This is a genomic window from Aquabacter sp. (genome assembly GCF_965279295.1).
Lineage (GTDB): Bacteria > Pseudomonadota > Alphaproteobacteria > Rhizobiales > Xanthobacteraceae > Aquabacter.
Map to the genome: position 1 here is coordinate 219113 of NZ_CBDIHQ010000015.1, position 112905 is coordinate 332017.

Annotated in this window: 106 protein-coding genes, 3 tRNA genes and 1 pseudogene; 54 read left to right on the plus strand and 56 right to left on the minus strand. The window is 64.0% G+C overall.

Annotated features, from left to right (window positions below; genetic code table 11):
- Nucleotides 1-93 precede the first annotated feature (93 nt).
- The gene (locus ADADO0_RS11675; protein ID WP_511305317.1) at nt 94-1296 is read right to left on the minus strand and encodes a pyridoxal phosphate-dependent aminotransferase; all 1203 of its coding nucleotides are present in this window, start codon (nt 1294-1296) and stop codon (nt 94-96) included.
- Nucleotides 1297-1541: 245 nt separating this feature from the next.
- Here ADADO0_RS11675 and ADADO0_RS11680 point away from each other — a divergent pair, with 245 nt between their 5' ends.
- The 3 genes from ADADO0_RS11680 to ADADO0_RS11690 all read left to right on the plus strand — a co-directional run bounded on the left by ADADO0_RS11680 (nt 1542) and on the right by ADADO0_RS11690 (nt 2713).
- Nucleotides 1542-2168, plus strand: coding sequence for a glutathione S-transferase family protein (locus ADADO0_RS11680; protein ID WP_511305318.1), 627 nt, complete (start codon nt 1542-1544; stop codon nt 2166-2168).
- A gap of 192 nt (nt 2169-2360) precedes the next feature.
- Nucleotides 2361-2561: a hypothetical protein gene (locus tag ADADO0_RS11685; RefSeq protein ID WP_511305319.1), complete on the plus strand. Its 201-nt coding sequence runs from the start codon at nt 2361-2363 to the stop codon at nt 2559-2561.
- An 11-nt stretch (nt 2562-2572) separates the two neighbouring features.
- Nucleotides 2573-2713, plus strand: coding sequence for a hypothetical protein (locus tag ADADO0_RS11690; protein WP_511305320.1), 141 nt, complete (start codon nt 2573-2575; stop codon nt 2711-2713).
- A gap of 95 nt (nt 2714-2808) precedes the next feature.
- Here the strand turns inward: ADADO0_RS11690 and ADADO0_RS11695 are convergent, their stop codons facing one another.
- The 3 genes from ADADO0_RS11695 to ADADO0_RS11705 all read right to left on the minus strand — a co-directional run bounded on the left by ADADO0_RS11695 (nt 2809) and on the right by ADADO0_RS11705 (nt 5585).
- Nucleotides 2809-3162: a DMT family protein gene (locus ADADO0_RS11695; RefSeq protein ID WP_511305321.1), complete on the minus strand. Its 354-nt coding sequence runs from the start codon at nt 3160-3162 to the stop codon at nt 2809-2811.
- A gap of 61 nt (nt 3163-3223) precedes the next feature.
- Nucleotides 3224-4369: a DUF2865 domain-containing protein gene (locus tag ADADO0_RS11700; protein ID WP_511305322.1), complete on the minus strand. Its 1146-nt coding sequence runs from the start codon at nt 4367-4369 to the stop codon at nt 3224-3226.
- A 121-nt stretch (nt 4370-4490) separates the two neighbouring features.
- Nucleotides 4491-5585: a TRAP transporter substrate-binding protein gene (locus ADADO0_RS11705; protein WP_511305323.1), complete on the minus strand. Its 1095-nt coding sequence runs from the start codon at nt 5583-5585 to the stop codon at nt 4491-4493.
- A 128-nt stretch (nt 5586-5713) separates the two neighbouring features.
- On the opposite strand from ADADO0_RS11705, the gene ADADO0_RS11710 reads away from it, so the two are divergent.
- Complete coding sequence (locus ADADO0_RS11710; RefSeq protein ID WP_511305324.1) at nt 5714-6226, plus strand: CreA family protein; 513 nt, start codon at nt 5714-5716, stop codon at nt 6224-6226.
- 18 nt (nt 6227-6244) lie between these two features.
- Here ADADO0_RS11710 and ADADO0_RS11715 read toward each other — a convergent pair whose 3' ends face one another.
- Nucleotides 6245-6622, minus strand: a complete 378-nt coding sequence (locus ADADO0_RS11715) for a hypothetical protein (protein WP_511305325.1) — start codon at nt 6620-6622, stop codon at nt 6245-6247.
- Between the two features lie 384 nt (nt 6623-7006).
- On the opposite strand from ADADO0_RS11715, the gene cysS reads away from it, so the two are divergent.
- Nucleotides 7007-8395, plus strand: a complete 1389-nt coding sequence (gene cysS / locus ADADO0_RS11720) for a cysteine--tRNA ligase (RefSeq protein ID WP_511305326.1) — start codon at nt 7007-7009, stop codon at nt 8393-8395.
- On the plus strand, nt 8392-8910 hold the full coding sequence (locus ADADO0_RS11725) for a GNAT family N-acetyltransferase (RefSeq protein WP_511305327.1): 519 nt from the start codon (nt 8392-8394) through the stop codon (nt 8908-8910). Before cysS ends, ADADO0_RS11725 begins: the two co-directional genes overlap by 4 nt.
- A gap of 66 nt (nt 8911-8976) precedes the next feature.
- Here the strand turns inward: ADADO0_RS11725 and ADADO0_RS11730 are convergent, their stop codons facing one another.
- From ADADO0_RS11730 to rplU, 5 genes are all read right to left on the minus strand, one after another.
- Nucleotides 8977-10371 carry a class I SAM-dependent methyltransferase gene (locus ADADO0_RS11730; RefSeq protein ID WP_511305328.1) on the minus strand — a complete coding sequence of 465 codons (1395 nt, stop codon included), beginning with the start codon at nt 10369-10371 and terminating at the stop codon, nt 8977-8979.
- 53 nt (nt 10372-10424) lie between these two features.
- A complete protein-coding gene (locus ADADO0_RS11735) occupies nt 10425-10934 on the minus strand; it encodes an RNA pyrophosphohydrolase (protein WP_511305474.1) in 510 nt (169 codons plus the stop codon).
- Between the two features lie 231 nt (nt 10935-11165).
- Nucleotides 11166-11798, minus strand: a complete 633-nt coding sequence (locus ADADO0_RS11740) for a GNAT family N-acetyltransferase (RefSeq protein WP_511305329.1) — start codon at nt 11796-11798, stop codon at nt 11166-11168.
- Nucleotides 11799-11941: 143 nt separating this feature from the next.
- Nucleotides 11942-12214 carry a 50S ribosomal protein L27 gene (gene rpmA, locus ADADO0_RS11745; RefSeq protein WP_511305330.1) on the minus strand — a complete coding sequence of 91 codons (273 nt, stop codon included), beginning with the start codon at nt 12212-12214 and terminating at the stop codon, nt 11942-11944.
- Nucleotides 12215-12232: 18 nt separating this feature from the next.
- On the minus strand, nt 12233-12547 hold the full coding sequence (rplU, locus tag ADADO0_RS11750) for a 50S ribosomal protein L21 (RefSeq protein WP_511305331.1): 315 nt from the start codon (nt 12545-12547) through the stop codon (nt 12233-12235).
- A gap of 208 nt (nt 12548-12755) precedes the next feature.
- On the opposite strand from rplU, the gene ADADO0_RS11755 reads away from it, so the two are divergent.
- Together ADADO0_RS11755 and ADADO0_RS11760 are read left to right on the plus strand one after the other, a co-directional pair.
- Nucleotides 12756-13154 carry an acyl-CoA thioesterase gene (locus ADADO0_RS11755; RefSeq protein WP_511305332.1) on the plus strand — a complete coding sequence of 133 codons (399 nt, stop codon included), beginning with the start codon at nt 12756-12758 and terminating at the stop codon, nt 13152-13154.
- A gap of 179 nt (nt 13155-13333) precedes the next feature.
- A tRNA-Ser gene (locus ADADO0_RS11760) sits at nt 13334-13423 on the plus strand.
- 381 nt (nt 13424-13804) lie between these two features.
- On the opposite strand, the gene ADADO0_RS11765 is transcribed toward ADADO0_RS11760, so the two are convergent.
- Genes ADADO0_RS11765 through ADADO0_RS11775 form a run of 3 tightly spaced genes read right to left on the minus strand, consistent with a single transcriptional unit; the run spans nt 13805 to nt 16537 of the window.
- A complete protein-coding gene (locus tag ADADO0_RS11765) occupies nt 13805-14770 on the minus strand; it encodes an ABC transporter substrate-binding protein (protein ID WP_511305333.1) in 966 nt (321 codons plus the stop codon).
- Between the two features lie 20 nt (nt 14771-14790).
- Nucleotides 14791-15762: a substrate-binding domain-containing protein gene (locus ADADO0_RS11770; protein ID WP_511305334.1), complete on the minus strand. Its 972-nt coding sequence runs from the start codon at nt 15760-15762 to the stop codon at nt 14791-14793.
- A gap of 16 nt (nt 15763-15778) precedes the next feature.
- The gene (locus ADADO0_RS11775; protein WP_511305335.1) at nt 15779-16537 is read right to left on the minus strand and encodes an isochorismatase family protein; all 759 of its coding nucleotides are present in this window, start codon (nt 16535-16537) and stop codon (nt 15779-15781) included.
- Between the two features lie 105 nt (nt 16538-16642).
- On the opposite strand from ADADO0_RS11775, the gene ADADO0_RS11780 reads away from it, so the two are divergent.
- On the plus strand, nt 16643-17581 hold the full coding sequence (locus tag ADADO0_RS11780) for a LysR family transcriptional regulator (protein WP_511305336.1): 939 nt from the start codon (nt 16643-16645) through the stop codon (nt 17579-17581).
- Nucleotides 17582-17947: 366 nt separating this feature from the next.
- Here ADADO0_RS11780 and ADADO0_RS11785 read toward each other — a convergent pair whose 3' ends face one another.
- The 3 genes from ADADO0_RS11785 to ADADO0_RS11795 form a co-directional block, all read right to left on the minus strand.
- Nucleotides 17948-18625 carry a hypothetical protein gene (locus ADADO0_RS11785; RefSeq protein ID WP_511305337.1) on the minus strand — a complete coding sequence of 226 codons (678 nt, stop codon included), beginning with the start codon at nt 18623-18625 and terminating at the stop codon, nt 17948-17950.
- Nucleotides 18626-18657: 32 nt separating this feature from the next.
- Entirely contained in the window at nt 18658-19626 is a 969-nt protein-coding gene (locus ADADO0_RS11790; protein ID WP_511305338.1) for a Bug family tripartite tricarboxylate transporter substrate binding protein, read from the minus strand.
- A 902-nt stretch (nt 19627-20528) separates the two neighbouring features.
- Nucleotides 20529-20984: a hypothetical protein gene (locus tag ADADO0_RS11795; protein ID WP_511305339.1), complete on the minus strand. Its 456-nt coding sequence runs from the start codon at nt 20982-20984 to the stop codon at nt 20529-20531.
- A gap of 54 nt (nt 20985-21038) precedes the next feature.
- Here ADADO0_RS11795 and ADADO0_RS11800 point away from each other — a divergent pair.
- The 4 genes and pseudogenes from ADADO0_RS11800 to ADADO0_RS11815 form a co-directional block, all read left to right on the plus strand.
- Nucleotides 21039-21263, plus strand: a pseudogene (locus ADADO0_RS11800) (hypothetical protein); the annotation flags it as partial.
- A gap of 353 nt (nt 21264-21616) precedes the next feature.
- Nucleotides 21617-24535, plus strand: a complete 2919-nt coding sequence (locus ADADO0_RS11805; RefSeq protein ID WP_511305340.1) for a DUF4114 domain-containing protein — start codon at nt 21617-21619, stop codon at nt 24533-24535.
- A gap of 360 nt (nt 24536-24895) precedes the next feature.
- Nucleotides 24896-25534 (plus strand): YoaK family protein, encoded by a 639-nt coding sequence (locus tag ADADO0_RS11810; RefSeq protein ID WP_511305341.1) that lies wholly within the window; start codon nt 24896-24898, stop codon nt 25532-25534.
- Nucleotides 25535-25715: 181 nt separating this feature from the next.
- Nucleotides 25716-25925, plus strand: a complete 210-nt coding sequence (locus tag ADADO0_RS11815; protein WP_511305342.1) for a hypothetical protein — start codon at nt 25716-25718, stop codon at nt 25923-25925.
- Nucleotides 25926-26263: 338 nt separating this feature from the next.
- Here ADADO0_RS11815 and ADADO0_RS11820 read toward each other — a convergent pair whose 3' ends face one another.
- Nucleotides 26264-26479 carry a hypothetical protein gene (locus ADADO0_RS11820; RefSeq protein ID WP_511305343.1) on the minus strand — a complete coding sequence of 72 codons (216 nt, stop codon included), beginning with the start codon at nt 26477-26479 and terminating at the stop codon, nt 26264-26266.
- 196 nt (nt 26480-26675) lie between these two features.
- Here ADADO0_RS11820 and ADADO0_RS11825 point away from each other — a divergent pair, with 196 nt between their 5' ends.
- The 10 genes from ADADO0_RS11825 (at nt 26676) to ADADO0_RS11870 (ending at nt 37517) form a co-directional block, all read left to right on the plus strand.
- Entirely contained in the window at nt 26676-26906 is a 231-nt protein-coding gene (locus ADADO0_RS11825; protein ID WP_511305344.1) for a hypothetical protein, read from the plus strand.
- Nucleotides 26907-27134: 228 nt separating this feature from the next.
- Nucleotides 27135-28139, plus strand: a complete 1005-nt coding sequence (locus ADADO0_RS11830) for a LacI family DNA-binding transcriptional regulator (protein WP_511305345.1) — start codon at nt 27135-27137, stop codon at nt 28137-28139.
- A gap of 133 nt (nt 28140-28272) precedes the next feature.
- Nucleotides 28273-29772 (plus strand): FAD-binding oxidoreductase, encoded by a 1500-nt coding sequence (locus tag ADADO0_RS11835; protein WP_511305346.1) that lies wholly within the window; start codon nt 28273-28275, stop codon nt 29770-29772.
- Entirely contained in the window at nt 29762-31318 is a 1557-nt protein-coding gene (locus ADADO0_RS11840; protein ID WP_511305347.1) for a xylulokinase, read from the plus strand. Before ADADO0_RS11835 ends, ADADO0_RS11840 begins: the two co-directional genes overlap by 11 nt.
- Nucleotides 31311-32405 (plus strand): ABC transporter ATP-binding protein, encoded by a 1095-nt coding sequence (locus ADADO0_RS11845; protein WP_511305348.1) that lies wholly within the window; start codon nt 31311-31313, stop codon nt 32403-32405. The genes ADADO0_RS11840 and ADADO0_RS11845 overlap by 8 nt, the downstream gene beginning before the upstream one ends.
- Nucleotides 32406-32454: 49 nt before the next feature.
- Nucleotides 32455-33783: an ABC transporter substrate-binding protein gene (locus ADADO0_RS11850; RefSeq protein WP_511305349.1), complete on the plus strand. Its 1329-nt coding sequence runs from the start codon at nt 32455-32457 to the stop codon at nt 33781-33783.
- A gap of 145 nt (nt 33784-33928) precedes the next feature.
- Nucleotides 33929-34789 (plus strand): carbohydrate ABC transporter permease, encoded by an 861-nt coding sequence (locus ADADO0_RS11855; RefSeq protein ID WP_511305350.1) that lies wholly within the window; start codon nt 33929-33931, stop codon nt 34787-34789.
- Nucleotides 34790-34794: 5 nt separating this feature from the next.
- Nucleotides 34795-35634 (plus strand): carbohydrate ABC transporter permease, encoded by an 840-nt coding sequence (locus ADADO0_RS11860; protein WP_511305351.1) that lies wholly within the window; start codon nt 34795-34797, stop codon nt 35632-35634.
- A 33-nt stretch (nt 35635-35667) separates the two neighbouring features.
- On the plus strand, nt 35668-36444 hold the full coding sequence (locus ADADO0_RS11865) for an SDR family NAD(P)-dependent oxidoreductase (protein WP_511305352.1): 777 nt from the start codon (nt 35668-35670) through the stop codon (nt 36442-36444).
- Complete coding sequence (locus tag ADADO0_RS11870) at nt 36441-37517, plus strand: glycerol dehydrogenase (RefSeq protein WP_511305353.1); 1077 nt, start codon at nt 36441-36443, stop codon at nt 37515-37517. The genes ADADO0_RS11865 and ADADO0_RS11870 overlap by 4 nt, the downstream gene beginning before the upstream one ends.
- Nucleotides 37518-37581: 64 nt before the next feature.
- On the opposite strand, the gene ADADO0_RS11875 is transcribed toward ADADO0_RS11870, so the two are convergent.
- Both ADADO0_RS11875 and ADADO0_RS11880 read right to left on the minus strand, forming a co-directional pair.
- Nucleotides 37582-38787 carry a M14 family metallopeptidase gene (locus ADADO0_RS11875; protein ID WP_511305354.1) on the minus strand — a complete coding sequence of 402 codons (1206 nt, stop codon included), beginning with the start codon at nt 38785-38787 and terminating at the stop codon, nt 37582-37584.
- Between the two features lie 117 nt (nt 38788-38904).
- Nucleotides 38905-39498 (minus strand): TetR/AcrR family transcriptional regulator, encoded by a 594-nt coding sequence (locus tag ADADO0_RS11880; RefSeq protein WP_511305355.1) that lies wholly within the window; start codon nt 39496-39498, stop codon nt 38905-38907.
- A gap of 136 nt (nt 39499-39634) precedes the next feature.
- On the opposite strand from ADADO0_RS11880, the gene ADADO0_RS11885 reads away from it, so the two are divergent.
- Nucleotides 39635-40603: an SDR family NAD(P)-dependent oxidoreductase gene (locus tag ADADO0_RS11885; protein ID WP_511305356.1), complete on the plus strand. Its 969-nt coding sequence runs from the start codon at nt 39635-39637 to the stop codon at nt 40601-40603.
- Nucleotides 40604-40757: 154 nt separating this feature from the next.
- Here ADADO0_RS11885 and ADADO0_RS11890 read toward each other — a convergent pair whose 3' ends face one another.
- Nucleotides 40758-41597, minus strand: a complete 840-nt coding sequence (locus ADADO0_RS11890; protein ID WP_511305357.1) for a Bug family tripartite tricarboxylate transporter substrate binding protein — start codon at nt 41595-41597, stop codon at nt 40758-40760.
- Between the two features lie 222 nt (nt 41598-41819).
- Nucleotides 41820-43595, minus strand: a complete 1776-nt coding sequence (locus ADADO0_RS11895; RefSeq protein ID WP_511305358.1) for a CocE/NonD family hydrolase — start codon at nt 43593-43595, stop codon at nt 41820-41822.
- Between the two features lie 113 nt (nt 43596-43708).
- Between ADADO0_RS11895 and ADADO0_RS11900 the strand changes: the two genes are divergently transcribed.
- From ADADO0_RS11900 to ADADO0_RS11910, 3 genes are all read left to right on the plus strand, one after another.
- On the plus strand, nt 43709-44638 hold the full coding sequence (locus tag ADADO0_RS11900) for a LysR family transcriptional regulator (RefSeq protein WP_511305359.1): 930 nt from the start codon (nt 43709-43711) through the stop codon (nt 44636-44638).
- Nucleotides 44639-44995: 357 nt separating this feature from the next.
- Nucleotides 44996-47782, plus strand: a complete 2787-nt coding sequence (locus tag ADADO0_RS11905) for a bifunctional aconitate hydratase 2/2-methylisocitrate dehydratase (protein WP_511305360.1) — start codon at nt 44996-44998, stop codon at nt 47780-47782.
- A gap of 548 nt (nt 47783-48330) precedes the next feature.
- A complete protein-coding gene (locus ADADO0_RS11910) occupies nt 48331-48804 on the plus strand; it encodes a hypothetical protein (protein ID WP_511305361.1) in 474 nt (157 codons plus the stop codon).
- A 136-nt stretch (nt 48805-48940) separates the two neighbouring features.
- Here the strand turns inward: ADADO0_RS11910 and yghX are convergent, their stop codons facing one another.
- Nucleotides 48941-49828, minus strand: coding sequence for a YghX family hydrolase (gene yghX / locus ADADO0_RS11915; protein WP_511305362.1), 888 nt, complete (start codon nt 49826-49828; stop codon nt 48941-48943).
- 280 nt (nt 49829-50108) lie between these two features.
- Between yghX and ADADO0_RS11920 the strand changes: the two genes are divergently transcribed.
- From ADADO0_RS11920 to ADADO0_RS11930, 3 genes are read left to right on the plus strand one after another with little or no spacing between them, the layout of a single operon-like run.
- Nucleotides 50109-51005 (plus strand): hypothetical protein, encoded by an 897-nt coding sequence (locus ADADO0_RS11920; protein ID WP_511305363.1) that lies wholly within the window; start codon nt 50109-50111, stop codon nt 51003-51005.
- Nucleotides 50998-51612 (plus strand): chromate transporter, encoded by a 615-nt coding sequence (locus ADADO0_RS11925; protein ID WP_511305364.1) that lies wholly within the window; start codon nt 50998-51000, stop codon nt 51610-51612. The genes ADADO0_RS11920 and ADADO0_RS11925 overlap by 8 nt, the downstream gene beginning before the upstream one ends.
- Nucleotides 51609-52127: a chromate transporter gene (locus ADADO0_RS11930; RefSeq protein WP_511305365.1), complete on the plus strand. Its 519-nt coding sequence runs from the start codon at nt 51609-51611 to the stop codon at nt 52125-52127. Before ADADO0_RS11925 ends, ADADO0_RS11930 begins: the two co-directional genes overlap by 4 nt.
- 2 nt (nt 52128-52129) lie before the next feature.
- Here the strand turns inward: ADADO0_RS11930 and ADADO0_RS11935 are convergent, their stop codons facing one another.
- Complete coding sequence (locus ADADO0_RS11935; protein WP_511305366.1) at nt 52130-52798, minus strand: glutathione S-transferase family protein; 669 nt, start codon at nt 52796-52798, stop codon at nt 52130-52132.
- A gap of 51 nt (nt 52799-52849) precedes the next feature.
- Here ADADO0_RS11935 and ADADO0_RS11940 point away from each other — a divergent pair, with 51 nt between their 5' ends.
- A complete protein-coding gene (locus tag ADADO0_RS11940) occupies nt 52850-54145 on the plus strand; it encodes an MFS transporter (RefSeq protein ID WP_511305367.1) in 1296 nt (431 codons plus the stop codon).
- A gap of 117 nt (nt 54146-54262) precedes the next feature.
- Entirely contained in the window at nt 54263-55288 is a 1026-nt protein-coding gene (locus ADADO0_RS11945; RefSeq protein ID WP_511305368.1) for an IS110 family RNA-guided transposase, read from the plus strand.
- A 191-nt stretch (nt 55289-55479) separates the two neighbouring features.
- Here ADADO0_RS11945 and ADADO0_RS11950 read toward each other — a convergent pair whose 3' ends face one another.
- The 14 genes from ADADO0_RS11950 to ADADO0_RS12015 form a co-directional block, all read right to left on the minus strand.
- Nucleotides 55480-55806 carry a YnfA family protein gene (locus tag ADADO0_RS11950; RefSeq protein WP_511305370.1) on the minus strand — a complete coding sequence of 109 codons (327 nt, stop codon included), beginning with the start codon at nt 55804-55806 and terminating at the stop codon, nt 55480-55482.
- A gap of 116 nt (nt 55807-55922) precedes the next feature.
- A complete protein-coding gene (locus ADADO0_RS11955; RefSeq protein ID WP_511305371.1) occupies nt 55923-56603 on the minus strand; it encodes a 3-oxoacid CoA-transferase subunit B in 681 nt (226 codons plus the stop codon).
- Nucleotides 56600-57307 carry a 3-oxoacid CoA-transferase subunit A gene (locus ADADO0_RS11960; RefSeq protein ID WP_511305372.1) on the minus strand — a complete coding sequence of 236 codons (708 nt, stop codon included), beginning with the start codon at nt 57305-57307 and terminating at the stop codon, nt 56600-56602. Before ADADO0_RS11960 ends, ADADO0_RS11955 begins: the two co-directional genes overlap by 4 nt.
- A gap of 210 nt (nt 57308-57517) precedes the next feature.
- Nucleotides 57518-58696, minus strand: coding sequence for an MFS transporter (locus ADADO0_RS11965; protein WP_511305373.1), 1179 nt, complete (start codon nt 58694-58696; stop codon nt 57518-57520).
- A 263-nt stretch (nt 58697-58959) separates the two neighbouring features.
- Nucleotides 58960-60084, minus strand: a complete 1125-nt coding sequence (locus ADADO0_RS11970) for a hypothetical protein (protein WP_511305374.1) — start codon at nt 60082-60084, stop codon at nt 58960-58962.
- Nucleotides 60081-60230 (minus strand): cbb3-type cytochrome oxidase assembly protein CcoS, encoded by a 150-nt coding sequence (ccoS, locus tag ADADO0_RS11975; RefSeq protein WP_511305375.1) that lies wholly within the window; start codon nt 60228-60230, stop codon nt 60081-60083. The genes ADADO0_RS11970 and ccoS overlap by 4 nt, the downstream gene beginning before the upstream one ends.
- A complete protein-coding gene (locus ADADO0_RS11980; protein WP_511305376.1) occupies nt 60227-62404 on the minus strand; it encodes a heavy metal translocating P-type ATPase in 2178 nt (725 codons plus the stop codon). The genes ccoS and ADADO0_RS11980 overlap by 4 nt, the downstream gene beginning before the upstream one ends.
- 13 nt (nt 62405-62417) lie before the next feature.
- Nucleotides 62418-62921 (minus strand): FixH family protein, encoded by a 504-nt coding sequence (locus ADADO0_RS11985; RefSeq protein WP_511305377.1) that lies wholly within the window; start codon nt 62919-62921, stop codon nt 62418-62420.
- A gap of 172 nt (nt 62922-63093) precedes the next feature.
- Nucleotides 63094-64539 (minus strand): cytochrome c oxidase accessory protein CcoG, encoded by a 1446-nt coding sequence (ccoG, locus tag ADADO0_RS11990; RefSeq protein WP_511305378.1) that lies wholly within the window; start codon nt 64537-64539, stop codon nt 63094-63096.
- 538 nt (nt 64540-65077) lie between these two features.
- Entirely contained in the window at nt 65078-65983 is a 906-nt protein-coding gene (gene ccoP / locus ADADO0_RS11995; RefSeq protein ID WP_511305379.1) for a cytochrome-c oxidase, cbb3-type subunit III, read from the minus strand.
- A 4-nt stretch (nt 65984-65987) separates the two neighbouring features.
- Nucleotides 65988-66149, minus strand: coding sequence for a cbb3-type cytochrome c oxidase subunit 3 (locus ADADO0_RS12000; protein ID WP_511305380.1), 162 nt, complete (start codon nt 66147-66149; stop codon nt 65988-65990).
- 3 nt (nt 66150-66152) lie between these two features.
- Entirely contained in the window at nt 66153-66902 is a 750-nt protein-coding gene (gene ccoO / locus ADADO0_RS12005; RefSeq protein ID WP_511305381.1) for a cytochrome-c oxidase, cbb3-type subunit II, read from the minus strand.
- 11 nt (nt 66903-66913) lie between these two features.
- Nucleotides 66914-68587: a cytochrome-c oxidase, cbb3-type subunit I gene (gene ccoN, locus ADADO0_RS12010; RefSeq protein WP_511305382.1), complete on the minus strand. Its 1674-nt coding sequence runs from the start codon at nt 68585-68587 to the stop codon at nt 66914-66916.
- 157 nt (nt 68588-68744) lie between these two features.
- Nucleotides 68745-69638, minus strand: a complete 894-nt coding sequence (locus ADADO0_RS12015; RefSeq protein ID WP_511305383.1) for a LysR family transcriptional regulator — start codon at nt 69636-69638, stop codon at nt 68745-68747.
- A 115-nt stretch (nt 69639-69753) separates the two neighbouring features.
- Here ADADO0_RS12015 and ADADO0_RS12020 point away from each other — a divergent pair, with 115 nt between their 5' ends.
- A complete protein-coding gene (locus ADADO0_RS12020; RefSeq protein WP_511305384.1) occupies nt 69754-70596 on the plus strand; it encodes an SDR family NAD(P)-dependent oxidoreductase in 843 nt (280 codons plus the stop codon).
- Nucleotides 70597-70676: 80 nt separating this feature from the next.
- On the opposite strand, the gene ADADO0_RS12025 is transcribed toward ADADO0_RS12020, so the two are convergent.
- Nucleotides 70677-71591: a LysR family transcriptional regulator gene (locus ADADO0_RS12025; protein ID WP_511305385.1), complete on the minus strand. Its 915-nt coding sequence runs from the start codon at nt 71589-71591 to the stop codon at nt 70677-70679.
- A gap of 127 nt (nt 71592-71718) precedes the next feature.
- On the opposite strand from ADADO0_RS12025, the gene ADADO0_RS12030 reads away from it, so the two are divergent.
- From ADADO0_RS12030 to ADADO0_RS12110, 17 genes are all read left to right on the plus strand, one after another.
- The gene (locus ADADO0_RS12030; protein ID WP_511305386.1) at nt 71719-72882 is read left to right on the plus strand and encodes a mandelate racemase/muconate lactonizing enzyme family protein; all 1164 of its coding nucleotides are present in this window, start codon (nt 71719-71721) and stop codon (nt 72880-72882) included.
- Nucleotides 72883-73083: 201 nt separating this feature from the next.
- Nucleotides 73084-74925 (plus strand): phosphogluconate dehydratase, encoded by a 1842-nt coding sequence (gene edd / locus ADADO0_RS12035; protein WP_511305387.1) that lies wholly within the window; start codon nt 73084-73086, stop codon nt 74923-74925.
- A 64-nt stretch (nt 74926-74989) separates the two neighbouring features.
- Nucleotides 74990-76003: an MBL fold metallo-hydrolase gene (locus tag ADADO0_RS12040; RefSeq protein ID WP_511305388.1), complete on the plus strand. Its 1014-nt coding sequence runs from the start codon at nt 74990-74992 to the stop codon at nt 76001-76003.
- Between the two features lie 100 nt (nt 76004-76103).
- On the plus strand, nt 76104-76292 hold the full coding sequence (locus ADADO0_RS12045; protein ID WP_511305389.1) for a hypothetical protein: 189 nt from the start codon (nt 76104-76106) through the stop codon (nt 76290-76292).
- Nucleotides 76293-76455: 163 nt separating this feature from the next.
- A complete protein-coding gene (locus ADADO0_RS12050; RefSeq protein WP_511305390.1) occupies nt 76456-77382 on the plus strand; it encodes a sulfite exporter TauE/SafE family protein in 927 nt (308 codons plus the stop codon).
- Nucleotides 77379-78152 carry a TIGR02186 family protein gene (locus ADADO0_RS12055; protein ID WP_511305391.1) on the plus strand — a complete coding sequence of 258 codons (774 nt, stop codon included), beginning with the start codon at nt 77379-77381 and terminating at the stop codon, nt 78150-78152. The genes ADADO0_RS12050 and ADADO0_RS12055 overlap by 4 nt, the downstream gene beginning before the upstream one ends.
- Nucleotides 78153-78467: 315 nt before the next feature.
- Nucleotides 78468-79253 carry an enoyl-CoA hydratase-related protein gene (locus ADADO0_RS12060; RefSeq protein WP_511305392.1) on the plus strand — a complete coding sequence of 262 codons (786 nt, stop codon included), beginning with the start codon at nt 78468-78470 and terminating at the stop codon, nt 79251-79253.
- Nucleotides 79254-79323: 70 nt separating this feature from the next.
- A tRNA-Gln gene (locus ADADO0_RS12065) sits at nt 79324-79398 on the plus strand.
- A gap of 27 nt (nt 79399-79425) precedes the next feature.
- The gene (locus ADADO0_RS12070; RefSeq protein WP_511305393.1) at nt 79426-80358 is read left to right on the plus strand and encodes a 2-hydroxyacid dehydrogenase; all 933 of its coding nucleotides are present in this window, start codon (nt 79426-79428) and stop codon (nt 80356-80358) included.
- A 65-nt stretch (nt 80359-80423) separates the two neighbouring features.
- Nucleotides 80424-80672 carry a hypothetical protein gene (locus tag ADADO0_RS12075; protein ID WP_511305394.1) on the plus strand — a complete coding sequence of 83 codons (249 nt, stop codon included), beginning with the start codon at nt 80424-80426 and terminating at the stop codon, nt 80670-80672.
- Nucleotides 80673-80757: 85 nt separating this feature from the next.
- Complete coding sequence (locus tag ADADO0_RS12080; RefSeq protein ID WP_511305395.1) at nt 80758-81594, plus strand: VOC family protein; 837 nt, start codon at nt 80758-80760, stop codon at nt 81592-81594.
- A 299-nt stretch (nt 81595-81893) separates the two neighbouring features.
- Complete coding sequence (locus tag ADADO0_RS12085; RefSeq protein WP_511305396.1) at nt 81894-82916, plus strand: ABC transporter substrate-binding protein; 1023 nt, start codon at nt 81894-81896, stop codon at nt 82914-82916.
- Between the two features lie 363 nt (nt 82917-83279).
- Nucleotides 83280-84302, plus strand: coding sequence for an ABC transporter substrate-binding protein (locus ADADO0_RS12090; RefSeq protein ID WP_511305397.1), 1023 nt, complete (start codon nt 83280-83282; stop codon nt 84300-84302).
- A gap of 107 nt (nt 84303-84409) precedes the next feature.
- On the plus strand, nt 84410-85429 hold the full coding sequence (locus ADADO0_RS12095; RefSeq protein ID WP_511305398.1) for an ABC transporter substrate-binding protein: 1020 nt from the start codon (nt 84410-84412) through the stop codon (nt 85427-85429).
- A 115-nt stretch (nt 85430-85544) separates the two neighbouring features.
- A complete protein-coding gene (locus tag ADADO0_RS12100) occupies nt 85545-87296 on the plus strand; it encodes a CocE/NonD family hydrolase (RefSeq protein ID WP_511305399.1) in 1752 nt (583 codons plus the stop codon).
- 177 nt (nt 87297-87473) lie between these two features.
- On the plus strand, nt 87474-88634 hold the full coding sequence (locus ADADO0_RS12105) for a serine hydrolase domain-containing protein (RefSeq protein WP_511305400.1): 1161 nt from the start codon (nt 87474-87476) through the stop codon (nt 88632-88634).
- A 202-nt stretch (nt 88635-88836) separates the two neighbouring features.
- Nucleotides 88837-89985 carry an alpha/beta hydrolase family protein gene (locus tag ADADO0_RS12110; RefSeq protein ID WP_511305401.1) on the plus strand — a complete coding sequence of 383 codons (1149 nt, stop codon included), beginning with the start codon at nt 88837-88839 and terminating at the stop codon, nt 89983-89985.
- Nucleotides 89986-90198: 213 nt separating this feature from the next.
- On the opposite strand, the gene ADADO0_RS12115 is transcribed toward ADADO0_RS12110, so the two are convergent.
- The 7 genes from ADADO0_RS12115 to ADADO0_RS12145 form a co-directional block, all read right to left on the minus strand.
- The gene (locus ADADO0_RS12115) at nt 90199-91746 is read right to left on the minus strand and encodes an acetolactate synthase large subunit (RefSeq protein ID WP_511305402.1); all 1548 of its coding nucleotides are present in this window, start codon (nt 91744-91746) and stop codon (nt 90199-90201) included.
- Nucleotides 91747-91850: 104 nt separating this feature from the next.
- Nucleotides 91851-93155, minus strand: coding sequence for a 4-aminobutyrate--2-oxoglutarate transaminase (gene gabT / locus ADADO0_RS12120; RefSeq protein ID WP_511305403.1), 1305 nt, complete (start codon nt 93153-93155; stop codon nt 91851-91853).
- Nucleotides 93152-94144, minus strand: a complete 993-nt coding sequence (locus ADADO0_RS12125) for an amidohydrolase family protein (protein WP_511305404.1) — start codon at nt 94142-94144, stop codon at nt 93152-93154. Before ADADO0_RS12125 ends, gabT begins: the two co-directional genes overlap by 4 nt.
- A 21-nt stretch (nt 94145-94165) precedes the next feature.
- On the minus strand, nt 94166-94861 hold the full coding sequence (locus ADADO0_RS12130) for a GntR family transcriptional regulator (protein WP_511305405.1): 696 nt from the start codon (nt 94859-94861) through the stop codon (nt 94166-94168).
- 68 nt (nt 94862-94929) lie between these two features.
- The gene (locus ADADO0_RS12135) at nt 94930-95688 is read right to left on the minus strand and encodes an SDR family NAD(P)-dependent oxidoreductase (RefSeq protein WP_511305406.1); all 759 of its coding nucleotides are present in this window, start codon (nt 95686-95688) and stop codon (nt 94930-94932) included.
- 117 nt (nt 95689-95805) lie between these two features.
- Entirely contained in the window at nt 95806-96750 is a 945-nt protein-coding gene (locus ADADO0_RS12140) for an ABC transporter substrate-binding protein (protein WP_511305475.1), read from the minus strand.
- 189 nt (nt 96751-96939) lie between these two features.
- A complete protein-coding gene (locus ADADO0_RS12145) occupies nt 96940-98532 on the minus strand; it encodes a phytoene desaturase family protein (protein WP_511305407.1) in 1593 nt (530 codons plus the stop codon).
- Between the two features lie 108 nt (nt 98533-98640).
- On the opposite strand from ADADO0_RS12145, the gene ADADO0_RS12150 reads away from it, so the two are divergent.
- Nucleotides 98641-99693 carry a ketopantoate reductase family protein gene (locus ADADO0_RS12150; protein ID WP_511305408.1) on the plus strand — a complete coding sequence of 351 codons (1053 nt, stop codon included), beginning with the start codon at nt 98641-98643 and terminating at the stop codon, nt 99691-99693.
- Between the two features lie 21 nt (nt 99694-99714).
- Here ADADO0_RS12150 and ADADO0_RS12155 read toward each other — a convergent pair whose 3' ends face one another.
- The 5 genes from ADADO0_RS12155 to ADADO0_RS12175 all read right to left on the minus strand — a co-directional run bounded on the left by ADADO0_RS12155 (nt 99715) and on the right by ADADO0_RS12175 (nt 104707).
- Nucleotides 99715-100866, minus strand: a complete 1152-nt coding sequence (locus tag ADADO0_RS12155; protein WP_511305409.1) for a Gfo/Idh/MocA family protein — start codon at nt 100864-100866, stop codon at nt 99715-99717.
- A gap of 94 nt (nt 100867-100960) precedes the next feature.
- Entirely contained in the window at nt 100961-101845 is an 885-nt protein-coding gene (locus tag ADADO0_RS12160; RefSeq protein ID WP_511305410.1) for a polysaccharide deacetylase family protein, read from the minus strand.
- Between the two features lie 4 nt (nt 101846-101849).
- Nucleotides 101850-102980 (minus strand): C45 family autoproteolytic acyltransferase/hydrolase, encoded by a 1131-nt coding sequence (locus ADADO0_RS12165; RefSeq protein WP_511305411.1) that lies wholly within the window; start codon nt 102978-102980, stop codon nt 101850-101852.
- 30 nt (nt 102981-103010) lie between these two features.
- Nucleotides 103011-103838 carry an ABC transporter ATP-binding protein gene (locus tag ADADO0_RS12170; protein WP_511305412.1) on the minus strand — a complete coding sequence of 276 codons (828 nt, stop codon included), beginning with the start codon at nt 103836-103838 and terminating at the stop codon, nt 103011-103013.
- A 32-nt stretch (nt 103839-103870) separates the two neighbouring features.
- Nucleotides 103871-104707 carry an ABC transporter permease gene (locus ADADO0_RS12175; protein ID WP_511305413.1) on the minus strand — a complete coding sequence of 279 codons (837 nt, stop codon included), beginning with the start codon at nt 104705-104707 and terminating at the stop codon, nt 103871-103873.
- Nucleotides 104708-104914: 207 nt separating this feature from the next.
- Here ADADO0_RS12175 and ADADO0_RS12180 point away from each other — a divergent pair, with 207 nt between their 5' ends.
- A complete protein-coding gene (locus ADADO0_RS12180) occupies nt 104915-105745 on the plus strand; it encodes an IclR family transcriptional regulator (RefSeq protein WP_511305414.1) in 831 nt (276 codons plus the stop codon).
- Nucleotides 105746-105969: 224 nt separating this feature from the next.
- Nucleotides 105970-107136, plus strand: coding sequence for an aromatic ring-hydroxylating oxygenase subunit alpha (locus ADADO0_RS12185; protein ID WP_511305415.1), 1167 nt, complete (start codon nt 105970-105972; stop codon nt 107134-107136).
- Nucleotides 107137-107312: 176 nt separating this feature from the next.
- Here the strand turns inward: ADADO0_RS12185 and ADADO0_RS12190 are convergent.
- From ADADO0_RS12190 to ADADO0_RS12215, 6 genes are all read right to left on the minus strand, one after another.
- Nucleotides 107313-107399 (minus strand) — tRNA-Leu (locus tag ADADO0_RS12190).
- Between the two features lie 96 nt (nt 107400-107495).
- Nucleotides 107496-108071: a pyroglutamyl-peptidase I gene (locus ADADO0_RS12195; RefSeq protein WP_511305416.1), complete on the minus strand. Its 576-nt coding sequence runs from the start codon at nt 108069-108071 to the stop codon at nt 107496-107498.
- 14 nt (nt 108072-108085) lie between these two features.
- Nucleotides 108086-109078: a methylmalonyl Co-A mutase-associated GTPase MeaB gene (gene meaB, locus ADADO0_RS12200; RefSeq protein ID WP_511305417.1), complete on the minus strand. Its 993-nt coding sequence runs from the start codon at nt 109076-109078 to the stop codon at nt 108086-108088.
- Between the two features lie 312 nt (nt 109079-109390).
- Complete coding sequence (gene folK / locus ADADO0_RS12205) at nt 109391-109882, minus strand: 2-amino-4-hydroxy-6-hydroxymethyldihydropteridine diphosphokinase (protein WP_511305418.1); 492 nt, start codon at nt 109880-109882, stop codon at nt 109391-109393.
- A gap of 10 nt (nt 109883-109892) precedes the next feature.
- Nucleotides 109893-110735 carry a dihydropteroate synthase gene (folP, locus tag ADADO0_RS12210; RefSeq protein ID WP_511305419.1) on the minus strand — a complete coding sequence of 281 codons (843 nt, stop codon included), beginning with the start codon at nt 110733-110735 and terminating at the stop codon, nt 109893-109895.
- 7 nt (nt 110736-110742) lie between these two features.
- A complete protein-coding gene (locus tag ADADO0_RS12215; RefSeq protein WP_511305421.1) occupies nt 110743-111123 on the minus strand; it encodes a hypothetical protein in 381 nt (126 codons plus the stop codon).
- 145 nt (nt 111124-111268) lie between these two features.
- Here ADADO0_RS12215 and ADADO0_RS12220 point away from each other — a divergent pair, with 145 nt between their 5' ends.
- Nucleotides 111269-112882, plus strand: coding sequence for a helicase HerA-like domain-containing protein (locus tag ADADO0_RS12220; protein WP_511305422.1), 1614 nt, complete (start codon nt 111269-111271; stop codon nt 112880-112882).
- Nucleotides 112883-112905: the final 23 nt, after the last annotated feature.

The following is a 112905-nucleotide window of genomic DNA, read 5'->3' on the forward strand; positions in this document are numbered from 1 at the left end:
AGCTCGACACGGCCGATCCGCCAACTTCCACGAGGGCCTTAGGTTCCCACCGCCGCAGGAATTCTACGCGGCGCTGGGTAAGGGTTTATTGCTTCAGCGTAGGGAGCCGCAGAAACGCTGGATCCGTTGGCATGATTCCTCCAGCTCGGCGGTGCTCGTCGCGTATGAGATTCGGAACGCCGGAGCGATGCCGAAGGCCGAACCATGTACCACGGCGACGTTCTCCGCCTCCAGCAGCTCGGTGGCGAAATCCTCGTCGGTGCTGATGGTCTTGCCCGAGGGCGCCGTCTTGCCGATGGTGCCGGTGCAGGTCGGGAACACGTAAAACGCGCCTTCGGGCTTCGGGCAGTTGAGGCCGCTGGCCTGGTTCAACATCGCCACCACCAGGTCGCGGCGCTCCTTGAACACGGCATTGTTGCGCGGGATGAAGTCCTGCGGGCCGTTCAGCGCCTCCACCGACGCCCACTGCGAAACCGAGGAGGGGTTCGAGGTGGACTGCGACTGCAGGGTCCCCATGGCCTTGATGAGGGCCGCCGGGCCGCCGGCATAGCCGATGCGCCAGCCGGTCATGCAATAGGCCTTGGAGACGCCGTTGAGGGTCAGCGTCCGCTCATAGAGCGCGGGCTCCACCTGTGCGGGGGTGGCGAACTTGAAGTCGTCATAGACGAGATGCTCGTACATATCGTCGGTGAGGACCCACACCTGCGGATGGCGCAGCAGCACGTCGGTCAGCTGCTTCAGTTCGTCGTGGGTGTACGCCGCGCCGGAGGGGTTGGAGGGCGAGTTGAAGATCAGCCACTTGGTCTTGGGCGTGATCGCCTTCTCGAGGTCTTCCGGCCGAAGCTTGAAATTATCCTCGATGCGCGTCGTGATCGACACCGGCTTGCCGCCGCAGAATTCGATGATGTCGGGATAGCTGACCCAATAGGGCGCGGGAATGATGACCTCGTCGCCGGGGCCGACCGTCGCCACCAGGGCGTTGAACAGAACCTGCTTACCGCCGGTGCCGACGCTGATCTGGTTGGGCTTGTAGTCCAGATCGTTGTCGCGCTTGAACTTCTTTATGATCGCGGCCTTCAGCTCAGGAATGCCATCGACGGCGGTATAGCGCGTCTCACCACGGCGGATCGCGGCGATGGCGGCTTCCTTGATGTTCTCGGGCGTTTCGAAATCCGGCTCGCCGGCGCTGAGGGCGATCACGTCGCGACCGGCCGCCTTCAATTCGCGGGCCTTGTTCGAGATGGCAAGGGTGGGCGAGGGATTGATCCGCATCAGGGCGGGCGACAGGAGGCTCATGGCCTTAACAGCTCCGGACGTTGCACCGGCAGCCTCACCCCACTCGGGGCGGGTCCGCGCTTGTGAGATAGGTACCATGCGCCGGACACGGAGGGGAGTACGCGACGCGGCGCGCTCATTTAATCGACCAGATTTGCCCGAACAAGCAAGCATCTCTGATGTCTCAAGCGCGTCATGGTGATGGATGCGCCTTGCGGGCGTGGCGTGGGGACGCCATCTGCGCAGCGTCCGGGAGGGGACCCTTCGTGCTTACACTCCATTCCACCCAGTCTTCGGGGAATTCATACAAGGTGCGCCTTCTGCTCGCGACGCTGGGCATCCCCTTCGTCCTGAACGAGGTGGACATCTTCGCCGGAGAGCACCGCACGCCGGAATTTCTCGCCCTCAATCCGGAAGGGCGGGTGCCGCTGCTGCAGCTCGAGGACGGCACGATCCTGGCCGAATCGAACGCGATTCTCTTCTACCTCGCCGAAGGAACCGCCCTGCTGCCGGACCGCAGGCTGGTGCGCGCGGAGGTGCTGCGGTGGATGTTCTTCGAGCAGAACAATCATGAACCTGGGATCGCGCAGGCGCGATTCTGGCTGCGGCAGGTGCGCGGCGGGCGCGAATTGCGCACCCACGATGTGGACCGGTGGATGGAAGAGGGCCACGGCGCGCTCAAGATCATGGATAGGCACCTGGACGGCCGGCGATTCTTCGCCGACGACGCTTTCACCATCGCCGATCTCGCGCTTTACCCGCACACGCTGGTGGCTCCCGAGGGCGATTTCGACCTCTCGCCCTACCCGCATGTGCGAGCTTGGCTTGGCCGAGTGGCGGCGGAGCCGGGGCATGTGACTCTGGATTGGACCCCGATGCGGCAGGCGGCCTGATTTAATACATACCGGCTGAGGTCACGCTTGCGTGATCGAAGTCATTAAAACGCCACGCTTTTTCCTGGCCCTGTCGCCCCTCTGCCACAATCGCATCGTGCTCGCGGAGCAACTTCTGACGGGTCGACTGGAACCAAACCGTAGTGATTCGGCGTTGTGGTTCAAAGTCATACGTGGAACGGGTCGTTTACCATGTCTGAGTTTCGCGAATTCAGTCCGCTCCGGCTTGGAGCGTCAACCGCCGATCCCGACGTGCTCGCCCGCGCGGTGCGCAAGCACAAGACCGGCGACGCAATGGCGCAGGTGTTTTTGACGTTGGCCTTGATGTTGGCCATCTGTGCCGTCACCTTTGTACTCTCGGTTGACCGGGCCGGCGCTCTGGCGCTCGGCTAGAGGAGGTTTCGATGGTGTCGAATGCGCTTTTTGGAGCGTCCCTCACTGCGGCTCTCGCCGCTGCCATCGGGGCCACCCTCTTGATTGCCTATCGCAAGGCTCAGGCGCGTCTGGTGCGCGTTCCCGTCCGCGCCCGGCGCACCCGCCGCTGAGATTTTCTGCGGGTCTTTCGTGACAGCGTTCATTCGTGACAGCGTTCACTTGGGCGCTGATCTCTGAGGCGCTGATCTTATCTGAGGTGCTGATTTCAGAATTTGTGAAAGATGAAATACGCCCCTAGGGAAATGAAGCCGAACCCAACTGCGTGGTTCCAGCCCAGCGGCTCTTTCAGATAAAGCACCGAGAAGCCGGCGAAGACCAGGAGGGTGATGACCTCCTGCATCGTCTTAAGCTGTGCCGTTGAATAGACCTCCGAGCCGATCCGGTTCGCGGGTACGGCGAGACAATATTCAAACAGCGCAATGCCCCAACTCGCGAGGATGGCGAGAAGGATGGGCGACGACTTGTATTTGAGGTGCCCATACCAGGCGAACGTCATGAAGACGTTGGACGCGAGCAACATCAGGATGGGCCAAAGCGCGGCGGGCGACAAAGCAGGCATATGAGACCTCGGCGGTGAGACACCACTGAGGCGACCATTGTCAGCCCATCAAGTCAAACCGTCACTGCACCGCCGCCGGAGGACGCTGCGTGCTGATGACACGCACCGGCCGCTGCCCCGGCTGTTCAGACGCCGGTGCAAGCGGCGCTGTCGAACTGGACGGGGCGGGATCAAACGGCGTGGACGCGTTGGCCGGCTTGGGCGCATTGGCAGCCGCCGCGCGATTGCGGGCTTGCTGCGGCACCTCCACCGGGCGCGGCTGCGACATTTCCTTCGACTGCTCCTCGGTGACGAGGATGTCGCCCTTCTGAAGTGTGGATTGGTCCTCGAGCCCGGACAATGCCTGCGACCACGACTGTCCAGCACCACGGCAGGAGCAGGCCGGCACCACCTGTTTGCGATAGAGCAGGGCGGTCGGCAGCGACATATAGGGTTTGCCGGCGACGTTGGTGGCCTGCTGAATGTCTTCGCCGGGATTGCGGTAGGTGAAGAGTTGGGCCTCGCTGGCGGGGCACAGGCGCCGGCACTGCGCATCGTCGGTCGCGAAACGCGCGGGAACGGTGGCGTAGGAGATCGGAAAATAATAGCCGTCGCAGGTGCGCACGCACACGGTGCGGAATGTGGATGACTTGGGCAGATCCATGGGCGCCACATCGAGCCCCGGCGCTGCTTCGTCCGGCGGCACATCGGCGGGCCCACCGAACAGGGCCTCGAAAATGTTACGCGAGCGCGGCCGTGCCGCAGGGGGGGCAGTCATCGCCTGGGCGGCGGCGCGGTATTGCTGGCCGCAATTGTTCTGCGCCAGGGCGATAATCAACTGCCGCCGCTGCGCGTTCGGGTCCACAGGTGTGCGATCAACGCTGGCCAGGGCGGAGCGAATGCGCGAAATCTGCCCGTCGATCTCGTCGCACTGCGGCGCGCGAGGCGGACCCTGGAAGATGAAGAAGCCGCGCGGCGCATCGCAGTTCAAGCCGCGCGCCTGACTGCCGAGCCGGTCGAGGTCGGCCCGCATCTTCGCCGCCTGCTGCACGCGCGGATCGTTGGGGTCTGGCCCGCGATCCAGCGTGGCAAGCGCACCCTCAAGCTGCATGCAGGTGGGCCCGGAGGCTGAGCCCGGCACGCCTTGAGCCTGCGCCAGCGCGGGGCACGCGAGAAGTGCGAGGCATAGGCCGAGAGACCGAAGGCCAAGAAAACGAACCGACTTCATGCTGAACCTTGCGCGCGGAGCCCCACGTCAGTGAGCGCCCTTATAGCTCCATGGGTGGGGCCAATGGTGACTAAAGTGTGGTTCGCGCGCAAAAGGCGCACCCGCGTGGGAAGACGCCTGCTCAGGTCTTTCCGCGCATGCGGATGTTGAAGCTGTCGTAGGAATATTCGCCGATCTGCCACCAGATGAGCTGTTCGGAGCGGATCGCGTTCATGCTGTCCAGCGCCGCCTTGAACGGGGCGTTGGTGGCGGCGATCTCGTGATAAAGCTCGAACGAGGCCTTGTAGCCTGCATCCATGATGGATGTCGGGAAGGCCCGCAGTTCGCAGCCCTGCTGCACCAGGCGGCGCAGGGCAGGCGGGTTCACCGAATCGTATTTCGCCAGCATCCAGTTGTTTGCGGCTTCGCAGGCATTGGCGAAAATCGCCTGGTAATATTTCGGAAGCTTGTTCCACTGGTCCTGGTTGATGACGGTGTGGAGCATCGCGCCGCCCTCCCACCAGCCTGGGTAGTAATAATATTTCGCAACCTTCACGAGGCCGAATTTTTCATCGTCGTACGGGCCGACGAATTCCGCTGCATCGATGGTGCCGCGCTCAAGCGCCGAATAGACGTCGCTGGGCGCGATCTGCTGCGGAACAACACCGAGCTTCGCCAGCACCTGCCCGCCGATGCCGCCGATGCGGAACTTCAACCCCTTCAGGTCATCGACGCTGTTCAGCTCCTTGCGGAAGAAGCCGCCCATCTGGCAACCGGAATTGCCCGAGGGAATGGCGAGGGTGTTGTACTTCGCGAGAACGCCGTTGATGATCTGCTCGCCGCCGCCGAAGAACCACCAGGAATGCTGCTGGCGCGAATTGAAGCCGAACGGCACGCCGGTGCCGAACGCCAGCGTCGGGTCCTTGCCGATATAGAAGTAGGTGGCGGTCTGGGCGCACTCCACCGTGCCCGATGACACGGCATCGAGGGCCTGGAGACCGGGCACCAATTCGCCGGCCGGGAAGGTCTGGATCTGGAACTTGCCGTCGGTCGCCTCAGACACATATTTCGCCAGCATCTGAGCGGTGCCGTAGATCGTGTCGAGCTGTCGCGGGAACGAAGACGTCAGGCGCCACTTAATCTCCGGGCTGCTCTGGGCAATGGCCGGCATGGCGACGGCAGTTGAAGCCAGGGCGGTGGCCGAGGCGCCGAGAAAGCGGCGGCGGGTCTTGTCCATGGGGGTCTCCAAGGGCGTCTTTATTTCTTTGCGCGAGAGGTGTCATGACCTGCCGTGCGCGTCAATGCTGCCCTCCCGTAACAGCCGCCAGCACCCATATAAGTGAACGTCTCAAGGGGAATGACCTGATGCGCCGACTTGCTTGCCTGTCCCTCGCGCTCCTGCTGAGCCTCGCAACCGCTGGAGCTGTTTCTGCGGAGGAGCCCGATCTCATTTTCCGCAAGTCCACGGTGTGGAAGTTCCTCACTCCGAACGACAAGCTGGCGGTCTATGGCATCGACGATCCCGTCGTCTCGGGCGTCGCCTGCCACTACACGATCCCCGAGAAGGGCGGCGTCTCCGGCATGTTCGGTGTGGCGGACGAAGTTTCCGACATTTCGCTCGCTTGCCGGCAGGTGGGCCCGATCTCCTTTAAGGAGAAGTTCGAGCAGGGCGACGTGGTGTTCCGCCAGAGCCGCTCCTTCTTCTTCAAGAAGATGCAGATCGTGCGCGGCTGCGACGCGAAGCGCAACGTGCTGGTCTATCTGGTCTATTCGGACAAGCTGATCGACGGCAGCCCGAAGAACTCGACCTCCACGGTCCCGATCATGCCGTGGGGCGGGATGGGAGAGGTGCTCAAATGCGCGGACTTCATGAAATAGCGCGCCGCGCCGGCGGGCTCACCGGGAGCAGGTGATCGCCACCATCGAAGGGCAAAGCTTGCCGACGCAGGCGGCGCGCGCCGCCTTGGCGGGCAAGGGCGTTGCCTGGGGCGCGGCGGTCTCGGTGATGCCGCCCGCCGGACGAACGGCGCCGGTGGCGTCGGTGGTGGAACCCGTCACCTGCCCGAAATCTAGCGCCGCCTTATAGTCATGGGCGCGGCACCATGCGGACGCGAGCTGCTCGCCGCAGGGCTCCCCGTTGGCGAGGCAGGTGTCGACGCCGTAGCCGTCCGAATTCTCCAGCAGGAAGATGCGCGTTTCGGCCGAGGCCGCACCGGCAAGCGACACCAGGGCGGCGGCCAAGGCGGCGGCCAGGAGAAGGCTGATCTTTGTCATGGGCAGGCGTTTGGACCTTATCTCGGCCTTCACGCAACGCGGTGCGCGTCGCGGTGCCTGAATCGCGGCATCGGGCGGCGATGGGAATAGCCGCCCCGCCCGAAATTGGTCAAGCCCCACGCTGCATCGCAGCAGTGGCCGAGCGATCTGTAAATGCGGTGGAATTGGCTTGACGACATGATCTTCCCCTCCCATTGTCCGCCGCCATGAATGGGACGGTCATAAACTCGATCCACAGGCGTTTCGGCGGCAACCTGTCGATTCTTTGCGGTTAGCCGACATCGCTGGCCGCGGCCGTCCTTTGCTGCACCCTTCTAAGGAGACTGGACGCCCGGCCGGTGTAACGGCAGCGCGCCTCCACACGTCTCAAGGGGAGCGAACATCATGGAGCTGCGGCTCTACAACACGCTGACGCGATCGAAGGACGCCTTCCGTCCGCTCGATGCCTCGAACGTGCGCCTCTATGTGTGCGGCCCGACGGTCTATGACCTCGCCCATATCGGCAACGCCCGGCCGGTCATCGTGTTCGACGTGCTGTTCCGACTGCTGCGCCGGCTGTATGGGCCGGATGCGGTCACGTATGTCCGAAACATCACCGACGTGGACGATAAGATCAACGCCCGCGCCGCCGAGCGTGGCATCGAGATCCGCGAACTCACCGAAGAGACCTATCGCTGGTTCCGGGCCGACACCGAGGCGCTGGGATGCCTGCAGCCCAATGTCGAGCCGCGCGCCACAGAACACATCGCGGAAATGCGCCAGTTGATCGAGCGCCTGGTTGCCTCCGGTCATGCCTATGTGGCCGAGGGTCATGTCCTGTTCGACGTGCCCTCGATGCCGGACTATGGCCGCCTCTCCCGCCGTCCGCTGGATGAGATGGTGGCGGGCGCGCGCGTGGACGTGGCGCCCTATAAGCGCGACCCCATGGACTTCGTGCTCTGGAAGCCGAGCCCGGCCGGCGTACCCGGCTGGGCCTCGCCCTGCGGCATCGCCGAGCCCGGCCGTCCGGGCTGGCATATCGAGTGCTCCGCCATGTCGTGGCGGCACCTGGGGGAGACGTTCGATATTCATGGCGGTGGCATCGACCTGGTGTTCCCGCACCATGAGAACGAGATCGCCCAGTCGCGCTGCGCGTTCGGCACCAACGTGATGGCGCAGGTGTGGATGCACAACGGCTTCCTCACCTTGGAAGGCGAGAAGATGTCGAAGTCGCTCGGCAACTTCGTCACCATCCGCGACTTGATCGCCGACTGGCCGGGCGAGGTGCTTCGCCTTGCCATGCTGTCCACCCATTATCGCCAGCCCATCAACTGGACCCGCCAGGGCATCGGCTTCGCCGCCAAGACCCTGGACCGCTGGTATCGCATCGTCGGCGACGAGCCCGCCGAGCCGGGCGAGGGCAACCCGTTCGAGGCGGAAATCGCCGAACGGCTGGGGGATGACATCAATTCGCCCTCCGCCATCAGCCACTTGCACCACCTCGCCCAGGTGGCCGAAGATATGGATTCGTCGTCCGTCATGCGGCGGCGCTTCAAAGGCGCCGCGAACCTGCTCGGCCTGCTCTATGAGACCGAAAGCGAATGGCGTGCGCGCCAGCGTGAGGCTGTCTCGGTGGACCCTGTGGCGGTTGAGAGCCTGATCGCCGCCCGCAATGCCGCCCGTAAGTCGCGAGACTTCGCGTCGGCCGACCATATTCGCGAGCAGCTTGCAGCGCAGGGCGTGGTGCTGATGGACAATAAGGACGGCACCACAAGCTGGGAGGTCGCGCGATGACGCCGGCAAATTCGAATGCGCCACGCAGCCCGGCGGCGCTGCGGCCCTTTCTTGACACCGACACGGCGTTGCTTGCGGCGATCTTCCGCGCGGCGATCGCCGAATTGACCGATGAGGATTACGAACCCGACCAGCAGGATGCTTGGGCTTCTGCGGCCGACGACGAAGCGGCGTTCGGCGCCCGCCTTGCGTCCAGCCTGACGCTGGTGGCGACCCTAGGTGGCGAGGCGGTGGGCTTTGTCTCCTTGAAGGACAACAGCCTCATCGACCTGCTCTATGTGCACCCGCGCATCGCCGGCACCGGTGTCGGCACGGTGCTGAGCAATGCCGCCGAAACACTGGCGAAGGCGCGCGGCGCGAAGGCGGTGAGCGTGGATGCCAGCGACACCGCGCTCGGTTTCTTCCAGAGCCGTGGCTTCGAGCCTCAGAGCCGCAACACGGTGCGTCGCGGCGAGGTCTGGCTTGCGAACACGACCATGCGCAAGTCGTTCGAGGCCGAGAAAGTCCCGACCTGAGCGCTTGGGGATACCCGAACGTGCTCAACACCGGATGGCCGCGTGCGGGAAGGGCGCATCTTGCGCCTACTTCACCTTGATGAAGAGTTGGTTTTCCCCACTGGAGGGAAGGCCCGCATTCATCCGCTTCAGCCGGCCTTCGCTGACCAATGCGTCCGTAATGGCGCCGATGTATTCGACATAAGCATCGTCCAAGAGCAGCCGGCACCCGACCGGTGCGTTCTCGCAGAACCAGTTTACGTCGAACGCGACGACCTCGGGTCCATGCCCGCCATCGATATGCACGAAATCCAGCGGCGCGGCGTTGATGCGGGCGAGAGCCTGCCGGCTATCCCCGACATGAAATGAAAAGCGGTGCGGGAAAAGCGCCTCAACCGCTTTCGCGCAAGGGAACGTGTAGGGGTGAAGCCCGATATCGATGGAGGCGAGCCGCATCTCGGGCTCGGCGTTCAGGATCAGGACCGCGCTATGGCCGGCATTGAAGCCGATCTCCAACCCCGAACGACATCCCCTCACAGCGCGCCTGAGATATTCCCGCTTCCAGGACCTTCGGACATCGGGCGGCGTATGGGGGGTAATGGCGGATTCATGAAAGTGGCAATAGTTGCCCTCGACCCGGCCTCCGGGCGCGGTTCTTGCCACGATCTGGTTCACGGCGTGCAGGGATGAAAGCTCATCCCGCATCCAGTTTTCGGAAATGAAGCACACGTCGCTGGGATACCGCGGGGGCATCGCCGGCATGTTCAATTGCGGGAATTGATACAAATAATCACGGCTGGCATCCATGATGCGGGTCGCGTCGTTCTTGTGTTTTCGCATTGAAAACAACGTGTTGGGTTCCAGCCAATTGACGTCGAAACGCTCCGGTGAAATGTCGAATTCCCAGCAGGCGTAGTCAAAGGAGAGCTGGTCGCGCCGCACGCCGGACGAGATGCAATCCCACCAGAGGGTATTTGCTTTTCTCACCTGCGGATTGCGGTGGTCGCGCATCAACATGAGCGTTGCGGAAAGGCGCCGGGCGTCGGCATATCCCGCCTCGTGCAGGCGCTTGAGCTGGCGGACGGCGGAGGATTTCGTTTCCAAGCCGAACATGACGACGATGTCTGCCTCCGCCTCGACTGTATCTCTCAGCAGATGCGGCGCTGTGGCGATCGGGCTTTTCTGGAGATAGCCCTGGATCACGCCGGGGTCGAGCTTGATGTCAAACAGGCTGCTGTCGACCCACGTCGTGATGCAGTCCGTCCCGAAAAGCAGATGGGAATTGGCTTTGATAAATCCGTTAGTCAATTTCCCATCGCGGAAATAGCTCTCGATGGGACAGATGTTCCACTGGCCATGGGGGCCGATATCATCCGGTGAATCGGTAAAGCAGACATAGGTTATGTCAGGATGAAATGACTCTATGCCGGGGAGTTCGTCGTACCCGCCAATGATCGCGGTGTAGACTATGAAAGAGGGCATCCCTCAAATCCTTGCGTCGTCAACGGCCTAAGCGGTTGCGTGGGTGCGCTCCACTAGGGTTGCGCAAACCGGCGGAAGTCGCGGACGACACGCTCATAAACCTGCCGCTTAAACGGCACGACGAGTTCTGGGGCACGGTCCAGCTGTTCCCAGCGCCACTCCACGAACTCCGCCTTGTGCTTGCCGCCGCCGGGCTTGAGGATGTTGATCTCGCCCTCCTGGCCGGTGAAGGCGAAGGCAAACCAGCGCTGCGTCTGGCCGCGATATTTGCCCTTCCAGGCTTCGCCGGCGATGCGCCCCGGCAGCTCGTAGGTGAGCCAATCGTCGATTTCGCCCAGCAGCGTCGCCGAGCGTATCGAGGTTTCCTCGTACATCTCCCGCAGCGCCGCCGTCAACGGCTCCTCGCCCTTGTCGATGCCGCCCTGCGGCAACTGCCAGGAATGGGTCATGTCCACATGCTCTGGCCCGCCCGCGCGCTTGCCCATGAACACATGGCCGGCGGGATTGAACACAGCGATGCCCACGCAGGGACGATAGGGGGGGAGGTCCTGGTGGCGCGCCATCGTCTGCCTCATGCCGAGAGTCCGGCCTCCTCATAGCAGAAGGCGGGGGCTTCCGCGCTATCGACGGGAACCGTACGGAACCCGAAGATCGCGCATCTTTGGACACCCACGCCATTTCCGCTCGAACCGTTGCTTTAATGAGGGATCGCATCCCCCAGCACCCCATCTGCGAACCTGAAGCAGTTTCCGACCAACTTGCCGCGCAGGTTGGCCGGAATGCCTGTTTTCAGATCAATGCGGCAGGGCGCGGCGCGAGGGCAGGGCGGTGGTACCCCAGGCGCGCAGCGAAGCCCAGGTGCTCTTGTCGAGCTGGAAGCGGTCCACCGGGACGGAGGCGGCGAGCGCCTTCACGCGGCACAGCCCGGCGCCGCACCACTGGAAGCCGCACTTCTCCAGCACCCGGCGCGAGGTCGGATTGACGACCCGCGCGGCGCCGAGAAGGCGTGTGGTGTTGGTTTCCGAGAAGGCGTAGTCGATCACCGCGCGGGCGGCCTCAGTGGCGATGCCGCGCCCCCAGAAGGCTTCGCCGATCCAATAGCCAAGCTCGGGTGCGGTTTCGCCCGGCCGGCGCGCGAAACCGCACATGCCTGCGAACGCAGCGCCGCCCTCATGCTTCAGGAACACGGCGAAATTGGTGGTGTCCGGGGTCGCCGAAAGGCCGTCGATGAAGGCCTGGCCGTCTGCCGGTCGGTAGGGGTGGGGCAGGTTCGCGGTCATCTCCGCGATCTTGCGATTGTTGGCGTGCTCCGCGATGGCACCGGCGTCCTCGAGTTCAGGCACGCGGAGCACCAGCCGCGCGGTTTCGAGGACGGGGATACAGCTTTCCCGAAGCAGGCTTCCGGGCGGCGTCTCAACGATGGTCATGGGAGGCTCCTATGCCAGGCGGACAAAGAAAAACCGGGGAGACGGCTCGTCTCCCCGGTTTGTCCGGAAGCCAGGATCAATCCCGATCAGGCTCCCACCGGCTCAACGAGAGCGGCGGGAACCTGCATTTCAGGTCTCGCCGTTTATTCGGCCGCCTCAAGGGCAGCGGGAACCACGGATACGAAGGTCCGGGAATTGGCTTTGGTGCGGAACTCGACTTTGCCTTCGATCAGGGCGAACAGGGTATGATCCTTGCCCATGCCGACGTTGAGGCCGGGATGCCACTTGGTGCCGCGTTGACGCACGATAATGTTGCCCGAAATCACGTCCTGGCCGCCGAAGCGCTTGACGCCAAGGCGGCGGCCGGCGGAGTCGCGGCCGTTACGGGACGAGCCGCCTGCTTTTTTATGAGCCATTTTTGCTCTCCGTTCCTATCAGGCGCCAGGTGCGGCGATGTCGGTGATGCGGACCACGGTCAGCTCAGCGCGGAAGCCGCGCTTGCGCCGTGAATTCTGCCGGCGGCGCTTCTTGAACGCGATGACCTTGTCACCGCGCGCCTGCTCCACCACCTCGGCGGTGACGGTCGCGCCATCCACCAGGGGGGCGCCGACCAGAATGGTTTCGCCACCCAGCATGAGCACCGGGAAGGACACGGTCGTGCCGGGTTCGGCATCGATCTTGTCCAGTGTAAGCACGTCTTCGGCAGCGACGCGGTACTGCTTGCCGCCTGACTTGATGACCGCGAACATTCTTGTCTCGCTTTCGTGTTCAGCCAAGCCTCGAAGGGCCCGCTTCTTTCGGTCGATGAGGGAGTGCGGGCCATTCGACCCACGCGAAGCGGACCCTCTACCTGCAAGCAGCGCCCCGTGTCAATGGAAAAGCCTTGCATTCGCTCGCCCCGCGCCGCTTTCTGCGGTTTCTGGAGACTTGCCAAGGTAGCGGGGAAAGGGAGCAAATATGCACGACAAGCAGGCCGTGATGCCAGACGAGGCGCCCGCCATCCGCACCATCGCCATGCCGGCCGACACCAATCCCAACGGGGATATTTTCGGCGGCTGGCTGATGTCGCAGATGGATATGGCCGCCGGCAACGTTGCCGCGCGCCGCGCCCGTGGCCGCGCCGCCACCGTCGCGGTCGAGGCCATCACCTTCCTCAGTCCGGTGGCTGTGGGGGATGAGGTGAGCCTGTTCGCGCGTGTCCTGAGCGTCGGGCGCACGTCGATGCGAATCGAAGTCGAGGCCTGGCGTCGCGCACGGGCGAGCGAGGAGACCCGCAAGGTAACGGAGGCGACCTTCACCTTCGTCGCCATCGACGAAAGCGGCCACTCCCGCTCGGTGCCGCCTGAGATCGCGTAACCTGAGATCGTGCAAACGCGGTTCGCGTAGACCCTACAGTGCGAGACGGAGTTCAAGGCCGTGGAGGTGGCGAGGGCAGTTTACAAGCACCGTCTTGTAACCGCCCTTTCTCTCCGCTAGAAGCGCCTCACCACGCGACGGTGCGTTGGCTTCATCGCCATCGCTTCCGTGCCCCTGATGGAGAGGTGGCAGAGTGGTCGAATGCACCGCACTCGAAATGCGGCATACGGGCAACCGTATCGGGGGTTCAAATCCCTCCCTCTCCGCCAAGTCTTCCCCGTGAAAGCGTTGCAGCTCCTAGGTTTTGCGCATTCTGCCAAGTGCCTGCCCTAGCGGGTGCATTGGCTTATGGCGTGACAGCGCAGGTGTCAGCCATGGCGGCGCCGGTCGAGACAGTGAGCAGTAAGGCGGCGAGGATCGTTTTCATAGTGGCCTCCTTTGGGCCGCTCCTCATCCCCTCAATGACAGGGAATGTGTAGAACGGTGGCGCAGCGTCTGGAGAGAACACACTTCAAGATTGAAAATCGCCGCCGAGCTAGGGCGTCGCAGGGCATCGGCGATGGAATGCCCGGTTGGGGCGCTCCTTAATCGCCCCGCCTGGGCGTGGCCCAGGTATCTAACGGCCAACCTCAGCGCACACCGCTACTCCCTCACTTTGCGAGGAAGCTCGGATCGTAATAGCGCTTGAGGTCGAACACCCGGGTGCTGCTTGGGGCTGCGCCCACCGCCTTGTCGATGGCGACGATGTTCTCCAGGCTGGCCGGGTTCAACTCCAGGTTCTTGGCCACCGCCTTCTGCTTCACGATCAGGAAGTCATAGGCGTCCACGCAAATGGCAGGGTCAGCCTTGGTATAGGCGGCGAGGATGCGGACGGCCTCTTCCCGGTTCTCTGGTGAATTGAGCCAGTTGGCCGCCTCCTGAAGTCCTTGCGTCAGCGCTTCGGCCTGTTTGCGGTTGGCGTTCGCCCAGGTGGTGTTCACGATCAGCGGCGTTGTCAGATAGGGCTCGGCATAGACGTCGATGATTTTCATGCCGTGCAGCACCGCCATGGCGTCGAACGGCGCGGTGAGCAGACCGCCCTTCACTTGGCCGTTTTCCATGGCGAGGAGGCGGTCGCTGGAGGCGGAAATGGACATCATCTTGACGCCGCGTGGGTCGACACCCGCCCGCTGGAGCATGAAGCGCAACAGATTGGCGGTGCCACCCTCCACCGCGCCCGCGGAGACCACCTGGCCTTCCAGGCTCTTCACATCGTCGAACCCCTTTGAGCCCACCAGCCGCTGGGTCGCCTTGTCCATCACCGCGCCGGCGATGATGATAGGCGCGCCCTGGTCCACAGCGCGTAAGGCGAGGTCGCCGAGCGACATGCCGGCCTCGACGTTTCCAGTGGAGACGGCCTGGAGCAGCGATGGGCTACCGGCGGTGCGGGCTTCCTCTACCTTGATGCCGCGCTTGTCGTAAAAACCCTTCGCCGCCGCCACTGCGTGGGGCCACAACAGTGCGTTGGGCGCCAGCATGGCGAGGCGTACCGTCACGGGCTGTTGCGCCTGCGCCGCAGCCGGCACGAGCGCCAGGGAACCGAGTATCAAGCTGAAGATCCGGATGCTGAGTTTCATCGTATAATCCCGTCTGGTTGTTATGTTGTTTTGAACAGCTCTTCGGCCGTCACCGGCCGCGCCAGCAGGCCATCTTCGTTGAGATGGCGTAGGGTCGTCTCGATCACGGCGCGGTTGGGCGCGACGCCGTAAGCCCAGAAATCTTCCCCCATGAGCGCGCGGGTGGCCTCGAATTCGGCGACCGTCCACGGCAGCGAGGATTTCGGTGCCTGCATCATGGCGAGGTCGGCCATCGCGCGGGCCTTAGCCGCTTCGAAGGCGGCACTGATGCTGCCGGCAAGCCAGGGATTGGCGTCCAGCAATGTCTGCCGGACACCCAGGACATGCATGATGGGAAATAGGCGGGTCTGGGCAAAATACGCTTGCTCTGCCGTGCGCCAGTCGGGAAACAGGCGGCGCACCTTGCCGTCTCCGCGCAGAAAGCAGGGCGGGGGCACGAGGCCGATCATGCCGTCGATCTCGCCGGCGGCAAGGCTGCCGTCCAGGATGGCGCCATAAGGCAGGATCTCGATAGGAACGTCGGCTGGCACGGGTGGGCGCGGGATGATCTCGCGTTCCGGCCTGCTGAAATCCCCCGTCACCCAGGTGATGTCGCCGCGCCCGAGCCCGTACTGGTCCCGCAGCAGGCCGCGCACCACCACGGCGGCGGTGTCGTCGAAATTGCGAAGCCCGATCTTGCGCCCGACGAGGTCACGGGGATGCGCGATGCCCCGGTCGGACCGAATGAAGATGGACCCGTGCCGGAAGCTGCGAGAGGGGAAGATCGGCAGCGCCGCATACTGTGCCGTTCCGTTGGCGATGGCCTGGGCCTGCCGGCTCAGCGAAAGCTCACTGACATCGAACTCCGCCGTAGCGAAGGCCCGCACGAAGGTCTCTTGCGGCGGCAGGATGAGGCAGTCCACCGCGCACCCCTCGATGCCCACGCGGCCGCTCGCAATGGGGGTGGTGCGGTCATAATCCCAGACCGCGAGCGTGATCGGGAGCAGGGCCATGTCTACCTTTCGCTGCTCATGTACTGACCAGCGTTCCAGCGGGCAGGTCGAACAAGGTATCCGGCACGGTGGCGAGATAGCGCAGCACCTCCGCGCTGCCGATCACATCGGCATATTTCGCGTCCATGTCCTTCAGGCTTACGGCATGGGACGCCTCAGACCTGTCGAAGCAGGCATCCTCCACCAGGGACGTGCGGAAATTATTGCTGAAGGCGTCCGTCACCGTGGCCCGGACGCAGCCACTGGTGGAAACGCCGCAGACAATGAGCGTGTCCACCTTGAGGTAGATGAGATAGCTCAGGAGCGGGGTGCCGAAGAAGCCGGACGGCTTCGGCTTCACGATGACGATATCGCGTGGCGAAGGGGCAATCTCCGCGACGATCTCGTTACCTTTCATCTCGCGCTCGTAATTCTCCAGCGCACGATGGTTCTTCCAGGTGCGGCTGGTGGCGTCCCAGCCATCGGGACGGCGCGTGTTGGTGGTGTAGAAGATCGGTATGTTTCTGGCACGGCTGGCGTCGATCAGCGTCTTGGTGACGTCCACCGCCTCCCAGCCCTCGACGCCACAGGAGTTGCGCCATTCTGAAAGCTGGCTGGTGATCTCGCCCGGCCGGTCCCCGAGGAAATTATAGTTCACGTCCACGATCAGCAGCGCGGGGCGCGAGCCGAAGCCTCCCTGCCGGCCGTAGCCCGAGTTCGCGAAGACGAATTTGTCCCGCTCGGTCAGGAAACGATCCCAGATCCGTTCCGGGGGCTTGGGCGCACCGTCTATCATCTGTTCACCTTGGAAGCATAAGCTGGATCGAAGCCCATCACGAACAGATGGCGCTGTCTAAGTTGTTTTCTTGCGGTGCACATAGGCGGGGCCTATGGGGAACCAATGAATCTGCGCCATTGGGAAATTGCCTGGGCGGTGCTGTCCACCGGCTCAGTGACACGGGCGGCGGAGGTGCTCCGCATTTCGCAGCCTTCGGTGAGCCAAGCCCTTCGCCATACTGAGGACCAGTTGGGGTTCGCCCTTTTTAACCGTGTGCACGGGCGCCTCACACCCACCTTCGAGGCCACGCTGCTGCTGCCAGAAATGGAGCAGATGTTCGGCCATGCCGAGCGCATGGACCAACTGGCGCGCGACCTGCGCCACAGCCGGGAGGGTCTGGTGCATGTGGCGACTATCGCGACCCTGGCCGCGGCGGTTCTGCCCTCCGCTATAGCCAGCCTGCGGGAGAGGCATCCGGACGTGCGCGTGAAGCTGAGCGTGCTCGCCACCTCAGAAGTAGTGCGGCTAACGGCCGGCCACCTCGTAGACTTCGGCCTAATCCACACGGAGGCAAGCGACAGCGGGCTTGAGGTCGAGGACGTGATGCGGAGCCAGATGATCTGCATTATGCGAAGCGACCATCCGCTGGCGAAGCGAACGGTAGTGAGCCCCCGGGATCTCCAGGGTCAGACGCTTATCGCCGCTCGCGATTCGGTTGAGCCGCTGATTTCCAGCGCGTTCCGCCAGGCGGGTGACGTACTCGACATGGCGATCGAGGTGAACCATTCGCTCACCGCCTCGCGGCTGGTTGAATTGGGTCTCGGTGTGGCTCTGGTCGACCCGTTTGTGCTGCGCCCAGCCGGCAGCGTTCTGGTAAGCCGCCGCTTTGCTCCTGCCATCCCGCTAGAGACCCGCATCCTCTATTCTAAGGAACGCCCGCTCTCGCGCTATGCCCTGGACTTCGTGGACATCGTGCGCACTGCCGCGCGAAAATTCCAGGATCTCGCCGGCTTGTCGGGAATCCCGCTTAGCGCTGAAGGTACTCCTGGCATGATTCCTTAGGTTAACGTTGCCACTTAGGGGATCAAGGTCGTTGAGCTCACCTCTAATCCCACGGTGCCGAACCGCATAGCCCAGATATCCGTGCCGGCCTTCCACGCCGCCGCCTCGCTCACCTCATAGGCTCGGCTGTAGGTGACATACGCCAATGCCCACCCGGCACCGACCATCTGCGCCCCAGGGAGGCCGCAATGCGCAACATCGATTTCAGCTCATGCAGAGCGTCCTCGCGACGCTGACCGGCTTAGCCCTCATACCCCGATCGGAGTTGGTATTCGCCCGCTCTTTGCGGGCCGGCGCTTGTGGCAGAGGATCGATACGCTGAGTGCGATCCGGGGAGAGTCCCAAAGGGTGGACAAACGCATGCATCTAGTTGGGGGAGACCCGGTAGAGCGTGCGCAAATAGGTCGCGCCGGGCAGAGGCGAGATGGTGATGCCGTCGAGCAGCGCGCCGGCCACGGCGACCGCCGCCTGCAGGTCCTCGGTCTCGTTGCCCTCCACCATAAGCGCCCAATCCAGCTTTCGATCGCCCTGCCGCACATGCTGGTTGCGAGAACTGGCCGCGACGCTCTCGTCCCGCTCCATCAATTGGCAGGCGACGACCCCCGGCTGCGCCATCAGGAACGGCGCCACCTGTTCCAGGAGATGGCGGCGCAGGTCGTTCTCCTGCTCGGGCGCGGGCGAAAACGGAAGCACGGCGAGCGCGCCACCTTCCGCCTCGCCGAACGACCCGGAAATCCGCGCCACGGTGCGGATCGCATTCTGGAACTTCAGAATGAAGTGGCGGCTCGCCGGGTCGGGGGTGGATATGAGCTTGAGATATTCCGGCGACTTGAGGAGGTTCGCATCCTCCGCCTCATACATCGCGAGATACTTCGGGCCGCCGCTCACATTCAGGAAGCGCCGGCCGCGCAGGAAACCGGGAAGCACCAGGATCCTGTCGCGCATGTGCTCGCGATTGTACCAGTCCTTGAAGCCGGCCTCCTCCTCGGGAGGGATGTCCATGAACGTATAAAGGGCCGTCTTCGCCCGCCCTGTCGCTGCCATGTGCTCTATCCCTCCGGAGGTTGCGCGATCACTCAGGGCCCAACGGCCCAAAGCTCTTCCACCGTCTTCTTTTCTTCCTGGATGTAGGCCCGCAGCGTCTCGGAATCCTTGGGGAATGGAACCATGCCGATATTGCTCAGCGCCTCAATGAATTTGGGATCCTTGGACAGATGCTGGAGGCTGTCGTTCCAGGTTTTCACGACGGCCGGCGGCAGGCCGGGAGGTCCTGACACGGCAACCCAGAACAGGATCTGAACCGAGGGATAGCCAAGTTCCGCCATGGACGGCACGTCGGGCAGATGGGGGAAGCGTTCCAGCGAGGCTACCGCCAGCGCCCGAACCTTGCCGGCCTGGAGCATCGGCGCCATGGAGATCCACGAGCCTGCGCCCATCACCACATGGCCACCGGCGGCCAGGGTTCCAGGCTCGCTGCCACCCTTGGATGCGACCGGTCGGGTCCGCCTGATGTCGACGCCCACCGCCTTGAACAGCGAGCGGAAAGCGAAGTCCTGCCCGCCCGCGCCGCCGAGCGAGGTCCAGGTGAAGGTCGAAGGATCCTTCTTCAACTGGGCAATGGCGTCCTGCATCGTCTTGAACGGCGAATCCGCCGCCACCACGAACACCTGCGGCGTCTGCGCCACCGACGCCACGAAGGTCCGGTCCATGACTGCACTGGGCGGGTTCTTCACCACCACTTCCAGCATGGATGCGGACGCCTGGGAATCGATCAGTAGCGTGTAGCCGTCCCGCGGCGCGCGCATGACCTCGTCAACCGCCGGGATGGTGTTTCCGCCGGGCTTAGAAATCACCCGGACCGGGACCTTCCAATACTCCTCGAGCGCCTGGGCCGTCACCCGCCCGGTGAGGTTCGTGGAGCCGCCAGGGGCGAACGGCACGATGAGATCGATGGCTTTGTTGGGGTAGGGCGCTTGTGCAAACGCCAGTCCGGGCAGAAGCGATATGGCGAGCGCAAGGCTCCCGGCTAAACGGGTCAGGCCCATGTGTTCCTCCCTCTTGCCGTTCCTTCCGCTTTGGGGGACGGCTTTTTTGTTGATAGGGCGGGCGTGGCTCTATCATTTCAATTGAGGCAAGGGATGTGCCACGGAAGCCAATGATGAGGCAGGTCGCCCTCTCCCACTAGTTGAGCGGAGGGTGCGATGATTGGGCCGCTGACTTTGGCACCGTACACGTATGGGATAATGAGGCTCTCTTGTAATTACTCGCAATGCCCGGAAGTTGTCGCTTCCGCACACACCTGTACGTGCCGTGGACATCGATTGCTCCAGGAAACGCCGTGGACGGTTCATATCCCAGGATGGCGAAGCTATGCGGTCTTGGAGGCGCTCTGCCGGCCGGGGCGTATCTGGCCGGCTCCAAGCGCGAGACATGGAAAGGGAAGAGAAAAAGCGTCATGTTTGAGCGCCGGAGAGGTTGGCACCGCAAGTTCGCCGGCCGGATGAGCCGTGCTAGCTTTTGCAAATACCCTCCGATCTCTCATAATGCCAAAGAACGTCCGATTTACTTGCAGGATATGCAAAGCGGTACACCGAGCTGTGCCCGCCCCCACGGCGCTGCGGGCACGCAAGGCCCAAGACTGCCTTCGATGCGGCCATCTTCTCGTCGCGTGGAAAGACACCCACGGATTTTCCAAATTCAGACTTGAGGACGCGGACGCAGAGTGAAGGCACCCTAGCTGGGCATTAGGTGGGAACTCGGAATGAACTGCGTGTCAGCCGCCAAGACCCGCCAGAATGGTGCGCCCCACTTGGCCAGACAGTATGCCCGCCGGGTGCGCTCTATCCTGTCGTTAACGGCATCCCACGCCGCTACCGCCTCGAGGAAGGATGCGCCACCCTCTCGCCGCATAATGAGCCCCTCAACCCGAGCCCTGCAAGCGCGTCGATCAGGTCGGCAATGATTGCCTCCACATGGTCGCGCTGGTGCAACGTGACAGGGAAGGTGGGCCGGCCGAAGCCGTTTGCGGCAGCGGGGTGCGCTGGCATTGAAAACTCCTGCGGACTGTTGGGGTGGATAAGAATTGTGCGGTGGGAACTGAGTTCACGCACCGATGGGGGCGCTGCCCGGTGGGCGTCCCCGTGGTACGCAAACCAAGAAGGCCTCGAAGCGCCGCCGCAGCCTGTTTCATGCCCTCAAGCGTGGCGGGGGAGATGCGATGCCCATCCAGCCGAGTAGCGGTGTGACTGTCGATCTCCTCTTCAAGGGAGTTCAGTGCCTGCTCCAGGCCGCGCCGCCCCTTCTTGGTGTTGCGCAGGCCCAGGATGATGGCCCCGAGCAGCGCGTGCGTTGCCGGCGAGGGAATGGAGGGGATGCTAACGCGGGCCCCGTCGATCACTTCCATGATTAGGTCTCCCGTTTGGTGGGTTGGAACGCTGAGTGGTCAGGCTGACGCGCCGTCGCAGCGCGCGCGAACATCTCAATTCCGACGCTGAAGCGTATGGAGGCCAGCGACGGCGCGGCGGTTGGCCTCCCCAACAATGTGGCGGCGGTTATGCGCGCCCTCGAAGCCGCCGGCGTCATCTTCGTTGCCGAGAACGGCGAGGGGCCGGGGGTGCGGCTCAAGAAGGTGCGGGATGAAGGCACGCCACCTATCAAACTGAACTCATCGAACGACGACTGAGGAAGAGAGCGTGGGGGCAGTCGCGTCCCTAAAAGCCGCTCCACCTTGCCGAACGACACCTTGCCTCACCTACGTTCACCTCGAGTTGCAGTGAACTCGCAGTGCGAGACGCTTCTCTAGTCTTCGGCGATTTGTCATCAGCGAAATGAGCATGGTCACCTAAGCTTAGCCGCTGCGGTTGGCCGACAAGTTCGAGGCATGACGCCGCCATTGCGCGACATCTACATTTGATTTCTTCATAAGCTATTCAACCGCATGATCAGCAGTGTTTCGGCCTAGAGCAATACCTTGCCCTAGATCACTCCGGCATGCTTCATTGCTGAGTAAGGTTGAGGCAGGGCTGGGGGGACCTGATGGCTGAAATTCAGAATTCGACGTATCTCGAATTCGTGGGGCACGGGACCACCACGGCGGGCACCGTCAAGGAAGCGTGGGGGCTCACCGACGCCGATATCTCCGATGCAGGTTCGGGTTGGCTGATCAACGTCGCCATCGTCCTTGACCGTGCGAACGACCCCACCCATCTCTTGGCGGGCGATTGGGCCTCCCGGCAGCAGACTCTAGGCACTATGACGCAGGCGCAGCTGTGGGAAACCTACGGCGCCGACGAGACAAACTACAACGAGGTCATGGCCTACCTGAACGGGGCCAATCCGCAGAATCTCCAGTACACAGTCCTCGGCGACAGCGGCACTGGCGGCGACTATGTCACCTCAGCAGAATCGCGAACCATCTGGGTGCAACTCGACGCTGGCGCCTTCTCCGATCTGTTCAACAAGACCCTGAAACTTGTGGATTCTGCCAGCTACGAATTCGTGTTCTGGGACGGCAACCTGCACCTGCCCGACAGTTGGAACGTCCGGGGGCTGTGGGTCGACGGTGCCGATGTCCCACCACCCATCGACCAGGCGCCGACCAATTCGTACACCCCGCCGCAGGGATACCAGAGCATCGGCAACTCTCTATACGACATCGGCGAAGACAAGGATGTGCGGCCGCAGAACGCGGCTACGGATTATTACAACTTCCCGCTCAACGGAGAGGATGTTCAAACCGGCGCCATTGCCTTTGTGGAGCCCGGCATTGGCTCCGCACTACCAGCGGATGCGACAGAAACCTTTCAGGACCGGCTGGAAGCCTACCGCACCCACGTCGGCGTCACCGGCACCGGCACCGCCTATGCCCAGGGCACGAGCGGCCAATCCTATGCCACGAGCGGAGGAGGGGGTGAGCGCTCGCTCGATGTTGGTATCGCCACCGCGATCAACCCCAACAGCGATATTGGTCTGTATGTCGGCTCCGGCTACAATGGCAACGCCTACGCCTCGACGTTCACCGCTTATCAGAGCGCAGTTTGGCAGACGCCGGACGACGCACCCGTGGGCTGGACCACACCTGAGGTGGTTTCTTCCTCTTGGGGCGACTTTCAGAACCCATCCCCGGACTCTCCCTTCTACCGCGCCTACAGGGAGCTGTTCGTTGATGCCGCTCTGATGAACCAGAGCGTATTCACTGCGCTCGGCGATGGCGGCTCCGGCAACGCGTTGGCCAACGGCCTCACTAACGTCACTTATAATTACGCCAGCCCCTTCACCACGCTCGTAGGGGGCACCTCCCTCTCCACCGCAGTTTCGGCGGAGCGGGACACGACCCTGACCTCGCTACTCCAACTGGCAACACAAGGGGACCAAGCCGTGCTCTGGCGGCTAATCCAGGGCGGCTTGGACATGCTGCCGCAGGACGGCACCGCCGCGACCACGTTCATCGAGGCGGTCTGGAACGAATATCAGATCGAGGGGACCGACGTTACGCAGGGGTTCCAGGATCACAACGCCACTTCGGGCGGGGTCGACACCACCCAGGCAACGCCTACCTACCAGCTCGATTACGGCCTCACGCCCACCACCGACAACAGCCCCTACACGGGCCAGGGGCGCGGCCTGCCTGATGTCGCGGCCAATGCCGGCGGCAACATGTTCTACCTTACGCCGAACGGCGACATGAAGGGCCTGACCGGCGAGGGCGGCACCAGCGCCGCCACACCCGTGTGGGCGTCCCTCGCGGTTCAGTTCAATGCTATCTTTGCGGACCAGGGGCTTCCACAGCTCGGCTATATGAACGATCTGCTGTACATCGCTTCGGCCATCGCGCCCGGTTCATTCAACGACGTCACTTACGGCAACAACATTGCATCCTATTCGCTGGGCGGCGATTACACCTCCAGTGGACAGGCGGTGACTCCCACGGGATACGGCTTCGAGGCGGAATCTGGCTACGATTTAGTGACCGGCCTCGGCTCGCCGAACGGCACACTGCTGGCGCGGGCGCTCACCTCCATCGCTCATGCGCAAATGTATTTCCCGCTGGAGCCGGACGTTATCGTCCAGCTTGCGGTGGACCCGAGCGATCCGGACTCCCCCACAATCAATGTCAGCGGCGCCGCTCAGAACCTCCTGTTCCAGCCAATCTTCGCCACAGACCAAGACTGGTCCCTGACCCTCGGCTCAAGCGCGGTGACGTTCTCTGGAGCCCAGTCCTCTGCCTATGCCTGGACCAATCAGTTCGCCCAGCAGACCCTCCAGTCCGACTTCTCCTCGGATCTGGTGACCATGTTCGACGCGCAGCCGCATGGGACGGTCTATCAGGCCGATGTCGCGGTGGGTGACAGTGTTGTGGTGTCGATCCGCGGAGAAGCCACGGCACTGCCACAGATCAACCTCACGACACCGTTTGGCTTTGTCGACTTCATAAGCGCCGATGCCGACAGCGCCATCCAGGTGGCCCGCCCCATTGCCATCGCCGAGACCGCCGGCGGCGCTGACGATCAGGACGTGGTGGTGCGCATGCGCCAGAACGGCACGAACAGCAGTACCGTCACATTCTACAAGGTGGACGATTTCAACGGGGACATCGGCAGCCTTCATCCCGGCGACGCCGGCTATGCAGCAGCCGTGGCGGCGCGCGCCTATTATACCGACAGCGGCACAACTTCCGTGACCGGCGCCGGCTATGGCCAATACAGCCAGACGGAACTGGTGGGTGTGGATGCCGGGGATCTCGTTGCCATGATGCTCACCAGCGGCGGCCACACCTATTACGCCTTTGCCCAGGCGAACGAGACGGTGGATGGCCAGAGCGTCGGCCACATCTGGAGCTATGGCCTCAATACCTGGGGCTGGGAAGACCTCTATGGCGGTGGAGACCAGGACTTCAACGACCTGGTGGTGCAACTCGATTTCACCAGCGCGGCGGGAAGCGGCTGGCTGGTGTAGGGGCAGCGGGGCGCTTTCCCTCCTTGCGCGTTCCCTCTCCCGTTTGGGAACTCCCACTTACGCCCAGGGATTCTGTCTCCAGCAGGGGCCGCCCCGCCAAACAATGGCGTGCAGGACTTCACCAGCATAGGGTGGGATGGTCGGGCACTCACCGCTAACACATGGAGCTGCTATCGCGTGGCCGTCGATCCTGAGAACGGCAACGTCACCGTCCTTGAGTTCACAAAGTAGGTGCCCCCCAGACAGCTCCGTTGCTCAGCAAACTGCCTGACAATAGGCCTCTTCGCCGATCTGCGGTACCAAAGCCTGCGGCAATTTGGGTGCCTGTGTCGCGCGATGGCATCGTGCTTATGCGGCGGCATGCTTAGATACGACATCAAAACGCGGACGTTGGCGGCCTGTCTTTCTGCGCTCGCGGGATATGTGGACGCCCTAGGGTTTATCGCACTCGGCGGTTTCTTCGTCTCCTTCATGAGCGGGAATTCTACCCGTCTGGGCGTGGGCATAGAGGGTGCGCGTGAATCCGCTCATTGGGCCATTGCAGGAGGCCTGATCGCAACCTTCGTCATGGGTGTCGTGGTTGGCACCCTGCTCGGACGCTTCATGCGTCGCAGGCGACATGTAGCGCTTCTCGCATTCGTGGCTGCGCTTTTGGCCGCTGCCGCGATGTGCCATGCATTCGCACTACTTGCACCGTCGGTCGCGTTGATGGCTTTCGCTATGGGGGTTGAAAACACAGTTTTCGAGCGCGATGGGGAGGTCAGCATTGGGCTCACCTACATGACCGGAACGCTGGTAAAGCTGGGGCAACGCATAGCCGCAGCATTAATGGGTGGACCGCGTTTTGCGTGGGTCGCCTACCTCGTCCTCTGGCTCGGCCTTGTGTTCGGGGCAGTCGTGGGTGCACTCGTCTATCCCTACCTCGGCCTGGGAGCGCTGTGGTTTGCGGCAATGGGGGCGGCGCTCCTGGCTGTAGCGATGGCCAAGCTGGAACTATAGCAGACGATATATCTGGCAGACGTGATCGGCCGCATGGCCAGGGGCCATCCCATCAATTGGTTGGCGGAGCTTCTCTCCAGGAATTGGATAAGGCAGACTGCCAAGCTGGCGATATAGGCGACTAAAGCGCCCGGCCGCAGGACCGAACGTCGCGACATCTCACGCCTAAACTGGAGAGGTAATGGATCTCGACGATCCCAAATGGTCTCATCTTCACGGCGGCTACCGTGTTTCGTACGACCCTCGCAAAGCCCTCTTCGCGTTGGAACAGGCCGACGAGACCGCCAGCACCTGGGAAGAACTCTGGACCGAACTCACGCTCGGGCGATTGGCGGTCACGTTCACGGAAGATGAGCGTCAGGGAATGATTAAAGCGATGGGATGGACCTGAGCGGGTGAGACGCCCCGAACACGTTGGCGACCGGGCTTCGTCTTCGTCCTTCGTGAAAAGGCGATCCGGCGCGCACGGCAGCGCACCGGGCGCGGGTGGCAGGCGCTTGATGTCGCAGAAATCCACACCGCAGAAGCTTTGGCGCTTCCTTAGCTTGTGAGGCCGGCCCCTGCCGCATTCCAGCAAATCCAGGAGCGCAGTAGATCGATGTCTGCGCCGAGTTTGGCTGCCAACCGCGCCACCCGGTAGTCCTTCAGATAGTGAGGGCAAAATCGGCACCTCACTCTGACCACGGCGTAGGGATAATCTACGAGCTTCTTGATCTCGCGAGGTACCGCCTACCCCTGCGCGTCGAACAGCTTGGCAAAGGGCACGCCTCGGGCGTAGCCGCGCGAGCTGCGCCGGGACATTTCGTGCTCAAGGAAGGCCTGCGTGACCATCAGCGCGCGAATGGTGGCGCGGGGGTCGCCGTCGCAGGCCGCCAGGGCCTCGTCAATATCGGCTTCGCTTACGTCAAAAAGGATCTCGTCCGCGCGCGGGGCTTCGCTCGGCATGGCATTCTCCAGTCCTGAATTCCTCCTATGGATTCCACGAGAACGAAAAGAGAACAAGCCGCTACATTTGGTATGGTGAAGGCTGACAAAGCGGGTGATGATCCGCCGGTCTGGGGCTAGAACGATTAAATTCTAGGCAGGGCGGTGGAACGCTTGCCCTTTGAAACCGTTTTGCATGAGGCCAAGGGAGGTCATCATGCGCAACGAAGAAAGCGCGGCAAACAAAGTCTCGGAAACCCAGCTTGTGGCTCTCGCCATGAGAGAGTGGACACGGCGCTTCATTGAAAGTCCCGATCAATTCGAAACGGATTTCCAGGCGATACGGCAGCACTTGAGGGGCGAGAACCCCAAAACCGAACCGAGCTACGACCAGATCAGGGCCGCTTATCTCGGACAGATTGCGGACGAAATCAGAACGCGCCATTGACGCTTGGTACCCGCCTTCGCAGGCCCATAAGACGTCGCCATGTCCCAGCAGCGCCACCCCCGAGCAATCCGAACTTTAAGGCTGACGGATTGTGCCGCCCGCAGCTAAACGCGATCGGGGCTTTTGGTGCCACCGTCTCGTGGTGTGCCGCCTAGCCGTTCCCCGTCATGGGGTTGCACAAGCGAGCGCGCCCGATTGTATGGTGCGCTGGCGAGAGGCGGAGGCGGGATGGCACGGGTGACATTGGCTGATGTGGCGCTGGCGGCAGGCGTCGACATGTCCACCGCATCACGCGTGCTGCGGGGCGAGACCAGCCAGCGGGTGCGGGAGGAAACCCGCGAGCGAATCTTGAAGATCGCGGAAGACCTCCAGTATCTCGCCAATCCGCTGGCGCGCGGCTTGCGGACGCAGCGCACGAACACGCTCGGTATCGTGGTGCCCCAACTGGACAATCCGGTTTTCGCCGCAGCGATCCGAGGCGCCGAACTGGCGGCGGCGCAACGCGGCTATTCGCTTTTGATCTCCCATCGCGAGCCGGGCGCGACCGCCACCACCATCGCCAAAATCTCCCAAACCAACCGGGTGGACGGCTTGCTGGTGGCAAGCCTCGATGATGACGTGGTCCTTCGCACGGACCTTGCCGCGTCACAGGTGCCGTTCGTGCTCATGAACCGCATTCTGCCCGGAGCGCCCCTCTCGGTGGTGCTGGACAGCCGCGCCGCATCGCGCAAGGCGGTCGAGCACCTGATCGCGCTCGGCCATCGCCGGATCGTGCATCTCGCCGGGCGTGAAGGCGGCTTCAATGCGCGTGAGCGCCTGCAAGGCTATCGCGACGGACTGGCGGCAGCGGGCATCGCCTTCGATGAGAGCCTGGTCGGCGTCGCGGGCTATACGGCGGAGGGTGGCGCGGCGGCGATGCTTGCGCTGCTGCCGCAGCATCCCACGGCGGTGCTGGCCGCGACCTTGGTCTCGGCGGCGGGCGCCATGGCGGCCTTGCACGAGGCGGGCGTGCGGATCCCGGAGGATATCTCCGTGGCGGGGCTGCACGATGCGCCGGTGGCCAGCATGCTCTATCCCACGCTGACCAGCGTCGCCATGCCCACGGAGGAGATGGGACGCGTGGCGGCGGACTTGCTGATCCGCGCCCTCGCCGGCGGGGCGCCGGCCCCCGTTGCGCCGCTGCCGCCCGGCGACCTCATGGTGCGCAACTCCACTGGACCTGCTCCAAGGTGAACTTTACCGCTTGACGCGGCCGGCATTCCTAAGCAAATTTGGACAAACGATTGTTCAATAAGAATATGGGAGGGTGCTGAGAGGGGATCCCGCAGGGATCGCCTCGTCACGCCTCCCAGCGTGAGAGGTGCACATGACCGGCCCAGCCATCGCCGAAACCAAGACGCCCGAACCGTCCGACGCCGCCCTGGTGGACGCCGCCCTGGTGGATGCTTTTGCCGCCCTGGTGGGTCGCGCGAACGTGCTCTCCGGCACCGCAGAGCGGCAGGCTTATGCCCATGACCGGTTGCCCTTCGCCAATTTCCGCGCCCGCTCCGGCAAGCTTGCCGGTGTGCTGCCGCGTCTCGCGGTACGGCCCGGCACGGCGGATGAGGTGGTGCAGATCGTGCGTCATGCGCGGCAGAATGGAATCCAGCTCATTCCCTTCGGCAACGGCTCGGGCGTTCTGGGGGGAGCCATCCCCGTGTCGCGTGAGGTGATGGTTGACCTGCGGCGGCTGGACAAGATCGTGTCCATCGATCCGCAGAACGCCATGGCCACGGTCCAGGCCGGCATGAACGGTGCGGAGTTCGAGGCGGCGCTGAATGCCGAGGGCTTCACCTGCGGCCACCTTCCCCAATCCATCGAGATTTCGACGGTCGGCGGCTGGGCCGCCTGTCGGGGCGGCGGTCAGGCGTCCAGCCGCTATGGCAAGATCGAGGACATCGTCCTCGGCCTGAAGGCGGTGCTGCCAGACGGGACGCCATTGGAGGTTCGCCCGGTCGCCCGCCGTTCTGTCGGCCCCTCCATCCGCGACCTGCTGGTCGGCAGCGAGGGGGCGTTCGGCATCATCACCGAGGTGACGTTACGCATCTGGAAGACGCCGGAGGTGGAGCGCGGCGTGGTCCTGGCCTTCCCCTCGCTGGAAGCGGCCTGGGAGAGCGCACGGCTCATCATGCAGGCGGAGCTGCGGCCCACGGTTGCCCGCATCTATGACGAGGCGGAGAGCGTGGAGCGCACCAAGGGGATCGCGGCGTTCGCCCAGAATCCGATCCTCGCCGTCCTGGTGTTTTCCGGCGCCGAACCGATGGTGACGGCGGAACAGGACATGAGTCTCGCCATTGCCAAGGCGCAGGGCGCGGTGGTGGCGCCGGATGGCCCCTATCATCACTGGAAAGAGAACCGCTACGTCGCCTTCTCCCAGAAATGGCAGGCGGCTGGCTATTACAACGACACCATCGAGGTGACGGGAAACTGGTCCGCCTTGCCCGGCATGTATGCCGCCATGGAAGCGGCCGCGCGGGAGATCTTTCCCGGCATCCATTTCGGCGCGCACTGGTCGCATATCTATCCGGAAGGCGCCTGCCAGTACATGACCATCCGCCTGCCGCCTATGCCGGAGCAGGACGCTCTGCCGCTGCATGCCAAGCTTTGGGATGCCATCCAGTCTTTGACGCTGGACCATGGCGGTTCCATCGCCCACCATCACGGTGTCGGGGTGTTCCGCAATCCCTGGCTCGCGCGCGAACTGGGCGCCGGGCTCGAGGTGCTCCAGACCATCAAGGACGCGCTCGACCCGGACAATCTCATGAATCCCGGCAAGCTCGGCCTGCGCCCCGCTGCGGGAGCTGTGGACGTGCGCCGTGGCGGGTGATCTCCTCATCGGCATCGATCTCGGGGCCGGCGCGCTGAAGACCAGCGTGATCCGCACCGACGGCACGCTGGCCGGTGAAGCCTCGGCGCCCATCGCCACCTCCGCGCCCTTTCCCGGCTGGAGCGAGCAGGACCCGAACGACTGGTGGCGTGCCGTCTGCGAGACCGTCCCGCGCGCCCTCGCGGCGGCGGGGGCACGGCCCGGCGATGTCGCCGCCGTCTCCTTCTCGGCGGGCGCCCATACACAGGTGCTTGAGGATGCGGACGGCGTGGTGATCCGCCCCGCCATCCTGTGGAACGATCAACGCTCCGGACCGGAGACGGCGGATCTGCGGCGTCGGGCAGACGCACGCATCCTGGAGATCGGCGCCAATCGGGCCAATCCCACCTGGACGCTGCCGCAGATGCTCTGGCTTCAACGCCACGAGCCGGCGGCCTTCTCCCGCGTCCGGCGGCTGTATGTGGCCAAGGATTGGCTGCGCTCCCGCTTCACCGGGACCTGGGAGACCGACCATATCGACGCGGTCGGCACGCTCATGGCCGATGCTCGCACGGGCGGCTGGTCGCGCGAATTGTGCGACATGATCGGCTGGCCCATAGAGACCCTGCCGCCCATCGTCACCCCGAAGACCGTGGTGGGGACGGTGCAGGCGGATGCCGCGCGGATGACCGGGTTGGCGGAAGGCACGCCGGTGGTGTGTGGCACTTCCGACACCGCGGCGGAGACCTATGGCGCCGGGATGACCTATGAGGGGCTGGGCGTCGTGAAGCTCGCCACGGCCGCCACGGTGAGCGTGCTCTCTCGCCATCCGCGCCCGGATTTCACCGTCATCAACTACCCGCACATCATGCCTGAGCATTGGTATGTGATCGCGGCGACCAATTCGTGTGCCTCGGCTCATAAATGGCTGCGCGACAGCTTCTTCAAGCGCGCGGGCGAGGACGGGGCGGCCGTGTTCACCGAGATGGACCGCCTCGCAGGTGCCGTGCGGCCGGGGGCCGAAGGACTGTTCTTCCACCCCTATCTCAACGGTGAGCGCAGTCCCCATTGGGACCCGCTGCTGCGGGCGGATTTCGTCGGGATCGGCTTCAATCACGGCCCCGGCCATTTCGTCCGGGCGCTCTACGAGGGCATCGCCTATTCGCTGAAGGACTGCCTTGTCGCCTTGCGCGCAAAAGGGCTCGACTTCTCCACGGCCCGCCTGACCGGGGGTGGGGCGAGAAGCGCGCTCTGGCGGCAGATCGTGGCGGACGTGCTCGACGTGAAAGTCGAATTGCCGGCGGTGGCGGAAGCCTCGTTCGGCGCCGCGCTGCTTGCCGGGGTGGGCGTCGGCCTGTTCCGCGATGAGAAGGATGCCGCCTCGCGGGTCGCCATCGTCGCGGAGGCCTCTCCCGATCCCGAACGGGCGGCGCTTTATGCCAGGGGCCACGCTCTCTATTGCGAGACCCAGGCGGCCCTGGCGCCGATCAACCATCGCATCCACGCCTTCGTGCAGGACGAGCGATCCATTGCGGCCGCGCGCCGAGAGCAGGTCACACATGGCTGAGGTCAGGCTGAACCAGGTCCGCAAGGCCTATGGCGCCACGGTGGCCGTGCATGGGGTGGACCTCCATATCCGCGACGGCGAGTTCGTGGTCTTCCTCGGCCCCTCCGGGTGCGGCAAGTCCACGACGCTGCGGATGATCGCGGGTCTGGAGGAGATCACCACAGGCTCCATCGAGATCGGCGGGCGCGACGTGACGCGACTGGAGCCGAAGGACCGGAACATCGCCATGGTGTTCCAGAACTATGCCCTCTATCCGCACAAGACGATCTACGAGAACCTCGCGTTCGGCCTGCGCATGCGCAAGATGGACAAGGCGCAGATTGACCGGCGCGTGAAGTCCGCTTCCGCCATGCTGGGGCTCGACCCCTATCTGGAGCGTAAGCCCAAGCAGCTCTCCGGCGGGCAGATGCAGCGCGTCGCCCTCGGCCGCGCTCTGGTGCGCGAGCCGGAAGTCTTCCTGCTGGACGAGCCGCTGTCCAATCTCGATGCCAAGCTGCGGGTGCGGATGCGCGAGGAGATCGCCCGCCTGCACCAGGAGGTGGGCACCTCCATGGTCTATGTGACCCACGACCAAGTGGAGGCCATGACGCTTGCCAACCGAATCCTGATCATGCGGGACGGGCACGTTCAGCAGGTGGGCGCGCCGCTCGAAGTCTATGACCGGCCAGCGAACCTGTTCGTCGCCGGCTTCATCGGCTCGCCGGAAATGAACCTGATCGAGGGGCACCTGGAACACGGCACCGTGCGGGCCGGCGCCCTTTCGGTGGACCTGCCGCTGGGCATTGAGGCGGCGGAGGGCACGCCCCTGGTGCTCGGCATCCGGCCCGAGCATGTGAGTGTCGGCGATGCGCCCGGCGCACGCAGTTTCGAGATCGCGGTGATCGAGCAGCTTGGCGCGCAGACCCTGTGCATCGGCGAGGTCGCTGGCGCGCGGCTGCGGGTGCTGATGGACCGTACCGACGCGATCCGCAGCGGGTCCACTTTGCCGGTCACGTTCCAGCCGGCCCGGCTGCACGTCTTTTCAAAGGAGACCGGCGTGCGGCTCAACCGCGCCGACGTGGAGATCGGACGGCGGCCCGCCGCCTGATTGAGGACCCAAGCTGGACACCCAAAACGAAAACAAACGGGAGGACGCCATGGACGAGACAACAAAAAACGCCGTGACACGACGCACGATCCTGAAGGGCGCGGGCGCGCTGACCGCGGGGCTCGCAGCCGGGGGGCTCGCCGCACCTGCCGTGGTGCGCGCGCAGAGCACCAAGACCATCCGGTTTCTCAACGCGGAAACCTCCATCGACAGCATCCGCGCGCTGAAGGTGGCCGCCGCCGAATATGAGAAGCAGTTCGGCACCAAGGTGGTGGTGGACTCTGTGCCGCTGGACGGCATCTTCACCAAGGTCACGACCTCGCTGCGCGGCGGCACGCCCTACGACATCGCCACCTTCGCCTTCATCGGCCATGTGCTGCTCCTCGCCTCCGAGGGGCAGTTGGTGGCACTCAACGAGCTGACCGACAAGTACAAGTGGGGTCCCAACATTCTCTTCCCGCTGGACGGGAAGGTCTACTGGTATCCTTACGACTACAACCTCGCCTGGATCTATTATCGCAAGGATCTCTACGAGGCCAAGAAGCTGGATGTTCCCAAGACCTGGGACGGCTTCCTGAAGAACTCCCAGGCGCTCAATTCTGACGGCACGTCAGGGTCGTTGTTCCCTATCGGCTCCAACGGCGCCACCAACTGGCTCTCGCCGGGGTTCATGTGGGCCGAGGGCGTACAGCTGTTCGACGATAAGTGGAACATCATCTTCGACAATGCGGACATGGGGCCGCGCGCCACGAAGTATCTCGACTTTTTCGGCGACCTCTACAAGACCATGCCGTCCGGCACCAGCCAGGTGAGCTTCGGCGAGGTGCTCTCCAACTTCACCTCCGGCAAGGTTGCCCACACCGCCTATGCCGGCCGGGTGATCGAGGCGCTGGAGCGCAACAATCCCGCGCTCGCCGACAAGTACGGCATCATGCCCTACATGGATTCCGCCGGTAAGCATCAGGCTGTGAACCATGGCTATGACGGCTGGGTGGTGCTGAAGACGCCGCAGTCCGACGAGGCGATGAAGTTCATGAGATGGTTCACGGAGAACCAGTACATCAACTTCCTGCACACCGCCCCGCTGCACTTCCAGCCGCCCCGGCTCGACGTCTATGACGATCCGCGCTGGCGCGCCCATCCGCTGATCGAGAAGCACAATGCGGCGGTGGAGACGATGAAGTCGTTCCTCACCGACAAGAACATGATCCTCACCTCGATCGACACACAGGGCCCGGCCCCAAGCCTCAAGCCCGGCAAGATCTTCGAGGCGTTCGTGTTCCCGGAAATGCTTCAGAACAAGGTTCTGAAGGGCATGTCGTCGGCTGAGTGCGTGAAGGCCGCGGCGGATCGCATGCGGCAGGTGATCGCCTCCTGAGGTGATCGCTTTCTGAGCCGTAGCGCCGGGCGGGCGGTGCCCTGACATCACGGCCTGCCCGGCCGCTTCCCGGTCCTCAGGGGTTTCTCCCTCCACTCGCAGGAGAGCGAGACCCCCCATCACGACTTAGACAAAGGCGCCGCAGGTGAGTTCCAAAGCGACGATCTATTCCTTCCTGTTCCTCGGCCTCGCCGTCACCGCGCTGCTCATCGTCGCGCCGGTGGCGTATGCGGTGTCGCTGAGCTTCTACCAGATGGATTCCTTTGTCGGCTCCCCCAAGTGGGTGGGCCTCGACAACTATGCCCGCATGCTCTCGCAGTGGGTGTTCTGGCGCGCGCTTATCAACGGCTTCATCTATTCGCTCGGCACCATCGTGTTCCAGGTGGTTTTGGGCATCGGCTTCGCGCTGGTGCTCAACCAGGTCTTTCCTGGCCGCAACATCGTGCGGGGCCTGTCCATCCTGCCGTACCTGCTGCCGACCGTGGTGGTGGTGCTCACGTTCAAATGGATGGTGGACGGGTCCATCGGTGTGCTCACGAAGGTGATCTCCGCCCTCGGCCTGCCGCCGGTGCACTGGTTCGAGAGCCCTGGCGCGGCCATGGCCTCGGTGATCCTTGTGAGCGTGTGGATGTGGACGCCCTTCGTCACCACCACCTTCCTCGCCGCTCTCCAGACGGTTCCCACGTCCCTTTACGAGGCGGCGAAGGTGGACGGGACGAACGCGATGCAGCGTTTCTTCCACATCACGCTGCCCATGCTGAAGCCGATCCTCACCGTCATCGTGCTTCTGCGGGCGGTGTGGATGTTCAACAAGTTCGATGTGATCTGGCTGCTCACCCAAGGCGGCCCGGTGGGTTCCACCGAGCATCTCGCCATCCTGTCCTACAAGCAGGCGTTCGGGCAGTTCGACATCGGCGGCGGCGCGGCGGTGGCCACCATCTCGTTCGCGATCCTCTCCGTGGCGGTGTTCATCTATTTCCGCCTGTTCCCCCTCGACACGGAGTGATGCCGATGTCCAGCTTGGCTCCCCGCTCCGTCGCCGGACGCATTACGCTTTATCTCGCGGCGCTGGTGATCGCGGTCTATTCGGCCTTTCCGATCTATTGGATGGTCATCTCCTCACTGCGCGCGCCGCAGGCGCTGCTGCATTCCACCTCGCTGCTGCCGGGGCCGCTGACCTGGGAATACTATACCAATTTGTTGGAACTGACCGACTACCCCTCCCAGTTCATGAATTCGCTGATCGTCGCGGTGGTCACGGTGGTGGTCACCATGGTGTTCTCGGTGATGATTGCCTACGCGGTCACGCGCCACCGGATTCGCGGCAAGGGGCTGATCGTCGGGGCGATGCTTTACGCCTATATGTTCCCGCCGCTGCTGATCGCCATTCCCATGTTCTCGATCTTCGCCAAGCTCGGGCTCGGCGACACGCTCACCAGCGTCATCGCCTCTCATTTGACCCTCACCCTGCCGCTCGGCGTCTGGTTCCTGTGGGGCTTCTTCAAGAGCATGCCGTTCGAGTTGGAGGAAGCCGCCATGGTGGACGGCTGCACGCGGCTCGGGGCCTTCCTGCGGGTGGTGCTGCCGCTGTCGCTGCCGGGTCTGATCACGGTCGCCATCTTCTCCTTCCTACTGTCCTGGACCGACTACACCTACGCGCTGATCATGATCGGCTCTGACGCCAACAAGACGGTGCCGGTGGGGCTCGCGTCGATGGTCGGCTCGTTCGACCTGCGCTGGGGTGAGATTATGGCCGGCTCCACCCTCATTGCCCTGCCGCTGTTCGGCGCCTTCGTGCTGCTGAGCCAATACTTCATCCAAGGGCTGGGTGCGGGCGCCGTGAAGGGCTGAGGCCCGCGAGACAAGAAGAAACCGGAGAAAGCCATGGATTTGGGGCTGGACGGCAAGGTCGCGCTCGTCACCGGCGCGGCGCGCGGCATCGGCCGGGCGGAAGCACTGGCGCTCGCCGCCGAGGGCGCGCGCATCGTCATCAACGACATCGATCCAGAGGGCGCCGCGCTTTGCGCACAGGAACTCCGGCAGGCTGGGCATCAGGCGGCCGCTGTATCGGGCGACGTCTCGAGCGCGGCGGGGGCGAAAGCGGTGGTTGAGGCGGCTGCAAAGGCTTTCGGGCGGCTGGATGTGCTGGTGAACAATGCCGGCGCCGGGGGGCGGCATATCGGGCGTCGGGTTGAGGAGCTGGAGGTTGATGATTTCGACATCATCGTCTCGTCTCATCTGCGAAGCACCTTCCTGTGCAGCAAGCATGTGGTGCCGATCATGCGCGCCGGCGGCTTCGGGCGGATCGTCAACACCTCCTCCATGAACGTCACCGGCGGCGGGCGGCCCGGCGTCGCCAATTATTCCGCCGCCAAGGCAGGCGTGCTGGGCTTCACCCGCACCTTCGCCAAGGAAGTCGGCGCAGACGGCATCACTGTGAACGCCATCGCGCCGGGCTATGTCGCCACCGATTTCATCGCCACCTTCTCAGCCGAGAAGCGCGCGGTCATCACCGGGCAAAATCCCATCGGCCGCTTCTGCCAGCCGGAGGAGGTGGGCGCGCTGGTCGCGTTCCTGTGCTCCACGCAGGCGGCCTTCATCAACGGCGCCTTGGTCTGCATGGACGGCGGCAAGCGCGATTTCCATTGGGGGGACGCATGACATTGCGCGCGTTCGGGGCACCCGCCCGCTACATCCAGGGGCCCGACGCCCTTGCCGAACTGGGCGCTCTCGTGCGACTGCACGGCCGGCGGCCCTTCATCGTGGCCGATGCCATCGTCAGTGAGCTTCTGGGCGAGCGCCTGCGCGCGGAACTGGCCGGCGCGGAGCACGCCACGTTTGCCACCTTCTCGGGCGAATGCACCGCTGGCGAGATCGAGACCCTGGCGCAGGCCGCCCGCGCGGCGCAGGCCGACGTGATCGTCGGCGTCGGCGGTGGCAAGGCGATCGACACGGCCAAGGGCGTGCGCATGGCGCTCCGCGCCCCCATCATCATCGTGCCCACCATCGCCTCCAACGACAGCCCGACCTCGCGCCTGGCGGTGCTCTACACGCCGGATCATGTGCTGAGCGAAGTGCGGCTCATGGATGCCAATCCCGACGCGGTGCTGGTGGACACCTCCATCATCGTCCAGGCGCCCGCGCGGTTCTTCGTGGCGGGCATCGGCGATGCGCTCTCGAAGAAGTTCGAGGTGGAACAGTGCGCCCGCTCGGGCGGGCTCAATTTCTTCAAGGCACGCCCCACCGAATTGGCTGTCACCATCGCCGACGCCTGCTATCGGACCATCCGCCGTGATGGCGCGGCGGCGGTGGAGGCGGTGGCGCGCCGGCAGGCGGACGATGCGGTGGAGAGCGTCGTTGAGGCGACCATCCTCCTGTCCGGGCTCGCCTTCGAAAGCGGTGGCCTCTCCATCGCCCATTCCCTCACGCGCGGCTTTTCCGCCGTGCCGGACATCGCCCGCGCGCTCCATGGCGAGCAGGTGGCGCTCGGCCTTCTGGTGCAATTGCTGGCGGAGGGCCGGGACGAGGCCTTCATGGCGGACATTCTGGCGTTCTACCGCCAACTCGGCCTGCCGCGCGCGCTTGAGGATTTCGGCGTGGAAACGCCGGCGGTCGTGGAGCGGATCGTTGCCGTCTCCTGGGAGACGGCGCCTTATATCCGCAACTTCGTCCATCCGCTGTCGCCGCAGGTTCTGGCAGATGCGTTCCTGTCCCTGGCACACGCCCGGGACTGAGCGCGAAACCGTCTGACGCGCTGTTGGTCCATGGGCTGCTCCAACACGGGCTCCACGCGCACGGCTACTCGGGATAGGTTTCTCCGCCGTCCGGCCCCGCCTTGTGGAAAAGGATGAACGCGAGGGGATTGCCGGGTTCGGCCATCGCATCGCTGCGCAGGCCCGTAATCTCTCCCGCCACGCCGCTGGTATATTCCGCGACCACTTCGCCGAAGCTGTTGCGCTGGATGGCCACCTTCTGCCCGGCTTGGACCTTGTCGTTGAGCTTGACCAGATGCTCGACGAGCCCACCTTGGGTCGCGAGGATGGGGAACGCGCTATTGCCGACGAACACGCCCACGTCCTTGCCCGTGCGCCCCATGGGCCCGGTCAGGATGCCGTGATGCTTGAGGACGTTCATGGTGCCTTCGACGAATAGCGAAATCATCTCCAGGTCCAGAACGCGCGCGGCGCCGATCTCCGGCGTGAAGGCCGGGATGCCCGCATCGATGAACGCATTGTGGAGCACGCCGGGATAGACGTGATTGTCGAAGATTTGGCCGACCGGGTAGAGATCCACCATCGCCTTGATCTCGGGCACATCCATGCCGCCGATGTTGAAGGCGGTGACCTCGAAACCGGTTGTTCCGGTATGGAAGTCGATCGCGGCGTCGGCGTTCGGCCGTAGCAGTCGGTTGAACAGCAGCCCGGCGTGCCGGCTGGGCGCGGTGGCGCCGTTCTCGTTTCCCGGCCACTCCCTGTTCATGTCGATCAGATCGATGCCTCTGCCCTCATTGGGCCACCTGCGCTGCATGCCTTCCATGGCCGGGCGAGACACGTCCGTGACCGCCATCACGGTGCCCGACATCGCGCCCGGATCGAGTTGGTTCATCACGGTCTGGACCGTGTGCACGGAACTCATCTCGTCGCCATGCACACCACTGACCAGGACCACGCGCTTGCCCGGCCTCGCCCCCTTGGCGACCGTTACCGATACGTACCAATACTGTCCGGTGGACATCTGGACGCCCTGAAAATACAGCAAATGCTTCTTGCCCGGCTCCAGGTCGTTGACGTCGAGGGCGCTCACCACCTTCTTTCCCTGGATGGTATCGCCGGTATAGACCGTTGCCGATGGCGCTGCGGATGTCCGAGCCACCGAGGGCGCAATCGCTTGCGCGGCGCCGACCGTCGCGGCATTCGTCGCGAATGCGGCGGATAGGCCGGCCGTTGCGATTGACGAGATGATGAAGTCGCGACGATCGAGGCGGTCTTCCGGTCTGTTCGACATGACGCAAACCCTTCCTGTGCTTCTCTCGCGAGGTTGCACCTTTGCCGGATCGGCCGGCAAGCCGTCGAGCGGGGGGACATATCGAAGGCGGCCGCCGGGACACGCGATCGACCTGTCCTAGCTCTTTCCGCTCCCGGTGCGGATGCCCGCAATCAGGATATCGACAAGGCTTCTCGCGGCCTGTCTCCAGTTCGGACCGGCGCTGATGTTGGCCACCCCGGCCAGAGCGCGGAACAGATCCAGCGGGTCCATGTCCAGCCGGATCTCGCCGCTTGCGACGGCACGGTCGACCAGCAGGGTGATGACCTGCTTCGCCTGGACGCCGGACGCGGCATAAAGCTCCGACGTCCCGCCGACAATCGAGTTGAGCGCCTCCGACATGCCCTGCTTGGTGCCCATATAGTCTACGAACAGCAGCATCCCCTCGCGCAGCGCCTCCACGGGAGGATGGGTCTGCGTCAGCCGCTCCACTGCCGCGTAAAGCTGGTCGGTCTCGTTGCGGTAGACCGCCGTGATCAGGGCGTCGCGGGTGGGGAAGTGCCGATAAAGCGTACCGATGCCCACGCCGGCCGCGCGCGCGATCTCGTCGAGGCTGGCGCCCGATCCTTTTTCCGAGAAGGCTGTCTTTGCCGTTTCGAGCAGATGGGCGCGATTGCGCTGCGCGTCGGCGCGCGGTTTGCGGACACCCTGCGGATCGCCGTTATCGGCCACGTACAGATTACCCCTTGATAAACGGAGGATCCCTCCGTATTTAAAAGCGGAGACGTCCTCCCTTTAATCCAGAAGCGGCCGGCAGGCAATGGTGCCGCGGCCGAGGGGAGGGGTGCGTCCATTTCAGGAGCGTTTCATGGCCAAGCTTTTTGGGGCGACATCCACCACCGAAGACGTGCTTGAGGGCGTGGATCTCGCCGGCAAGCGCGTGCTCGTCACCGGCGTTTCAGCCGGCCTGGGCGTGGAGACTGCCCGCGCACTCGCGGCGCATGGGGCACAGGTGGTCGGCGCAGCGCGCGATCTCCATAAGGCTCAGGCGGCGACGGAAGCGGTGCGTGCCCAGGCGGCGAACGGGGGCGGGTTCACGCTGGTTGAGCTTGATCTCGCCTCGCTGACGAGCGTCCGCGCCTGTGCCGATGGGCTTCTCGCCGACGGCCGGCCGTTCGATCTGGTGATCGCCAATGCGGGTGTGATGGCGGCGCCGTTCGGCCAGACGTCAGAGGGCTTCGAAACCCAGTTCGGCACCAATCATCTCGGCCATTTCGTGCTCGTCAACCGCATCGCCTCGCTCATCGCGCCGGGCGGGCGTCTGGTCAATGTCGCCTCCTCGGGCCACCGTTTTTCGGACATCGACCTCGAAGACCCGAACTTCGCGCGCACGCCCTACGATCCCATGCTCGCCTACGGGCGTTCGAAGACGGCCAACGTCCTGTTCGCGGTCGCGTTCGACCGGCGTCACCGGGCCCGTGGCGTGCGCGCGACCGCACTGCATCCAGGCGGCATCCAAACCGAACTCGGGCGCCATATCGGCACCGCAACCCTCGAACAGATGCTCGTGCAGATCAATGCGGAGCTGAAGGCGCAGGGCCAGCCGATATTCCAGTGGAAGACCATTCCGCAGGGCGCCGCAACCTCGGTCTGGGCCGGCGTGGTCGCTGACGCTGACGAGGTCGGCGGCCGCTATTGCGAGAACTGCCACGTCTCGGCCGTGACCGATGGGCTGATCAATCCCATCAGCGAGGGCGTGCGCTCCTACGCGCTTGATCCCGCCCATGCCGAGGCGCTTTGGGCCAAGAGCGAGGAGATGGTGAGCGAACGCTTCTGATCCCTGTCCGGCCGGCCGTCGTCTGCGGGAACGATCCAGGACCTGAAAGACGCTGCTCCCGCCTGGCGTGAGCAGCGTCTTCAATGTCCGATATACAGAGCTCAGCCTTGTACAGAGCGCTGTCTTGGATCCCAGCGATGAGCCGCCTCATCCGTCACTGGGGCTGAAGCCCGGTCGTCGATACGATGTCCTTGGTCCATTGGATGTCGGCGTCGATATAGGACTGAAAATTGGCGGGGCTTCCGCCGATGCGGGTGAGGCCGAGGCCCTTCATTTTTTCCGCCACGTCGGGATCATTGAGAGCTTCATTGAAGCTCGCGGAGAGCTTATCGACAATCTCCTGCGGGGTTTTTGAAGACACGAAGAAACCGTTCCACAACGGGGTGGTGAAGCCAGTCACCCCTAGTTCTTCGAATGTCGGAACGCCTGGCAGCATGAAGGACCGGTTGGCGCCGGTCGTCGCGAGCACCTTGAGCTTATCCTGATCGAGATACGGCCCAATGGCAGCGTAGGGAAGGAACGAGGAAGAAATCTCCCCATTCAGCAATTGGATGATGATGTCCCGGTTTCCCTTGAAGGGAATGTCGTCGATCTTCGCGGACGTGACCTGCATCAGCTTCAACAGAAGCAGTTGGCCCGTGGAGCCGTAGCCAAAAGAGCCGAAGGTTTTATGGGCGTTCGGCGCCTTTGTCGCCGCAACGAAATCCGCAAGGGTTGCTGGGATGACGCCATCTTGGCGGCTCACCACGAGATACATCGCGGTCTCTGTCGAAGCCATAAGAGGCCGCAATTCCTTGAATGTGTCGAACGGCATGTTCTTCTTGAGCAACGTATTCTGTATGATCTGGGAAATATTATTGAGGATGGTGTATCCGTCAGCCGGCGCGCGGACCACGTCCGACGTTCCAATCAACGTGTCCCCGCCCGGCTTGTTGTCGACGATCACGGGTTGGTGCCAGATATCCGAGAGCTTCTTCGCGAGGAGGCGCGTCATCAAGTCGGAATTTCCCCCGGCCGGGAACGGAACGACGATCCGAACGGCCCGAGTGGGAAATTCCAGGTCTTTAGCTGCAGCCTGAGAGGCGGGCGCGGCGAGAGCGCAGACGGCGATCGCGAGCCCTATCTTCGCTAAGAAATGCATCGGTTCCTCCATTGTTTTTGCCTCTCCACGTTCAATCCGCAGAGTTGTCCCAGGTGATACGATCTACCTTGCGGCCTAACCCGCAGGGATGATGGGCAAGCACACGAACGCTGGGTCGTCAGCATCCACATGAATGCGCACTTCGCCTCCGAAAATGCTGGTCGGCCTGTCCTGCGGATCATCGTGGACGAACGGCCCGCAACCGCGCATGGGGTTCTTCATGTTGGATAGGCTCGTGGCCGGCCCTTCATATTCGTAATCGGTTCCCCTTATGCTCAATCCGATCCGATACCCCCGTGGAACGACGATCGAGGTCGGCCAGATCTCAACCTCAAGGGCAACCGGGACACCCGGTGTCAGCGGCTCCTCGCTCTGGTGGACATGATAGGGCTGCCAGGGATGGCTCCGGGCAACGTCGATGCGCCTGTGAGAGGCCCTGAGCCAACCCTGCGCGATCGGTGTGTGGGGATCGAGCGCCCCCCGCATGACGACTTCCGAGCCATCGGGCGCGAACAGGCGCAACACGAGAAAGAGGTCGGCATCCCCGGTGGATGAGGAAATCACCAGCGATGCGGTGGAAGGGCCGGTGATTTCCGTGTCCTCATGGAACGGCGCCGACATGAAGGTGAGGCCTTTTCCCAGAGCCTCGTAAGTGGCCGTGGCGGATTTGCTTGGCCGCTCCTCGGCCAGGCTCATGTTCGCCGCGTCGAGATAGAAGGGCGTCCACCGTGTCCGCGGAATGGGCCAGGCCGCTTCATGCCGGAGCTGGAAGGTCCCGTCGGCGTGTCGGACCTGGAGCTGTAGGGGAGGCTGATCCTGCCACCCATTGTCCTCGCCCTTTAGAAAATGATCGAAGAAGCGGCGCTGAAGATCCACGCCATAGTCCGTATAGAAGCCAGCCCAATGCGCGCCCCCATGGACCTCAAGCCATTTCTGGCGACTGCCGGCGCGCAGATAGCCCTCGAAATTTCCCCGCGTATGCAGGCCATGCCCGCCCCAGTTCGCCGCCGAGAGAAGGGGAATTTCGATATCCTCGAGGATCGGGGTCCGCGACTTGTAGAAATCGTCATCAAAGCGCCGCTCTGAAAGCTCTGTCGAGATATCACGGCGGTTGGCGGCGAGTTCTTCCGGCGGCAGGGTCTGCGGACCGCAGACCAACTCGCCCGTGACCGCGCTGCGCGGGCCGGCGGTGCCCCGCCCATGCTGCACGCTCAGCACCTGCATCTGCTGCCAGTTCTTCGTGAAGGAGCAGAGAATGCCGCCATGGCGCGCGGATTCACGGTACCGGTCGTTATACCCTTCCCATACGCAGATGGCCGCAAGATGCGGCGGGCGCTTGGCGGCGGCGCGCCATTGGTTGGTGGCGTAATAGGAAATGCCCGCGAGACCGACCTTGCCGTTCGCCCATGGCTGCGTGGCCGCCCATTCGACGCAGGCAATCAGGTCTTCGATTTCCCGCTCGGAATGCACATCCAGCGTGCCGGGAGAACGTCCGGCCCCGCGAGAATCCACCCGGATGCAGACATAGCCATGGTGAACCCACTTCTCCGGGTCGACCACCTCCCAGTTCTGAAAGCGGTTGGAGGAGCCCAGCGATGCATCCGGGTGCTCCTTCAGCATGATGTCCCAGGCTGAAGTGTATCCCTCCTGGAACGACAAGCCTTTGCCGTAAGGGCCGTAGCTCAGCAGAACGGGATGCCGGCCGGTGTCCGCCGGCCTGAAGATGTCTGCCCGAAGCACCACGCCATCGTCCATTTCGATGGCGGCATCCCATTCGATGCGAATTGCACCGTTCGCACCGGCCTGATCCTGGATCACCGGAGAATTTGATGAATTGGCATGATCGTTCATGGCGTTCCCAGAATATTTTATGGTGTTGCCGATGAAAGTACCGATGATGGCAGCCAAGTAAAATATTGCTGCGATATGCAATCCATCTCAAAATCAGATGGGAAGGGGAATGCATGGACCTGATCCAGCTCAGATATTTCATGCGTGTCGTGGACTTGAGAAGCATCACCAAGGCTGCGGTGGCGCTGAGCGTGGCCCAGTCCGCCGTCACCCGGCAGATCAAGCTGCTGGAAGCCGAGCTTGGGGTTGACCTGTTTTTCAGGCACAGCCGAGGGTCGGATCCAACCGAGGCGGGCACGCGGCTTTATGCCGGTGCGGATGCGATCTTCCACATCCTGACCCATACGAAAGCGGACATCATCGCGTCCAATTCCGACGTTTCGGGAACGCTAAGGATCGGCTTTCCCCCGTCGATGGGAGACCTGATTGGGTTGGACACCGTGATCGCGTTCCGCGCGGCGTATGCAAATGTCGCCATCAGCCTCGTCGAGGGATACAGCCACGACCTCTGCGAGAAACTGCTGAACGACGAGATCGATCTCGCGCTGATAACCGGGCTCGATCAGAACCCCATGATCGCCAAGACGCATATTTGCGATGAGCGGCTATGGCTTGTTAAGGCGCCAGAAAAGTCGGGCGATGCCGCAGCGGGCAAGGATCTCACCATCCGCAACTTGGACGGGATTTGCCTCGTTCAACCGGGGCAGACCAACACTACGCGCCGACTTCTGGACGCCACGGCCGCCTCGCACGGGATCAAGCTCGACGTCATCATCGAGGTGGAATCAATCGATGTCATGAAGAAGCTGGTGATGCGGCAGGTCGGGAGTACCGTTTCGCCGTATTCCGGTATCTACCGGGAGATTTCGACAGGTGGCCTGGTCGGCGCTCCCTTGGAGGGGCTGGCGGTGTCACGATATCTCGCTCACCGCGCCGACAGGGCACCCTCCCGCGCACTTCTTCAGTTTCGGGATCTGTTGCTCGCCCGCTTGCGAGACGTCAGTTCCGCGGCAGGGGGCAACATCATCATGAAGCTCTCATGAGGCGAGCAGGGGTCATTGCCAATTCGGGAGTTGATCTGAAGATCGCGATCGCTGCTGACGTGAAGCTCGGAAATTGGCGCGTGGCGAACGCAAGCCACCAATGCTTCGTCATCGTCAGATCGGAAAGCCAAGCGGGGTGAAATCGGTGGTATCCAAGATGCCACCCCCGCGAGCATGAGCGTGGCCGTTTTTAGCAGGCCGATGCTGAATCCGGCGTGCTATTTTGTGCCGAAATGTGGTACCTAATCGGTCAGCTATGTTGGCGTACTCGGGGGCCACCTCGGGCTCTAGGCCGACTGACAAACCGATTGGTGGCGCTGCCTTTCAGCTGCATACACCTCAGACGTTGGGATCGCGATGAGCGTCTATTTGGATTACCTGGCCGAAATCAAAGGCAGAGAAACTCAGGGACTCGCTCCCAAGCCGATCGACGACGGTGGACTCGTCGGTGAACTCGTTACCTTGATCAGAGATGGTGGTAGCGAGCATCGGGCAGATGCCCTCAAATTCTTCATTTACAACACGCTGCCGGGCACCACGAGCGCCGCGCGGGTCAAGGCGGCTTTCCTGAAGCAGATTCTCCTGCGCGAAACGGTCGTCCCGGAGATCACGCCCACCTTTGCCCTCGAACTGCTGTCGCATATGAAGGGCGGCCCATCGATCGAAGTGCTGCTCGACATCGCCCTCGGCCCTGACGCCGAGATCGCCCAGCAGGCGGGTGACGTGCTGAAGACCCAGGTCTTCCTCTACGACGCCGACATGTTCCGGCTGCGCGATGCCTTCCTCGCCGGCAATGCCGTCGCCAAGGACGTGCTCGAAAGCTACGCCAAGGCCGAGTTCTTCACCAAGCTCCCGGACGTCGCGGACGAGATCAAGGTCGTGACCTTCATCGCTGCCGAAGGCGATATCTCGACTGACCTTCTGTCTCCCGGAAATCAGGCGCATTCGCGCTCGGATCGCGAATTGCACGGCCAGTGCATGATCACGCCCGAAGCGCAGAAGGAAATCCAGGCGCTGCAGAGGCAGCATCCGGATAAGCGCGTGATGATGATCGCGGAAAAGGGCACGATGGGCGTCGGCTCGTCGCGTATGTCGGGCGTGAACAACGTGGCGCTCTGGACCGGCAAACAGGCCAGCCCCTATGTGCCGTTCGTCAACTTCGCGCCCGTTGTCGCCGGCACCAACGGCATCTCGCCGATCTTCGCGACCACTGTGGACGTGACCGGCGGCATCGGCGTCAACCTCAAGAACTGGGTCAAGAAGATCGGCGAGGATGGCAAGCCGATCCTCAACAATGACGGTAACCCGATCCTGGAGCAGAAATTCTCTGTGGAGACCGGCACCGTCCTGACGCTCGATGCCAAGGGCAAGATGCTGCGCGACGAAACCGGCAAGGAACTGGTCGACGTCGCGGCCGCATTCACGCCGCAGAAGATGGAGTTCATGAAGGCCGGCAGCTCTTACGCCATCGTCTTCGGCAAGAAGCTCCAGACCTTTGCCGCCCAGACGCTGGGTGTGGAACCGACCCCGGTCTTCGCGCCGAACAAGGAGATTTCGATCGAGGGCCAGGGCCTGACCGCGGTCGAGAAGATTTTCAATCGCAACGCCGTCGGCGTGACGCCGGGCAAGATCCTGCATGCCGGCTCGGATGTTCGCGTCAAGGTGAACATCGTTGGTTCGCAGGATACGACCGGCTTGATGACCTCGCAGGAACTTGAGGCGATGGCGGCCACCGTCATTTCGCCGCTGGTGGACGGCGCCTATCAGTCGGGGTGTCACACCGCCTCTGTGTGGGACAAGAAGGCTCAGGCGAACATTCCGAAGCTCATGTCCTTCATGAACAATTTCGGCGTCATCACCGCCCGCGATCCGAAGGGCGTCTATCACGCCATGACGGACGTGATCCACAAGGTGCTGAACGACATCACCGTGGATGACTGGGCGATCATCATCGGCGGCGATAGTCACACCCGCATGTCCAAGGGCGTGGCCTTCGGCGCGGATTCCGGCACCGTGGCGCTGGCTCTCGCCACCGGCGAGGCGACCATGCCGATCCCCCAATCGGTCAAGGTGACCTTCAAGGGCGCGATGCAGCCGCATATGGACTTCCGCGACGTGGTCCATTCCACCCAGGCGCAGATGCTCCAGCAGCACGGCGACAATGTCTTCCAGGGCCGCATCATCGAAGTCCATATCGGCACGCTGCTCGCCGACCAGGCCTTCACCTTCACCGACTGGACGGCCGAGATGAAGGCCAAGGGATCGATCTGCATTTCGCAGGACGCGACCCTGATCGAGTCACTGGAAATCGCCAAGTCGCGCATCCAGATCATGATCGACAAGGGCATGGACAATCCGGTCGGCACGCTGAAGGGCCTGATTGCCAAGGCCGACGCCCGCATCGCCGAAATCCGCTCGGGTGAAAAGCCGGCGCTGACCCCCGATGACAATGCGAAATACTTCGCCGAGGTCGTCGTGGATCTGAGCCTGATTGACGAGCCGATGATCGCCGACCCGGACGTGAACAACTCCGACGTCTCCAGGCGCTATACCCACGACACGATCCGTCCGATTTCGTATTACGGCGGCACCAAGAAGGTGGATCTCGGCTTCGTTGGCTCCTGCATGGTGCACAAGGGCGACATGAAGATCGTCGCCCAGATGCTCAAGAACATCGAGAAGTCCGAAGGCAAGGTCGAGTTCAACGCGCCGCTTGTCGTCGCCGCGCCGACCTACAACATCATCGACGAGCTGAAGGCCGAAGGGGATTGGGAAATCCTCCAGAAGTATTCCGGCTACGAATTCGACGATGCCAAGCCGAAGACCGCGAACCGCACCGAATACGAGAACATCCTCTATCTCGAGCGTCCCGGCTGCAACCTGTGCATGGGCAACCAGGAAAAGGCAGAGAAGGGCGACACGGTTCTGGCGACCTCGACCCGTCTGTTCCAGGGCCGTGTCGTCGAAGACACGGCTGAGAAGAAGGGTGAATCGCTTCTGGCCTCGACCCCGGTCGTGGTGCTGTCGGCGATCCTGGGCCGGACGCCGAGCGCCGACGAATACAAGGCCGCTGTCGAGGGAATTGATCTGACCAAGTTCGTTCCGCCGAAAACTGCGATCGATGCCTTGTCGTTTCAGTACTAGTGTGCGGAGCTAAGACGGAGTTTCGATATCAACCGGCAGCGAGCCGGCTGCGTATGAGGCGATTGCCTGTAGGGTCGGTCACGGTCACTGACATGTGCGCTGCGTCACGCGGTGCGCTCGTCAGAAGGCTCCGTGGCCGGCCTTCGGCGAGGTGGGTCTGGCCTTTGGCGACGTGGGTCCAGCATTGCCAATGCGGCATCCAGGGCCGCATGTATCAATCTGACCAACGGATGGCCGTGCGCTTGCATCTGAGCGCTAAAAGATCGTCGGCCGTTAGCGCAGCGCGGCGGACATTGGTTGCCGCGTGCGCAGAGTTGGTCGAGGCGGGATTGATGCGCACGGTGGCAGCCCCGCAAAGGCGCCGGGCGCCCCTCGGAAACGTCAGGGTAAATCCGGCGCTGTTTCGGAACGGGGCGAAGTTTCCCTCCGCCATATCACCCTGCTGAAGCGCTGGTTCTTCGCAGTCTCGCCAGGAATTCGACGAGTGGCGGCTTGCGGGTGGTCAGACCTCGCGAGGGATAATGTCATTCCCCTGGGATAGCCCGGCCGTGCGCAGCCGGCTGATCGCGAAAGCGCTTGCGATCAGCATCGATAATATGTGGTGCGATCCATTGGGTGCCAGTAGAATGAGCCGGTGGTTTATTACCGGCGAATTCAGAATGAAATTTCAATTCAGCCGTCATGCGCCGTGGTTAGCGGTTGGTTGTCTCGCGGTCACCGTGTGGATGCTCTTCAGCCGCGTTTCGGATTTGGAAAGCTCCACGGCGGCCATGCGCTACATCGTCGAGCAGGATCAGTTCACGACGGTGATGGCGGCCTGCAATGAGAAAGCGCGCCAGGACGAATTGAAAATCATCTTTCAGGAGAGCAGCCGCACCTCGGCCGCACTGCTTCGCGTCGACGGTTACAGGCGGGGGCTGATCAAGATTTCCACCGGTGGTTATTTTTGTGAATTTGATCCCATCGGATCGGCGCGGGTCTATCTGGTTGATGACAACGCCCACCGCGGGTCCGGCCGATAGGCGGCTTGCCTCCGGCTGCACCGATGATCGATGGCGGACGTCTCAGCCGGCGCGGAGGGGCCTTCCGTCTCAGCCTGGACGCGGCAACACATCAAGCCCCGGCCTGGATGAGCTTTCATCTTGCTTCGCCTTCATCTCAGGCAAGGTAACGCTTGAACCAATCGATCGTGCGCTCCCAGGCGAGTTTGGCGGCGGCGGCGTCGTAGCGGGGCGTCGTGTCGTTGTGGAAGCCGTGGTTGACGCCGGGATAGATGAAGGCCTCGTAGGTTTTGCCATCGGCCTTGAGCGCGGCTTCATAGGGCGGCCAGCCCTCGTTGATGCGGGTGTCCAGCTCGGCATAATGCAGCAAGAGCGGCGCCTTGATGCGCACCACGTCTTCCGGTCGGGGTTGCCGCCCATAGAAGGGGACGGCGGCTTTGAGTTCGGGGTAGGCCACCGCCGCGGCATTCGCGACGCCGCCGCCATAGCAGAAGCCGGTGATGCCGACCTTGCCGGTCGTCATAGGGCTCTGCATGAGGAATTCGACCGCCGCGAAGAAGTCGTTCATCAGCGTCTTGGGATCGACCTTCTGTTGAAGTTCCACACCCTTTTCGTCGCTGCCGGGATAACCGCCGACCGAGGTGAGGCCATCGGGGGCGAGCGCGATGAAGCCGGCTTTCGCCACGCGGCGGGCGACATCCTCGATATAAGGGTTCAAGCCACGATTCTCGTGGACCACGACCACGCCAGGCAGCCGGCCCGAGGTGGCGGCGGGGCGCACCAGATAACCACGCACGCTGCCATGGCCGTTCGGCGAGGGGTAGGTGATGTATTCCGCGACGATCTCGGGGTCGGTCGGCATCACCTGCTGCGCCAGCGCGTAGTTCGGGCTCAACGAGGCGAGGATCGCCGGAGCCGTCAGGCCGCCGATGGCGAATTTGGCCGCGCGATCAAGAAACTCGCGCTTCGTGATGTGTCCGTGGGCGTAATAATCATAAAGCTCCAGCAATTCCTGCGGGAAATCTTTCGCCGTGAGACGGGCCATGCGTCTCTCCTTCCGTCCTGGCGGGATGTGGCGGTAGCCTAACCCAAATCGTCTTGGAGGTCGCGGCATCCCGGCGATCACGCGCGCGTCCTTGACGCGTTAGCTGTTGGATCGCGCGAAGACGGTGTCAAACGATGCTGTTGCATGCCTCTTTGCTTCAAGGCGCGGATGTGCTGCTGTGACACAATAGGGCGGGGTGGCGTGTGAATCGGCGGGCTGATCGCAGCCGGCGGGTTCGTGAACGATGCTAGGGGGAATGTCTGTGCCGCAAGAAAAGCCAGTGTCCGCGACGGACGCCGCGCCGCAGAAAGTCTATGCGGACGGCCATCCCTACGACGAAATCCACTATCTTGAAGCGAAGATCATTCTCGATGGCCGGCGCTTTACGTCGGTGCAGAGCTTCTTCGACTTCGCCAAGATCGTGTCGAAAGTCGCAAAGCGCCTGGACGTGGGCTTCGAGCCGCATTCAGCCAGGAGCGTGAGGCCGCAGATTCGCGAGGTCCTGTTCCTCGATACCCAGGATTTCACGCTCTACAACAACGCCTTCATCCTGCGCCGCCGGATCACCTATGAGGATGGCTTCCCGGTCGGCGATCCCGAGATGGTGTTCAAGTTCCGCCACCCGGACCTCGAGACGGCCGCGGCCCTGGATGTGCGGCCGCAGATCGAGGGCAATTACCGCATCAAGTTCAAGGAAGAGATCCTTCCGCTGAAGGACCGGATCGGCGGCATACGCTCGCTGTATTCGCACAATGTGGAATTTCCCTTCCGCCCGCGCGGCACGGGGGACCCAACGGCCGCGGCGACGCTGGTGCGGGTGTTTCCCGCGCTTGCGCCTATTCTCTCCGCCTCGCGCAAGCACGTTCAGCTCGTCAACCGCACGGCGGTGGAAGAGGTGCTTCAGCAATTGGGCATGCTCGATTTCGGCAAGGGCATGCTTGCCGCGTGCAATGTCTCGGTGTGGCGGTCGCGCGGGGATCAGCAGCAGTTGGTGGGCGAGTTCGGCTATCAGGTCCGCTTCACCCGCAAGGAGGATCTGAGTGCCAAGGCCGCGCAGCGCAGCGAGGCCTTCTTCCTGGCGCTTCAGGACGAGGCGAAGGATTGGCTGTCGCTTGGAACCACCAAGACCGGCGCGGTCTACCGGCTGAAGGGCAACCCGCCCCAAAGCCATGAGTGATGCGCGAACCCCTATCCCCGGCCGTTCGCCGGAGACGCCCGCTCCCCTTGATGTGAGCCTGCTCGATATTTTCATCGGCTTTCTCATCATCGGCGGCACCAGCTTCGGCGGCGGCGTGGTGGCCTATCTGCGCTCGGGCCTGGTCGGGCGGCGCAAGTGGATCGACGACGAGACGTTCGTGGAGCTTCTGTCGATCTGCCAGAGCCTGCCGGGGCTGAATGCCTCGAACATGGCGATCCTGGTGGGGGACCGGCTGCGCGGAACGCTGGGTGCCGCCGTGGCGCTGGTGGCCATCTGCCTGCCCGGCGCCCTCCTGATGGTGCTCGCGGCGGGCGCCTATGCGGCCTCGCAGGGCGGCAGCGGCGGGGCGGTTACGGCGATCCTCCACGGCGTTTCGGCGGCGGCTGTCGGGCTGGTGCTGGCTGTGACCTTCCAGCTCGGCCGCAAGACGCTGAAGCGCTTCGCCGATTTCGGCTTCGTGATCCTCACCGTCATCGGCGTCAACGTGCTGCACCAGTCGGTGCTGCTGGTGCTGGCCGTGGTCGGGGCGATGGCGATCGTCTGGTATCGCCCGCGCCGGGCCCCGGATGGGGAGACGCAGCCGTGAACCAGATTCCGGCGCTGATCGCGGTGTTCGCATATCTCTCCCTGCTCACGGTGGGCGGGGGCATGGCGGCGTTTCCCGAAATGAAGGCCCTGGTGGTGGAAAGCCACCATTGGATGACCTTCCCCCAGCTCATCCATCTCTACAGCATCGGCCAGATGGCGCCGGGCCCGAACATGATGATGATCGCCGGTGTCGGCCAATGGGTCGCCGGGCCGGTGGGTGCGCTGGTGGTGGTGCTGGCATTCTTCCTGCCGACGGGGCTTCTGACCCTTTATGTCGGCCGCTTGTGGAAGCGCCTGGATCATTGGCCCTGGCGCAATTCCATCCAGCGCGGGCTTGCGCCGGTGTCCATCGGCCTGCTGCTGGCGGGTGCGATCAGCCTGTCGGAGGGCATCCTCACCGGCTGGCAGAGCTTCGCCATTTCGACTGCGATCTTCATCGTTCTGCTGGCGACGCGGATGAACCCCATTCCGCTGATCGGGGCCGCCGCCGTGGTGGGGTATTTCGCCTTCTGAGATCAGGCCGGCGGCAGCATCGGCCCGCCGATCTCCACCGCCTTCTGGAACGCCGGCCGCGCCCTCAGGCGGTCGAGATAGGCTTTCAGGGGCGGGTATGGGTCGAGCAGGCCCATCCGCGCGGCGACTTCGAGGGGATAGGCGATCTGGATGTCGGCAAGGGTGAAGGCCTCGCCCATCAGATAGTGCTGGTCTATCATGGCAGTCGCGATCGAAGCCAATGTCTTCCCGAGCACCGGTTTGACGAATTGCCCCATGCGCTCCGTCAGGCCCCCGGTCAGCGCGCCGATCCGCGTAATCATGATGGGGAGAGCCGCTGTGCTCTCGACGAATTCGAGCCATTCCTCGTGGACGAAATAGGCGTCGGTGTCCCGCGGCGGAGAGAAGCGGCCGCCGGCATATCGCACATCGATATATTTCAGAATGACGGCGGATTCCGCCAGGATCAGCGTTCCATCCTCGATCACCGGCGACTTGCCGAGAGGATGCACCTTCGCCAAGGCTGGCGGCGCCTTGAAATTCGCGTCGCGGTCGTAACGCACGAGATGATAGGGCAGACCGGCCTCTTCCAGGAGCCAGAGAATCCGGTGCGAACGGGAATATGCCAGATGATGAAGCGTAATCATGATGTGCCAGCGATCATCTGTGGGGTCCGGGTTGATTGAGATCATACATATTCGCGATGCCGTGTCATGGTGCGGCAAGGCAGTCGGGAGCGGGCATTGAGGGATGCGCAGGCCGTAAATGACGCGCGCACCGCGCGGCGCCGGGTCATCGTCGCCGGTGTCGTGGGCAACGTGCTGGAGTGGTACGATTTCGCCCTATACGGCGTTCTCGCGCCGTTCATCGCCGCGCATTTCTTCCCCGCCGCCGACACCCTGGCGGCGCTGATCAATTCCTATGCGGTGTTCGCCCTGGGCTTCCTGGCGCGGCCGTTGGGCGGGATCATCTTCGGCCATATCGGCGACCGGTTCGGCCGGCGGCAGATGCTGACGCTCTCGGTCGTCCTGATGGCGTTTCCCACCTTTCTCATGGGCCTTCTGCCGACCTACCAGAGCGTCGGCGTCCTCGCGCCGATCCTGCTGATCCTGCTGCGGCTAGTGCAGGGAGTTTCGGCAGGCGGCGAGTTCTCCGGGTCCATCGTCTTCCTGGTCGAGCAGGCGCCGGCCCACCGGCGCGGGCTGTTCGGCAGTGTCGCCAATTTCGGCGCGATGATCGGCGGACTTCTCGGCGCCGGCGTCGGCTGGCTGGTCGCGGAGGCACTGCCGGCCGATGCCATGATGGAATGGGGATGGCGGATACCGTTTCTCACCGGCATCCTGGTTGCGTTCATGGGGCTCTGGGCGCGCTTCGGGGTCGAGGATTCCCCCGCCTTCACCCAGCTCGCAGCGGCACAGGAGCTGGAGCCCCAGCCGCTGCGGGCCGCGCTGCGCAGCGAGGGCCGGCAGATGGCGATCGGCGCCGGCCTGAACTGGGTCGCCTCGGTCGGCTATTACCTTGTCTTCGTCTGGTTCATCAGCAATGCCAGCGACATCATCGGCCTGCCATATCAGGATGCGCTGGGCATCGGCACGCTGGGGCTGGTGGTGGGGTTGGTCGCCACGCTCGCCATGGGCCATCTCTCGGACAAGATCGGCCACCGGCGCATGCTGGTGGCGGGTTCGCTCCTCACCATGGTCTGTTCCATGCCGCTGCTGGCGCTGGCGGCCGTGGGCACGGTGCTGGCGGTCACGCTTGCCCAGATCGGCCTGGCGCTGCTGGCGGCGATCTTCCTCGGCACACTGCCCGCCGTGTTCGTTTCGCTCCATGGCACAGCGATGCGCTGCACGGCGCTGTCGCTCGGCTACAATGTGGCTCTGGCGCTGTTCGGCGGCACCGCGCCGCTGGTGGCGACGGTGCTGATCAAAGTCACCGGCTGGTCGGCCGCGCCCGGCCTCTATTTCGCGCTCACGGCGCTGGTATGCTGTCTGCTCGTGCGGTTCGTGCCGCCGTCGTCGGCCGAGAGCAAAGGCGCCTGACCGCCCCATAAAAAAGGTTGGGCCATTGGGCTCGCGCCGCTCTGGCCGGGCGGGTTGAGACGGTGATGGCGTGGAGTACGCTGTGCTGATCAGCCCAAGCGGATCAGGAGATGAGCGATGGAGTTCTTTGCTGGCCTAGACGTTTCGGTGCGTACGACGAGCATCTGCGTAATGAACGCGACCGGTGCAGTAGTTCGAGAAGGCAAGGTCGACAGCGAGCCGGAGGCGATACTTGCCTTCCTGCTTTCAGTTGGTCGGAGCTACGGCCGAGTTGGGATCGAAGCCGGTCCTATGTGCCAGTGGCTTTACGCAGGGCTGGCCCGAGGCGGCATGCCAATGATCTGCGTGGAGACCCGGCATGCGCAGGCGATGCTAAGTGCCCAGGTCAACAAGACCGATCGGAACGACGCCCGCGGGCTTGCTCAGATGATGCGTGTGGGTCTGTATCGACCGGTTCACGTCAAGACGTTGGCAAGTCAGGAGATCCGCGTGCTCCTCACAGCGCGCAAATTCATTCAAGGCAAAATTCTCGACGTCGAGAACAGCGTGCGCGGGCTGCTCCGAAACTTTGGCATGCGCGTCGGGCTCGTTACGCGGGCGGCCTATGAAGCCCGGATAGCGGAGCTCGTTGCCGACAGCCCGGCGCTGCTTGCTGTCATCGAGCCCCTCTTGGCAGTCCGCCGTTCGTTGCGCGAGCAGTACGCGGTGCTTCACGGTCGAATGCTTGCCTTCTCGCGAGACGATGAGACCTGCAAGCTGCTTATGACGGCGCCTGGCGTCGGTCCTTTCGTTGCGCTGACCTACCGCGCCGCCATCGATGAGCCTGCTCGATTTCAAAAATCGCGTGCTGTCGGCGCACACTTCGGTCTAGCACCTCGAACCCATCAATCCGGTGAGATCGATCGGCGGGGGCGGATAACGAAGAACGGCGATGAGACGCTGCGTCTAGCCTTGTATGAGGCTGCGCTGGTGTTGCTGACCCGGTCAAAGAAGCCTTCGGCGCTACGAGCTTGGGGCCTGCGATTAGTCAAGCGACGCGGCATGATGAAGGCCACCATTGCCGTAGCGAGGCGGCTGGCCGTCATACTTCATCGGATGTGGGTCGATCAGACTGAGTACCGTTGGACGGCAGAAGCCGCATGACGCCAGTTATTTAGAGATCCGCGCAAGCGGAACGATGTTCCTCCGGGGACCGAGGGGCGGTGAGATCGAGGGCGGTTTGGAGAGCGCAAGCTACTCCGCAAAAAAGCTTGATCCACCACTCTTCGTACCTAACCGTGAAGCGGCCCCGGCGCCGACTTCGGAGAGAAGCCAGAGACCTGGTGGAGCATTCTTTAAACCGCTCGAGGCGCGAACAGAATGACAGCCATTCCCAGCAAGCAGATCGCTGCTCCCGTTAGATCCCAGCGATCAGGCCGCATCCCCTCCACCGACCAAAGCCACAGGAGAGATGCGGCTATGTAGATGCCGCCGTAGGCTGCATAGGCCCGGCCGGCGGACTCGCTGTGCACGAAGGTGAGAGCATAGGCAAAGATGATCAGCGACACCACGCCGGGGCCAAGCCACCAGATGGACTTGCCCATGCGAACCCATGCCCAGAACGCGAAGCATCCGGCTATCTCGGCGACTGCAGCCACAACGAACGCTATCGCAGTTTGCACTTCGTACCCCCAGAATCATGGCGACACGTCGTTTTAACCGCTTGACGGGAATACGCCCAATAGAGAAGCCGCCCCACGTTCCTTCAAACGCGAGGCGGCTGACTGTTTCCGTAAACTCAGGGCGCCCGCAGCACGCCCGGCGCACCATCGGTCACGAGCGGTGCCCCGGTCAGGGCCTGAAGCCCGTCGAGGTCGAGGCCCTCGGCGATTTCCTTCACCAGGAACCGGCCGTCCACCACATGGATCACCGCAAGGTCGGTGAAGATGCGGCTCACGACGCCAGCGCCGGTGAGGGCGTAGGTGCACTGTTCCACCAGCTTCGGCGTGCCGTCGCGGGTGGTGTGCTCGGTGATGACGAACACCTGCTTCACGCCGCTCACCAGATCCATGGCGCCCCCAACGGCGGGAACGCCGTCATCGCCAGCCTTCCAGTTGGCGATATCGCCATTTTCCGCCACCTGGAACGCGCCCAGGATGGAGAGATCGATGTGGCCGCCGCGGATCATGGCGAAGCTGTCCGCGTGGTGGAACAGCGCCGCGCCGGGCAGGAGCGTCACCGGCTTTTTGCCGGCATTGACGAGATCGGGGTCTTCCTCGTCCGGCGGCGGACGATCTCCGAAACCGAGCAGGCCGTTTTCGGTGTGATACGTCACGGCGCGGCCGGCGGGCACGTAGAGCGCCACCAGTTCCGGCATGCCGATGCCGAGGTTGACGTAGCTGCCGTCCTGAATGTCCTGCGCGGCGCGCCACGCCATCTGCTGGCGGGTGAGCTTCTTCACCAAAGTCTCGGTGCTCATAGGTGGCTCGCTCCCTCTGCGACCAGCTTCTCTTCCTGGACCGGGTTCGCCACCTTGACCAGCCGGTTCACGAAAATGCCCGGCGTCACGACCACTTCGGGGTCGATGCCACCTGGCTCAAGAATGTCGGTTACCTGCACGATGGTGGTCTTGCTCGCCATGCACATCATCGGGCCGAAATTGCGCGCGGTCTTGTTGTAGACGAGGTTGCCATAGGCATCGGCACGCAGCGCCTTGACCAAAGCGAAATCCGCCTTCAGCCAACGCTCCATCACATAGCGCACGCCGTCGAACGTGCGCTCCTCCTTGCCCTCCGCGATCGGCGTGCCGACCGAGGTGCGGGTGAAGAAGGCGGGGACGCCCGCGCCAGCCGCGCGGATGCGCTCGGCGAGCGTGCCCTGCGGCACAAGCTCAAGCTCGATCTTGCCGGAAAGGTAGAGTTCGTTGAACGCGCGGGAATCGGTGGAGCGCGGAAATGAGCAGATCATCTTGCGCACGCGGCCGGCCTTGATGAGGCCGCCGAGGCCGACATGGCCGTTGCCCGCATTGTTGTTCACGACAGTCAGTTCGCGCGCGCCCTGGTCGATCAGCGCATGGACAAGTTCGACCGGCGCACCTGCGCCGCCGAACCCGCCAATCATGACGACTGCCCCGTCCGGAATATCCGCGACGGCCTCAGCCAGGTCGTAGACCGGTTTCCTCATGGTTTCCTCACCCACCCTACGCCGGGGGCCAGGTTCTGCCTGGCCGCGCGGCTCTTTGCCCATCGTCCACACCGCAACGGCTCAGCCGATCACGGTGACGCCCCGTCCATCCCGACATAGACGATTTCGCGGAAATCGCCCATTTGATCGCGCAGCGCAAGGTGCTGATCCATCACTCTGCCGCAGGTCGGTCATGCGAAATAAGTCACGTTAGGTCCGGCTGACGCCGGACAGCGCCACCAGCGCCAGAGCCGGCATGGCGGCGATGGCGAGGAAGGACAGATCAAACCGTCCGGTCAGGCCAAGCGTCGTCGCCAGAAGTGTCGGCCCGATGATGAAGCCGAGGAAGATAAACACCGTGCCGCCGGCCGATGCCTCACTGATGAGATGCGGCGGCGCGCGGCGGGCAAGCTCCGCCTGCTGCACGCCGTTCCAGCCCGAAACGGTCACGCCCGCGACGATGGCGAGCGCGAGCAGCATGGGCAGGGGCCAGTCAGGCTGGGCAAAGGCGAGGCACGCCGTGGCGCAGGCGGATGTTCCGGCGGTGATCCGCAACACGAACATGCCCGAGCCCACGCGGTCCGCCAGCCAGCCGAGGCCGATGCGGCCAAGCACGCCGGAAATCTGCACCACCGCGAACACCATGCCGGCGTGGGTCGGCGTCAGGTGGAGGCCGGCCACCAGATAGGTCACGAGGAAGGCGTTCCAGCTTCCCTGGGTGATGCCGAGAAACCCGCCGGCGAATGCGATGCGCATCAGCCCCGCCGCCTTTAGGACCGCGAAGGTGTGCCGCGCGTTCGCAGGTGAGAGCAGCACGCGCCAGTTCATCTGTCCGGGGTCACGCCCCGCGTCGATGCGCCCGCGCACCGCCTGCGCCCCCGCGACGGCAATCAGCAGCACGACCACCACGGCCAGCAGCGCGAACCGCCAGCCCACATACAAGGCGAGCGGCGGCAGAAGCAGGCCGGCGGCGGCCGCGCCCACCGGCACGCCCGCCTGTTTCACCGAGAACAGCAGGGACCGGTGCCGGGCCGGCGCGTAGCGCATCAGAACGTCGCTGCCCGCCGGCGTTGCCGGGCCATAGGCAAGGCCGATCAGCGAGGCGGCGGCGAACGGCGCCACCAGCAGGGGCATGGGCAGCAGCGCCACGCCGACGATGCCCAGCAGTAGTCCGGCCTGTACCGTCCGGATCGAGCCGAACGCCCGCAGCAGGGGATTGCCGCAGATCAGGAAGGTGATCGCGCCGGTGGTGCCGCACGCCACGAGAAAGCCGACATGGGTCGCCGGCCAACCCAGCTCAGCGCCGAGGATGGGGGCGAGCGTCGGGATCATCTGGTTGAGGAAGGCACCCGTGGTCTGGAGCAGCATGACCGCCGCCAGGGCCGACACCCATCCCTCGTGGGCGGGCTTCAGACTCGCGCCGATGTGGGGTTGAGCAGACAGTCGTGCCTCCATCCGGCACGCGTGCCGGTCGCGCCTGCGTCAGACGCGTGGCTCGATCCGGTCTCGTGCGGTCAATGCCGGCGCGGGCGCCGGCTCAAAGTGTCGAACGATAAGGTAGCGTTACGACCGCCGCTCGGGCAATGCGTTGCGTCGATATAGTGACCGTCTGCCGGGACATACTGCCTTTCCTGGATGTCCGAAGTCGAAAGTCACAGGAATACAGAGGCTTGCGCGCCTATGAGCGCGGCGCAGAACAGGCTCGCATCGTGAAGCGCCAAGCCGAGGCGGCTGGGCGTGCCGTCAAGGCGCAGCCAGGCGGTCGCGCCGATGGTGGCGGCCGACCATCCCGCGCCGGTGAACACCATGGCCAGCGCGAGGGTCGCTGGGAGGGGAATGGCCCAGGCGAGCGCCAGCCCGCTCAGGGCCAGCAGGATCCCGGCGGCGGTGATCGCGGGCGCGGAAAAGCGTGTGCCAAGCCAGAACAGCGGCACCGATGGCGCGTACATCGCGAAGACATGGAGGGCGACAAAGCCAAACACGGCCCCCTCGCCAATGCCACAGTCCACCAGCCGCATCGGCGCTCCCGCCATGAGCAGGCTCATGCATAGCCACGCCACCGCTGCGGCAAGGGTGGGTCCGATGACCGAGCCCAAGGGGGCGGTCTCGCCTTCGGGCGGGGCGGTTATGGGATCAGGCGCGAGGCGCACGGCGATGGTGAGCGCGACGGTATGAGCGGCGGCGGCAAGCGCGGCCGCGCCCACCAGGAAGAACGGGGCGAACAGGCGCTCGGTAAATTGGGTCAGGAGCGGCCCGGCGAAAGCCGCGAGCAGGCCGCCGGCCAGCACACCGGCGGCGGCCGCTGCCGGTTGACGCCCGGCCGCCGCCGCTTCGTGGCGGTAGAAGAAGGAGAAACCCTGCGCCATCCCGAGCCACAGTCCGCCGATGCAGGCGAAGGCGAATTGCTGCTTCAACAGGCCAAGCGCCAGCAGCACGCCGCCGGCGATCCCAAGCGACGCCCCCAGCGCAAAGCCGGCCCGCCGGCCGAAGGCGTCGCGCAGGAACGAGGCGGGAAAGGAGGCGACGGCCGACCCCAGCATCAGCGCCGCGAACGGCCACGCCGCGCGCAGCGGATCGCCGCTCGGTGCCAGCATCATGCCGGCCAGCGGGAGCGCGGCGGAAGCGACAGTCTGCGCCAGCACAGCGAAGGCGAAGCCGGCGGTCAGGGGCAGGAAGCCAGCCGGGCCGCGCGCATTGTCATTGGCCGGCGGGCAGATGGTGGGGTCGCAGATGCAGGCCAGCAGTCCGGCGCGGATCGATGCGGCGCGTGGGCTCACCGCTTCACGTCTTCGTCGGAGAGCATACGGCGGGCGGCGCCGTCGAGGTCGTCATATTGCCCCCCGCGCAGGCACCACAGGAAGGCGAATAGGCCGGAGAGGCCGAGCGCCAAGGCGATCGGCACCAGATAGAGAAGCACCGTCATGTCTTCACCCGCGCCCCGAAATGGGAGGCCCGCATGGCATTGAGCGTGACCAGGATGGACGAGCCGGACATGGCGAGCGCCGCCACCAGCGGCGTCACATATCCCCCCACCGCCAGGGGAACGGCGATGAGATTGTAGAGCAAGGCGAGGGCGAGGTTCTCATGGATGCGCCGCAGTGCGCAACGCGCCCCGTCCACCGCCGCGAGGACCGGGGCGAGGCGGGCGCCGAGGAATTCCGCATCCGCCTGCGCCTTGGTGAGCGCGGCCCCCTCCACCGGCGAGAGGGATACGTCGGCAGCGGCCAGCGCTGGCGCATCGTTCAGCCCATCGCCCACCATGAGGATGCGCCGTCCCTTCGCCTTCAGGGCTTCGAGCGCGGCGATCTTGTCCCCCGGCTTCAAACCCGCGCGGGCATCGGTGATGCCGAGGGCGGCGGCGACCGGCGCGACCGCCGCTTCGCGATCCCCCGACAAAATGATGATCTGAAGCCCGCTTGCCCTGAGCGCCGCCACCACCTCCACCGCATCGGGCCGCAGCGCCTGGTCGATGCCGGCGGCGAAGCCCTCCGCCCCCAGGCGGAACGCGATCAGCGATGCCGAGGCCGGCAGGTCGGCGGGCGCCTTCAGGCCGCAGAAGGCGAGGCTGCCCAGGCGCGCGTCCATGCCCCCGATAAGCGTCCGCACGCCCTCACCCGGTGCTTCCGTCACATCGGGGAAGGGGGCGCCCTCCGCCTTGGCGGCGAGCACCCCGGCCAGCGGGTGGCGGCTGGATTGGGCGAGCCGCGCGGCGAGCGGGACGAGCGCGGCATCAATTCCCTGCGGCAGGCGCAGCACGGGGTCTGGCAGGGTCAGGGTGCCGGTCTTGTCGAACACCACGGTGTCCACCGGCGCCAGCCGCTCCAGCATATCCGCCGAGCGCAGCAGGATGCCGGCGCGGAACAGGGCGCCCGTCGCGACCACCTGCACGGCGGGTACCGCAAGCGCCAGGGCGCACGGGCAGGTGATGATGAGCACCGCCACCGCGATCATGACGGCATCGTGCACGCTCGCCCCCGCTAGCAGCCAGCCGACGGCGGACATCAGTGCGGTGAGATGCACCACGGGGGCGTAGGCGCGGGCGACCCGGTCGGCGAGCCGCACATAAGTGGTGCGCGATGTCATGGCGGTGTCGAGGAGGCGCTGCACCTCGTCCACCAGCGTTTCCTCGCCCCCCGCCGTAACGCGCAGGGTCAGCGCCCCCTCACCATTCAGGCTACCGGCATGCACCGCTTCGTCCGCCATCACCGCGCGCGGCAGCGTCTCGCCGGTGACGAGCGCCTCGACGACGCTTGAATTGCCCTGCATCACCACGCCGTCCGCGCCGACGCGCTCGCCCGGCGGCACCAGGATGAGATCACCCGGCGCCAGCGCCTGGACCGGTACCTGCACCGCGACGCCGGCGGCATCGAGCCGGTGCGCCATCTCGCCCCTGAGCGCGGCGACGTTCGCCGCCACCGCCCGCGTGCGCTGTCGCGCGGCATGGTCGAGATAGCGTCCCGCCAGCAGGAAGAACAGCAGCATCAGCGCGCTGTCGAAATAGGCGTGCTCCCGGTGAAGCGCGGTCTCCACCACCGACATCGCAAGCGCCAGAAGCACCCCCAGCGAGATCGGCACATCCATGTTCAGCGCGCGGCTGCGCAGGGCGGCGAGGGCGCTGAGGAAAAACGGCTGGCCGGCATAGGCCGCCGCCGGCAAGGCGATCAGGGCCGAGAGCCAGTGGAACAGGTCCCGCGTCTCGGGGGTGATGTCGCTGACATTGCCGGCCCAGACCGAGACTGAGAGCAGCATCACGTTCATCGCCGCGAAGCCCGCCACCCCGAGGCAGCGCAGCAGCCATTTCGCGCGCTGCGCCTCCGCGTCTTCGGTGCGCGCCGAATAGGGGTGGGCGCGATAGCCCAGTGCCGAAAGCCGCGCCACCACGGCATCAGGCGCCGCCTCTTCGCCCCATGCCACGGACAGCCGGTGGGTGGTGTAGTTGAGCCGCGCGCGCACCACGCCGGGAAGCGCCGCGATGCCGCGCTCGATCTCCTCGATGCAGCCGTCGCGGTCGATGCCCTCGACCACGAGGTTCATCTGCGCGCGCCCGGCGGGGTCGCGCTTCAGGAAGATGGAATAGTCGACGGCCTCGGCACCCAAAGACAGATTGCTCCTAGTGAAGGATCACCCGGTTCTTTGAACGGAACATGCGCTCACCGCCTTGCGTCAGATCAATCACCAGATCCCATTGGCCGGCCGGCGCATCGAGGGTCGCGACGTAGCTGCCGTTGCCGAGCGGCGAAAGCTGCACCGTGGTGTCGAAGCGCGCATTGGCGGGATGGGCGAGCCGCGCGGTCCCTTCCAGCTTCATCAGCGGCTGACCCGCCGCGTCGCTCGCCTGCACCACCAGGCTCCGGCCGCCGCCCGCCGCATTGCCGACCTTCGCCTGCACCTGCCAATGCCGCTCAGCCTGCTGCCCGGCCGCCATTTCCTCGCCGCGGAACGCCAGACCCGCCTGGTAGGAACTTGCGGTCTCAAGGCCGCCGAAGGTGGTCACGGCAAAGCGCGCCATCACCACGTTCACCGCCACGATCACGCCGAAGAAGCTGAGAATGCAGATCAGCACGAAGCGGCCTGTGATGGGGCGCTTCGGGCGGGCGAGAACGGCTTCGGACATGGTTGGTCTCCCGATTAGATTTGTGCTGTCGGCTCCCTCTCCCGCTTGCGGGGGAGGGCGGGGGGAGGGGGCCGAGCGAAGCGAGGTGAGACGCCCCCGGCCTGCGGCCGGCCCCCTCCCTCACCCTCCCCCGCAAGCGGGAGAGGGGATGACGTTGCGCTTGCGGCCATCTTCACGGCCCGATGAAATGGTCCGCGACCTTCGCCTCGATCCCCGATTGGGTGTCGCGGATGGTGAAGGTCACGGGCAGGGAGGCGTCCGTCCCCAGAGCATCGCCGGTGGTCACGAGCACGCGCCATTCGCGCGTCTGGTCCGGCCCGATGGCGACATTGGCTTGCGCCCCCGAACCGACGATATCCAGCACCGCGCCCGGCACGCCGGCCACGGAAACCGCGAACGTCCGGTCACTCAGCTCCTTGTTGGAGATGCGCAGCGTGTAGGCGTTGCGGATGGACCCGTCCGAGAGGCGGACGAACAGCGGGTTGCGGTCGTGGATCGCCGCGACGCTTTCCATGCTGCGGCCGATCACGCTGGTCAGCATGATCGCGCAGGCCAGCAGGATCAGCCCGGCATAGAGCAGCGTGCGCGTGCGGATGATGTGGCGCACCGGCGCCTTGCCCTGCGCCCGCGCCTGGAAGGCGGCCTCGCTGTCATAGGCGATGAGGTTGCGCGGGTGGTTGATCTTTTCCATCACCGTGTTGCACGCGTCGATGCACAGGCCGCACTGGATGCAGGCGAGTTGCGATCCCTCGCGGATATCCACCCCGGTCGGGCACACCGCGACGCACTGGTTGCAGTCGATGCAGTCGCCGGCGGGGAGGCCCTCCTCCTTCAGCGCGGCGGCCTTCTTCAGGGAATTGCGCGGCTCGCCCCGGTCGAAGCGATAGGTGACGTTCAGCGCATATTCGTCGGTCAGGGCGGCCTGAATGCGCGGCCAGGGGCACATATAGGTGCACACCTGCTCGCGCAGGTGCCCGGCGAGGACATAGGTGGTGAAGGTGAGGATGAGGATGGAGACGTAGGCGACCATCGGCGCCTGGAACGTGGCGAGTTGCACCACCAGTGTCGGCGCGTCGGCGAAATAGAGCACCCAGGCGCCGCCGGTCCACCACGCGATCAGCAGCCACACCGAATGCTTGAGCGTCTTGTGGGTGATCTTTTCCAGTGTCCAGGGGCCGGCATCCTCGCGCATGCGCTCGCGCCGGTCGCCCTCGATCATGCGCTCCACGGCGAGGAATAGGTCGGTCCACACCGTCTGCGGGCAGAGATATCCGCACCAGACCCGGCCCGCGACCGCATTCATCAGGAACAGGATCAGCGCGGCGAGGATCAGCAGGCCGGCGACGTAGTAGAATTCCTGCGGCCAGATCTCCAGGAAGAAGAAATAGAACCGCCGCGCGGGAAAATCGATCAACACCGCTTGGCTCGGCGCGTCGGGGCCGCGATCCCAGCGCACGAACGGCAGCAGGTAATAGATCGCCAGCGTCACGATCAGGACGATCCACTTGATCGTGCGGAATCGCCCGTGGACGCTCTGCGGATAAATCTGGCGGCGCGCCACATAGAGCGGGGCGTCGTCGTCATCCAGGGCGGGTGGGGTCGTCGAGTGGATCGACATTTCAATGCGCCATCAACTTCGGATCAATGGTCATGGCCGGGCTTTCCGGCCATCCGCCGCTGTGCAGGACGCTTATTTAACGGACCGTTGAGCGACGCGCGGTCGCCCCCTCTCCCGCTTGCGGGGGAGGGCTGGGGAGGGGGCAGGAGCCCTCCGAGACACTCCGCACCTGGCCATTTCTCACCAATTTCCCCCGCCCTGACCCTCCCCCGCTTGCGAAAGCTCTGCGCAAGAGGCAGGCGCGGGATCGGTTGTGCTTTTCGAGTGACTACGCCCTGCTCCCTCTCCCCGACGGGTAGAGGGCTGGGGTGAGGGGGGAAACCCTTTCCAGTTCTGATATGTCGGAGCCCCCTCACCCGGCTGCTTTGCAGCCGACCTCTCCCCCTCGGGGAGAGGTGGAACAGCCCAGCCTCTGCACTTAACGAACCGCGGGAGTTTGCTGGAGCCCTTTCGCAGAGCCCCCACAAGCGGGAGAGGCAACGACCCAGCGGCTCCGCTAATGGAAAGAGTGAGGACAAGCGCACGCTCATGTCCCCCCTCACTGCCCACCGCCCAGCGTGTGGACGAACACGGTGAGCGCCTTGATGGTGGAGGGGGAAAGCCGGGTGCCCCAGGCCGGCATCACGCCGCCGCGTCCCAAGCTGATGGTCTGCACGATGGTCGCCTTGTCGCCGCCATAGAGCCAGATTCCATCGGTCAGGTTCTTGGAGCCAAGCTCCTTGTTCCCCTCAGCATTTTCCCCATGGCAGGCGACGCAATTGGCCTTGAACACCGCCGCGCCATTGGCGAGCACGCTCGGATCCACCGGCATGAAGCCCGAGAGCGAGCGCACATAGTCCGCCACATCCGATATCTGCGCCTTGGTCAGCACGCTGGCGAAGGCCAGCATGTTGCCCTGGTGGCCGGCATCGTCGCCCGCGCGCACGCCATGGGTGATGGTGGCCTGGATCTCAGCCAGCGTCCCGCCCCAGAGCCAGTCGTCATCGTTGAGGTTGGGATAGCCCTTGGCGCCGCCGCCGCCCGCGCCGTGGCAGGGCGCGCAATTGTCAGCGAACGCCACCTTGCCTTCCGCGCGCGCCAAAGCGAGCAGGTCGGGGCTGGCCTCGATCTGGCTCAGAGATGCGGTGGAAAGCTGTGCCGTCGAGGCGGCGCGCAAGGCTGCAAGGTCGGTCAATTGCTGCTGCACCGCCGTGCGGGAATTCCAGCTCAGCACGCCCGGTGTCGGGCCAGTCATCAGCGGCCAGGCCGGGTACAGAACCCAATAGCCCACCGCCCACGCGATGCAGGCATAGAAGCTCCACAGCCACCAGCGCGGCAGCGGGTTGTTGAGTTCGCGGATGCCGTCCCACTCATGGCCGGTGGTGGATTTTCCGGTCGTCGGGTCGACATAGGGCGCATGGGGTTCGTGCGTGTCGGGGCCGTGGCCATCGTGCGGGGTGCTCACGGGATCAATCCTCTTTCAAGGGAATCTGGGCGGCCTCGTTGAACGCCGCCTTGCGTGCCTTGGACGGCCAGTAGGCGTAGGCAATGACGCCGGAAAAGCCGAAGAAGAACAGCAACAGGCCCCAGGTTTGCGCAAAGGAGGCCAGCATCATGTAGATGTCACGCATGGCTCACCTCACGTTGGCTTTGTTGTCGTAGAGCTTGAAGTCCACCAAAGTGCCGAGCATCTGGAGGTAGGCGACCAGCGCGTCTGCCTCGGTGATGGTGCGGGTGTCGCCGTCGAAATCGCGCACCTGAGCCTTGGGATAGCGCGCCAGCAGGGCGTCGGCGTCCGGGGCGTCGGTGGTTGCCTGGGTTTTGATATCCGCCGCCGCGTTGGCGATCATGTCGTCGGTGTAGGGCACGCCTTCCAGGCGCAGCACCTTCATGTCGTCGGCGATGTGGCGCGCGTCGAGTTCGGTCTCCGCGAGCCAGGGGTAGGACGGCATGATGGAGGCGGGCACGACCGAGCGCGGATTGTGCAGATGCTCGATCTGCCAGAGGTCCGAATACTTGCCGCCGACCCGGGCAAGGTCCGGCCCGGTGCGCTTGGAGCCCCACTGGAAGGGGTGGTCGTACATGCTCTCTGCGGCGAGCGAATAGTGGCCGTAACGCTCCACCTCGTCGCGCAGCGGGCGGATCATCTGGCTGTGGCAGTTGTAGCAGCCTTCCCGCTGGTAGATCTTGCGCCCGGCAAGCTCCAGCGGGGAATAGGGCCGCATGCCCTCCACGGTCTCGATGGTGCTCTTGAGGTAGAACAGCGGGACGATCTCGACGAGGCCGCCGATGGAGATCACCAGCAGCACGCCCAGCAGCAGGATCGATGAGTGTCTCTCAAAGATCGCGTGCTTGGCCCAGATCGAAGCGGACTTTGTGGACATCGTCTTCTCCGTCATTCCGCAGGCGCGAGCGAGAGCGGGGCGGGCGCTTGCGCCGTGTCCAACTCCGGGCTGCGGATGGTCATCGCTATGTTCCAGGCCATGATCAGCGCGCCGATCAGGAACAGGATTCCGCCCAAGGCGCGGATCACGTAGAGGGGGTGCATGGCCTCGACGGTCTCGATGAACGCGTATTCGAGGAAGCCGAGCGCGGTATAGGCGCGCCACATCAGGCCCTGGAGGACGCCCGCGACCCACATGGACGAAATGTAGAGCACGATGCCGAGGGTCGAGATCCAGAAGTGCCACTCGATCGCCTTGACCGAATACATGTCCCGCTTGTTCCAGAGCCACGGAACCAGGCAGTAGATGGCGCCGAAGGAGATGTAGGCGACCCAGCCGAGCGCACCGGAATGCACGTGGCCGATGCCCCATTCGGTGTAGTGGCTGAGCGAGTTGACCGCCTTCACCGACATCATCGGCCCCTCGAAGGTGGCCATGCCGTAGAAGGCGACCGAGACCACCATCATCCGCAGCACCGGATCGGTGCGCAGCTTGTCCCAGGCGCCCGACAGCGTCATCAGGCCGTTGATCATGCCGCCCCAGGAGGGCATCCACAGCATGATCGAGAAGGTCATGCCCAGCGTCTGCGCCCAGTCGGGCAGGGCGGTGTAGTGCAGGTGGTGCGGGCCGGCCCAGATGTAGAGAAAGATCAGCGCCCAGAAATGGACGATGGAGAGCCGGTAGGAATAGACCGGCCGCTCCGCGCGCTTTGGGATGAAATAATACATCAGCGCCAGGAAGCCGGCGGTGAGGAAGAAGCCGACCGCGTTGTGGCCGTACCACCACTGCACCATGGCATCCTGTACGCCCGACCAGACGATGTAGGAGGTGGGCGAGAAGATCGACACCGGGATCGAAGCGTTATTGCCGATGTGCAGGACCGCGATGGTGACGATGAACGCGAGATAGAACCAGTTCGCCACATAGATATGCGGCTCGGTGCGCTTCAGCACCGTGAGCAGGAAAACCGCGAAATACGTGACCCACACGATGGTGAGCAGCAGGTCGGCATACCATTCCGGCTCGGCGTATTCCTTGCCCTGGGTGATGCCCAGCAGATAGCCGGTGCCGGCGATGACGATGAAGAAGTTGTAGCCGAGCACAACGAACCAGGGCGCCAGATCCCCCGCCAGGCGGGCGCGGCAGGTCCGCTGCACCACATAGAAGGAGGTCGCGATCAGCACGTTGCCGCCGAAGGCGAAAATCACCGCCGAGGTATGCAGCGGCCGCAGCCGGCCGAAGGCGGTCCAGGGCAGGTCGAAGTTCAGCACCGGAAAGGCCAGCTGAAGCGCGATGACCACCCCGACGAGGAAGCCGGCGATGCCCCAGAACACGGAGAGAAGGGTCGCGACCTTCACCGGCTCCATATTGTAATTAGGCCGCCCGTTGATAGTCTGGGGCGGCAACGCCGCCGGCCGGTCCATGTAGCGGTTGCCGATGGCGAACACCGAGGCGATGCAGGCGGCGGCAAACAGGAAGGCGTGGAAGGCGTAGGCCGAGGTATAGGCTTTCGCCATCACCACGATGGAGAGCAGCGCCATCGGGCAGAGCACGATGAGCAGCAGCATCTCGCCGTCCGTCATGCTCTTTCGCGGCGTCGTGGTCGGTGCGGGTACGGTCGGCATCTGCGGGTCCCCGCTTCGGGCCGAGACCTCCCGAAGCTTCTGGCCGCACCCTGCGTCGGGCGTCCGAGGGCTTGTTTGATACAAGTCAAAAGAGGGCAGCCTGCCGCATGGGGTCATTACGGAGCGTGGCCGCTTCGGCGCTGCTCTGAACTGGCGCCTACGCCTTGTGCTGCTTCACGAAATCCACGAACGCGCGCAGCGGGGCCGGCATCTGCCGGCGGCTGGGGTAGTAGAGGAAGAAGCCGCTGTAATAGGGGCACCAGTCCTCCAGCACCCGCACCAGCCGGCCTTCCGCGACCAGATCGGCCACCTGCTGCTCGAAGGCAAAGGCGATGCCCGCGCCATCGAGGGCGGCCTGGACCATCAGGTCCTGATCGCCGAGGGTTATCGGCCCGTCGACCTCGATGGCAAGTTCCACCCCGCCCCGCTCGAACTCCCATGCGTAAAGCCGCCCGCTGGCGAACCGGAACCGGATGCACGGCAACTCCCTAAGCTGCTCCGGCCGCTCGGGGCGGGGGTGCCGCTCGAAGAAGGCCGGCGAGGCGACGATGGCGGTGCGCTGGCGGGGGCCGATGGGCACCGCGATCATGTCCTGCGCGAGCGTCTCACCGAAGCGCACGCCGCAGTCGCATCCGTCCGCGACCATGTCGACAAGGTCGTCGTTCACGGTCAGATCTACGTGTAGATCTGGGTACTTCGCTACGAACGATGTGACCATAGTCAACACCAACATCTGCGCGCTGACGCGGGCGGTGTTGATGCGCAATGTGCCGACGGGGCGGTCGCGGAAATTGTTCAGATCGTCCAGCGCGTCGGCAATATCGCGGAACGCCGGGGCGATCCGGGCGTGAAGCTGCTCGCCCGCCTCTGTCAGGGCGACCGAGCGGGTGGTGCGGTTTGCCAGCCTAACCCCTAGGCGTTCCTCGATATTTCGCAGCGCATGGCTGAGGGCAGAGGCGGTGCAGCCCAGCTCATCCGCGGCCTTGCGAAAGCTCAAATGCCGGGCGATCGCCAGGAATGCGCGCAGGTCGGTGGGGTCGATCTGGGTCATTGATGAAAATATCTCAGTATGATGCCGAAAATATGCGCGATTATCTCATCAGTTTCCAGGGGCTATCAAAACGCCGCGGCGGATGTCGCCGGCCCCTAGTTCACTGGAAACGCACATGAAAATCTGGTTCATCACCGGCGCCTCGCGCGGTTTCGGCGCCCTCATCACCGAGCAGGCTCTCGCCAAGGGCGATGCGGTTGTCGCCACCGCCCGCAACCCGGACACGGTCACGGCGCGCTTCGCAAACCATCCCAACCTGCTGCCGCTCGCCCTCGACGTCACCAACGAAGCCCAGGCCCATGCCGCCGCAAAGGCAGCGGTGGAGCGGTTCGGCCGCATCGATATTCTCGTCAACAATGCCGGCTACGGCCTGCTCGGCGCGGTGGAAGAGGCGAGCTCGGGCGAGATCGAGGCGCTGTTCCGCACCAATGTGTTCGGCCTGCTGGGCGTGACCCGCGCCGTGCTGCCCCACATGCGCCGCCAGCGATCCGGCCGCATCTTCAACCTCTCCTCCATCGGCGGCTATTCGGCCTATGCCGGCTGGGGGGTCTATGGCTCCACCAAGTTCGCCGTCGAGGGGCTGAGCGAGGCGCTGGCTATCGAATTGAAGCCGCTCAATATTCTGGTGACGGTGGTGGAGCCCGGCTTCTTCCGCACCGACTTTCTCGACGAAACCTCCCTGGTGGTGAGCACCAGTCAGATCGCCGACTACCACGAGACCTCCGGCGCCATGCGCGGCTTCGCGGCCGGTGCCAACCATGCCCAGCCGGGGGATCCTGCCGCCTTGGCGCGGGTGCTGGTGGCTTTCGCCGACACGCCGAACCCGCCGGTCCGTCTGCCCCTGGGTTCGGACACGGTCGCCAAGATCGCCGAGAAGAATGCCCAGACCGATGCCTTGCTGCGGGAGTGGCACGACGTCTCCGTCTCCACGGACTTCGCGGCCGGCAAGGCGGCGTAAGGGCTTGGGAAGCGTGGCATTTCCCTGTTCAGGCTGTCCCTTCCCCAACGCGTTGGGGAGGGGACACTTCGCCCGGTCGCTCACCGGCTGGGGAGGGCATGCTCCAATGCCTTTGCCCAGCAGGCTTCTGCTGCGTCCGACAGCCGGCGTATCGGCCGGAACAGGCGTATGTCGACCGGGATGGCGAAATGCTCCGACCCGGCTGGCATAAGATGGCCAGCGGCGAGGTCTTCTTCCGCCATCGTCTGAGGCAGCCAAGCCACCCCGTGTCCCTGCCTGGCCATGGACTGGAGGGTGGCCGCCAGCGGTGCCGTGAACACCGTCTCCAATGCGGGCACTGGGGAAAAGGCGGGAAAGGTCGCCTTGAGGATGCGCCCGAGGCCCGACACGTCGCTATAGGCCAGGAAATTCAGCGGTGCATTCGGTGTGCCCGGCAATTGCCAGAGTGCGGCGCCGGCTTCGTTCGACGCTGAAACCGGAATGAGCCGGTCGGTGCCGACTACGCGGCTTGAGAAAGACGCGGCTGGCATGCGGGTCGGCATGTCGCTGCGCGCATGGCACAGCAGGAAATCGGCGTCGCCCGCCAAGAAAACCCGCTCGCAGGCCGCCATCGTGTCCGAGATCAGGTTCAGCGCGCCGAGGGTTGCAAGTGGCGAGAGGGTCCGCATCCACCCCGGAAGGAAAGTGAAGGAAAGAGCGTGGGTCGCGGCGATGGACAAAGCCGCTCCCTCGCGCCCGGCAGCCTTCAACGCGCCCCGCCGCATCTGGTGCAGGTCGCGCGTCAGATCGGCTGCGCGGTCAAGCAGATAGCCGCCGGCCGCATTCAGCACCACACCTTGCGGCGTGCGAAGGACGAGTGGGGTGCCGATCCAGTTTTCCAACGCTTGGATGCGCCGGCTGAAAGCGGGTTGGGTGACGTGGCGGGCTTCCGCTGCGCGCGAGAAGTTGTGGTGCTCGGCGAGCGCCAGGAAATCCTCAAGCCAAGTCAGATCCATGGTTGTGTTAGGTCCACAGGCGATGCCGAATGTGCATGGTGACCTTAATTCTTGGCATTGGAGGATTCATCAGCACGAATGTATCTCATGCCAACGCCGTGAGCCAATGCAAAGGAAGGGATGCAATATGCGCATCGTTGACGTTCGGGAGATCACCCAGCCGATCTCTTCGCCGATCCGCAACGCCTATATCGACTTCAGCAAGATGACGACCAGCCTTGTCGCGGTCGTCACCGACGTGGTGCGCGATGGGCGTCCGGTGATTGGCTATGGCTTCAATTCCAATGGGCGCTATGGCCAGGGTGGGCTGATCCGCGAGCGGTTTCGCGGCCGCATCCTGGAGGCCAAGCCCGAAAGCCTGCTGGACGATGCGCGCGACAACATCGATCCCGCCAAGGTCTGGGCCGCCATGATGATGAACGAGAAGCCGGGCGGGCACGGCGAGCGGTCGGTGGCCGTGGGGACCCTCGACATGGCGATCTGGGATGCGGTGGCGAAGATCGAGGGCAAGCCTTTGTTCCGCCTGCTGGCGGAGCGCCACGGGCGTGAGGTCGACCCGCGCGTCTTCGTCTATGCAGCTGGCGGCTACTATTATCCCGGCAAGGACAATTCCGCCCTGTGCGCGGAAATGCGCGGCTATCTCGACCGTGGCTACAACGTCGTGAAGATGAAGATCGGTGGGGCTTCCATCAGCGAGGATCGTGCGCGCATCGAGGCGGTTCTGGCCGAGATCGGCTCGCAGGCCCGCCTCGCGGTGGATGCCAACGGCCGCTTCGATCTGGAGACCGGCATCGCCTATGCCAAGATGCTGCGGGACTATCCGCTGTTCTGGTACGAGGAAGTGGGCGACCCGCTAGACTACGCGCTTCAGGCCGCGCTCTCGGAATTTTATCCCGGCCCCATGGCGACCGGCGAGAACCTGTTCTCCCACCAGGACGCCCGGAACCTGCTGCGCTACGGTGGCATGCGACCGGACCGCGACTGGCTCCAGTTCGACTGTGCTCTGTCGTATGGCCTGGTGGAATATCTGCGGACGCTCGATGTGCTGAAGCAGTTCGGCTGGTCGCCCTCACGCTGCATTCCCCATGGCGGGCACCAGATGTCGCTCATGATCGCGGCGGGCCTCGGCCTTGGCGGCAACGAGAGCTATCCCGACCTGTTCCAGCCCTATGGCGGTTTCCCGGATGGCGTGCGGGTAGCGGACGGCCATATCGTGCTGCCGGAACTGCCGGGCATTGGATTCGAGGGCAAGTCCGATCTGATCTCGGTCATGCGAGAGCTTGCCGCGTAAAGGGGACACTCTTCCCCACAAGGGGCAAGGGCAAGGGGAAGGGGAAGGGGGCAAAGAGTGCGTGCGGGAAGGTGACATCGCCCTTATGTCCCGCAGGGCTTGCAACGCCGCCCTTTCGATTGGCGCGACGCGCCCCACATGACAGACTTGAATCCTTTCAGGTTTGCCCCCCGCGGGCGAACGGCCGAAGCGGAGGTCTGCATGGGCACGGTTGGCAGCTTGAACGCGAGGATCGGCGACGTCACAGAGCGCATCGTCCGGCGCAGCCGACCCAAGCGCGAGCGATATCTGGGGCGGATCGATGCTGCGGTCGAGGCGGCGCCGCCCCGCCAGCGCCTCGGCTGTGCCAACCAGGCCCATGGGTTCGCCGCATGCGGTCCGACCGACAAGGCGCGGTTGCGTGGTGAGGACACGCCCAACATCGGCATTGTCACCGCCTATAACGACATGCTTTCAGCCCACCAGCCTTATGAGCGTTTTCCCGAACTGATCCGCGATGCGGCGCGCGAGGCCGGCGGCACGGCGCAGGTGGCGGGCGGGGTGCCGGCCATGTGCGACGGTGTCACCCAGGGCGAGGCGGGGATGGAACTGTCCCTGTTCTCGCGTGATGTCATCGCCCTTTCCACCGCCGTCGCGTTGTCCCACCAGACCTTCGATGCGGCGGTGTTCCTCGGTATCTGCGACAAAATCGTGCCGGGACTGGTGATTGGTGCGCTGTCATTCGGCCATCTGCCGGCTGTGTTCATCCCGAGCGGGCCGATGACCTCGGGCCTGCCGAACGACGAGAAGTCGCGTATCCGCCAGCTCTATGCGGAAGGCAAGATCGACCGGGCGGCGCTGCTGGAATCCGAGTCCCAGTCCTATCACGGCCCGGGCACCTGCACCTTCTACGGCACCGCCAACACCAATCAGATGATGATGGAGATCATGGGCCTTCATCTGCCCGGCGCCTCTTTCGTCAATCCCAACACGCCGCTGCGCGATGCGCTCACCCGCGCCGCTGCCAAACGCGCGCTGGCCATCACCGCGCTGGGCAATGATTTTACGCCCGTCGGTCGGATGCTCGATGAGAAGGTGTTTGTGAACGCGGTGGTCGGGCTACATGCCACCGGCGGGTCCACCAACCACACGCTCCACCTCGTCGCCATGGCGGCGGCGGCGGGCATCAGCCTGACCTGGGACGACTTTTCCGACCTCGCCGACGTGGTGCCGCTGCTGGCGCGGGTCTATCCCAATGGCAAGGCCGACGTGAACCATTTCCACGCCGCTGGCGGCATGGGGTTCGTGATCGGCGAACTGCTTGGTGCGGGCCTGCTCCATCAAGATGTGCGCACGGTCTGGGGAACCGGACTCGACGGCTATGTGGCCGAGCCGGGCCTGGGCGAGAACGACGCGCTTGTGTGGCGCGACGCTGCGGCTGCTAGCGGCAACACCGAGATCCTGCGCGGCGCGCAGACGCCGTTCCAGGCCACCGGCGGGCTGAAGGTGATGGGCGGCAATCTTGGCCGCGCCGTGGTGAAGACCTCGGCGGTGGCGGTCGAGCGCCATGTGCTGGAGGCGCCGGCGCGGGTGTTCCATTCCCAGGAGGCGTTCCAGGAGGCGTTCAAGGCCAAGGAACTGACCGGCGATTTCGTGGCGGTGGTGCGGTTCCAGGGGCCGGGTGCCAATGGCATGCCGGAACTCCACAAGCTCATGCCGCCGCTCGGCGTTCTACAGGATCGCGGGCAGAAAGTGGCGCTGGTTACCGACGGGCGAATGTCGGGCGCATCCGGCAAGGTTCTGTCTGCTATCCATGTCACGCCCGAGGCGGCGCGGGGCGGCGCCATCGCCAAGATCCGCGACGGCGACATGGTACGTGTGGACGCGGTTGCAGGTGAACTTGAGGTGCTGGTGGACCCGCTGGACTGGAACGCCCGTGCGCCCGCCGAAGCTGACCTCTCCGCCAACCACTTCGGCGTCGGCCGGGAACTGTTCCAGCCGTTTCGTGCGGCGGTGGGCGCGGCGGACGCCGGCGGCACCATTTTCGCCGAAGCCTTCGCCTGAAGGTGGCGCTCCGGCGCGCCGCGCTCTATAGCGGCGGGTGGGGTACATCGTAAGGAAAGCTTACATGGCGGCGGATGCGGCGGTGGATGTGCAGCAAGTGGCGGCTCGGCCCGTCGAAATCGTGCCGGGATTGCTGCGCGTCCGCGTTCCTCTGCCATTTCCGCCGAGTGAGGTGAATGCCTGGCTGCTGTCGGATGCCAATGGGTGGACGCTGATCGATTCCGGTGTTGATGATGCCCCGACACGGGCGTTGTTCACCGATGTCCTGTCCGACCCCATGCTGGGCGGGGCAGGGATTTCCCGTCTGCTCGTCACCCATTTCCACCCTGACCATATCGGTCTCGCCGGCTGGCTGAATGCGCGCACCGGCGCCGGTATTGTCATGAGCCGGATCGAGTGGCTGCAAGCGCGCCTTATCCTCGCCGAGCCGCCGGGCGTCGCCTTGGCTGCGTTCCATGCGCAATATCACTGGTGCGGGGCCCCCGAAGATTATCTCTCGCTGTTGAAAGAGCGGGGCCTGCTCTTTCACAAGTGGGTCGGGCCGCTGCCTTACGCCTATTCCTCGATCCGCGAGGGCGACGAACTGGAGATGGCGGGCACCCGGTGGCGCGTCATCACGGGGGAGGGGCACGCCCCGGAGATGGTCTGCCTGTACAGCGCGGAGCGGGGCATCCTGATCGCCGCCGACCAGATCCTAGGCCGGATCACCCCCCATATCGGCCTGCACCCCGCGGATCGCACGGCTGACCCACTGGGGGATTTCCTGCGGTGCCTCTCCAAGTTCGAGGGACTGCCCGAGGATACACTGGTGCTGCCCTCCCATGGCGAACCGTTCGTGGGCCTCGACGCGCGGATCGCTGGATTGCGCGCGCACCATGAGGAGCGGCTGGGACGCCTGATGGCTTATTGCGACACCCCTCGCACGGTGATGGACACCACCAGCGTCCTGTTCCGCACCCTCGCGCCGGAGCAGATCGGCTTTGCGCTGAGCGAGGCCCTGGCCCATCTGCGCCATCTGGTGGTGCGCGGAGAGGTGGTGGAGATGGCTGGCGCGGTCTGCCGTTTCGTCCGGCGTTGAGATTATTTTCGCCGGATGGAACTTCGCGCAAAAGAAGTGTGGAACGTTTCTATCTCCACATAGTTGCGTCTCTATAACAATAACAATCCAGAGGCGCCCCATGCACACTTATGACACCCACGAAGACCATGTCCGCGTTCTGATTGCCGGACTGTCTGCTGATGATGTTTCAAGGAGCAAAAGCCTTTGCGATAAAGCCATCCTCATGGCGCGCGAACTCGATCGCCATGACGCCACGATGGCTGGCTTATACGCGCGGTGCGATCTTCGCGGCATCCCGCGGCAGTAGATCCTAAGGAAAGCCCGGGACGGCGCTCCGGCCCCAGGGTCACCCGCGCGCTCGCGCCGCATCCACGGGGTGGGTCGACGCGAAATGAAGGCGGGGACATTGCGCGCAAGCCTGATATAGGACGGCGTCAAGCCTTGGCCCGCAGCGTGGAGCGGCCTTTCGCGTGACGATCTACCTGCCCATCGCTGAGCTTCCGGTTGCCATATTCACCATCTTCGCGATGGGTCTCGCGGTCGGCTTCATCTCCGGCATGTTCGGGGTAGGTGGCGGCTTTCTGATGACCCCGCTGCTGATCTTCACCGGCGTGCCTGCGGCTGTCGCCGTGGCCAGCGTTTCCGCGCATATGGCGGCTTCGTCTTTTTCCGGCGCGCTATCCTATCTCCGCAAGGGGCTGATCGATCTGCCGCTGGCCGGTTTCCTGCTATCGGGAGGCATCGCCGGCACCGGGCTTGGCGTCGCCGCCTTCGCGCTGATGCGGGCCTATGGGCAAGTCGATCTTGTGATCGGTGTTTCCTACGTCATCCTGCTGGGCGGTGTGGGCAGCCTGATGCTGGTGGAAAGCGTGCGGGCCATCCTGCGCACCAGGCGCGGGCGAGCGGCGGAAATTCGCCGTCCGGGCACTCACGGATGGTTTCTGCGCCTGCCGTGGAAAATCCGCTTCCGGCGCTCGCGCATCTATGTGTCCATCATTCCCGTGGTGGTGCTGGGCCTGGGCATCGGTTTTCTCGGCGCGGTACTGGGCGTGGGCGGCGGCTTCCTGCTGGTACCCGCGTTGATCTATCTGCTGCGCGTGCCGACCCAGATGTCGGTGGGCACCGCCCTGGTTCTCACGCTCGTCACTATGACGGTCGCAACCGTGCTGCATGCGGCGGTGAATGGAACCGTGGATGCGGTTCTGGCGCTCATCCTGATGATTGGCGGCACCATCGGGGCGCAATTCGGAGCGCGGGCGGGGCAGCGCCTGAAGGCGGAATATCTGCGTCTGTTGCTCGCCATGCTGGTGCTCGCCGTGGGGCTGAGGGTCGGGTACGACCTCGTGCGGCCTCCGGCCGATCCATTCGTGGTCACGCTACGCGAGGGGCGCCCATGATCCGCGCCCTGTTTCACCTTTTCTGCCTTCTGGCTTTGGCATTCCCCGTGAGCATGGCGCGGGCGGAACGGCTCGTGCTTTCGGTCTCCCAGCCGGAGGTGTTGATCTCCTCCAATTTCACCGGTGCCGATCTCGTCCTGTTCGGTGTGGTGGAGGAGCAGGACCCCGCGCACAGGCCCGATTATGATTTCGCAGTGACGGTGCGCGGCCCGCAGCAGACTTTCATCACCTGGCGCAAATCGCGGGTGCTGGGCATTTATGTGAACACCGATAGCCGCACCTTCGTGGATTCTCCGGCCGTGCTCGCAGTTGCGACCAACCGGCCTGCCGAGGAGATCGCACCGCCGGATGTCCTGCGGCGCGAGCAGATCGGCCTTGCCCGCAACATCTTTCTCCAACGCATCGGTCCAGATTATGCGGATGTCGTTCCGGACGACCCCTTCCGTCTGGCCTTCCTGCGCATCAAGAAGGCTGTTGGGCTCTATTCGGACGAGCAGAATGGGGTCCATCTGCTCTCCCCTTCTGTGTTCCGCACCACGTTCCGCATCCCCGCGAACGCGCCGGTCGGAAGCTACGAGGTGGCGGTCAAGGTGTTCGAGCAGGGTCATCTCCTGGCCAGCGCGCAAAGTTCGGTGGTGGTGCGCAAGGACGGCTATGCCCAGAAATTGGCAAACTTTTCAGAGCAGCACGGGTGGCTCTACGGCTTGAGCGTTGCCATGGGTGCGCTGTTTGTCGGATTTGGAGCAAATCTGTTGTTCCGCAAAGATTAGTTTGGCCGACTGACCATCCGTCTACCGTACAGCAATGTATTTTAGACACACGCGCGTCAAAAGCTTCTTGTGCCCTGATCTTGGATCCAAAATGGGGCAAAGTGGATTGCGTTTGCCAATATGCGCAAGTAACACCTCGACGATGCATCCCGCGTCTTAGGGCGTGGATGTGGTCTTCCGGGCACCAAGCCCTGACCGGTGCCCGGTGGAGGCGGGGCGGCGCCGTCAAAGCGTCGTCCCGCGTTCCCTCTCCCTTTCTGTAGGCAGAGGCATCCAATCTGAGTTATGTCTCCGGCTTCTCGCTGCGGAGGACCCATGGCTTCCGGTGAAGTTTCTGTGACCATCGAGGGCGGCATCGCCCGCCTCGTGCTGTCGAATCCCGAGCGTCGCAACGCCATTTCCAGCGGCATGTGGCAGGCGCTCTCGGCGTTTGCCTCAGACGCCGCGAACCGCACCGATGTGCGGGTGGCGCTGATCCGGGGGGAGGGCACGCTGGCCTTCTCCGGCGGTGCCGACATCTCCGATTTCGGTGCAGCGCGCTCGGATGCCTCCGGGGCGCAAACCTATGACGAATTGGTGGAAGGCGCGTGCGCCGCGATCGAGGGGCTCAGTTTCCCAGTGGTTGCGCTGCTGCACGGCGCATGCGTGGGTGCCGGTGCGGCGCTTGCCGCCTGCTGCGATATCCGTGTCGCGGCAGAGGGCACTTTCCTTGCCATCCCCGCCGCGCGCCTGGGCCTTGGCTACGATCCGCGCGGGATTTCCCGGCTGGTGCGTGCCTATGGCGGCCATGCGGTGCGCCAATTGTTCTTCACGGCCGAGCGGCTGACGGCGCGACGCGCCTTCGAGATGGGTGCGATCGACCATCTGGCGGCGGCGGACGAGGCCGATGCACTGGCGGATAAGATCGCCGCGCGCATCGCCGAGAATGCGCCGTTGACGCTTCGCGCGGCGAAACTCTCGATCCGCGCAGCCGAGGGTGTCGGCGGCGGCATTTTGACCGAGGCGCGGCACCAGACCGCGCTGGCCAATGCCAGCGCGGATTATCGCGAAGGCCGGCTGGCGTTCGCGGAGAAGCGTGCACCGCGTTTCAGCGGAAGCTGAGCCGGTTTCTAAATCCCGTTCTCCAGGCGTTGCGTCGGCGCGAGGTCCCGAATAAGGTCCGCGCCCGCGTTGGGGCGTAGCCAAGTGGTAAGGCAGGGGATTTTGATTCCCCCATCCCCAGGTTCGAATCCTGGCGCCCCAGCCAATCCGATATTCGCAGCCTGGAGCAGACATGGCCGAGGCGCTGGTGTTTCATTCCGGGGTCGATGCTATCGCCCCGTGGGTCGAGGCGCTGCGGCGCGAACTTCCCGAACTCGATATTCGCATTTCCCCGGATTTCGGCGCGGTCGAGGATGTCCGCTACGCAATGGTCTGGAAGCCGCCGATGGGCTTCTTCGCGCAATTTCCAAATCTCGCGCTGGTGACCAATCTCGGTGCGGGCGTGGACGCGCTGGTGGCACGCGATGATCTTCCCGCCGTGCCCATCACACGCATTTCCGATCCGGATATGTCGCGCATGATGGCGTCGTTTGTGCTGATGGCGGTGCTTCGCCACGCACGCGATATTCCCACCTTCGAGCGCGCTCAGCGCGAGGGGCGCTGGCACTATGTGCACCCGCGCACATGCGATGAGATCTCGGTTGGCGTGCTGGGGCTTGGGGAGCTTGGCGCCACGGCGGCGCGGGAATTGGCCCGGCAAGGCTTCCAGGTGCGAGGCTGGTCGCGCACCCCCAAGAGCGTCGAAGGTGTGGACTGCGCGGCGGGGCTCGATGCCTTGCCCGGCTTCCTCGCCGGCTGTGAAATCCTGGTGGTGATGCTGCCGCTGACGCCGGAGACGCGTCACATACTGAATGCGGCCCGCCTCGCCATGCTGCCAAAGGGGGCGAAGCTCATCAATGTGGCGCGGGGTGCGATCATCGACGAGCCAGCACTGGTGGATGCGCTCCGCTCCGGACACATTGCCGAGGCAACGTTGGACGTGTTCGAGCAGGAGCCGTTGCCGTCGGCGAGTCCGCTATGGAGCATGGACAATGTGCTGGTGACGCCGCATCTGGCCTCGATCGCGATTCCCAAATCCGCCATTGCCCAGGTGGTCGCCAACATCCGTCGGGTGCGGGCGGGCGAGCCGGTGCTAAACCGGGTGGACCCCGGGCGCGGATATTGAAGCTTCGCCACAAGTCGGCCAAATCGTCGCGTTAGAAACGCAGCGTGAACATTGGACGCGAGAGCATGAACCGCTTTGTGAACACCTTCCGCACCGCTGCCCTCCTGGTTGGAGGCGGCATCGCCGCGGCGCTTTTGTTCGCGCTGCTCGGTAGCCTCCTTGTGGCGGTCGGAATTTTTGTGGCCGTCGCCATCGTGGCCGGTGGGCTGCATTTCCTGATCTTCGGCAAGGGCCGCGTCACGGTACGCCGCTCGCCGGGCGGCTATGAGATGATCGACATCACCCCGCCGCGCCCGCCCAGGCGTCCGCGCTGAGGCTCCAAGCAAACGCCGGCTGTGGACTGGCGCCCGTGCGGGCGGATGCTTAGCTGTGGGGCATCACGGTTGAAGGAGAGCGCCGGTGTCGGTCGCAACTGAGGCCCCGCTGCGGGTCGGCAAGGTCACGCTCACGGTTCTCGATCTTGATGCGGTCCGCGATTTCTACCAGCGGGCCATCGGGCTTGAGCTTCTCTCCGGCGACGCGGCTGTGGCGCTGCTCGGCGCCGGCGGGGTCGGCTTTCTCGAGTTGCGTCGCGACGCCGCTGCGCGGCTGGGCACGCGCCGTGAGGCCGGGCTGTTTCACACCGCCTTTCTGCTGCCCACGCGGGCGGACCTTGGCCGATGGATGCGCGAAGCATCAGCGCAGGGACTGCGTATCGACGGCGCGGCCGACCATGTGGTGAGCGAGGCCATTTATCTCGCTGATCCCGAGGGCAACGGCATCGAAATCTACCGCGACCGTGCGCCGGCTGACTGGACCTGGGCTGGCGATGAGGTGGTGATGCGCAATGACCGCCTCGATCTCAACGAGTTGGCCAGCGCCGGTGGAGCCGAGCCCTGGCGCGGGGCGCCGGCAGGCACTGTGGTGGGCCACGTCCACTTGCAGGTGGGCGAGTTTGCTGCTGCCGAGGCGTTCTATGCGGGTGCCCTGGGGTTGGACATCACCTGTCGTTATCCAGGCGCCACCTTCTATAGCTCCGGACGCTATCACCACCACATCGCGACCAACATCTGGAACAGCCGGGGTGCCCCTGTGCGCTCAGGCCCGGTGACGGGCATCGCGGAAGTGGAATTGCTGGCGGCCGATTCTCAAACGCTTTATGCGGCGCGGGCTGGGATTGGCGCTCTGGCAAGCACTGAGGAAAACGGCATCGCCGCGCGCGATCCGTGGGGCACGCTGATCGCCGTTCGCGGCTGATCCGACGACCACCCCCGGTTCAGGGGTTCGGACGCTTCCTACGGGTGCGCGCATTACCAATGTGCGTTGACAAACATCCGCTCGTGGCGTTCCCTTTTATCAGAATAAAAAACGATCGTATTGTAATTCGATACGAAAACCTCAGAGGGGCGTTTGACGAACGCTTTCCTGGATATCGCGGCCTCCGCCGCCTGTTTCCATGGCGCCGAGCACAATCGGCGTCTGCTCCCTGGACTGCTCCGGCATCTTGGCTGCCCCGTCTGCGCCAGCATGCCCGCCCCAATCTTTAGGAGATCCCCATGAAAGCGTTTCCACGACTTTTGATGGGCCTTGCCGCCCTTGCCTCCACCTCGCTTCTCGCCGTGGCGCCTGCGAGCGCGCTGGACAAGGTGGTGCTGCGCATCAACTTCACGCCCTGGGCCATGCATGCCCAATATTATGCTGCCATCGCCCAGGGCTATTATGCCAAGCAGGGCATCGAGCTTGAGATCCGGCCGCCCTCTGCCGGCCAGAGCAGTGAACTTCTGATCGGCTCGGGCCGCGAACAGTTCGGCGTCGCCAATATCGACAGCTTCGTGAAGGCGCGGGCCAACGGCGTGCCCGTGGTCGCCATCATGGCCGATGAGCCCGACACACCGACCTCGGTGATCACGCTGAAAAGCGCGAATATCACCAAGCCGTCCGATCTGAAGGGCAAGAAGATCACCTGGTTCGCGTCCAACGTGAAGGGCCAGATCGATCCGCTGCTGAAGGCCGGCGGCCTGACGCGCGACGACATTGAGTTCGTGCTGGTCGCGCGCGGCTCGGAGGTGCAACTGGTTGCAGCTGGAAAGATGGACGCGCTGTGGGGCTATGCGTTCGGACAGGCGCTGACGCTGGAAGACAAGGGCTTTCCGGTCAACATCATGCCTCTCAAGGACTATGGGCTGAAAAATTACGGAACGCTGCTCTACACCAACGAGGCGCTGCTCAAGAGCGATCCCGATCTGGTGCGGCGCTTCCTGAAGGCGACGCTCCAGGGCTATATGTGGACCCGTGAGCACATGGAGGCGGCGGTCGCCGAGGTGGTGAAGGTGGCGCCCGACCGCGACCTCAAGCTTGAGACCCGCAAGCTCGCTATCATCTACCAGCTCTACAATGTGCCGGATTTCGCCGAACGCTTCGGCAAGATGAACGACGCCAAGTGGACGACCTCAATCGAAGCCCTCAGCGAGGACATCCCGCAGAAGCCCAAGGCATCGGAGATGTACACCAACCAGTTCGTGGACAGCCTGGACGAGGCTAAGGAACTGGCCGCGGCGATCCGCAAGCCCACCAACTGATCTCTCCGAACGGCATGCTGCACTCGCAGTATGTCGTTGCGGCAACTCTCGGTCGTAGAGGATTCGGCATCGCTGGCGAGACCGGAGATGGCCCGAGAGGTATGTCGGCGCTGGTGTGTTGCTCTCGTGTATTCCCAGCCGCGTACCCAGTTGACAAATGCCACCCGCTGGCGTTCCCTTTCGATGAAAATAAAAACGATCGTATTGTTATACAATACGACAAAATCAGAGGAGCGTTGATGGCTGACGCTTTCTTGGGACGCGCGGTTGCCGCCGCATCGAAAGGCGCGACCTGCCTGCCTGCTTTACCGCTTCCAATGTCGCGCGACATCGGCCTGCGGTCTGTTTCCCATGGAGTGTTCAATGAAAGCGATGAAGCGCCTCGTCCTGGGGCTCGCGGCCCTGGCCTCTGTCTCCACCTTCGCCGTGGCACCTGCAAACGCGCTGGATAAGGTGATCCTCCGCCTGAATTTTTCGCCCTGGGGCATGCACGCCCAGTATTTCGCGGCGCGGGCGCAGGGCTATTACGCCAAGCAGGGCATCGAGCTTGAGATTCTCCCGCCTTCCGCCGGCCAGAGCGGTGAGGCGTTGGTTGCGAGCGGACGTGAGCAGTTCGGCATCGCCAATGCTGACGGCTTCGTGAAGGCGAAGGCGAGTGGCATGCCGATCATCGCCGTCATGGCCGACCAGCCGGACACCCCGGTTTCTGTGATCACCCTGAAGTCCGCGAATATCAATTCGCCCAAGGACCTGAAGGGCAAGAAACTCACCTGGTTCCAGGCCAACGTGAAGGGCCAGCTCGACCCGCTGCTGAAGAAGGGCGGCCTCACCCGCGACGACATCGAGTACATGCTGGTGTCGCGCGGAGCCGAGGTCCAGATGCTCGCCGCCGGCAAGGTGGATGCGCTGTGGGGCTATTCCTTCGGGCAGGCGCTGACGCTGGAAGACAAGGGCTTCCCGGTCAACATCATGGCCATGAAGGACAATGGCCTCGTGAACTACGGCACGGTCATCTACACCAGCGAGGCGCTGGTTAAGTCTGACCCCGGCCTGATCCAGCGTTTCGTGAACGCCACCCTACAGGGCTATATCTGGGCGCAGAAGAACATGGAGCCGGCGGTGGCCGAGGTCATCAAGGCCGCGCCCGACCGCGACCTCAAGCTTGAGACCCGCAAGCTCGAAATCATCTTCACGCTCTACAACTCGCCCGACTTCGCCGAGCGGTTCGGCAAGATGAACGATGCCAAATGGGCGGCCACAATCGATTCTCTGGCGGAAGATCTGCCCACCAAGCCGGCCCCAGCCAGCCTTTACACCAACCAGTTCATCGACGCATCGGACGACGCCAAGACCCTGGCCGCCGCTGTGCGCAAGCCGACCAACTGAAGACCGCGTTTTCCGCCCCGCGATGCCTTGTGCGTCGCGGGGTGCCCCTTTGGGGATCTCGTTTCATTCGTTACGCCGCCGCTCGACTGACTCCAAAGGAGATGCTGATGAAAGCGTTGCCGAAACTGCTGACTGGCATGGCCGTCCTTGTCTCGGCCTCCTGCCTGGCGATGCCCGCCAGCGCGCTGGAGAAGGTGGTCCTGCGCATCAACTTCTCGCCCTGGGCCATGCACGCCCAGTATTACGCTGCGGTCGCGCAGGGTTATTACGCCAAGCAGGGCATTGAGCTGGAAATCCGCCCGGTCGCCTCGGGCCAGAGCGTTGAGGGGCTGGTGGCGAGTGGTTACGAGCATTTCGGCCTGGATAATGCCGATGCCTTCGTTCAGGCGAAGGCTGCCGGCATGCCGATCGTGGCCATCCTCGCCGACCAGCCGGATTCCCCCACCGCCGTCATCACCCTTAAATCTTCCAACATCACCAAGCCGTCCGACCTGAAGGGCAAGAAGATTTCCTGGTTCCAGGCCAACGTTAAGAGCAAGCTAGACCCGCTCCTGAAGACCGCTGGGCTCAGCCGAGACGACATCGAATATGTGATGGTCTCGCGTGGCGCCGAAGTGCAGCTTCTGGCCGCCGGCAAGGTGGATGCGCTGTGGGGGTATGCGTTCGGGCAAGCACTGACGCTGGACGACAAGGGCTTCCCGGTCAACATCATGGCGATGAAAGACAATGGGCTGGTCAATTACGGCACGGTGATCTTTACCAGCGAAGCGCTGATCAAGAGCAACCCGGATCTCGTGAAGCGCTTCGTGAAGGCGACCGTGCAGGGTTACATCTGGACCCGCACCCACCAGTCGGAAGCGGTCGCCGAGGTCATCAAGGTCGCGCCCGACCGTGATCAGAAGCTTGAGACACGCAAGCTGGGCATCATCTTCCAGCTCTATAACGCGCCCGACTATGCCGAACGCTTTGGCAAGATGACCGACGCCAAATGGGCGGCGACCATTGATTCCCTGGCCGAAGACCTTCCGTCCAAGCCGAAGCCGTCCAGCATGTTCACCAACCAGTTCGTGGACGGCGTGGAGGAGACCAAGACCCTCGCGGACGATCTGCGTAAGCCCATCAACTGATTTTCCCCCCGCGCGGCGATCGTTTCGCCGCGCTTTTTCATGACCTTGCGGGACACTCCCGCGCCGACGCGCGCGGGCAACGGCTCCGCATGCCTAAAGCACCGGGAGCACCCCAATGAGCGACGACCAGCACAAGATTGAAGTCCGCGATGGCATGCATGTGGAATGGGATCTGCCCATTCAAATGCCCGACGGTCTCGTGCTTCGTGCGGACATCTTCCGGCCCTTGGGCGAGGGCAAGTATCCGGTGATCCTGCATTATGGTCCTTATGCCAAGGGCCTGCATTTCGAGGACGGCTACAAGAGCGCTTGGTCGCGCATGGTCGCCTCCTTCCCGGAGGTGCTTGAGGGCACCTCGAGCGTCTACCAGAGCTGGGAATTGTGCGACCCCGAGAAATGGGTGCCGGATGGATACATCTGTCTGCGCATCGATTCCCGTGGCGCCGGTCGTTCGCCCGGCTTCCTCGACCCCTTCGGCCCCCAGGAGACGCAGGACCTTCACGACTGCATCGAATGGGCGGGCGTCCAGCCCTGGTCCAACGGTAAGGTCGCGGTGTCCGGCATCTCCTATTATGCCGTGAACCAGTGGCTCGTCGCGCCGCTTCAGCCGCCGCACCTCGCCGCCCTGTGCATCTGGGAAGGCTATTCGGACTTCTACCGTGAGCAGCTTCGCTCCGGCGGCATCCTCAACGAGTTCATGGGCAACTGGTACGAGCGCCAGGTGGTCTCGATGCAGCACGGCCAGGGCGAGCGCAGCAAGAAGAGCCGCGTCACCGGTGAACATGTGGGCGGCCCCGAGACCCTCTCCGAAGAGGAATTGAAGGCCAACCGGATCGACCTGCTCAGCACGATCCGCGACAAGAAGCTGATCGACCAGTTCCACAAGGACCGCTCGCCGGCGGACTTCTCCAAGATCACCGCACCGCTGTTGTCCTCGGGCAATTGGGGCGGCGTTGGCCTGCACACGCGCGGCAATTTCGAGGGCTATCTGAAGGCCGGCACCAAGCAGAAATGGCTTGAGGTGCACGGCGACACCCACTTCTCGCATTTTTATTCCAATTACGGCCTCGCTCTTCAGAAGAAGTTCCTCGGCTATTTCCTCAAGGGTGAGGACACCGGCTGGGACAAGCAGCCGCCCGTGCAGCTCAACATTCGCCACCCCGGCGAAAAGTTCGTGCTTCGCGACGAGCAGGAATGGCCGCTGGCGCGCACGCAGTGGACCAAGTTCTACCTCGATCCCGAGACCATGAAGCTGACGCTGGATAAGCCCGCCACCGAGACCACGCTGACCTACGAGACGATGGGCGACGGGCTTTATTTCACCACCGGTCCGCTGACGGAGCCTATGGAGATCACCGGTCCGCTCGCGGCCAAGCTGTTCCTCTCCTCGCAGACTGAGGATGCCGACGTGTTCCTCGCCATCCGGGTCTATGACACCGAGGGCAAGGAAGTCGTGTTCATCGGCTCCAACGATCCGCGGACCCCGGTCGGCCTCGGCTGGCTGCGCGCGTCGCAGCGCAAGCTTGATCCGGCGCAGAGCCTGCCATATCGGCCCTGGCACACCCACGACGAGACCTGGCCGCTGGAGCCCGGCAAGCCTGTGGAACTCGACGTGGAGATCTGGCCAACCTGCATCGTGCTCCCTGTGGGCTATTCGCTGGTCCTAAACGTGCGCGGCAAGGATTACGAATACGACGGCACGCCGGCCGACCTGCCGTATAATTCCTACAAGATGTATGGCGTCGGCCCGTTCACCCATAACGACCCGGTGGATCGCCCGAAGGACATCTACGGCGGCAAGAACACGCTGCACTTCGGACCGGGCGGCGAGACCTATCTGATGCTGCCTGTCATCCCCATGGCGTGACCTTCTATTTGTCCGCCAGCGCGGTCTACTCCCTCTCCCGCTTGCGGGGGAGGGCTGGGGAGGGGGAAGGGCACACCCTCCCTAATTTCACGGATTGGTAAGGCTTGAGGTGCCCGCTCCCTAACCCTCGCCCGCAAGTGGGAGGGGACTGCATCGCGCTAATTTCGAGGACGCTCCATGCCCGAAACAGAAATCCCCATTCACGGCACCTTCGACTCGGCCTTTGCCAATGTGCGCGAGCAGTTCGAGGAGAATTTCCGTCGGCGTGGCGAGATCGGGGCGGCGGTGGCCGTCTACAAGGACGGCGAGAAGGTCGTGGACCTTTGGGGCGGCTACAAGGACAAGGAGCGCACCAAGCCCTGGGAAGAAGACACCATCGTCATCATGAACTCGATCGCCAAGAGTATGAGTGCGCTGTGCGTGCACATTCTCGTAGATCGGGGTATGGTGGAATTCGACGCGCCGGTGTCCCGCTACTGGCCGGAATTCGCCCAGGCGGGCAAGGAGAAGGTGCTGGTCAAGCATATCCTCTCCCACACCTGCGGCGTGATCTATTGCGATCACGCCTTCCCCGGCTCGATCTTCGACTGGGAGGGCCACATCCGGGCCATGGAGCTTCAGGAGCCTGCCTGGGAGCCGGGCACCAACGGCGCCTATAACTCGCTCAATATCGGCTTCCTGCTGGGGGAGATCGTGCGGCGCGTCACAGGGCGCACCATCGGCACGTTCCTACGCGAGGAGGTGACCAGCCGCCTGGGCGCGGATTACAATATCGGGCTGAAGCCGGAGGAGATCGCGAGGGTCAGCGACCTTCACAAGAATCCGAAGAACGGTTTCGCTTTGGTCGCCAACGAACCGGGCTCTCCGCTCCACCGCACCCGCAAGGCGGTGCCGACGCACTTCTACCAGAACGACATCGAAATCCGCGCCGGCGAGGTGCCCTCGTTCGGCGGCCACGGCAATGCGCGCGCCATGTCCCGCATCTATGCCGCGCTCGCCGCCAACGGCACGCTGGATGGCGTGACGATCCTCAGCCCTGAGGCTGTGGAGCGGGCCAGCCAACTCGTGTGGGAACACGACTGCATGATGACCCGCCGCTACATGCGCATGGGTTACGGCTTCATGCACAATGAAAATGGCACCGTGCCCATGGGCAGCAACCCTAGGGCATTCGGCCACACCGGCACGGCGGGCGCCTTCGCCTGGGCTGACCGCGACCGCAACATGAGCTTCGCCTATTGCACCAATTTCCAGCGCGAGGGACCCGGCATCGGCGCGCGCGGTGCGAGCCTTGGTGTTGCAGCTGGCGGCGGCCCGGCACCGAGCTGGTTGACCTGAAGGTTCGCCGCCGTCGGTCCCCTCTCCCGCTTGCGGGGGAGGGTTAGGGAGGGGGCACTTCTAGCCGCCAGGATCAAACCTCCCCGTTTTTGCGCCCAGCCTTTCCCCCTCCCCAGCCCTCCCCCGCAAGCGGGAGAGGGGGGTTACGTCGGCAAGGGGAGGGAACTTCGCCCCGTTCCAATCGCCTGCCCCTGAGGCCGTCATGTTTGAATATTTCCGCGGCAATTATCCCTGGAATCTCGCCATCAATGCCGCGCTCAACAACGGCGCAAACATGAACGAGATCGACGAGGTCTGCCGGCCGCTGGTGGAGAAGGCGGGCGATGGCGTCGCGGCCTCGGGCGATTGGGGACGAGCCTGGGCGAAGCTCGGCGCGCGGATGGAGGGTCTCGCCGAGATCGACGAAGCGGCCGGCCATAAGCGGAGCGCGGGGCGCAAATTCCGTCGTGCGGCGCTCTACGATCTGGTCGCCGAGCGCAACATGAGTTCGGAAGACCCCCTGCGCCTGGAATTCTACAAGACGGCGCTGACGATGTTCCGCAAGTTCGTGGAGCTGACGGGCGAGCCAGTGGAATATGTCGAGGTGCCTTACCAAGGCAGCACTCTGCCGGCGTTGTTCATTCCGGCTAAGGGTGTTGAGGGGCCGGCGCCCTGCATGATCCACTTCGACGGCTTCGACGTGATGAAGGAAATTCTCTACCTGCGCGGCATCGCCACCGAGCTGCGCGAGCGGGGCATTTCGGTGCTTCTGGTGGATCACCCCGGCGTCGGCGAGGCGCTGCGCCTAAAGGGCATGAAGCTGTTTCCCGAGACTGAAGTGCCCGCAGGTGCCTGCATCGACTACCTGGAAACCCGCGCCGAGGTGGACCCGAAGAAGATCGGCATCATCGCCATCAGCCTAGGCGGGTATTTCGCACCGCGCGCGGCCTCGTTCGAGAAACGCCTCGCCTGCTGCGTCGCCTGGGGCGCCATCTGGGACTATGGCGCCGTCTCGGAGAGCCGGGCCAAGCAGCTCGAAGGCAAGGCTCTTTCCGTCTCCGATTGGGTGGACCACGTCAAATACGTCTTCGGCACCGAGACGGTGGAACAGGCGCTGGCCATCACTCACCGCATGACGCTGGAAGGCGTGATCGAGAATCTGACATGCCCGTTGCTGATCACCCACGGCGCGGCGGACCGGCAGATTCCCTTGGCCGACGCCCATAAGACCTTCGAGGCCGCGATCAATTCGTCCCGCCGTGAACTGAAGATATTCACAGCGGAGGAGGGCGGCGTCGAGCACTGCCAGGTCGACAATGCCGGTAACGGCACCGACTATATGTGTGACTGGATCATGGATGTGCTGAAGTAGGGGTCGTGTTGCCCCGGACAAGCGAGCGCCCAGCGCGAGCGCTGATCCGGGGCCCAGCGCAGAAGTCCGGCGAAGCCGTCGATCCGCGATCAGCGTAAAGAGCATGTCCATGGCGTGGCACCGGACATGGGTTGAAGCGCCTTCGGCAATCCCTTGCGCTGGACCCCGGATTTACACTCCGGCTACGCCGTCGTTTGTCCGGGGAAAGAAACTTCAGATCACCGCCTCGATCAAAAATGGCCCGCTCGCCTTCAGCGCCGCGTCGAACAGGTCGGCGAACTCCTCGATCGTCGTGGCGCGGGCGGCGTCCACGCCCATGCCATTCGCCAGCGACACCCAGTCGAGATCCGGATCGTTCAGGTTCAGCATGCGACTGGCGTTACGGCCGAAGGCGTTGACGCCGACGTTGCGCATCTCGCCCTGGAGGATCGCATAGGCGCGGTTGGAATAGACGATGGTCACCACGTCCAGCTTCTCGCGCGCCTGGGTCCAGAGCCCCTGCACCGTGTACATGCCGCTGCCGTCCGCCTGGAGCGTCACCACCTTGCGGCCAGGGGAGGCGACAGCGGCGCCGGTCGCCAAAGGAATGCCGATGCCGATGGCGCCGCCCGTAATGGGTAGATGGTCATGCGGCGCCATTCCGGGTGCCAGCATGGGGAAGCGGCCGATCGAGGTCAGTGCCTCGTCACAGATGATCGCACCGTCTGGCAAGGCACGCGCCACTGCGACGGAGATGGCGTCAGGGGTGAGGGCGCCGGTGGGCCTGGGCAGGTCACGCGCGGTCCATCCGCTTGTGGCGGGCGCTGCGCGTGAGGCGCCAAGTTCATCGGCCAGCGCGGCGAGCGTGCCGGCGAGGTCTTCGCCTTGGCTGGCGAGTTGGATCACCTCGCAGCCCGGTGGCAGGAGCAGGCCAGGCTTGCCGGGATAGGCGAAGAAGCCCACCGGCGCGCGAGCGCCGATGCAGACCACAAGCTGGAAATCGGCCAGCGCCGCGATGGCCATGTCGATGGGGTAAGGCACCGGGCGCGCCGCCACCCGACCGGCGCCGCGCTGGCCGCGACCCGAAACCTGAGAGAGAAGCGCTGCACCGGTCGCGGCGGAGATGCGGCCCGCATCCACCAGTGCATCCTCGCGCAAGGCACCACCGGCCAGCAGCAGGGCGGCCTTGCGGCCATCGCGCAGGGCGAGGGCGGCGATCTTCACCTGGTCCGCTGGAGCTGCCTGCGGCGCGGGAACGGAAGTCGGAGCGAGAGGCGTGTCCTTTGCCTCGCCCCATGCAGCGTCGGCTGGCAGAATCATGGTCGCGATGCCGGGCGTCGACATGGCGGCGACATAGGCGTCTGCGCAGGTGCGGGACACGTCGTCCGGCCCCTCCGCCCGCCCGACCCAGTGAGACATGGGGCGGGCGAGGCTCTCGATATCCGTGGTCAGCGGCGCGTCATATTGCAGATGGTAGCTGGCATGATCGCCCACCACGTTGATCATCGGCGTGCGGGCGCGCTTGGCGTTGTGGATGTTGGCAAGGCCGTTGGCGAGGCCCGGCCCCAGGTGGAGCAGCGTCGCCGCCGGCTTTTCCGCCATGCGGGCATAACCGTCCGCTGCCCCGGTCACCACGCCCTCGAACAGGCCGAGCACACAGCGCATCTGCGGCTTGCGGTCCAGAGCCGCAACGAAATGCATCTCCGACGTGCCCGGATTGGCGAAGCAGACATCGACGCCGTTCACCAGCAGTGTGTCGCACAGACGATCGGCGCCGTTCATTACTCAACTCCTGCGCGGTCTTGGGGATGTGGGGTAAAGGGCGGTCGCTATCGACCACGCCGCCATGCCTAGGCACGACGGCGTGTCCGACCGCCAGCCATGTCTCAGGCCGCGATGGCCGGTGAGGCGGAGAAAGCCGCCTCGATGGACTGCTCCAGGATGGCCAGGCCCTCGTCCAGCGTGTCGAAGCCGATGGTTAGCGGAGTGAGGATGCGCACCACATTGGCCCGTGTGCCGCAGGTCAAAAGGATGAGGCCGCGCTTCTCCGCTTCCTCGACAATCTTATTGGTGAGAGCGGGCGCGGCCTGCTTGGAGGCGCGATCTTCCACCAGTTCAAACGCGATCATCGCCCCCATGCCGCGCACGTCGCCGATCCGCTCCATGCCCTGGCGCTCGGCGAGGGACTTCAGCATGGCGGTGATGCGTGCGCCAACCTCCTTGGCGCGGGCGCACAGGTCTTCCTCGGCCATCACGTCCAGCACCGCGTTCGCTGCCGCCAGCGCCATCGGGTTGCCGCCGTAGGTGCCGCCGAGGCCGCCGGGATGAGCTGCGGACATGATGTCCGCGCGCCCCACCAGCGCCGAGATCGGAAAGCCGCCGCCGAGGCCCTTGGCGAGGGTGATGAGGTCCGGCTTAACGCCCGCCTGCTCGATGCAGAACATGGAGCCGGTGCGGCCCATGCCGGACTGGATTTCGTCGGCAATGAAGACGATGCCGTGGCGGGTCGCGATCTCGCGCAGGCGCACCAGGAAATCGACGGGGGCGACATTGAAACCGCCTTCACCCTGCACCGGCTCGACGATCATGGCTGCGACGCGCTCGGGGTCTACGTCCGAGGCGAACAGCCGCTCGATATCGGCAATGGCATCCTCGGTGGTGATACCCAGGAACGGGTTCGGGAATGCGGCGTGATAGATCTCGCCTGGGAACGGACCGAAATTGCGCTTGTACGGCATCACCTTGCCGGTCAACGACATGCCCAGCAGGGTGCGCCCATGGAATGCGCCGGAGAAAGCCAGGATGCCCGACCGTTTGGTGAAAGCGCGGGCGACCTTGATGGCGTTCTCCACCGCTTCGGCGCCCGTACTCACGAACATGGAGCGGTTTTCGGCGCCGGTGGGCGCAATGGCGTTCAGCCGCTCCGCGAGATTGATGTAGCCCTCATAGGGGGCGACGTGGAAACAGGTGTGGGTGAACGCCTCGGCCTGTTCCATCACCGCCTTCATCACCTTGGGATGGCGGTGGCCGGTGTTCACCACGGCAATGCCGGCGGCGAAATCGATGAAGCGCTTGCCATCCACGTCCCAGATTTCCGCGTTCTGGGCACGCGCCGCATAGATCTTGCGGGTTGCGACACCGCCCGCGACGGCGGCGGACTGGCGCTCCATGAGCTGAGCTGAGAGGGTCATGCCGAAAACTTTCCGAAAAGCGAGATAGCGTTTGACGTGAGGATCTTCTCGCGCCCGGCCGCGTCGAGGCCATGGCAGGCATCAACGATGGCGAGCGGATCTTCATCGCCCATGTCGAAAGGATAGTCCGTGCCCAGCATCACCTTGTCGATGCCGGCCACGCCGATCAAGGCTTCGAGATGATCGGCCCGGAACACGCAGGTGTCGAACCACATGCGCGGGAGGTAAGCGCTCGGCGGCTCCGCCGTCAGCTTGCGCACCTCGGGCCGCACCTTCCAGGCATGGTCGAGCCGGCCAACGTAATAAGGCAGGTACCCTCCGCCGTGGGCGATCACCACCTTCAGGCCGGGATACCGGTCCAGCACTCCACCGCTGATGAGGTGCATGCCCGCGATCACTTCCTCGATCGGCTGGCCGACGCTGTTGATCATGAAGAACGGCGACAGGCGCTGGCCGTGTGAAAAGCCCAGCGGGTGCAGGAAGATCGGCACGCCGAGCTTTTCGAGCCGTGCCCAGATCGGCGCGAGGGCGGGATCGGACAGTTCCTGCTCGTTCACGCGGGTGTCGATCTGAAAGCCGCGCAGGCCGAGTTCCTCGACGCCGCGCGTCGCCTCGTCGGCGGCACGTTCAGGATAGGCCATGGGCAGGGTGCCGAGCGCCAGGAAGTGGGCGGGGTCTCCGGCGACGACGCCCGCGATATGGTCGTTCTGAACGCGGCTGATCTCGACCAGCAGGTCCTCGTCTGCCCAGTAATGCTGTTGCGCCGGGGCGGGGGCGATGACCTGCGCGTCCACCCGCATGGCCTTCATGTCGGCGCGGCGCACCTCAAGGTCGGAGAATTTTGGGCGGTAGATGTCGCGCTTGCTGCCGTCCGTCACCAGGCTGTCCGGGGACATGTCGCGGCGGTAGGGATTGACCGGTGCGTTCTTGCCCGCAACCAGCTTTTCCACATCCGGGCAGAGGGTATGGGTGTGCATGTCGATGATCATTGATTGAATTCCCGGTGGCGCTCAACGCGCGGTACCGTCCTCTTCTTTGTTCTCGGCATCTGCCGACATCAGGTTCTTGATGGCTTCAAGGTTGAACTGAGCGTGGCGGCGGCTTAGGTCGCGCAGGCCCGCAAAGTCTTGGGCCTCGATCAGTTTGATCATCTGGTCGTGCTGGTTGGTCGCCTCGGTGACGAAGTCCAGGCCGCGCTCGAACACCTGGGAGGCGCGCTCGCCGCGATCCCAGACGTCGTTGATAATGGCGACAAGCTTCTCGTTCGGGCAGAAGCCGAGGATGATGCGGTGAAACAGGCGGTTCAGTTCTGAATAGCGCGCGGCGGTCTTGGCCTTGCGCCGGTCGGTCATTTCCGCGTTGACGGACTTGAGCTGCTTCACCGCGGCCTTGTCGATGAAAGGCGTAGCGAGGAAATTCGCCTCCGGCTCAAGCAGGGTGCGGATCTGTGTGTATTCGAGGATCTCGTCCACCCGCAGCTTGGTGACATAGGCGCCGCTGTGAGGGATGAGTTCGACGAAGCCACGCGCCTCGAGCGAGCGGAATGCCTCGCGCACGGGGATCTCGCTGCATCTGAACTCGTCGGCCACCGCTTTCAGCAGAAGGCGTGCGCCGGGCTGAAGGCTACCCTCGAGGATGCGTTGCTTCAGTTCGGTGAAAACCACCTGGGTCTTGGTCTGGAAATCCGCCGGCTGCACCCTGGTCATGGAACGCACCTTCGTGGAGATGGCCCGACCAGACCGGGCGCCGCGCACGGCCGATCGAGAATCAAGCATCACGGCATATACCAGCCGCCGTTGACGTCCAGAATGGCTCCTGTGACATAGCTCGCATCCTCAGATGCAAGGTAGAGCGCGCAGGCCGCCACTTCCGTAGGGACGCCAAGGCGTCCGGCGGGAATGAAGGTGTCGATGAGCGCATCGGACGTGCCCTCGGACGTGTTCATTTCCGTGGCGATGCGGCCGGGCGCTATGACGTTGACCGTGACGCCGGATCGGGATACTTCCAGCGCTAGCGTACGGGACATGCCGATCAGCCCCGCCTTGGACGCGGAATAGTGCATTCCGTTGATCCGCGAGCCGACCCGCCCGCCCATGGAGGACATGTTGATGACACGCCCCCAGCCGGCTTCCATCATCAGCGGCACGAAGGCGCGCGCGAACAGGAAGGCGCCGGTGAGGTTTACTGCGATGACCCGGCTCCAATCGTCCAGGGAAAGCTGGAGCGCGGGGACTTTCTGCCCCTGCTTGCGCAACACGATGCCGGCATTGTTGACGAGGATGTCGACCCTGCCGTGGCGGCTGATAACCTCTGCCGCGAGCGCGGCGACCCCGGCCTCGTCGGAGACATCGCAGACCAGACCTTCGGCCTTGAATCCTTCTGCAACAAGTTCCGCCGCGAAGGCGGACGCACGGTCGGACTGATCGACAACGATCACCGTGGCTCCGGCCTCGGCGAGGCGGCGGCAGATCTGCCGGCCGATTGACCCGGCGCCGCCGGTGACGAGGGCGATGCGGCTGTCATGCATACCCATAGTTTTTCTACTCCGGGCTGGCGCTAATTAAGACAAAGGCTTTTGGGCGCGCGCGGGCGCGCGTCATCGTTGGTGTTAGTCAAAAGGCGGCCGGCGCGCGCCGGCCGCCTTCTTGCCTCATTGCGTCCCGGTGGACTTGATCTTCTGCGCGAGTTCCGAGGTTTCCTTCGCGCCGTCGATGAACTGGTTGGTGTACATGTCGGACGGCTTGAGGGGTTGGCCGAGATCGCCCGCGTCCTTCAGATAGTCGATGGTGGATTGCCACCTGTCGTCGTTCATCTTGCCGAAGCGCTCGGCGAAGTCCGGGGACTTGTAGAACTGGCTATGGATAATCTTGAGCTTCGTCGTCTCAAGCTTCTGGTCGCGGTCCGGTGAGACCTTGATGACCTCCGCCACCGCGGCGTCTGGATTGTCGATGGCGGCCGAGATCGACCGGGCGGTTGCCCTGACGAAGCGCTGCACAAGGTCGGGGTTGGTCTTGATCAGGTTCTCGTTGGTGTAGATCAACACCCCGTAGAACTTCACGCCGTAGTCCTTGAGCGCCATCATGTTCGTGGGGAAACCGCGCATCTCCATGGTCAGCGGCTGGCCGTGGATTTGCGCCCACATCACGTCCACCTGCCGTGCGGCGAGCATCTGCGTTTCCGTGCCCGGGGCGATCGTGAGGAATTCGATGTCATTGATCGTCAGACCCCCAGCCTTAAGCAGCGGGAGGAGAAGGCCTTTCACGTTCTGGTGGAACCAGGAGATCTTCTTGCCCTTCAACTGGCTTGGCTGCGTGATGTTGTCGGACTTGTGCGACGCTACCCCGAACGGCGTGTCCGGCTGTTCCGCCATAATCGCGACGATCGGCAGGCCGCTGCCCTTGGCACGGGTGAAGGCATCGGCATTGGTGACGCCGAACTGCTCGCGGCCCGAGGCGATGAAGCCTTCGTTCTGCTGTCCAGCGGAAGGCGGACGGATCTCAAGATCGATCCCTTCGTCCCGGTAGAAGCCCTTGGCTATGCCGTAAAAGTAAGGGGCATGCATGCCCCATGGCGTGAAATTGATGCGCAGAATCACCTTGTCCAAAGGCTTCTGCGTCTGCGCCAAGCTTGGGCTGACGGCGGCGAAAACGCCGGTCAATGCAAGCGCGGCACCCAATAACCACGAACGTCGGTTGCACGTCATTGTACCCCTCCATCGTGCTGGTCTGGAAAGAAGGTTTCGAGCTGCTTTGCGCAGCTTTCGCTTATCTTACGTAATATGGCCTCAGTGCCTCCACTCGGGAGCCGGCACCTGGGTCCACGTGCGTTCGAGCTTAAGGTCGTCCACCACCGCGTTGGCGGCGATGTAGCCGGGCGCGCCGTTGAGGCCACCGCCGGTGCCGGTTGTCGACGAGCCGCAGAGATAGAGGCCGGCGATGGGCGTGCGTGTGCCGGAGAGTTCCGGGTGCGGCCGGTTGATGCCGAGTTGGCTTGGTACCCAGGCGCCCATTCTGGCTGCGCCCTGCACCATGTTGATGTTCAACCGCTCATAGTCGAGCGGGGTGCACAGGTGGCTGGCGCGGATGTTGTCGCCGTCCAGATTGTCGGCGTGCACGCGCCAGTCTTCAAGCAGCCGCGCGGCATATTCCTCGCCGTGGGCGTCCCAGTTGCCGGGGCTACCGTCCACGGAATAGGGGGCGAACGGCCACCAGAAGGCGACATGCCCCTCGGCCGGGCTGTAGAGCGGATCGACTGCGCTGTTGCAGGCGCCGTTGCCCATAAGGGTCTTGGGGAAGCGGCCGGTCTCGCAGTCATGGAACGAAGACTCGATATCGTCCAGGCTGTCCATGCCGAAGAAGGTATTGAACGCCTTGCCCACATTGGGGTCGTAGGCGGCGCTGCGGTAGGTGGGCGGGCGCTTGAGGGCAAGATGCAGCGTGACCGAGGAATGGTTCCCCCAATACCAATTGTTGAGCTTGTCGCGCACGCTCTGGGAATAATTCTCCTCGCCGGAGATGCGCATTGTGGTGGGCGCGTCGATGCCGGAGGCGACGAAGCGCGTGGCCTCGAGATATTCGCCGGTGTCGAGCCGCACACCGGTGGCCCGGCCATCCTTCACCACGATCTCGCGGACGTCGGCATCGGTGATGACCGTGCTGCCGCCGGCCTCCAGCACACGGGCAAGCGCGCGCGTGAACGAGGCCGAGCCGCCCGAAGGAAGGGTGTAGCCACGCACCGCGGCCATGGTGCCGGGGAACATGGAGCCCGCGCCGGGCGCGTTCTCGATGGTGCCGACATGCATGAGAGCGGCGAACATGGTCCGCACCCGCTCTTCCTCGAAATAGTTCTTGATCACGCCGAACAGGTCGAACTGGGAATGGGAGAGGAACTGCTTGCCCTGAGGCCCTGAAAGGCGGTCGCGCAGCACATCCGGTGCCAGCGGCGCGGTGTAGCGCAGCGAGGTGAGCAGCGGGCGCATCTGCTGGTCGTAAAGGATCGAGAGGTCACGGAACGTGTCGGCATCGCGCTTGGAGAAGCGGGCGATGGCGGCACAGCTCGCTTCCAGGTCCTGCTGGAGCACGATGCATTTGCCGTCCCTGAACATGGTGCCCTGCTGCACCAGAGGCTCGATGAAGGAGAAGCCGTAGCGATAAAGCTCCAGGTCTCGCATGAAGGGCGAGTGGCGGAAGCCCATGTAGAAATTCGAATGAATGTTGAAGCGATAGCCTGGCAGCGTCGGCTCTTCGGTGGTGCAGCCGCCACCGATGCGATCGTTGCGCTCCAGCACCGCGATCTTCAGGCCGGCCTTTGTGAGGTAAGCCGCCATAACCAGGCTGTTGTGCCCCGCACCGATGATGACCCCGTCGTAACGTTGCATGTTAAACGCGCCCCATGGAAGTGACCGCGTTTGTGATATCATATATTTGATATCTTTCAACATGGCTTCGGAAGCCAAGCTAAATTCGCGAGGAAGGGCGGTTGTGAGATGAGAAAAATTGTTGAAAATCAATTTTATAGGCAGAAACCCATTCTGGTGTGGGGCGCCGGGGCAATCGGCTCCACCATCGGTGCGCACCTTGTGAAAGCAGGCCGGAGGGTTGTTTTCGTTGATGTGAACGATGCCCAGGTCGCAGCCATTCGCGAGGGTCGTCTCACCATCGACGGGCCTGTCGTGAACCTGACCATCGGCGCACCGGCGTTCCGGCCTGAGGATGTGGAAGGCAGCTTCGAGATGATCCTCCTGGCGGTCCGGCTGCTCCACACCAATGAAGCAATGGCTGCCCTGCTGCCGCATCTCTCGGCGAACGGCATCGTCGTGTCCTGCCAGAACGGCCTGGGTGCGCGAGACGTGGCGCGTGGCGCTGGCGTTGAGCGCACCGTTGCGGCGTCCTTCTTCCTGCCGGCCGATTTCAATGGGCCTGGGCATGTAACCTACGGCGCGCGGGCGAGCCTGACGCTCGGAACGCTGGACGCGGAGCGCGGGCCGCCGCTCGATGGCGTGCTCGACATATTCAACGATTTTGACCCCGACATCCACGTTTCCGACGATATCTTCGGGGTGGTGTGGACCAAGATGGCCTACGGTGCACTGCTGGGCGCAGCGGCCATGAACGACGGCCTCACGGCGGCGTTCCTGAGCGATCCGCGCCTGCGGCCCATCGCTGTCGGCATCGCGCGGGAGGTGACAGGTGTCGCAGCCGCGAGCGGGCATCCCGCGCAGGACGCGCCATGGTTCCAGCCCAACGCGCTGGGCTCCAGTGATCCGGCGGGCCAGGAGGCTTGCATCGACGCCGTCCTGTCGCGCCTCAAGGGCTCGGCGAAGCAGCACAGCGGATATTGGACCCAAATCGTCCAGGGCCGCGTGCCGGAACTCTCGGTGCAGTTCGAACCCATGCTGACACAGGCGGAGGCACACGGCATCGCCATTCCCGTGACGCGCAGAATGCTGGAACTGCTTGGCGACCTTGAGACGGGTCGCCGGAGCTTGGGAGCGGACACGATGGACATCCTTCTCGAGACCGCCCTGGCGGCTCGCTGAAGGGGCGCCCATCGCCACCGCCTAGAGCGCGAGGGGTGGAAGGTCCACCCACCGCCGCTCGCGGTTGGACTGATAACAGGCATCAACGAGTTGGAGGCCCTTCGCGCCCGCCAGGAGCGGGGAGGGGAAGGGCGCGTCCTCGACCACATGCTTCAGGAACAGCTCCCAGCCGCAACGGTAGCTATTCTTATAGACATCCACGTCGGGCACTTCCTGCCACTGGCTGAACAGGTCCTGATTCAGTCGCACGTCCACGTTCCAGCTCGGCTTCGGGGTCGCCGCTTCGGACTGGATGAAGCAGCGGTGCAGCGTCGCCACTGCAGAGCCCTTGGTCCCGTCCACCTGGAGGGTCAGCATGTCGTCCTTGCGTACCCGCGTGGCCCATGAACTGCTGACCTGGGCGAAGATTCCCCCTTCCAGTTCGAAGGTCGCGGCGACCTCGTCTTCCACGTCCACGTCATAGCGCTTGCCGGCCTCGTCGCGGCGCACCGGGGTGCTGGTGCGGGTCCGGCAAGTAACGGCTGTGAGTGGAGCCACCATGCCGTCGATCATGTAGCGCCAGTGGGGAAACATATCGAGGACGAGGCCGCCGCCTTCCGCCTTCTTGTAGTTCCAAGAGGAGCGTTGGGAGGGAAACAGCTCACCGTCGAAGATCCACCAGCCGAAGTCGAGCTTCACCGAGAGAATGCGGCCTAAGAAGCCCGAATCCCGCACCTTGCGCAGCTTGTGGAAGCCCGGCAGGAACACCTTGTCCTGCACCACGCCATTCTTGAGCCCTGCGGAATGCGCCGCGCGGGCGATGGCGAGCGCATCCTCCAACGTGTCCGCAACCGGCTTCTCAAGATAGATGTGCTTTCCGGCAGCGATTGCCTCCATGGTCCGGCCGAGCCGGCCGGCGGTGGCGGCGACGTCAAAATAGATATCGACGCTCTTGTCCGCCAGCACCGCCGCCATATCGGTGGACCATTCCGCGACGCCGTGGGCGGCGGCGAGCTTTTCGAGCTTCTCGGCGTTGCGGCCGATGAGGATCGGCTCGGGCACCAGCCGGTCGCCGTTGGAGAGCGCAATGCCGCCCTCCTTGCGGATCGCGACGATTGAATTGACGAGGTGCTGGTTTTGTCCCAGCCGTCCCGTCACGCCGTTCATTGCAATTCGGATCTGGCGTTGAGCCATGATGTTTCCTTAATCCCTCAGGAGCACGCGCCAACCAGCTTGCAGGGCAAGCTGATTGGGTCGCGGGTTCTCTAACTTGAAATTTGGTGCCGGGTCAGAGCTTGGCTTCGGCCGCCACATAGGCTTCCGCCACCTCAGTGCCGGTTGCAAACCACACGCCCGGAAGCTTGCGTACCTCGGCGATGAATTTGCGCAGCATGGCGATACGCGAGGGTCGCCCGGTGATTTGCGGATGCATCACCACGTCCACCAGTCCGCCCCAGCGGTAGATCTCGTAGAATTCCTCGAGCCAGACTTCGAGAATATGGCTGTTGGTCTGCATGGGACGCGGATTGCGCACCGAGAACAGTGCCTGCACCGCATCGTCGATGGACCAGTGCCAGGGAATTTCCACCACGCCCGGCTTGCCGTCCGCGAGTTCGTGGCGATAGGGCACGATGCCGTCCATGAGGGTGGAATCGTAGAGGAAGCCCTTTTCCGTCAGCAGCCGGATCATGTTGGTGCTGGATTCGCCGGCGGGCGAGCGGAAGCCCTTGGGCTTGATGCCGGCGACCCGCATCATGGCGTCGAGGCCCTTGTCCATGGCCTCCTCTTCCAGAGCCGGGAAGTCGGGATCAACCCATTCGTGGAGATAGCCGTGATGGCCAAGCTCGTGACCCTCGGCGAGGATACGTTCGATCGCCTGGGGGTAGCGTTCGATGGTCCAGCCGGGGGTGAAGAAGGTGGCGGGGGTTTCCTCCTCCTTCATCAGGTCCAGCACCTTGTGGACGCCGACACGCCCGCCATAGATGCCCTGGCTGAGGATGCCGGGTTTGCGGGCATTGTCCGGATCACGGGAGAACCAGAGCGTCTCCGCGTCGAAGTCGAAGGTCAGCATAACCGCGCAGCGTGCGCCGTTCGGCCAGGGGAACGGCTCGTCCATGCGCGAGAACGGACGCTCGACGATGGGGCTCGGCGGGACCGGGATGTTCGGGTTCATGGGTTCACTCCTCCCCGTCGATGGTAAATGGCACGTACGGATAGGTGCAGGGCGGTCCGTTGGCGACGTGCATGGTGCGGGTGTTCAAGTCGATCAGCACCGCTCCCGTGGTCATGGTGCGCTTCGCTGTGGGTTGGGTGTCGTCGGGATGGCGGCAGATGGCGTTCGGATGTCCAAAGTGGTCTTGCGCCGCGCTCTTCATATCCTCCACCGTGATCGCATTGCCGGTACGTGAGAGCAGGCGGCGCATGCGGGAGGAGCGATAAAGCGTGTTGGGGGCGATCTTCTCCATCTGCGATTCGCCATGCCCGCCGCCCACGAAATGGTTCGAGTGGGTGACGATGCCGCTCTCGGGATGGATGTAGGTGGCGTGGTTTGGGCTGGTCTCGATGTCGATGATCTCGCCATCGGGATGGCCGATCATGAAATTGGCCGAGCAGGTGCGCTTGGTGTCGAGGATGGGCCGCATGGCATCATCAAAGCGCGATGCGTCCATCACCTCCCGGCAGCGCATGTGGAACGGCTTCTCGTAGGGGTTCACGCCGTCGTTGGAGGAGGCCAGGCCATTCTCGACAAGGCCGATGCCTTCTTCGTTCACGCCCATCTTGCCGCCGACGATGCCGGCTTCAGTGAAGCAAACAAAGCTCGGCCGATCCTTACGGCGCACCCGCAGCACGAGGTTGCGATTATGCACCCCTTCCAGCCAGTCCCAGTTCTGGCCAAGCCAGGTGTGGCCGTCCGCCGTCACATCAGGCAGGAGGCCGAATGTGGTGCAGCCGTCGGGACCCACCGTCAGCAACTCCTTGCGCAACGCCTCGTTGCGGGCGGCGTCGCGGCCGAACAGGGTGAAGGCCAGTTCGTAGCGCGCGTTGAGTACCGCGATGGCGGCATCGCCGTGACCTGAGCCCTCGGCGATGCCCCGCATCTCCTCGGCATATTCGGTGTTCTGCCGCTTGATCGAGGCGAACCAGCGGTTCCCCTCAAGGAAGGCGGTGTCGCGGTCGAGGCCGGAGGCCTCGAAGCGGCGCAGGTAGGTTTCGAGATTGGCGGCGATATCGTGCGCGAACCGCGTGCCGTGGAGACGTCCGCGTTCGCGCGGATCATCGCCCACCGTCAGGGAGGGAACGGCCTTCATAGAGACCCCCTTATGCATGTGTCGGGAAAGTCAGGACATGACCTCGTAGAGCTCGCGATTGAGCTCCAGGACCAGCTTGGAAAACCCTTCCGTCAGCCGGGTTTCCGGCGTCCGGGGACGGGGCAGATCGATATCGATGATGCGGTGGATGCGGCCCGGACGCGGGCTCATCAACACCACCCGGTCGGACAGCAGAACCGCCTCGCCCAGGCTATGGGTCACGAACAGCACCGTCTTGCGATACTGCTGCCACACCCGCATCAGCTCGAACGCCATGCGGTCGCGGGTGATCTCGTCCAGGGCGGCGAAGGGCTCATCCATGAGCAGTACGGCCGGGTCCAGCGCCAGCGCTCGCGCCAGGGCGGCACGCTGCTGCATGCCGCCGGAAAGCTGGTGGGGAAACTTCTCACCAAAGCCGGTGAGGCCAACCACGTCGATCAGCTGGTCCACGGAGTCGCCGGCGCTGGAGACCTTGCCGCCTTTGCCGGAAACCAGTGACTTGAGCAGTCCAATGTTCCGCCGGATATCCAGCCAGGGCATCAGATTGGCCTGCTGGAACACCAGCCCCAGCTTGCCCGCCTTGCGCATCTCGCTCGGTGAAGCGCCGCCGATGGTGACCTGCCCACCGGTCGGTCGCATGAGATCGGACACCACCTTGAGAAGCGTGCTCTTGCCGCAGCCCGAGGGGCCGATCAGCGAGACGAATTCGCCATCCTTCACCTCAAGGTTGATGCCTTTCAGCGCGGTGACGGGCGCGGCACCGCCGGCGCCGTAGACCACGGTAACATTGGAGATGCCGATGGCCGCTCCAACGTCCGCCCGCGATGTCGCTGCATGTCCTGCCTCAGCCAAGGTCATGGTCTGCTCCTGTAGTGCGGGGCCGGGAACGGCTAATCATGGGTGGTGTGGTCGCTTGAGGCGCGACGCTTCCATGACAGACGGGATTCGATGAACGTCATCAGCCAGAAGAAGCTTGTTCCGATGGCCGCCAGCGCAAAGATCGCGGCGAAAGAGCGTGCGGTATTAAAGTTGAAGCTGCCCGACAGAACGAGATAGCCGAGGCCGTTCGAGGCCGCGAGATACTCGGCGACGATGGCGCCCAGCACCGCGAGGGTGGTGGCGATGCGCAAGCCCGCGAAGATATACGGCAGGGCATAGGGCAGGCGGAGCTGGAAGAAGATCTGCCGCTCGTTCGCCGCCACGGAGCTGAAGACCTCCCGCAGCCCCCTGTCGACCTCCTTGAACCCGGTCATGGTGTTGATGACGATCGGGAAGAAGGCGATGGCCGTGACCACTAGAAGCTTGGAATGGAAGCCGGCCCCCACCCAAACCAGAATCAGCGGGGCGATGGCGATCTTCGGCACGCTTTGAAGCGCTACGAAGATCGGCATCACGCACTTCTCCACCAGGGGGAAGCGGATCATCACCGACGACACCAGCAGCGCGAAGACCACAGCGCAGACATAACCTGAGACCATGGAGGTGATTGTTGCCACGCTGTGCATCCACAGCAGGTTCCACTCCTTGATCATCAGCATGACGATCTGCGTCGGCGCAGGCAGCAGAAAGGCCGGCACCTTGAAGAAATGGACTGCAAATTCCCAGAAGCCCAGCAGGCACGCCGTGAGAATCCACGGCCCGAACCGCTCAATGACGCCGCGCACGGAAATGCCGCGCGGAGGGGCGCCGGGGGCGGGAAGGGTGTCTGTGTTTTGAAGATCCGTCATCGCGCCGGCCCCATGTGATCATGCAATCGCATTGCGTTGACAGTCGAGCAAAAGCCCGCGCCGACGCTGGCGAAAGAAGGACGAAGATCAAAAACTGCGGGGGCCATCCCGCACGTTGCAAGACCGCTTGCCATGTGAGTCCCCATCTGATATTTGCGTATTGATATACAATACGATCGTTTTTATTATTGTAGAAAGGAACGCCCCTTGAGCGGGTTTGTCAACTCCTCAGACGCCGTAAAGGGGCTCTCCGCGGATGAGGCTTCGGCGATCGACCCACGCCAGTTCGTCAACTCGCTAGGCAAGGGCATCGCGGTGCTGGAAGCGTTCTCCGCCCACCCCGGCCCCATGAGCCTCCAGGAGATCGCAGGCTTTGCCAAGCTCGATAAAAGCACGGTGCAGCGTATGGCCTATACGCTGTTGCAGCTGGGGTATCTCAGGAAAGGGTTGGACGGGCGCGGCTTCTGCCTGGGGCCTAAGGTGCTGGACCGCTCGTTCGACTTCCTACGCTCCTGGCCGCTGATCGAGCGGGCGACGCCGGTGCTAAACGAGCTTCAGCAGACCTCCCACGAGCGGGTGGACCTTTCGATCTTCGATGACCTCACGATCTGCTATGCGATCCGCCGCCAGAGCAAGCGGCAGACCTTCTACGCCACGCTGATCGGCCGGCGCATTCCCACATATTGCTCATCCGGCGGGCGCGCCATCATGGCGCGGCTTTCGGATGGCGAGGTGGACAGCATCCTCGCCCGCTCGAACCTCATTCCTATCACGCCGAAGACCATCACCGACCCCGTGGAGATTCGCAGGCAGGTGAACCGCGCCCGCAAGGAGGGCGCATCGCTGGTCTATGACGAGAGCCTGATCGGCGAAGTGGCGGTGGCCTGCGCTGTTCTCGACCACCGTGCCCGGCCGGTGGCGGCTGTGCATGTGGCGGGGAGTCTCTCGGAATGGAGCCCGGAAAGCTTCGCCAAGCGGTTTTCCCCCCTTGTGGCTGAAGCGGCCAGCGCCCTCAGCGGCGCCATCGCGCCATTCTAGGACGGAGTGCTTATTTACAGGCGCCGGAAAAACGAACTGCCCACCAAACTGCGGCAGTGGGGCGAGGGCTTGCCGGGTAGCCATCCGTGACGCAGGCGTGCAGTATCGCTTTGGCATGCTCGGTCATTGGGAGATCGGGCGTTCCATTCGGCGGAGCCCTCTCAGACGTGAGACGGCTGATGAGGTAGAGGGCGGATCAACCGATCCGATTGGTGATCGCGCCTATGCCAACCGAAGCCATCAACGATCCCGCCAGCGACGAAAAAAATCGCCCCCTTTGGATTCGCGCTGCCGTCAGCGCGGAAGGCTTCAAACGCGAGCAGGAGGCGTTCTCAAAGATCTGGTCATTTGTAGGGGTTTCATCAGATATACCCCTTGATGGCGACTGGTTTACTACAACAGTTGGTGGGCGATCAGTTTTCGTGCAGCGCTTTGGCAGCGAGTTACGTTGCTTCGTCAATCAATGTGCCCATCGTTTTTATCCGCTGAGGACAGGGGAGCGCGGAAATGGACCGATCGTCTGTGGTTTTCATCATTGGCGCTACAATAAGGACGGGCAAGCAATAGGCATACCTATGTGCCCGGCCTTGTATGACGGGGCGATCCCCCGGGATCTCGGACACGCCATAACCCGCCTTGATCTCGATTGCTGTGGTGACCTGATTTTCGTTCGCATGCCATCCGACACGGCGACGGAGACGCTTTCCGAGTTTTTGGCCGAGGGCTACCCGATACTCAAAGAAATGAGCAGGCAAAAGCAGCCGGCTACCCGATTTAAGTTGAAAATAGCGGCCAATTGGAAATTCTCACATCATATTAGTCTCGATGATTATCACGTCGTGGCCGTTCATCCGACCACGTTTGGCAAGAATGGCTATATAAAACCGGAGCGTGTGAAATATTATCGCTTCGGGCGCCACAGTTCTTTTATTGCAACAGAGCGTGATGACTGTTGGGAGGAAATGCAAAGGCTATGCGTCAGCCATACTTACAAGCCGCATCAGTATGTAATATTAAATATATTCCCGAATACGGTGATTTCTCTGGCAAACGCCACGAACCTTTTTGGGGCCGGCAATTGGTACGTCACGATCACGCGCTACGTTGCCGTGAGTGAGACGAAGTCAGAGGCCCATGTCTGGATGTTCAAGGCGCCATTTGAAACAGATGAGACTCGTATCAGTCGTTTTTCCAGATTTACCACTGATAAACTGCTTCTACCCATAGCAGTATACTATGCACGAAAAATAATGAATGAGGACAACGTTATTTGTGAAGGGCAGCAACGCTTGGCACACCAAGTCTCCGCGGAACAGAATCTAAGCGCGTATGAACAGCGTATCGGGTGGTTCGAGGAAGCGTATCGAGCGGCACTCGAAGCTGACAGCTAACTTTTCTTTTCCTTCGGGGCCAGGATGAGGATTGCAACCGCAGTCAAAGGCCAGGTTACTTCAGAGCCAAGGGCTGGTGCCGACCGTCGATGGCGAAAGGGGTGTTGAACGCGGCCTGCGATCCTGGCTTACGCGATGGCGGCGAGATCTGGAAATATCAGTGTTCTCTGATTTGATGGTGCGGGCGGTCGGAATCGAACCGACACTCTGTCTCCAGAACCGGATTTTGAGTCCGGCGCGTCTACCAGTTCCACCACGCCCGCGCGGGCCTTCCTATAGCGGGGGTAGTCCCTGTCGCCAAACGGAAAATGGCGGTCACGGGTCCCAGCGCCGGGTGGGTCACTGAAAACCGAAGCCGTCTAAGGCTTTGCCAGCGCCAGCAGCAGTTGCGAGAGGGCGAACACAACACGGCTTGGCTCGGTGCGCGCTGAAGGGCCGCGTCCGGGCAGATGCACAAAGACCGCCCGCGCCGATCCATCGAGTCGGGCGAGGGCGGTGTAATAGGCACCGTTGCAGAGATAGCGTCCGGCATCTCGTGAACGGCCCGCCGCCAGCCCCTGGCCGCGCAGCGCGTGCACCAAGGACATGGGACTGGCGCGAATCGCGAGGGTGTCCGGCCCGTTCGGGGCCAGCTTGTGAGCCGCGCGAGCCTTGGCGGCATCGACGCCGCGTGCGCCGTTGACCGCGCGGGTCTCGATATCGATGCGCTGCCGCCGTGCGGCGACGCCCAGGAGCAGCACGACATCGGGGGCAAATTTGGCGATGCGCGCATCAAGGTCCGTCAGCGCATCCCACCGCGTCGGCAGCAGCATGAGTTCGCGCTCCAAGCCATCGAGCGCCGGCCGGCGTAAGCTGGCGAGGCTGCGGGCGGCGACGCCGGCCGGATTGCGCGGCACGCCGGGAAAGGGGCCGAAGCCGGTGATGAGGACTCTCAAGGGACGTCCTGTGCTCATAGCCCCAACATGGCGGCGATCTCGTTGGCCGCAAGTGTGGGTGCCAGGGTTCCGTCGGCGACCTGGCGCTCTAGCTCAGGCAGGCGAGCCTTAATGGTCGGGTCCGTGCGCACCCGCTCCGCGACCCGCTCCTGGAGCAATGTCCACATCCAGCGCACCTGCTGGGCGCGGCGGGTTGCGGCGAAGGCGCCCGCTGCCTCGCAACGGGTACGGTGGTTTTCGATTTCGGCCCAGAGCTTGGCGATGCCCTCTCCCAGCAGGCCGGAATAGAGCAGCACCGGCGGCGACCAATGGGTGTCGCGTGAGCCCAGCAGATGCAGCGCCGCGCGGTACTCGCCAGCGGCGATCCGGGCTCGGCCCAAATTGTCGCCGTCCGCCTTGTTCACGGCAACGATATCGGCCAGTTCCAGCACGCCCTTCTTGATGCCCTGAAGCTCGTCTCCCGCGCCGGGCAGCATCAGCACCAGGAAGGTGTCGGTGAGATCGGCGACGGCGGTCTCCGATTGGCCGACGCCCACCGTCTCCACCAACACGATATCGAAGCCGGCGGCTTCGCACAGCAGCATGGTCTCGCGGGTTTTGGCGGCGATACCGCCCAGCGTGCCGCTGGAGGGAGAGGGGCGGACGAATGCGTTGCGATCGACCGAAAGGCGCTGCATGCGTGTCTTGTCGCCTAGGATCGAGCCGCCGGTGCGGGTGGAGGAGGGGTCCACCGCGAGCACGGCCACCTTGTGGCCCTTCTTTGTAAGGAAAGTTCCGAGCGCATCGATGGTGGTGGACTTTCCCACCCCGGGCACGCCGGTGATGCCGACCCGGTACGCGCCCCCCGTGCGCGGCAGCAGGCCCTGGAGCAGGGCTTCGGCCCGGCGCCGATGGTCCGGCCGGCGGGATTCTATGAGCGTGATGGCGCGCGCCAGCGCCGCCCGCTCACCGCGCGCAACCCGCTCGGCCAGCACGGCGTCGTCCTCGGCTATGGCCGGCTGCGTCATGCCCCCTCCTGCGCGCATTCCGACTCGACGCGTGCCCTCAGGATGGCGCGATACGGCCCATCGCTCAATGTGGGGAGCGAGCGGAACCGGGATCGCACGGCGCGCGTTTCTCGATCGAAATTCAATCTCCAGTTTCTGGAGACATGCAGATCCAGGAGCCAGTACGCAATTGCAAAGGACGAGGTGGCCAAACAGGTCCGTCTCAGGTCCGGCATCGTGAAGCGCATGTAGGTGCAAAGGGCCGGCTCGGCTCTTTCCCTGCGTGCAAGAGAAAGGCGCTCCGTACAAACGGGGCGCCTTTTTATTTTAAGCTCAGGTTTCGAGTTTCACGATCCCCGTGCTGTCCAGCAGCGCGAGTGCTGACGCTGCGCTGACACCGGAAACCTTGATGTCAGGCGCGATCTCGACCAGCGGCACCAGGGCGAAAGCACGCTCCAGCAGGCGGGGATGAGGGAGCACCAGATCGCTCTCCGCGACGGTCTCGTTTCCGAACAGCAGGATGTCGATGTCGATGCTGCGCGGGCCGTAACGTTCCTCGCGCGTGCGATCCCGTCCCAGCATGCGCTCCACAAGAAGGGCGATATCCAGGAGGCCGTGCGCCGTGGTGGGGGTCGTCACTTCCACCACCTGGTTGAGGTAATCCGGCTGCGGAACCGGCCCCCACGGCGGCGTGCGATACAGCGAGGACCGGCGGCCGATCGTGAGGCCGCCTCGCGCCAGCATGCCGAGCGCGAGGCGCAGCGTCTCGCGCGGTTCCCCAAGGTTCCCGCCGAGGCAGAGATAAGCGCGGGTTGCGCGGCTCATGGTCGGCCGTTCATAAGGCGCCGCGGATCGCTTCCGCCACCCGCGCGGCTTGAACATGGGCGGCGACATCGTGGACCCGCACGATCTCGACACCGGCCATGATGCCGATGACGTGCGCCGCGATGCTGCCAGGCAGGCGTTCGGTGGGCGCGCTCTCGATCACCTTGCCGATCACCGACTTGCGAGAGGCGCCGAGCAGCAGCGGCAGGCCGAGAACCCTCAGCTCATCCAGCCGGCGAAGGGCCGCGAGATTTTGCGCGAAGGTCTTACCGAAGCCGATGCCGGGGTCGAGCACGATGCGCCCGCGCGGCACACCCGCCGCGTCCGCGCGCTCCAACGCCCGCTCGAAGAAGCCGATCATATCAGCGACAATATCCAGGCTACCGTCAATGGTTTCGCGATTGTGCATCACCACCGCCGCGGCGCCCGTGTCTGCTACCACGCGGGCCATATCCGGATCGCGCGAGAAGCCCCAGACGTCGTTGACGATCACCGCGCCCGCCACCACGGCGCGATGCGCGACCTTTGCCTTCCAGGTGTCGATGGAGATGGGCGGCATGGCTTCCTGCACCAGCGCGTCCAGCACCGGGCCGACGCGCGCCCATTCCTCCTCTGCCGGAACGGCCGTATGGCCAGGCCGGGTTGATTCGCCGCCCACATCGAGAATGTCCGCGCCCTCTGCTGCCATGCGGCGCGCACTCGCAAGGGCCGTGGGCACAGCGGCGTTGAGGCCGCCGTCCGAGAAAGAATCAGGCGTCACATTGATAATGCCCATGATGAGCGTGCGCGGCCCCAGTGCGATCTTTCGGCCGCAGGCTTCGATCATCCGCGCCGGGGCGGCACCGGTCGTCATGGTCGCCTCAGGCCACCTGTCGCAGGCCGGGAATGGCGGTGACGATGCGGTTCACCACATCCTCACCGGCCTTGTCGCGGGCGAAGCACACCACTTCGTGCGTCGCCTGCTGCACCTGAGACATGGTGAGGCCGCTCTCCATCATGCGATTTGCCGCCTCCATCAGCCGGGCCATGCCGCCGAAATGGCGCGTGGAGGCGGGGAGGGCGGTTTCGGCAGGCAAATGGGCGATAACCTCCTCGAGCCCGGAGATGCCGGCCGCCAGTTCATTCATCGTGCCGGCGGGCGCTTCGCTGGCGAGAAAGGCGATCACCACCTCAACGGAACGGCGTGCCGCAGCTTCGCTGATGCCGACCTTGTCCCTCAGTCGCGCGATCAACTCGTCCATGCGCACCTCCGCTGGCTGGGCCGGGATATTGACCGTCACCTGCCCCGGAGGCAAGGGCAGGCGATTGCATCGGCGCGTGCAAGGCCTTGTGTCCGGGGGCGGGCATGGGCGAAATAGGCGAATGATCGGAACAGGGAGGGCGCGTATGGCCACGCAGGATTCCGAGGGAAAAATCCTTCTCGGGCGCAGCTTTTCCGCTCCGCCGGCCAAGGCCGCGAAAGGCGCGTCAACCAAACCCGCCTTCAAGGACGAATATCTTTCCCTGCGCCTCGCCAATCGCCACGGCCTCGTCACCGGTGCCACCGGCACCGGCAAGACCGTGACGCTCCAGGTGATGGCTGAAGGCTTTTCCCGCGCCGGGGTTCCGGTGTTTGCCGCCGACATCAAGGGCGACCTCTCCGGGATCGCAGCCAAGGGCGAGCCAAAGCCCTTCCTGCTGGAGCGTGCCAAGGAATTGGGAATGGACTACGTGCCCGACCGATTCCCGGTCGCGTTCTGGGACCTGTTCGGCGACCAGGGGCATCCGGTGCGGGCTACGGTGTCGGAGATGGGACCGCTGCTGCTGGCGCGTCTGATGGGGCTGAACGAGACGCAGGAGGGCGTGATCAATATCGCCTTCCGTGTTGCGGACGAGAAAGGCCTGCTGCTGCTGGATCTCAAGGATCTGCGCGCCATGATGGGCTGGGTTGCGGAGAATGCCGCGACCTTGACCACCGAATACGGCAATGTCTCCGCCGTCACGGTGGGCGCGATCCAGCGCCAGCTTCTGGTCTTGGAGAACCAGGGCGCGACCGCCTTTTTTGGCGAGCCCGCGTTGAACATCAAGGACCTGATGCAGGTCGACCGCAGCGGCTACGGCACCATTAACATTCTTGCCGCCGACAAGCTTATGGGCGCGCCCCGGCTTTATGCCTGTTTCCTGCTCTGGTTGCTCTCCGAACTGTTCGAGGAACTGCCCGAGGTGGGCGATGTGGAGAAGCCCAAGCTGGTGTTCTTCTTCGACGAGGCGCACCTGCTGTTCGATGATGCCCCCAAGGTCTTGATCGACAAGGTTGAGCAGGTGGTGCGCCTGATCCGCTCGAAGGGCGTGGGGATCTATTTCGTCACCCAGAACCCGCTGGATGTGCCGGACAAGGTGCTGGCGCAGCTCGGCAACCGAGTACAGCACGCGCTGCGCGCCTTCACACCCCGCGACCAGAAGGCAGTGAAGGCGGCGGCCGAAACCTTCCGCCCCAACCCCGACTTGGATACGGCGGGGGTCATTACCGAACTCGGCAAAGGCGAGGCGCTGGTTTCCATGCTGGAGGGCAACGGTACGCCGTCCATGGTCGAGCGCACGCTGATCGCTCCACCGTGCGCCCGTGTCGGGCCGATCTCGCCGGAGGAGCGCAAGGGGATCCTTTCGGCGAGCGTTTTGGGTCGTGTGTACGACAAGCTGGTGGACCGGGAATCGGCTTTCGAGATTTTGCGCGGGCGTGCCGATCGTGTGCCGCCGGAAACACCTCCCGCCGGCCCGTGGGCCAAGCCGGCTCCGGCGCCTACGGGGCCACGCACGACCTCGGTTCCCCATACCGGGGACACTGGGCGCTCGCCTCCGGCCCCGCCGCGTGAGCGGGCGGCACCCCAGCCGCGCGCCTCCACCCGCATGTCCACTACCGAGGTCGTGGTGCGGCAGGTGGCCCGTTCCGTCGCGTCGCAGGTGACGACGCAGATCACGCGGGCGATTCTGCGCGGTATTCTCGGGGGCATAAAGAAGTAGGCGCTTCCCAGAAGGGAATGCCG

What these genes read in the sequence shown, in the direction of transcription:
- ccoO (WP_511305381.1), bottom strand. Translation starts at nt 66,902, where the DNA reads ATGTCCACAAAGTCCGCTTCGATCTGGGCCAAGCACGCGATCTTTGAG.
- ADADO0_RS12075 (WP_511305394.1), top strand. Translation starts at nt 80,424, where the DNA reads ATGAACCGCTTTGTGAACACCTTCCGCACCGCTGCCCTCCTGGTTGGA.
- ADADO0_RS12085 (WP_511305396.1), top strand. Translation starts at nt 81,894, where the DNA reads ATGAAAGCGTTTCCACGACTTTTGATGGGCCTTGCCGCCCTTGCCTCC.
- ADADO0_RS11780 (WP_511305336.1), top strand. Translation starts at nt 16,643, where the DNA reads ATGAATCTGCGCCATTGGGAAATTGCCTGGGCGGTGCTGTCCACCGGC.
- ADADO0_RS11755 (WP_511305332.1), top strand. Translation starts at nt 12,756, where the DNA reads ATGCACGACAAGCAGGCCGTGATGCCAGACGAGGCGCCCGCCATCCGC.
- ADADO0_RS11850 (WP_511305349.1), top strand. Translation starts at nt 32,455, where the DNA reads ATGGACGAGACAACAAAAAACGCCGTGACACGACGCACGATCCTGAAG.
- ADADO0_RS11925 (WP_511305364.1), top strand. Translation starts at nt 50,998, where the DNA reads ATGAGTGATGCGCGAACCCCTATCCCCGGCCGTTCGCCGGAGACGCCC.
- ADADO0_RS11795 (WP_511305339.1), bottom strand. Translation starts at nt 20,984, where the DNA reads ATGGAAGTGATCGACGGGGCCCGCGTTAGCATCCCCTCCATTCCCTCG.
- ADADO0_RS11830 (WP_511305345.1), top strand. Translation starts at nt 27,135, where the DNA reads ATGGCACGGGTGACATTGGCTGATGTGGCGCTGGCGGCAGGCGTCGAC.
- ADADO0_RS11870 (WP_511305353.1), top strand. Translation starts at nt 36,441, where the DNA reads ATGACATTGCGCGCGTTCGGGGCACCCGCCCGCTACATCCAGGGGCCC.
- ADADO0_RS11700 (WP_511305322.1), bottom strand. Translation starts at nt 4,369, where the DNA reads ATGAAGTCGGTTCGTTTTCTTGGCCTTCGGTCTCTCGGCCTATGCCTC.
- ADADO0_RS11770 (WP_511305334.1), bottom strand. Translation starts at nt 15,762, where the DNA reads ATGGCCCTGCTCCCGATCACGCTCGCGGTCTGGGATTATGACCGCACC.
- folP (WP_511305419.1), bottom strand. Translation starts at nt 110,735, where the DNA reads ATGACGACCGGTGCCGCCCCGGCGCGGATGATCGAAGCCTGCGGCCGA.
- ADADO0_RS12215 (WP_511305421.1), bottom strand. Translation starts at nt 111,123, where the DNA reads ATGGACGAGTTGATCGCGCGACTGAGGGACAAGGTCGGCATCAGCGAA.
- ccoN (WP_511305382.1), bottom strand. Translation starts at nt 68,587, where the DNA reads ATGCCGACCGTACCCGCACCGACCACGACGCCGCGAAAGAGCATGACG.
- ADADO0_RS11810 (WP_511305341.1), top strand. Translation starts at nt 24,896, where the DNA reads ATGCTTAGATACGACATCAAAACGCGGACGTTGGCGGCCTGTCTTTCT.
- ADADO0_RS12150 (WP_511305408.1), top strand. Translation starts at nt 98,641, where the DNA reads ATGAGAAAAATTGTTGAAAATCAATTTTATAGGCAGAAACCCATTCTG.
- ADADO0_RS11960 (WP_511305372.1), bottom strand. Translation starts at nt 57,307, where the DNA reads ATGAGGAAACCGGTCTACGACCTGGCTGAGGCCGTCGCGGATATTCCG.
- ADADO0_RS11785 (WP_511305337.1), bottom strand. Translation starts at nt 18,625, where the DNA reads ATGGCAGCGACAGGGCGGGCGAAGACGGCCCTTTATACGTTCATGGAC.
- ADADO0_RS11845 (WP_511305348.1), top strand. Translation starts at nt 31,311, where the DNA reads ATGGCTGAGGTCAGGCTGAACCAGGTCCGCAAGGCCTATGGCGCCACG.
- ADADO0_RS11735 (WP_511305474.1), bottom strand. Translation starts at nt 10,934, where the DNA reads ATGGCGCGCCACCAGGACCTCCCCCCCTATCGTCCCTGCGTGGGCATC.
- ADADO0_RS11815 (WP_511305342.1), top strand. Translation starts at nt 25,716, where the DNA reads ATGGATCTCGACGATCCCAAATGGTCTCATCTTCACGGCGGCTACCGT.
- ADADO0_RS12125 (WP_511305404.1), bottom strand. Translation starts at nt 94,144, where the DNA reads ATGATCATCGACATGCACACCCATACCCTCTGCCCGGATGTGGAAAAG.
- ADADO0_RS11935 (WP_511305366.1), bottom strand. Translation starts at nt 52,798, where the DNA reads ATGATCTCAATCAACCCGGACCCCACAGATGATCGCTGGCACATCATG.
- cysS (WP_511305326.1), top strand. Translation starts at nt 7,007, where the DNA reads ATGGAGCTGCGGCTCTACAACACGCTGACGCGATCGAAGGACGCCTTC.
- rpmA (WP_511305330.1), bottom strand. Translation starts at nt 12,214, where the DNA reads ATGGCTCATAAAAAAGCAGGCGGCTCGTCCCGTAACGGCCGCGACTCC.
- ADADO0_RS11825 (WP_511305344.1), top strand. Translation starts at nt 26,676, where the DNA reads ATGCGCAACGAAGAAAGCGCGGCAAACAAAGTCTCGGAAACCCAGCTT.
- ADADO0_RS11685 (WP_511305319.1), top strand. Translation starts at nt 2,361, where the DNA reads ATGTCTGAGTTTCGCGAATTCAGTCCGCTCCGGCTTGGAGCGTCAACC.
- ADADO0_RS12145 (WP_511305407.1), bottom strand. Translation starts at nt 98,532, where the DNA reads ATGCAACGTTACGACGGGGTCATCATCGGTGCGGGGCACAACAGCCTG.
- ADADO0_RS12095 (WP_511305398.1), top strand. Translation starts at nt 84,410, where the DNA reads ATGAAAGCGTTGCCGAAACTGCTGACTGGCATGGCCGTCCTTGTCTCG.
- meaB (WP_511305417.1), bottom strand. Translation starts at nt 109,078, where the DNA reads ATGACGCAGCCGGCCATAGCCGAGGACGACGCCGTGCTGGCCGAGCGG.
- ADADO0_RS12185 (WP_511305415.1), top strand. Translation starts at nt 105,970, where the DNA reads ATGCCAACCGAAGCCATCAACGATCCCGCCAGCGACGAAAAAAATCGC.
- ADADO0_RS11900 (WP_511305359.1), top strand. Translation starts at nt 43,709, where the DNA reads ATGGACCTGATCCAGCTCAGATATTTCATGCGTGTCGTGGACTTGAGA.
- gabT (WP_511305403.1), bottom strand. Translation starts at nt 93,155, where the DNA reads ATGACCCTCTCAGCTCAGCTCATGGAGCGCCAGTCCGCCGCCGTCGCG.
- ADADO0_RS12175 (WP_511305413.1), bottom strand. Translation starts at nt 104,707, where the DNA reads ATGACGGATCTTCAAAACACAGACACCCTTCCCGCCCCCGGCGCCCCT.
- ADADO0_RS12070 (WP_511305393.1), top strand. Translation starts at nt 79,426, where the DNA reads ATGGCCGAGGCGCTGGTGTTTCATTCCGGGGTCGATGCTATCGCCCCG.
- ADADO0_RS12160 (WP_511305410.1), bottom strand. Translation starts at nt 101,845, where the DNA reads ATGAACCCGAACATCCCGGTCCCGCCGAGCCCCATCGTCGAGCGTCCG.
- ADADO0_RS11715 (WP_511305325.1), bottom strand. Translation starts at nt 6,622, where the DNA reads ATGACAAAGATCAGCCTTCTCCTGGCCGCCGCCTTGGCCGCCGCCCTG.
- ADADO0_RS11740 (WP_511305329.1), bottom strand. Translation starts at nt 11,798, where the DNA reads ATGACCATCGTTGAGACGCCGCCCGGAAGCCTGCTTCGGGAAAGCTGT.
- ADADO0_RS12090 (WP_511305397.1), top strand. Translation starts at nt 83,280, where the DNA reads ATGAAAGCGATGAAGCGCCTCGTCCTGGGGCTCGCGGCCCTGGCCTCT.
- ADADO0_RS11985 (WP_511305377.1), bottom strand. Translation starts at nt 62,921, where the DNA reads ATGTCCGAAGCCGTTCTCGCCCGCCCGAAGCGCCCCATCACAGGCCGC.
- ADADO0_RS12135 (WP_511305406.1), bottom strand. Translation starts at nt 95,688, where the DNA reads ATGGGTATGCATGACAGCCGCATCGCCCTCGTCACCGGCGGCGCCGGG.
- ADADO0_RS12000 (WP_511305380.1), bottom strand. Translation starts at nt 66,149, where the DNA reads ATGCGTGACATCTACATGATGCTGGCCTCCTTTGCGCAAACCTGGGGC.
- edd (WP_511305387.1), top strand. Translation starts at nt 73,084, where the DNA reads ATGGGCACGGTTGGCAGCTTGAACGCGAGGATCGGCGACGTCACAGAG.
- ADADO0_RS11890 (WP_511305357.1), bottom strand. Translation starts at nt 41,597, where the DNA reads ATGACGCGCCTCCTCGCGAAGAAGCTCTCGGATATCTGGCACCAACCC.
- ADADO0_RS11730 (WP_511305328.1), bottom strand. Translation starts at nt 10,371, where the DNA reads ATGCCCTCTTTCATAGTCTACACCGCGATCATTGGCGGGTACGACGAA.
- ADADO0_RS11675 (WP_511305317.1), bottom strand. Translation starts at nt 1,296, where the DNA reads ATGAGCCTCCTGTCGCCCGCCCTGATGCGGATCAATCCCTCGCCCACC.
- ADADO0_RS11835 (WP_511305346.1), top strand. Translation starts at nt 28,273, where the DNA reads ATGACCGGCCCAGCCATCGCCGAAACCAAGACGCCCGAACCGTCCGAC.
- ccoG (WP_511305378.1), bottom strand. Translation starts at nt 64,539, where the DNA reads ATGTCGATCCACTCGACGACCCCACCCGCCCTGGATGACGACGACGCC.
- ccoS (WP_511305375.1), bottom strand. Translation starts at nt 60,230, where the DNA reads ATGACGGTGCTTCTCTATCTGGTGCCGATCGCCTTGGCGCTCGGCCTC.
- ADADO0_RS11945 (WP_511305368.1), top strand. Translation starts at nt 54,263, where the DNA reads ATGGAGTTCTTTGCTGGCCTAGACGTTTCGGTGCGTACGACGAGCATC.
- ADADO0_RS11690 (WP_511305320.1), top strand. Translation starts at nt 2,573, where the DNA reads ATGGTGTCGAATGCGCTTTTTGGAGCGTCCCTCACTGCGGCTCTCGCC.
- ADADO0_RS12220 (WP_511305422.1), top strand. Translation starts at nt 111,269, where the DNA reads ATGGCCACGCAGGATTCCGAGGGAAAAATCCTTCTCGGGCGCAGCTTT.
- ADADO0_RS11695 (WP_511305321.1), bottom strand. Translation starts at nt 3,162, where the DNA reads ATGCCTGCTTTGTCGCCCGCCGCGCTTTGGCCCATCCTGATGTTGCTC.
- ADADO0_RS12130 (WP_511305405.1), bottom strand. Translation starts at nt 94,861, where the DNA reads ATGACCAGGGTGCAGCCGGCGGATTTCCAGACCAAGACCCAGGTGGTT.
- ADADO0_RS11895 (WP_511305358.1), bottom strand. Translation starts at nt 43,595, where the DNA reads ATGAACGATCATGCCAATTCATCAAATTCTCCGGTGATCCAGGATCAG.
- ADADO0_RS12105 (WP_511305400.1), top strand. Translation starts at nt 87,474, where the DNA reads ATGCCCGAAACAGAAATCCCCATTCACGGCACCTTCGACTCGGCCTTT.
- ADADO0_RS12025 (WP_511305385.1), bottom strand. Translation starts at nt 71,591, where the DNA reads ATGGATCTGACTTGGCTTGAGGATTTCCTGGCGCTCGCCGAGCACCAC.
- ADADO0_RS11885 (WP_511305356.1), top strand. Translation starts at nt 39,635, where the DNA reads ATGGCCAAGCTTTTTGGGGCGACATCCACCACCGAAGACGTGCTTGAG.
- folK (WP_511305418.1), bottom strand. Translation starts at nt 109,882, where the DNA reads ATGAGCCGCGCAACCCGCGCTTATCTCTGCCTCGGCGGGAACCTTGGG.
- ADADO0_RS11765 (WP_511305333.1), bottom strand. Translation starts at nt 14,770, where the DNA reads ATGAAACTCAGCATCCGGATCTTCAGCTTGATACTCGGTTCCCTGGCG.
- ADADO0_RS11875 (WP_511305354.1), bottom strand. Translation starts at nt 38,787, where the DNA reads ATGTCGAACAGACCGGAAGACCGCCTCGATCGTCGCGACTTCATCATC.
- ADADO0_RS11955 (WP_511305371.1), bottom strand. Translation starts at nt 56,603, where the DNA reads ATGAGCACCGAGACTTTGGTGAAGAAGCTCACCCGCCAGCAGATGGCG.
- ADADO0_RS12020 (WP_511305384.1), top strand. Translation starts at nt 69,754, where the DNA reads ATGAAAATCTGGTTCATCACCGGCGCCTCGCGCGGTTTCGGCGCCCTC.
- yghX (WP_511305362.1), bottom strand. Translation starts at nt 49,828, where the DNA reads ATGGCCCGTCTCACGGCGAAAGATTTCCCGCAGGAATTGCTGGAGCTT.
- ADADO0_RS11805 (WP_511305340.1), top strand. Translation starts at nt 21,617, where the DNA reads ATGGCTGAAATTCAGAATTCGACGTATCTCGAATTCGTGGGGCACGGG.
- rplU (WP_511305331.1), bottom strand. Translation starts at nt 12,547, where the DNA reads ATGTTCGCGGTCATCAAGTCAGGCGGCAAGCAGTACCGCGTCGCTGCC.
- ADADO0_RS11820 (WP_511305343.1), bottom strand. Translation starts at nt 26,479, where the DNA reads ATGCCGAGCGAAGCCCCGCGCGCGGACGAGATCCTTTTTGACGTAAGC.
- ADADO0_RS11710 (WP_511305324.1), top strand. Translation starts at nt 5,714, where the DNA reads ATGCGCCGACTTGCTTGCCTGTCCCTCGCGCTCCTGCTGAGCCTCGCA.
- ADADO0_RS12155 (WP_511305409.1), bottom strand. Translation starts at nt 100,866, where the DNA reads ATGGCTCAACGCCAGATCCGAATTGCAATGAACGGCGTGACGGGACGG.
- ADADO0_RS11705 (WP_511305323.1), bottom strand. Translation starts at nt 5,585, where the DNA reads ATGGACAAGACCCGCCGCCGCTTTCTCGGCGCCTCGGCCACCGCCCTG.
- ADADO0_RS12055 (WP_511305391.1), top strand. Translation starts at nt 77,379, where the DNA reads ATGATCCGCGCCCTGTTTCACCTTTTCTGCCTTCTGGCTTTGGCATTC.
- ADADO0_RS11790 (WP_511305338.1), bottom strand. Translation starts at nt 19,626, where the DNA reads ATGGGCCTGACCCGTTTAGCCGGGAGCCTTGCGCTCGCCATATCGCTT.
- ADADO0_RS12110 (WP_511305401.1), top strand. Translation starts at nt 88,837, where the DNA reads ATGTTTGAATATTTCCGCGGCAATTATCCCTGGAATCTCGCCATCAAT.
- ADADO0_RS12100 (WP_511305399.1), top strand. Translation starts at nt 85,545, where the DNA reads ATGAGCGACGACCAGCACAAGATTGAAGTCCGCGATGGCATGCATGTG.
- ADADO0_RS12030 (WP_511305386.1), top strand. Translation starts at nt 71,719, where the DNA reads ATGCGCATCGTTGACGTTCGGGAGATCACCCAGCCGATCTCTTCGCCG.
- ADADO0_RS12015 (WP_511305383.1), bottom strand. Translation starts at nt 69,638, where the DNA reads ATGACCCAGATCGACCCCACCGACCTGCGCGCATTCCTGGCGATCGCC.
- ADADO0_RS11905 (WP_511305360.1), top strand. Translation starts at nt 44,996, where the DNA reads ATGAGCGTCTATTTGGATTACCTGGCCGAAATCAAAGGCAGAGAAACT.
- ADADO0_RS11725 (WP_511305327.1), top strand. Translation starts at nt 8,392, where the DNA reads ATGACGCCGGCAAATTCGAATGCGCCACGCAGCCCGGCGGCGCTGCGG.
- ADADO0_RS12040 (WP_511305388.1), top strand. Translation starts at nt 74,990, where the DNA reads ATGGCGGCGGATGCGGCGGTGGATGTGCAGCAAGTGGCGGCTCGGCCC.
- ADADO0_RS12170 (WP_511305412.1), bottom strand. Translation starts at nt 103,838, where the DNA reads ATGACCTTGGCTGAGGCAGGACATGCAGCGACATCGCGGGCGGACGTT.
- ADADO0_RS11860 (WP_511305351.1), top strand. Translation starts at nt 34,795, where the DNA reads ATGTCCAGCTTGGCTCCCCGCTCCGTCGCCGGACGCATTACGCTTTAT.
- ADADO0_RS12165 (WP_511305411.1), bottom strand. Translation starts at nt 102,980, where the DNA reads ATGAAGGCCGTTCCCTCCCTGACGGTGGGCGATGATCCGCGCGAACGC.
- ADADO0_RS11865 (WP_511305352.1), top strand. Translation starts at nt 35,668, where the DNA reads ATGGATTTGGGGCTGGACGGCAAGGTCGCGCTCGTCACCGGCGCGGCG.
- ADADO0_RS12045 (WP_511305389.1), top strand. Translation starts at nt 76,104, where the DNA reads ATGCACACTTATGACACCCACGAAGACCATGTCCGCGTTCTGATTGCC.
- ADADO0_RS11775 (WP_511305335.1), bottom strand. Translation starts at nt 16,537, where the DNA reads ATGATAGACGGTGCGCCCAAGCCCCCGGAACGGATCTGGGATCGTTTC.
- ADADO0_RS12060 (WP_511305392.1), top strand. Translation starts at nt 78,468, where the DNA reads ATGGCTTCCGGTGAAGTTTCTGTGACCATCGAGGGCGGCATCGCCCGC.
- ADADO0_RS12115 (WP_511305402.1), bottom strand. Translation starts at nt 91,746, where the DNA reads ATGAACGGCGCCGATCGTCTGTGCGACACACTGCTGGTGAACGGCGTC.